Annotated in this window: 93 protein-coding genes and 6 pseudogenes; 87 read left to right on the top strand and 12 right to left on the bottom strand. The window is 42.4% G+C overall.

Annotated features, from left to right (window positions below; translation table 11 throughout):
* The 33 genes from B1K52_RS18345 to cotE all read left to right on the top strand — a co-directional run.
* Positions 1–346, top strand: a 346-nt coding sequence (locus B1K52_RS18345; protein WP_256855935.1) for a riboflavin kinase, incomplete at its 5' end; no start/stop codon positions are given.
* A gap of 137 nt (positions 347–483) precedes the next feature.
* Positions 484–753 carry a 30S ribosomal protein S15 gene (gene rpsO / locus B1K52_RS14660; protein WP_077309491.1) on the top strand — a complete coding sequence of 90 codons (270 nt, stop codon included), beginning with the start codon at positions 484–486 and terminating at the stop codon, positions 751–753.
* A 137-nt stretch (positions 754–890) separates the two neighbouring features.
* Complete coding sequence (locus tag B1K52_RS14655; RefSeq protein WP_077309489.1) at positions 891–3020, top strand: polyribonucleotide nucleotidyltransferase; 2130 nt, start codon at positions 891–893, stop codon at positions 3018–3020.
* 97 nt (positions 3021–3117) lie between these two features.
* Complete coding sequence (locus tag B1K52_RS14650; RefSeq protein ID WP_256855934.1) at positions 3118–4071, top strand: polysaccharide deacetylase family protein; 954 nt, start codon at positions 3118–3120, stop codon at positions 4069–4071.
* On the top strand, positions 4058–5326 hold the full coding sequence (locus tag B1K52_RS14645) for a M16 family metallopeptidase (RefSeq protein WP_256855933.1): 1269 nt from the start codon (positions 4058–4060) through the stop codon (positions 5324–5326). The genes B1K52_RS14650 and B1K52_RS14645 overlap by 14 nt, the downstream gene beginning before the upstream one ends.
* A gap of 17 nt (positions 5327–5343) precedes the next feature.
* The gene (locus B1K52_RS14640) at positions 5344–5574 is read left to right on the top strand and encodes a YlmC/YmxH family sporulation protein (protein ID WP_077309485.1); all 231 of its coding nucleotides are present in this window, start codon (positions 5344–5346) and stop codon (positions 5572–5574) included.
* A gap of 284 nt (positions 5575–5858) precedes the next feature.
* Positions 5859–6737, top strand: coding sequence for a dipicolinic acid synthetase subunit A (dpaA, locus tag B1K52_RS14635; RefSeq protein ID WP_256855932.1), 879 nt, complete (start codon positions 5859–5861; stop codon positions 6735–6737).
* A 15-nt stretch (positions 6738–6752) separates the two neighbouring features.
* The gene (dpaB, locus tag B1K52_RS14630; RefSeq protein ID WP_077309481.1) at positions 6753–7343 is read left to right on the top strand and encodes a dipicolinate synthase subunit B; all 591 of its coding nucleotides are present in this window, start codon (positions 6753–6755) and stop codon (positions 7341–7343) included.
* Between the two features lie 103 nt (positions 7344–7446).
* The gene (locus B1K52_RS14625; RefSeq protein WP_077309479.1) at positions 7447–8496 is read left to right on the top strand and encodes an aspartate-semialdehyde dehydrogenase; all 1050 of its coding nucleotides are present in this window, start codon (positions 7447–7449) and stop codon (positions 8494–8496) included.
* Between the two features lie 9 nt (positions 8497–8505).
* A complete protein-coding gene (gene dapG, locus B1K52_RS14620) occupies positions 8506–9717 on the top strand; it encodes an aspartate kinase (protein ID WP_077309477.1) in 1212 nt (403 codons plus the stop codon).
* A gap of 35 nt (positions 9718–9752) precedes the next feature.
* Complete coding sequence (dapA, locus tag B1K52_RS14615) at positions 9753–10616, top strand: 4-hydroxy-tetrahydrodipicolinate synthase (protein WP_077309475.1); 864 nt, start codon at positions 9753–9755, stop codon at positions 10614–10616.
* Between the two features lie 385 nt (positions 10617–11001).
* The gene (locus tag B1K52_RS14610) at positions 11002–11733 is read left to right on the top strand and encodes a ClpP family protease (RefSeq protein WP_077309473.1); all 732 of its coding nucleotides are present in this window, start codon (positions 11002–11004) and stop codon (positions 11731–11733) included.
* Entirely contained in the window at positions 11730–11939 is a 210-nt protein-coding gene (locus tag B1K52_RS14605) for a YlzJ-like family protein (RefSeq protein ID WP_077309471.1), read from the top strand. The genes B1K52_RS14610 and B1K52_RS14605 overlap by 4 nt, the downstream gene beginning before the upstream one ends.
* Positions 11940–12088: 149 nt before the next feature.
* Entirely contained in the window at positions 12089–14419 is a 2331-nt protein-coding gene (locus B1K52_RS14600; protein ID WP_077309469.1) for an FtsK/SpoIIIE family DNA translocase, read from the top strand.
* Positions 14420–14641: 222 nt separating this feature from the next.
* Entirely contained in the window at positions 14642–15712 is a 1071-nt protein-coding gene (locus tag B1K52_RS14595; protein ID WP_444851943.1) for a BMP family lipoprotein, read from the top strand.
* Between the two features lie 150 nt (positions 15713–15862).
* On the top strand, positions 15863–17395 hold the full coding sequence (locus tag B1K52_RS14590) for an ABC transporter ATP-binding protein (RefSeq protein ID WP_077309464.1): 1533 nt from the start codon (positions 15863–15865) through the stop codon (positions 17393–17395).
* Positions 17395–18438: an ABC transporter permease gene (locus B1K52_RS14585; protein ID WP_077309462.1), complete on the top strand. Its 1044-nt coding sequence runs from the start codon at positions 17395–17397 to the stop codon at positions 18436–18438. The genes B1K52_RS14590 and B1K52_RS14585 overlap by 1 nt, the downstream gene beginning before the upstream one ends.
* A gap of 1 nt (position 18439) precedes the next feature.
* The gene (locus tag B1K52_RS14580) at positions 18440–19393 is read left to right on the top strand and encodes an ABC transporter permease (RefSeq protein ID WP_077309460.1); all 954 of its coding nucleotides are present in this window, start codon (positions 18440–18442) and stop codon (positions 19391–19393) included.
* Positions 19394–19507: 114 nt separating this feature from the next.
* A protein-coding gene (locus B1K52_RS14570) for an IS3 family transposase (protein WP_143588795.1) occupies positions 19508–20655 on the top strand; the annotation gives its coding sequence in 2 pieces (ribosomal slippage) (positions 19508–19781 and positions 19781–20655; 1149 coding nt in all).
* Between the two features lie 187 nt (positions 20656–20842).
* The gene (gene yfmF, locus B1K52_RS14565; RefSeq protein WP_077309458.1) at positions 20843–22129 is read left to right on the top strand and encodes an EF-P 5-aminopentanol modification-associated protein YfmF; all 1287 of its coding nucleotides are present in this window, start codon (positions 20843–20845) and stop codon (positions 22127–22129) included.
* Positions 22122–23411: an EF-P 5-aminopentanol modification-associated protein YfmH gene (yfmH, locus tag B1K52_RS14560; protein ID WP_077309456.1), complete on the top strand. Its 1290-nt coding sequence runs from the start codon at positions 22122–22124 to the stop codon at positions 23409–23411. The genes yfmF and yfmH overlap by 8 nt, the downstream gene beginning before the upstream one ends.
* Positions 23412–23413: 2 nt before the next feature.
* Positions 23414–24127, top strand: a complete 714-nt coding sequence (gene ymfI / locus B1K52_RS14555) for an elongation factor P 5-aminopentanone reductase (protein WP_077309454.1) — start codon at positions 23414–23416, stop codon at positions 24125–24127.
* Between the two features lie 80 nt (positions 24128–24207).
* On the top strand, positions 24208–24468 hold the full coding sequence (locus B1K52_RS14550; protein ID WP_077309451.1) for a DUF3243 domain-containing protein: 261 nt from the start codon (positions 24208–24210) through the stop codon (positions 24466–24468).
* Positions 24469–24630: 162 nt separating this feature from the next.
* Entirely contained in the window at positions 24631–25386 is a 756-nt protein-coding gene (locus B1K52_RS14545) for a DUF3388 domain-containing protein (protein ID WP_077309449.1), read from the top strand.
* 28 nt (positions 25387–25414) lie between these two features.
* Positions 25415–26332 (top strand): helix-turn-helix domain-containing protein, encoded by a 918-nt coding sequence (locus B1K52_RS14540; protein ID WP_179106566.1) that lies wholly within the window; start codon positions 25415–25417, stop codon positions 26330–26332.
* Between the two features lie 75 nt (positions 26333–26407).
* On the top strand, positions 26408–26986 hold the full coding sequence (gene pgsA, locus B1K52_RS14535) for a CDP-diacylglycerol--glycerol-3-phosphate 3-phosphatidyltransferase (RefSeq protein WP_077309445.1): 579 nt from the start codon (positions 26408–26410) through the stop codon (positions 26984–26986).
* Position 26987: 1 nt separating this feature from the next.
* Positions 26988–28058, top strand: a complete 1071-nt coding sequence (locus tag B1K52_RS14530) for a competence/damage-inducible protein A (RefSeq protein WP_077309443.1) — start codon at positions 26988–26990, stop codon at positions 28056–28058.
* A 337-nt stretch (positions 28059–28395) separates the two neighbouring features.
* A complete protein-coding gene (gene rny / locus B1K52_RS14525) occupies positions 28396–29958 on the top strand; it encodes a ribonuclease Y (protein WP_077309441.1) in 1563 nt (520 codons plus the stop codon).
* 76 nt (positions 29959–30034) lie between these two features.
* The gene (locus B1K52_RS14520; protein WP_077310620.1) at positions 30035–30832 is read left to right on the top strand and encodes a TIGR00282 family metallophosphoesterase; all 798 of its coding nucleotides are present in this window, start codon (positions 30035–30037) and stop codon (positions 30830–30832) included.
* A gap of 155 nt (positions 30833–30987) precedes the next feature.
* Complete coding sequence (locus B1K52_RS14515; RefSeq protein WP_058307744.1) at positions 30988–31248, top strand: stage V sporulation protein S; 261 nt, start codon at positions 30988–30990, stop codon at positions 31246–31248.
* Between the two features lie 105 nt (positions 31249–31353).
* Positions 31354–32913 carry a tRNA (N6-isopentenyl adenosine(37)-C2)-methylthiotransferase MiaB gene (gene miaB, locus B1K52_RS14510; RefSeq protein WP_077309439.1) on the top strand — a complete coding sequence of 520 codons (1560 nt, stop codon included), beginning with the start codon at positions 31354–31356 and terminating at the stop codon, positions 32911–32913.
* A complete protein-coding gene (locus B1K52_RS14505) occupies positions 32913–33275 on the top strand; it encodes a YlbF/YmcA family competence regulator (RefSeq protein WP_077309437.1) in 363 nt (120 codons plus the stop codon). The genes miaB and B1K52_RS14505 overlap by 1 nt, the downstream gene beginning before the upstream one ends.
* A gap of 284 nt (positions 33276–33559) precedes the next feature.
* On the top strand, positions 33560–34129 hold the full coding sequence (gene cotE, locus B1K52_RS14500; protein ID WP_077309435.1) for an outer spore coat protein CotE: 570 nt from the start codon (positions 33560–33562) through the stop codon (positions 34127–34129).
* A gap of 265 nt (positions 34130–34394) precedes the next feature.
* On the opposite strand, the pseudogene B1K52_RS14495 reads toward cotE, so the two are convergent.
* A pseudogene (locus B1K52_RS14495) lies at positions 34395–35009 on the bottom strand (IS3 family transposase); the annotation flags it as partial.
* A 41-nt stretch (positions 35010–35050) separates the two neighbouring features.
* Between B1K52_RS14495 and B1K52_RS18500 the strand changes: the two are divergent.
* From B1K52_RS18500 to hisIE, 3 genes and pseudogenes are all read left to right on the top strand, one after another.
* A complete protein-coding gene (locus B1K52_RS18500) occupies positions 35051–35371 on the top strand; it encodes a glutamine amidotransferase-related protein (RefSeq protein ID WP_077309433.1) in 321 nt (106 codons plus the stop codon).
* Positions 35368–36115 (top strand): annotated as a pseudogene (hisF, locus tag B1K52_RS14485) (imidazole glycerol phosphate synthase subunit HisF). The gene B1K52_RS18500 and the pseudogene hisF overlap by 4 nt, the downstream one beginning before the upstream one ends.
* A pseudogene (gene hisIE, locus B1K52_RS14480) lies at positions 36105–36747 on the top strand (bifunctional phosphoribosyl-AMP cyclohydrolase/phosphoribosyl-ATP diphosphatase HisIE). The pseudogenes hisF and hisIE overlap by 11 nt, the downstream one beginning before the upstream one ends.
* Positions 36748–36896: 149 nt before the next feature.
* Here hisIE and B1K52_RS14475 read toward each other — a convergent pair.
* Both B1K52_RS14475 and B1K52_RS14470 read right to left on the bottom strand, forming a co-directional pair.
* Entirely contained in the window at positions 36897–38507 is a 1611-nt protein-coding gene (locus B1K52_RS14475; protein WP_077309431.1) for a glycoside hydrolase family 43 protein, read from the bottom strand.
* 44 nt (positions 38508–38551) lie between these two features.
* Positions 38552–39733: an ROK family transcriptional regulator gene (locus tag B1K52_RS14470; RefSeq protein WP_077309429.1), complete on the bottom strand. Its 1182-nt coding sequence runs from the start codon at positions 39731–39733 to the stop codon at positions 38552–38554.
* Positions 39734–39884: 151 nt separating this feature from the next.
* Here B1K52_RS14470 and B1K52_RS14465 point away from each other — a divergent pair, with 151 nt between their 5' ends.
* The 3 genes from B1K52_RS14465 (at position 39885) to B1K52_RS14455 (ending at position 42964) form a co-directional block, all read left to right on the top strand.
* Positions 39885–41174 (top strand): extracellular solute-binding protein, encoded by a 1290-nt coding sequence (locus tag B1K52_RS14465; RefSeq protein ID WP_077309427.1) that lies wholly within the window; start codon positions 39885–39887, stop codon positions 41172–41174.
* Between the two features lie 75 nt (positions 41175–41249).
* Positions 41250–42128: a carbohydrate ABC transporter permease gene (locus B1K52_RS14460; protein ID WP_077309425.1), complete on the top strand. Its 879-nt coding sequence runs from the start codon at positions 41250–41252 to the stop codon at positions 42126–42128.
* Between the two features lie 14 nt (positions 42129–42142).
* Positions 42143–42964 (top strand): carbohydrate ABC transporter permease, encoded by an 822-nt coding sequence (locus B1K52_RS14455; protein ID WP_077309423.1) that lies wholly within the window; start codon positions 42143–42145, stop codon positions 42962–42964.
* A gap of 39 nt (positions 42965–43003) precedes the next feature.
* On the opposite strand, the gene B1K52_RS14450 is transcribed toward B1K52_RS14455, so the two are convergent.
* On the bottom strand, positions 43004–43618 hold the full coding sequence (locus B1K52_RS14450) for a YesL family protein (protein WP_077309421.1): 615 nt from the start codon (positions 43616–43618) through the stop codon (positions 43004–43006).
* A 259-nt stretch (positions 43619–43877) separates the two neighbouring features.
* Between B1K52_RS14450 and xylF the strand changes: the two genes are divergently transcribed.
* From xylF to xylB, 5 genes are all read left to right on the top strand, one after another.
* Positions 43878–44921, top strand: a complete 1044-nt coding sequence (gene xylF, locus B1K52_RS14445) for a D-xylose ABC transporter substrate-binding protein (RefSeq protein WP_077310618.1) — start codon at positions 43878–43880, stop codon at positions 44919–44921.
* Between the two features lie 125 nt (positions 44922–45046).
* Complete coding sequence (locus tag B1K52_RS14440) at positions 45047–46582, top strand: xylose ABC transporter ATP-binding protein (RefSeq protein ID WP_256855930.1); 1536 nt, start codon at positions 45047–45049, stop codon at positions 46580–46582.
* Positions 46557–47711, top strand: coding sequence for a sugar ABC transporter permease (locus B1K52_RS14435; protein ID WP_077309417.1), 1155 nt, complete (start codon positions 46557–46559; stop codon positions 47709–47711). Before B1K52_RS14440 ends, B1K52_RS14435 begins: the two co-directional genes overlap by 26 nt.
* 16 nt (positions 47712–47727) lie before the next feature.
* Positions 47728–49050, top strand: coding sequence for a xylose isomerase (gene xylA / locus B1K52_RS14430; protein ID WP_077309414.1), 1323 nt, complete (start codon positions 47728–47730; stop codon positions 49048–49050).
* Between the two features lie 75 nt (positions 49051–49125).
* Positions 49126–50625 (top strand): xylulokinase, encoded by a 1500-nt coding sequence (gene xylB / locus B1K52_RS14425; protein WP_077309412.1) that lies wholly within the window; start codon positions 49126–49128, stop codon positions 50623–50625.
* A gap of 78 nt (positions 50626–50703) precedes the next feature.
* On the opposite strand, the gene B1K52_RS14420 is transcribed toward xylB, so the two are convergent.
* Both B1K52_RS14420 and B1K52_RS14410 read right to left on the bottom strand, forming a co-directional pair.
* Positions 50704–50997 (bottom strand): hypothetical protein, encoded by a 294-nt coding sequence (locus B1K52_RS14420; protein WP_077309410.1) that lies wholly within the window; start codon positions 50995–50997, stop codon positions 50704–50706.
* A gap of 340 nt (positions 50998–51337) precedes the next feature.
* A pseudogene (locus tag B1K52_RS14410) lies at positions 51338–51870 on the bottom strand (PLP-dependent transferase).
* Between the two features lie 26 nt (positions 51871–51896).
* Between B1K52_RS14410 and B1K52_RS14405 the strand changes: the two are divergent.
* The 20 genes and pseudogenes from B1K52_RS14405 to B1K52_RS14310 form a co-directional block, all read left to right on the top strand.
* Positions 51897–52451: pseudogene (locus B1K52_RS14405) on the top strand (TRM11 family SAM-dependent methyltransferase); the annotation flags it as partial.
* A gap of 106 nt (positions 52452–52557) precedes the next feature.
* Complete coding sequence (mutS, locus tag B1K52_RS14400) at positions 52558–55158, top strand: DNA mismatch repair protein MutS (protein WP_077309407.1); 2601 nt, start codon at positions 52558–52560, stop codon at positions 55156–55158.
* A 12-nt stretch (positions 55159–55170) separates the two neighbouring features.
* Positions 55171–57009 carry a DNA mismatch repair endonuclease MutL gene (gene mutL / locus B1K52_RS14395; RefSeq protein ID WP_077309405.1) on the top strand — a complete coding sequence of 613 codons (1839 nt, stop codon included), beginning with the start codon at positions 55171–55173 and terminating at the stop codon, positions 57007–57009.
* Between the two features lie 112 nt (positions 57010–57121).
* Positions 57122–57517, top strand: a pseudogene (locus tag B1K52_RS18340) (M23 family metallopeptidase); the annotation flags it as partial.
* Positions 57518–57625: 108 nt separating this feature from the next.
* Positions 57626–57745, top strand: a complete 120-nt coding sequence (locus tag B1K52_RS18335; RefSeq protein ID WP_256855972.1) for a peptidoglycan-binding domain-containing protein — start codon at positions 57626–57628, stop codon at positions 57743–57745.
* Positions 57746–57781: 36 nt separating this feature from the next.
* Complete coding sequence (locus B1K52_RS14385; RefSeq protein WP_077309401.1) at positions 57782–58240, top strand: Dps family protein; 459 nt, start codon at positions 57782–57784, stop codon at positions 58238–58240.
* Between the two features lie 85 nt (positions 58241–58325).
* Positions 58326–59261: a tRNA (adenosine(37)-N6)-dimethylallyltransferase MiaA gene (gene miaA, locus B1K52_RS14380; protein ID WP_077309399.1), complete on the top strand. Its 936-nt coding sequence runs from the start codon at positions 58326–58328 to the stop codon at positions 59259–59261.
* A 35-nt stretch (positions 59262–59296) separates the two neighbouring features.
* Positions 59297–59530, top strand: a complete 234-nt coding sequence (hfq, locus tag B1K52_RS14375; RefSeq protein WP_077309397.1) for an RNA chaperone Hfq — start codon at positions 59297–59299, stop codon at positions 59528–59530.
* A 141-nt stretch (positions 59531–59671) separates the two neighbouring features.
* On the top strand, positions 59672–60592 hold the full coding sequence (locus B1K52_RS14370; protein ID WP_256855929.1) for an AAA family ATPase: 921 nt from the start codon (positions 59672–59674) through the stop codon (positions 60590–60592).
* Positions 60593–60705: 113 nt separating this feature from the next.
* Complete coding sequence (locus B1K52_RS14365; protein ID WP_077309395.1) at positions 60706–62346, top strand: spore germination protein; 1641 nt, start codon at positions 60706–60708, stop codon at positions 62344–62346.
* 12 nt (positions 62347–62358) lie between these two features.
* Positions 62359–63471, top strand: coding sequence for a GerAB/ArcD/ProY family transporter (locus B1K52_RS14360; RefSeq protein ID WP_077309393.1), 1113 nt, complete (start codon positions 62359–62361; stop codon positions 63469–63471).
* Positions 63446–64606: a Ger(x)C family spore germination protein gene (locus B1K52_RS14355; RefSeq protein WP_077309391.1), complete on the top strand. Its 1161-nt coding sequence runs from the start codon at positions 63446–63448 to the stop codon at positions 64604–64606. Before B1K52_RS14360 ends, B1K52_RS14355 begins: the two co-directional genes overlap by 26 nt.
* A 123-nt stretch (positions 64607–64729) precedes the next feature.
* Complete coding sequence (hflX, locus tag B1K52_RS14350; protein ID WP_143588892.1) at positions 64730–65971, top strand: GTPase HflX; 1242 nt, start codon at positions 64730–64732, stop codon at positions 65969–65971.
* Positions 65968–67218: a methionine gamma-lyase family protein gene (locus tag B1K52_RS14345; protein ID WP_077309387.1), complete on the top strand. Its 1251-nt coding sequence runs from the start codon at positions 65968–65970 to the stop codon at positions 67216–67218. Before hflX ends, B1K52_RS14345 begins: the two co-directional genes overlap by 4 nt.
* Positions 67219–67317: 99 nt before the next feature.
* On the top strand, positions 67318–67710 hold the full coding sequence (locus B1K52_RS14340) for a MerR family transcriptional regulator (protein ID WP_077309385.1): 393 nt from the start codon (positions 67318–67320) through the stop codon (positions 67708–67710).
* A 16-nt stretch (positions 67711–67726) separates the two neighbouring features.
* Positions 67727–69061 (top strand): type I glutamate--ammonia ligase, encoded by a 1335-nt coding sequence (gene glnA / locus B1K52_RS14335; RefSeq protein WP_077309383.1) that lies wholly within the window; start codon positions 67727–67729, stop codon positions 69059–69061.
* A 312-nt stretch (positions 69062–69373) separates the two neighbouring features.
* Positions 69374–69733: a DUF3139 domain-containing protein gene (locus B1K52_RS14330; protein WP_077309381.1), complete on the top strand. Its 360-nt coding sequence runs from the start codon at positions 69374–69376 to the stop codon at positions 69731–69733.
* A 566-nt stretch (positions 69734–70299) separates the two neighbouring features.
* A complete protein-coding gene (locus B1K52_RS14325; protein ID WP_077309379.1) occupies positions 70300–71217 on the top strand; it encodes a peptidoglycan-binding protein in 918 nt (305 codons plus the stop codon).
* Between the two features lie 534 nt (positions 71218–71751).
* Entirely contained in the window at positions 71752–72174 is a 423-nt protein-coding gene (locus tag B1K52_RS14320) for a hypothetical protein (RefSeq protein WP_077309377.1), read from the top strand.
* Positions 72175–73157: 983 nt separating this feature from the next.
* Entirely contained in the window at positions 73158–73340 is a 183-nt protein-coding gene (locus tag B1K52_RS14310; protein ID WP_077309373.1) for a hypothetical protein, read from the top strand.
* Positions 73341–73387: 47 nt separating this feature from the next.
* On the opposite strand, the gene B1K52_RS14305 is transcribed toward B1K52_RS14310, so the two are convergent.
* Both B1K52_RS14305 and lexA read right to left on the bottom strand, forming a co-directional pair.
* Positions 73388–73609, bottom strand: coding sequence for a DUF2188 domain-containing protein (locus B1K52_RS14305; protein ID WP_077309371.1), 222 nt, complete (start codon positions 73607–73609; stop codon positions 73388–73390).
* Positions 73610–74148: 539 nt separating this feature from the next.
* Positions 74149–74778 carry a transcriptional repressor LexA gene (gene lexA / locus B1K52_RS14300; RefSeq protein WP_077309369.1) on the bottom strand — a complete coding sequence of 210 codons (630 nt, stop codon included), beginning with the start codon at positions 74776–74778 and terminating at the stop codon, positions 74149–74151.
* 293 nt (positions 74779–75071) lie between these two features.
* On the opposite strand from lexA, the gene B1K52_RS14295 reads away from it, so the two are divergent.
* The 13 genes from B1K52_RS14295 to B1K52_RS14230 all read left to right on the top strand — a co-directional run bounded on the left by B1K52_RS14295 (position 75072) and on the right by B1K52_RS14230 (position 84638).
* Positions 75072–75731 carry a YneB family resolvase-like protein gene (locus B1K52_RS14295; protein ID WP_077309367.1) on the top strand — a complete coding sequence of 220 codons (660 nt, stop codon included), beginning with the start codon at positions 75072–75074 and terminating at the stop codon, positions 75729–75731.
* A 42-nt stretch (positions 75732–75773) separates the two neighbouring features.
* Positions 75774–75998 (top strand): DUF896 domain-containing protein, encoded by a 225-nt coding sequence (locus B1K52_RS14290; RefSeq protein WP_077309365.1) that lies wholly within the window; start codon positions 75774–75776, stop codon positions 75996–75998.
* A 127-nt stretch (positions 75999–76125) separates the two neighbouring features.
* Positions 76126–78129: a transketolase gene (tkt, locus tag B1K52_RS14285; RefSeq protein WP_077309363.1), complete on the top strand. Its 2004-nt coding sequence runs from the start codon at positions 76126–76128 to the stop codon at positions 78127–78129.
* A 153-nt stretch (positions 78130–78282) separates the two neighbouring features.
* Positions 78283–78672 carry a sporulation inhibitor of replication protein SirA gene (gene sirA / locus B1K52_RS14280; protein WP_077309361.1) on the top strand — a complete coding sequence of 130 codons (390 nt, stop codon included), beginning with the start codon at positions 78283–78285 and terminating at the stop codon, positions 78670–78672.
* A gap of 43 nt (positions 78673–78715) precedes the next feature.
* Positions 78716–78937 (top strand): YneF family protein, encoded by a 222-nt coding sequence (locus B1K52_RS14275; RefSeq protein ID WP_077309359.1) that lies wholly within the window; start codon positions 78716–78718, stop codon positions 78935–78937.
* Between the two features lie 295 nt (positions 78938–79232).
* On the top strand, positions 79233–79775 hold the full coding sequence (locus B1K52_RS14270; protein WP_256855928.1) for a hypothetical protein: 543 nt from the start codon (positions 79233–79235) through the stop codon (positions 79773–79775).
* A 181-nt stretch (positions 79776–79956) separates the two neighbouring features.
* A complete protein-coding gene (locus tag B1K52_RS14265) occupies positions 79957–80295 on the top strand; it encodes a hypothetical protein (protein ID WP_077309357.1) in 339 nt (112 codons plus the stop codon).
* Between the two features lie 491 nt (positions 80296–80786).
* The gene (locus B1K52_RS14255) at positions 80787–81200 is read left to right on the top strand and encodes a YndM family protein (RefSeq protein ID WP_077309353.1); all 414 of its coding nucleotides are present in this window, start codon (positions 80787–80789) and stop codon (positions 81198–81200) included.
* Between the two features lie 85 nt (positions 81201–81285).
* Complete coding sequence (locus B1K52_RS14250; protein WP_077309351.1) at positions 81286–81981, top strand: cytochrome c biogenesis CcdA family protein; 696 nt, start codon at positions 81286–81288, stop codon at positions 81979–81981.
* A gap of 54 nt (positions 81982–82035) precedes the next feature.
* Positions 82036–82509, top strand: a complete 474-nt coding sequence (locus B1K52_RS14245) for a Na(+)/H(+) antiporter subunit B (RefSeq protein WP_077310613.1) — start codon at positions 82036–82038, stop codon at positions 82507–82509.
* Positions 82484–82843 (top strand): response regulator, encoded by a 360-nt coding sequence (locus tag B1K52_RS14240; protein ID WP_077309349.1) that lies wholly within the window; start codon positions 82484–82486, stop codon positions 82841–82843. Before B1K52_RS14245 ends, B1K52_RS14240 begins: the two co-directional genes overlap by 26 nt.
* A 29-nt stretch (positions 82844–82872) precedes the next feature.
* A complete protein-coding gene (locus B1K52_RS14235) occupies positions 82873–83346 on the top strand; it encodes a CcdC family protein (RefSeq protein WP_077309347.1) in 474 nt (157 codons plus the stop codon).
* Positions 83347–83531: 185 nt separating this feature from the next.
* On the top strand, positions 83532–84638 hold the full coding sequence (locus B1K52_RS14230) for an ATP-binding protein (protein ID WP_256855927.1): 1107 nt from the start codon (positions 83532–83534) through the stop codon (positions 84636–84638).
* A gap of 44 nt (positions 84639–84682) precedes the next feature.
* Here B1K52_RS14230 and B1K52_RS14225 read toward each other — a convergent pair whose 3' ends face one another.
* Positions 84683–84808 carry a small acid-soluble spore protein P gene (locus B1K52_RS14225; protein ID WP_077309345.1) on the bottom strand — a complete coding sequence of 42 codons (126 nt, stop codon included), beginning with the start codon at positions 84806–84808 and terminating at the stop codon, positions 84683–84685.
* Positions 84809–85052: 244 nt separating this feature from the next.
* On the opposite strand from B1K52_RS14225, the gene acnA reads away from it, so the two are divergent.
* The 5 genes from acnA to B1K52_RS14200 all read left to right on the top strand — a co-directional run bounded on the left by acnA (position 85053) and on the right by B1K52_RS14200 (position 91344).
* A complete protein-coding gene (acnA, locus tag B1K52_RS14220) occupies positions 85053–87761 on the top strand; it encodes an aconitate hydratase AcnA (RefSeq protein ID WP_077309342.1) in 2709 nt (902 codons plus the stop codon).
* A gap of 88 nt (positions 87762–87849) precedes the next feature.
* Entirely contained in the window at positions 87850–88290 is a 441-nt protein-coding gene (locus tag B1K52_RS14215; RefSeq protein ID WP_179106564.1) for a TlpA family protein disulfide reductase, read from the top strand.
* A gap of 67 nt (positions 88291–88357) precedes the next feature.
* Positions 88358–90607 (top strand): AAA family ATPase, encoded by a 2250-nt coding sequence (locus B1K52_RS14210; protein WP_306278127.1) that lies wholly within the window; start codon positions 88358–88360, stop codon positions 90605–90607.
* Positions 90604–91023, top strand: a complete 420-nt coding sequence (locus B1K52_RS14205; protein WP_077309338.1) for an acyl-CoA thioesterase — start codon at positions 90604–90606, stop codon at positions 91021–91023. The genes B1K52_RS14210 and B1K52_RS14205 overlap by 4 nt, the downstream gene beginning before the upstream one ends.
* A gap of 3 nt (positions 91024–91026) precedes the next feature.
* On the top strand, positions 91027–91344 hold the full coding sequence (locus tag B1K52_RS14200) for a hypothetical protein (protein WP_077309336.1): 318 nt from the start codon (positions 91027–91029) through the stop codon (positions 91342–91344).
* Between the two features lie 11 nt (positions 91345–91355).
* On the opposite strand, the gene yidD is transcribed toward B1K52_RS14200, so the two are convergent.
* The 3 genes from yidD to plsY all read right to left on the bottom strand — a co-directional run bounded on the left by yidD (position 91356) and on the right by plsY (position 93252).
* Positions 91356–91598, bottom strand: a complete 243-nt coding sequence (yidD, locus tag B1K52_RS14195; RefSeq protein ID WP_077309334.1) for a membrane protein insertion efficiency factor YidD — start codon at positions 91596–91598, stop codon at positions 91356–91358.
* Positions 91599–91602: 4 nt separating this feature from the next.
* Positions 91603–92535 carry a GTP cyclohydrolase FolE2 gene (gene folE2 / locus B1K52_RS14190; protein ID WP_077309332.1) on the bottom strand — a complete coding sequence of 311 codons (933 nt, stop codon included), beginning with the start codon at positions 92533–92535 and terminating at the stop codon, positions 91603–91605.
* A gap of 114 nt (positions 92536–92649) precedes the next feature.
* The gene (gene plsY / locus B1K52_RS14185) at positions 92650–93252 is read right to left on the bottom strand and encodes a glycerol-3-phosphate 1-O-acyltransferase PlsY (protein ID WP_077310610.1); all 603 of its coding nucleotides are present in this window, start codon (positions 93250–93252) and stop codon (positions 92650–92652) included.
* 176 nt (positions 93253–93428) lie between these two features.
* Here plsY and B1K52_RS14180 point away from each other — a divergent pair, with 176 nt between their 5' ends.
* The 5 genes from B1K52_RS14180 to B1K52_RS14160 all read left to right on the top strand — a co-directional run.
* Positions 93429–94496, top strand: coding sequence for an ABC transporter ATP-binding protein (locus tag B1K52_RS14180; RefSeq protein ID WP_077309329.1), 1068 nt, complete (start codon positions 93429–93431; stop codon positions 94494–94496).
* Entirely contained in the window at positions 94493–96013 is a 1521-nt protein-coding gene (locus tag B1K52_RS14175; RefSeq protein WP_077309327.1) for an ABC transporter permease/substrate-binding protein, read from the top strand. The genes B1K52_RS14180 and B1K52_RS14175 overlap by 4 nt, the downstream gene beginning before the upstream one ends.
* Positions 96014–96030: 17 nt before the next feature.
* Positions 96031–96459, top strand: coding sequence for a CoA-binding protein (locus B1K52_RS14170; RefSeq protein WP_077309325.1), 429 nt, complete (start codon positions 96031–96033; stop codon positions 96457–96459).
* An 86-nt stretch (positions 96460–96545) separates the two neighbouring features.
* Positions 96546–97973: a protein adenylyltransferase SelO gene (locus B1K52_RS14165; RefSeq protein WP_077309323.1), complete on the top strand. Its 1428-nt coding sequence runs from the start codon at positions 96546–96548 to the stop codon at positions 97971–97973.
* A gap of 439 nt (positions 97974–98412) precedes the next feature.
* On the top strand, positions 98413–99242 hold an 830-nt coding region (locus tag B1K52_RS14160), incomplete at its 3' end, for an ATP-binding protein (protein ID WP_373022654.1).

Raw genomic sequence — 99242 nt, 5'->3', positions numbered from 1 at the left:
TACAGGTGATCAGCGCGGTCGTACAATCGGGTATCCGACAGCTAATATTCGCATTGAGCCAGCATATTTCCTGCCAAAAGTAGGCGTTTATGCGGTAGAAGTACTGGTAAAAGGGCAAACCTATTATGGTATGGCGAATCTTGGATTCAAACCGACTTTCCAGCAAGACGCAGCAGTCCCTAATTTAGAGGTGCATATCCTCGACTTTGATGAACAAATCTATGGGGAGCAGCTGACTGTTTCTTGGAGATCTTTCATCCGCGAAGAAGTGAAATTTAACGGTATTGATGAGCTAGTTGGTCAATTGAATCGCGATAAACAACAAGTTAACGCATATTTTGCATAGAAATTGACTGCAGGACTTGCAATCTGAAGCAAAAAGGTGTAATCTGGACTATGGAAAACCTTCGCTTGGCAATTCGCTACTCCGGCGATTGCTCGGGGAATGGGGTTACTATTAGATTTTTTAGGAGGAACAAACAAATGGCAATCTCTAAAGAACGTAAGAATGAACTAATCAGCGAATACAAAACACATGACAGTGACACAGGTTCACCAGAAGTGCAAATCGCTGTATTGACGGAGGAAATCACTACACTTAACGAACACCTTCGTACACACAAAAAAGATCACCACTCTCGTCGTGGCCTATTGAAAATGGTTGGTCGCCGTCGTAACTTGTTAAACTATCTTCGCGATAAAGACGTTACACGTTACCGTGATCTAATTCAAAAACTTGGCTTACGCCGATAAGATGGACAAAGAAGCGGGAATTTTTCCCGCTTTTTCTATAGGAAAAAACCTATTCTACATAGTGTTATAAACGCAGCCTGAACTGGAGCATAATACAGACAGGATATGTTGCAAGATAAATGAGAGGGGCTTTATTCATGGCAGACCAAAAACAAGTGTTCTCCACGGAGATTTCCGGTCAGACTTTTTCTGTGGAAATCGGAGAACTTGCCAAGCAAGCTAGCGGCGCTTGCCTAATCCAGTACGGAGACACATCTGTACTTTCCACTGTTGTTGGTTCTAAAGAACCGAAAGACTTACCGTTTTTCCCATTGACAGTGAACTATGAAGAAAGACTATATGCGGTTGGTAAGATTCCAGGCGGATTCATTAAGCGTGAAGGCCGTCCGAGCGAGAAAGCTGTATTGGCTTCTCGTCTAATCGACCGTCCGATTCGCCCACTATTCCCAGATGGATTCCGTAATGACGTGCAAGTAATCAGCATGGTGATGAGTGTGGATCAAGATTACTCTTCTGAAATGGCTGCAATGGTCGGTTCTTCAATCGCATTAAGCATTTCTGATATTCCATTCCATGGTCCGATTGCTGGTGTAGTTGTTGGTCGTGTAAATGGTGAATTCATTATCAACCCGACAAAAGAACAGCAAGAACAGAGTGATATTGACTTGACAGTTGCTGGTACAAAAGATGCTATTAACATGGTAGAAGCTGGTGCAGAAGAAGTACCGGAAGATATTATGCTAGAAGCAATCATGTTCGGTCATGAAGAAATCAAACGTCTTGTTGCATTCCAGGAAGAAATCGTTGCCGCTGTTGGCAAAGAAAAGATGGATGTAAAACTTTTCGATTTGGACAAGGAATTGACGGAAGATGTAAAAAACCGTTGTTACGACAAGTTGAAAGGTGCAATCGAAGTGCATGAAAAGAAAGCACGTGAAGCAGCGATTGATGAAGTGAAAAAAGAAACTGTCGCTTTCTATGAAGAACAGGAAGCTGATGAAGATACAGTGAAGCAAGTGAAGGGAATTCTTGACAAATTAGTTAAGGAAGAAGTTCGTCGAGCTATTACAAAAGACAAGATCCGTCCGGATGGTCGCGGTGTAGATGAAATTCGTCCGCTTTCTTCTCGTATTGGTGTATTGCCTCGGACACATGGATCTGCTTTGTTCACACGCGGTCAAACGCAGGCATTGAGTGTATGTACACTTGGAGCATTGGGCGATGTACAGATTCTTGATGGACTGGATACAGAAGAAACGAAACGTTTCATGCATCATTACAACTTCCCGCATTTTAGTGTCGGTGAGACAGGACCAATCAGAGCACCAGGACGCCGGGAAATCGGACATGGTGCACTTGGAGAACGAGCGTTGGAAAAAGTAATTCCTTCCGAGAAGGACTTCCCTTATACAATTCGTCTTGTTTCTGAGATTCTGGAGTCCAACGGTTCCACTTCTCAAGCTAGTATTTGTGCCAGCACAATGGCGATGATGGCTGCAGGTGTACCGATTAAAGCACCAGTAGCAGGAATTGCAATGGGCTTAGTGAAGTCTGGTGATGATTACACAATCCTTACAGACATCCAAGGCATGGAAGATGCACTAGGAGATATGGATTTCAAGGTAGCAGGTACGGAAAAAGGTGTAACAGCCTTGCAGATGGATATTAAGATTGAAGGCTTGAGCCGTGAGATTTTGGAAGAGGCATTAACGCAAGCGCGTAAAGGTCGATTGGAAATTCTAAGCCATATGGTATCGACAATAAGCGAACCGAAGCAAGAGCTTTCTGCTTATGCTCCGAAAATCCTGACAATGTCAATCAATCCGGACAAGATCCGCGACGTCATTGGACCAAGCGGAAAACAAATCAACAAAATTATTGAAGAAACGGGCGTCAAGATCGATATCGAACAAGATGGAACCGTATTTATCTCTTCTACCAATTCTGCGAAGAACGATGAAGCGAAACAGATTATCAGCGACATTGTTCGTGAAGTTGAGGTTGGAGAAATATACGATGGTACAGTAAAACGAATTGAGAAATTCGGAGCCTTTGTTGAACTGTTCAAAGGAAAAGATGGACTTGTCCATATTTCTGAACTGGCAGAGGAACGTGTTGGTAAAGTTGAGGATGTTGTCAAAATTGGTGACAAACTTAAAGTAAAAGTAAAAGAAATCGACCGCCAAGGACGAGTGAATCTTTCACATAAACAGCTGCTTGTAGAAGCAAAGCAGGAAAAAGAAGAGCAGTCCGCGACTGAAGAATAAGCAAGTCCCAAGAAACTGGTTTAGCCAGTTTCTTTTTTTTCCTGCTTGTTCTTCCTTGTCCCATCTCCTCATAAGCTAGTTTAGGGGAGGGATGGGAATGCATCGGATTATTATACACTTGCTTGTTTTTGTCACGCTGATCTTTCTGCTGATTGATGGCGGTAATCTGCCGTTTCAGACAGCGTCTGTAAGCCATCATCCAGTTTTTTCTGATATAGCAGTGAGATCTGATGAAGCACAATTACGGCAGGAAATAGAGGCGGTACGCAAGGAAGTTGAAAAGCCGTCCGAGAACGCACGAATTGATAAGATATGGAAGAAAATACCTGGTAAAGCAGGGGTCAAGGTTGACGTGGATGCTTCTTTAGAAAAGATGCAAAAGACAGGAACTTTTGATCGGGAACTGCTCGTATTAGAGGAAGTCGAGCCAGAAGTTACATTGGACGAACTGCCGGCTTCGCCAATTTATCGAGCAAGAGAAGATCAAGAGCAGGTAGCATTGCTGATTAATGTTTCGTGGGGAGAGAAACATATTCCTTCTATTTTGCAAACATTAAAAGATGCTGGTGTGAAGGCGAATTTCTTCATAGAAGGCAAATGGGCAAAGGAAAATAATGAGATTGTCGAGATGATTAAAGAAGAAGGACATGTTATTGGAAACCATGCTTATAATCATCCCGATATGAAACGAATGAACAAAGCAGATTCGGTTGAGCAAATAACCCAGACCAATGAAATCATCCATGCCATTATAGGTGATAAACCTACCTATTTTGCTCCGCCAAGCGGAAGCTTTAATCAAGGTGTCATTGAAGCTGCCGCGGAACAGCAAATGGAGACGGTCTTGTGGTCTGTGGATACCATTGATTGGCAAAAACCGACAGTACCTGTTATGATGAAACGCGTGACTGAGAAACTGCATCCAGGAGCATTTATCCTGATGCATCCAACGCCTGTTGTAGAAGCAGGACTTGCCGACATGCTGAAAGTTATCGAAGAAAAAGGGTACAGTGTGTCGACTTTGGATACGATATTGAATGAAGGAAGATAATGGTGCAGCAGCACGTGCTGCTGATTGGGAGGATTTAAATTTGCTGCAAAGACACACATGCAAAAATGGATTACGAGTTGTAGTAGAAAACATGCCATCGGTACGATCCGTAACGATTGGTATCTGGATTTTAACAGGTTCCAGAAATGAAGAAGAAAAGAATAACGGGCTCTCCCATTTCCTCGAGCATATGTTCTTTAAAGGAACAAAAAAACGCTCAGCGAAAGAATTAGCGGAGGCTTTTGATGCAATTGGAGGCATGGTAAATGCTTTCACTTCCAAGGAGTATACGTGCTATTATGCCAAAGTGCTTGATACGCATAAAGAATTCGCACTGGAAGTATTAGCGGACATGTTCTTTGAATCGCAATTTGCTCAAGAAGAGATTGAGAAGGAACAAAAAGTCGTTTTGGAAGAAATCAAGATGGCAGAAGATACACCAGATGATATTATTCATGACTGGCTTGCTGAAGCTGCCTATGCCAAACATCCGCTTGGATTGCCTATTCTCGGTACAGAGAGCACGGTGATGAGCTTTAACAGTGATTCTGTTCGACAATATAAGGAATCACATTATGTACCGGAAAAAATCGTTATTTCGGTTGCTGGAAATGTGGATGATTCATTCATGAAAGAAGTGGAACATCATTTTGGTTCCTTTGAAGCGGATTCAGCACATCGGGAATTGGAAATACCGCCATTCTTTCCGAATACAATTCGCCGAGCGAAGGAAACAGAGCAAGCGCATCTTACAATTGGTTACAATGGCTTGAAACTGGATGACCCAGCAAGCTACAGCCTTATGGTTGTAAACAACGTACTAGGCGGAAGCATGAGTTCGCGGCTGTTCCAAGATGTGCGAGAGGACAAGGGCTTAGCGTATTCTGTGTTCTCTTACCATAGTACGCATCAAGATAGCGGCATGCTTACTATCTATGCCGGTACCGGCAAAGAGCAACTGGATGAACTGCAGGAGACAATCCGTCAAACCACGGAGAAGCTGAAAGCAGATGGACTGACGGAAAAGGAACTGCAGAATACCAAAGAGCAGCTGAAAGGTAACTATATGCTTGGCTTAGAAAGTACAAATAGCAGAATGAGCAGAAATGGCCGTAATGAACTAATGCTTGGTAAACATCCATCCTTTAATGAATTGATCGAGAAAATCGACAATGTAACGATGGACGATGTGAACGGCATTATTCATCACATATTCGGCAAAGAACAAGCTAGAGCGATAGTAGCACCAAAATAAAAAGGAGCTGATCGACTTTGCGTTTCAAGGACATTGGAGATAAAGAAATCATTGATGTGAACAACGGTGAACGTTTAGGGGTGCTCGGTCAAACAGATGTAGAGTTTAACCCAGTCACAGGCAAGATTGATGCTTTTCTCATACCGAATTATAAGTGGTTCGGCTTGCGCAAAGAAGGCAGTGACAACCGCATTGCCTGGGAAGAGATTCAGACGATCGGTAAACATATGATACTTATTAACTCGTAATAAATTAGGAAATGAGTATAATTTAGAAATCCAAACTAGGATAATTTCTTATTGAAGAATTTATCTTGAGTTTGGATTTTTTTATGGATGAATTAGGGAAGGCAAGCGCTAATTTAAGCAGCGTGTTACGTCGATTTCGCTCCTTTCGTCACAGCTCTCAATTTATGTCTGCACAATCCCCCAATTCAAGCACTCCTCTCTGTAATCCTCATATGATAACTGGAAAGCAATATTTCCATTGCAAGAAAATCTACGAAAATAACGCTGCAGAGCGAGGTGAGAGTTTGACCACCGAATTGACTATCGCTGTCCTTGGCGGTGATGCCCGCTACTTGGAGATGATTCGCAGCCTGCAGTGCAGTGCGGATGCATCTGTATTTGCAGTGGGTTTCGAAAAAATTAATCAAAGCTTTACTGGCGGTATTCAGCGGGAGATGGAAGACATAGACCCAGAACAGCTGGACGCCATTATCCTGCCGATTCCTGGTCTGGGCCCTAATGGTCAAATTGAGACGGTCTTCTCTGATAAGAATATTCAGCTGACAGAAGATTGGATGGATCGTCTTCCTAAAGAATGTGTCATTTTTACAGGCATTACAAATGCGTATTTGACGGAAACATGCAAGAAGCGAAACTTGCGCCTTGTATCGCTGTTCGACAGAGATGATGTAGCCATCTACAATTCAATTCCTACAGCCGAAGGTGCTATTATGACTGCCATCAAACATACGGATTTCACTATCCATGGATCAAAAGTTACTGTGCTTGGCTTTGGACGTGTTGGAATGAGCGTTGCGGCTAAATTTGATGCACTTGGTGCAGATGTACATGTAGGGTCGATTCACGATGCTGATATTGCTCGGATTAGCCAAATGGGGATGCATGCCTTTTTCCTTGATCTTCTTCCAGAAGTGGTGCAGAACAGCGACATTCTCATTAATACAATTCCAGCTCTTGTAGTGAAGAGACCTGTAATTGAACAGCTGCCAACACAAGGATTGATTATTGACCTAGCTTCGAAACCAGGCGGTGTCGATTTCGATTACGCTAAAAAACGGGGGATTCAGGCTATTCATGCTTTGGGTCTGCCGGGAATTGTTGCACCTAAGACGGCTGGAAATATTTTATCCGTGGTTATCAAGCAGATATTAACAAACAACTAGAAGGAGGAGTAGTGTATGAGTTTAGCAGGAAAAAGAATCGGGTTCGGTATTACAGGTTCCCATTGTACCTATAGTGAAATTTTTCCGCAGATTGAACATCTCGTAAAGCTAGGTGCAGAAGTCGTGCCGATTGTAAGTAATACTGTTCAATTTACCGATACGTATTTCGGGGATGCAAAGGATCATCTGCAAAAAATCAGTGATTTGACAGGAACAAAAATCATTAAGACGATTCCGGAAGCAGAACCACTCGGTCCCAGAGAACCACTGGATTGCATGGTTATTGCACCGCTGACTGGCAACAGTATGTCTAAGCTGGCCAACGCTTTGACTGACAGCCCTGTGTTAATGGCAACGAAAGCGACAATTCGAAACGAGAAACCAATCGTTCTTGGAATCAGTACAAATGATGCACTAGGCCTGAATGGTGTTAATTTAATGCGGCTGATGGCGGCTAAATTCATGTATTTCATTCCATTCGGTCAAGATGATCCATTTAAAAAGCCGAACTCCCTTGTTGCGGATATGACAAAACTGCCAGAAACAATTGAAGCTGCTTTGCAGTATAAACAGCTGCAGCCCGTATTGGTACAACGTTTTTCCTAAACTCCTCAAACGATAACCTATCACAGAAAAATTATGATATGATAGGGTTTAGCGTAACAACCATATCATACGTATCCATTGAGATAGAGGAGAGGGTTTTTTTATGGCACAGCAAAGTTATCATATCGCAGTAGTAGGCGCTACAGGCGCTGTAGGTCAAAAAATGCTGGAAACTCTCGCAGACCGCGACTTTCCGATCGGCGAGCTATCTTTATTATCTTCCAGCAGATCAGCTGGTCAGCAAATAGATTTCAAAGGAAAAAGCTATACAGTGAAAGAAGCGAAGCCGGAGAGCTTTGAAGGTGTTGACATTGCATTATTCTCTGCAGGAGGCTCTGTCTCAAAAGCTTTGGCACCAGAAGCGGTAAAGCGCGGTGCAGTAGTTGTCGATAACACGAGTGCTTACCGGATGGATCCGGAAGTACCGCTTGTTGTTCCAGAAGTAAATGAAGAAGACTTAAAAGCGCATAAGGGTATTATTGCCAATCCGAATTGCTCTACAATTCAAATGGTCGCTGCATTGGAACCATTAAAAGCAGCTTACGGACTTTCCCGTATTATCGTCTCCACATACCAAGCTGTATCTGGAGCAGGTGCAGTGGCTATTGATGAATTGAAGGATCAAGCACAACAATTCCTGAACGGCGAAGATATGGAAGCAAGTGTCTTGCCTGTAAAAGGCGACAAACGCCATTTCCCGGTAGCTTTCAACGCACTGCCGCAAATTGATGTGTTCCAAGATAATGGCTACACGTATGAAGAAATGAAAATGATCAATGAAACGAAAAAAATTATGCATGCGGAAGACATGCATGTTTCTGCAACATGTGTCCGTTTGCCGGTGTTTACTTCTCATGCCGAAAGCGTTTATATCGAACTGGGTCAAAACGGTCTTTCCGTCAAAGATCTTCATGAGAAACTGGCAGCAGCAGAAGGTATCGTACTAGAAGATGATCCAAGTACGCAAACTTACCCGACACCGCTATCTGCCGCTGGCAAGAAAGACGTATTTGTCGGAAGAGTGCGCAAGGATCCAGATCACGATAATGGATTCCACCTGTGGATTGTGTCCGATAACCTATTGAAGGGTGCGGCTTGGAATAGTGTTCAGATTGCAGAACGCTTAATTCAACATAACTTGCTTACAGTCTGAGGTGTAGAAATGAAAGTGTTAGTCCAGAAGTTTGGCGGTACGTCGGTTCGAGATAATCAGGCGGAAGCCATTCAGCATATTGAAGCCGCGCTTCAGCAAGGAAATAAAGTGGTCGTTGTTGTATCAGCTATTGGGAGATATCCCGACCCGTATGCAACAGATTCCTTGCTGGGATTAGTTGGGCTGCCAGGAGAGACGCATATATCGAAACGGGAGAAGGATTTGCTGCTTTCCTGCGGCGAGGTCATTTCGTCCGTTGTCTTCTCGAATGCACTGAATGCAAAAGGCATTCGTGCCGCTGCCTTGACTGGTTCTCAAGCTGGCTTCATTACAAATGACGAGTTTACAGCCGCTAAAATAAAAGAAATGCGTGTCGACAGAGTTTGGAAGGAACTAGAGACACATGATGTTATCGTTGTAGCTGGCTTCCAAGGGATGACCGAAAGCGGCGAGTTTACGACGATAGGCCGAGGCGGCAGTGATACATCTGCTGCGGCACTTGGTGCTGCTTTACAGGCAGAATTTGTCGATATCTTTACCGATGTGGAAGGCATTATGACTGCTGACCCTCGTGTAGTGGAAGAAGCCCGAAAACTCGATGTGGTGACATATTCAGAGATATGTAATTTAGCATATCAAGGAGCTAAAGTAGTTCATCCGCGGGCTGTGGAAATTGCCATGCAGGCAAAGGTGCCGATGCGTGTCCGTTCAACCGGATCACTTTCAGAAGGTACACTAGTTACGTCGTCACGAACTGAATTTGCCGGCAAGGATATTCCCGATCGTTTAATTACTGGTATCGCACATCTTGCAGGCGTTTCGCAAATCAAGATTGAAACCGATACGGAAGCTTATAAAATACAATCTCGTGTATTCAAAGCAATGGCAGAAGCAGGTATTTCGGTGGACTTTATTAATATTTCACCGAATGGTATTGTATACACGATTGCGGCAGAACAAGTTATTCTTGCAAAGGATATCTTACACAAGCTTGATTTAGAACCGCAAGTTATCAATAATTGTGCGAAGGTTTCACTAGTTGGGGCTGGTATGACAGGCATACCAGGTGTTACGGCTAAAATTGTTCACACACTGACGGATAAAGAAATAGATATTCTGCAATCCGCGGATAGCCACACTACGATTTGGGTATTGATTAAGGAGAAAGATTTAGTGACGGCAGTGAATGCGCTCCATGCGACATTCGAGCTTAGTCTCTAAATCAGATAATGTGTTGAAGGCAGGGGAGTTTTACGATGAAATTCGGTAACGTTATTACAGCAATGGTAACGCCATTCGACAGTCGTGGGAAGATCGACTATGATGCGACTTCCCAACTGCTTGAGTATTTAATAAATAATGGAACGGACGCTGTTGTCGTAGCTGGAACAACTGGAGAGTCACCAACGCTTTCCCATGAAGAAAAGCTAGATTTGTTCCGTCATACAGTGAAGACAGTCAATGGACGTATTCCAATCATAGCTGGTACAGGAAGCAACAATACAGAAGCCAGTATTGGACTGACACAGGAAGCAGAAAAAATCGGTGTTGACGCTGGTTTAATTGTTGCGCCTTATTATAACAAGCCTAACCAGCGCGGATTGTACGCGCATTTTGAGGCAGTTGCGAACAGCACCAAGCTGCCAATTATGCTTTATAATATTCCGGGACGTTCGGTTATTACAATAGAACCAGAAACAGTAATTCAACTGGCCAAGATTCCAAATATTGTTTCTGTTAAAGAATCCAGCGGTGATTTAGCTGCCATGACCAAGGTTATTAGCGGCACGCCAGCTGAGTTCAGCCTTTACAGCGGTGATGATGATTTAACGCTGCCAGTCACAGCAATCGGCGGTGACGGTATTGTATCGGTGTCTTCTCACATAATCGGGAATGAAATGCAAGCGATGCTGCAGGCATATAAAGCTGGCAATGTAGCAGAAGCTGCTCGCATTCACCAGGAGATTCTGCCGATTATGCAGGGAATGTTCCAAGCACCAAGTCCAACACCTGTGAAAGAAGCACTAAATCAAAAAGGTATTGCAGTCGGCGGTGTTCGTCTGCCATTGGTCGAGCTGACAGAAGAGGAAAAGCAAAGCGTCGCTAACCTCTTGAAATAATCAACGAAAGAAGCAAATAAAAAATCCAAACAATGATAACGACTATCTTGAAGAGAATGTCGTCTTAGTTTGGATTTTTTATTTTTTGTTTTCTCAATATGGAGATACAGAGCGCAACCGACATAGCGGATAAATTAATCTTAGCTAGCATCGGCAGCATCTTATCAAAGAATAATGCAGTAAGATGATAGGTATGGCGGAAGAGTGAAAATGTGGTTCCTCAAATGACCGAAGCAAAATACTGGTCGGCTTTTTTGTGCGCCCTTATTGGCATTAGCTCCTTCATGCAAGGAGCTGTAAAAATTACGGCACTTACTGCGTCTCCAATGTATGCTGTTCCTTCAGCTGTCCATACTAAAAGCAAGTATGGAAAGGAGTTACGAAAATGGCAAAGGAACGCAATGAAAAACAAGAAAACGAAAACGAGGAATCTGGCGGAAAATCCATTATTGAGAAGATACAGCAGCTTGGTCAGACTTCCGTTGCGCAAGCACCCGATTCCCGTATCCATGTACTATCCATTATCGGGCAAATTGAAGGACATATGCAGCTGCCTCCTCAAAATAAAACAACGAAATATGAGCATGTTATCCCGCAATTGATTGCAATAGAGCAAAACCCAAAAATTGAAGGGCTTATCGTATTAATGAATACCGTTGGCGGAGATGTAGAGGCAGGCCTTGCGATATCTGAGATGATTTCATCGTTATCCAAACCTTCTGTTTCCATAGTCCTTGGCGGCGGGCATTCAATCGGTGCGCCAATCGCTGTAAGTACGGATTATAGCTTTATTGTACCGACTGCGACCATGACCATCCATCCAATCCGACTTACCGGTCTTGTGATTGGGGTTCCTCAAACCTTTGAATACTTGGACAAAATGCAAGATCGTGTCATCAGTTTCGTGACGTCTCATTCTTCTATTACCGAAGATAAATTCAAAGAGCTTATGTTCGCGAAAGGAAATCTGACACGTGACATTGGGACCAATGTTATTGGAACAGATGCAGTCTCCTATGGATTAATTCATGAAGTTGGCGGTGTCGCGCATGCCATGCGCAAACTGACCGAATTGATGGACGAGCATAAATCTAATCAACAAGGTGAATTGCAATGATTTTGTATACACCTCTTGCAGCAGAAGATATTTTTCCGCCAGAACCGAATCAGTTTACCGAATATCAAATTATGGAATATCGCGGCAGAACCGTCCATGCAGAACATATGGGAAATGGTACATATCGCGTACATCAGCTGTTGTCGACAGATCCAGCTCATTTTCTGGATGAAAGCTGTTCTCCAGGGAAAATATTCTCCTTGTAAATGAATACGTATGTTCGCACTTTTGCTGCCTATGTTATACTAAATAGGATGGCAGAGAACGTAAAGAGAGAAAACCCCTGCCCTTGGCAGGGGTTTTCTCTACATCTAAAGAAATACATAAGCAATGCAAAACAAGGAGATTCGCTATAATGGCAAAACGAAAAACAAAAAAACGACAAACCAAATTCAAGCATGTTATGAGCTTTGAAGTTATCGGACTGTTATTGATATTTCTTGCTGTCTTCGGCAGCGGAGCTGGGGCAATCAGTGACGGTGCAATTCCGAATGCGCTTGAGCATTTGTTCCGCTTTTTCTTCGGCAGCTGGTATTTCCTGCTGGCTGTCTTTATGGGTGCTGTTGGTCTCTATTTAATGGCCAAGTGCAAAAAGCCGAACTTGTTTCACAAAAAGCTAATTGGCTTGTACGCAGTCGTAGCTGGGGTATTACTGTTCACCCATATTCAAGCATTTGAGGACAAATTAAGCCAAGTGTCGCAGCCGTCTATCATTAAGACGAGCTGGAATTATTATTTAGCTTACATTGAAGATACACTTGACCCCTCTGCACTCGGCGGAGGAATGGTGGGAGCTGTTCTATTCGCCTTATGCTATTATCTGTTCTCTTCAACAGGAGCAAAAATTGTCGCATTCTTTCTCGTGCTGATCGGTGTCTTGATCTTAAGTAATACCTCTCTTTCCGCTGTTGTACAAAAACTTGTTACGCTCGTGAAAAAAGGAGCTAATGCGTCATCAGATAAAATGAAGGACAAGTTGTCAGAGAACAAGGAGAGAAAACGATCTGATCGACCAAGGAAGAAACCAAAGCCAAGGTCAGAGAAGCAGCAGGTTATGCAAGCAGAAAAAGAAGAAGCAGCAGAGATGACGGAAACGGAAACAAGTTCTATGCATGAAGAGCCGATCATCCAGGATTTCACGAACATCGCCTACGCGGAACCAGAGCAGCCTGAAATTATTGAGGCAAAAGAGGAGCCGCAGAAGAGCAATGAAGAAACGCCAGCTGAAAAAGAGGCATTGCCAGCTTCGGAGCTGGAAAATCGTGATTATCAGCTGCCAAGTATTACGTTGTTGAAACAGCCGAAGAAGAACAGTCAGAAACAAGAGCGAACGCAAATTCAAGCTGTCGCAAGAAAGCTTGAACAAACGTTTCAAAGTTTTGGTGTAAAAGCGAAAGTGAGCAAAGTGCATGTTGGACCGGCTGTAACGAAATACGAGGTATATCCAGATACAGGAGTAAAGGTAAGCAAGATTGTGAACCTGCATGATGACCTTGCCTTGGCGCTAGCTGCTAAGGATATCCGAATTGAAGCACCGATACCAGGTAAATCTGCTGTTGGTATTGAGGTGCCAAATAAAGAAGTAGCAAGTGTGTCGCTCCGGGAAGTGCTCGATAACAGCCAGATGAAAAGCGGGGGCAAGCTGAGTTTCGCACTTGGCCGTGATATCTCCGGTGAATCTATTGTAGCCGAACTGAACAAAATGCCCCATCTTCTCGTAGCAGGTGCTACAGGCAGCGGTAAGAGTGTGTGTATCAACGGGATAATTACGAGTATATTAATGCGAGCAAAACCGCACGAAGTGAAAATGATGATGATTGACCCGAAAAAAGTAGAACTGAATGTGTACAACGGTATTCCGCATTTACTCACACCAGTTGTGACAGATCCGAAAAAAGCTTCTAGAGCGTTGAAGAAGGTTGTAGCAGAGATGGAACGACGCTATGATCTGTTTTCCGATTCAAGCACACGTAATATCGAAGGATACAACTCCTATATTAAAAAACAAAACGAACAAAATGAAGAAGAGCAGCCGTTCCTGCCATACATTGTTGTACTTGTAGATGAGCTTGCTGATTTAATGATGGTTGCATCAAGTGAAGTGGAGGATGCAATTACGAGATTGGCGCAGATGGCTCGGGCTGCTGGTATCCATCTGATCATTGCCACACAGCGTCCATCCGTTGATGTCATTACGGGAGTCATTAAAGCCAACATTCCGTCTCGGATTGCCTTCAGCGTAAGTTCCCAAATTGATTCCCGCACCATCCTGGACAGCGGTGGAGCGGAAAAACTTCTGGGCCGTGGTGATATGCTCTTCATCCCGGTTGGGTCATCCAAGCCAACGCGTATTCAAGGAGCGTTCCTTTCTGATGACGAAGTGGAAGGTATTGTAAATCACTGTATCGAGCAGCAAAAAGCGCAATACCAGACAGATATGATCCCTGACGAAGAAACAGAAGTGCAGTCCGAAGTAGAAGATGAACTCTACCATGACGCAGTCTTTCTTGTAACGGATATGCAAAGTGCCAGTGTATCCATGCTGCAGCGCAGATTCCGTGTTGGTTACACGAGAGCAGCACGTTTAATTGATGCGATGGAAGAACGGGGTGTTGTAGGACCATATGAGGGCAGCAAGCCGCGTCAAGTATTAGTTTCCAAGACGGCTGAGGACAAACTATCGTAGGTCATAATTCGGGAATATGTGACAAATAAGAGATGAAATACGTGAAATAAAACGAAAATATTCGTATTTTTTGTAAAACAAGTGTTTATTTTCTGTAAAAAAGATGATATATTATGTTTCGAGTGGAGCAGATGTAGTAATTATGTACTAATTATTTACTAATGTTTAATCCTGGCTTCTACTTGGTTATCAATCTATCATTTGGGGGTTTCTATCTTGAAAATGCGTCGTTATGCAGTACTTTTAGGTTTGCTACTTATCGTAGGCGTTGTTCTTAGCGCATGCGGTTCTGGCGGCAGCTCAGAGCAAGGCGGAAGCGATAACAGCTTCGAAACAGCAATGGTTACAGATACTGGCGGTATTGATGATAAATCATTCAACCAGTCCGCTTGGGAAGGTCTGACACAATTTGGTGGAGACAACGGCCTAAAAGAAGATGCAGGCTATTCTTACCTGCAGTCAAACAGTGCATCTGATTATGTGACAAACTTAAATCGCCTTGTGCAATCCAACACGGATCTAATTTTCGGAATTGGATTCAAACTTGCCGAGGATATTGGTACAGTCGCTGATCAGCATAAAGATACGCATTTTGCCATCGTCGATTCTGTCGTAGATAAAGAGAATGTAGCAAGCATCGTTTTCGAAGAGCAGCAAGGTTCTTTCCTTGCCGGTGTAGCTGCAGCGATGAAGTCCGAATCTGGTAAAATCGGCTTCGTTGGCGGAGAAGAAAGTGAATTGATCAAGAAGTTTGAAGCAGGATATGTTGCTGGTGCGAAATCAGTTAACAAAGATATTGAAGTGGATGTACAGTATGCTGGTTCCTTCGGTGCACCTGATAAAGGGAAATTGATTGCATCCAACATGTACAACTCCGGCGTAGATGTAATCTACCATTCTGCTGGCGGTACAGGTAATGGTGTATTCGCACAAGCGAAAGATTTGAAAAACAATAATCCAGAAGGAAACTACTGGGTAATCGGTGTTGACCGTGACCAGTATGAAGAAGGCCAAATTGGAGATAACAACGTGACGTTGACAAGCATGCTGAAAGCAGTTGATGTGGCAGTTGCTGATGTTGCAAAGCAGTCCAAGGACGGCGAATTCCCTGGAGGAGAAATCGTTTCTTATGGTTTGAAAGATGATGGAATCAATATTGCAGAAACAAATAAAGATGCATATACAGAGGACATCAAAGCAGCTGTAAACGAATGGAAGCAAAAGCTCGTCAATGGCGATGTAACTGCTCCTTCTACAGATGCCGAACTGAAAGAATACCAAGATTCTCTATAAAACCAGAAGGGCTAGAGTGCTTACTCTAGCCCTTTATAAAAAAATCTTCAACTGAAGCGTCTCTTAACTAGACAATTCCCCGCTTCATTTGACGATTTTTTTTTGAACGAAATCAAAGAAAGTTCGTAATTCCGTGAAGGAGTGTAAAATATGGAGAATTATGTAATCGAAATGCTGAACATTCGTAAAGAATTTCCCGGAATTGTCGCCAATGACAACATCACGCTTCAAGTGAAAAAAGGAGAAATCCATGCGCTGCTAGGTGAGAATGGCGCTGGTAAATCTACCTTGATGAATGTTCTTTTCGGTCTGTATCAGCCGGAAAAGGGAGAAATCCGTGTAGACGGAAAGCAAGTAGCTATCAATGACCCGAATGTTGCCAATCGTTTGGGCATCGGCATGGTTCATCAGCACTTTATGCTGATCGACACCTTTACGGTCGCACAAAACATTGTACTAGGCAGCGAGCCGAAAAAAGGCTTGAAAATTGATATGAAGAAAGCAGTCCGCGAAGTACAGGAGCTTTCCGACCGCTACGGCCTTCAGGTAGATGCTACCGCCAAGATTAGTGATATTTCTGTAGGCATGCAGCAGCGTGTAGAAATATTGAAAACGTTGTATCGCGGAGCAAATGTTGTCATTCTGGATGAACCGACAGCTGTGCTGACACCACAGGAAATCAAGGAGCTTATTGTCATTCTGCGTACATTGGTCAAAGAAGGAAAATCCATCATCTTGATCACACATAAGCTGAAAGAAATCATGGAAGTGTGTGACCGCTGTACCGTAATTCGCAAAGGACAGGGAATTGGCACAGTAGAAGTTTCTGAAACAAATCCAAATGACCTTGCTTCCTTGATGGTCGGTCGAGAGATTCATTTCTCTACCGACAAGAAAGCAGCTGAACCGAAAGAGACCATTCTCTCAATTGAAGGTTTGACTGTTCAGGATTCTCGTCATGTTGACATGGTAAAAGCGCTAAATCTGAATATTCGCGCAGGTGAAATTGTCGGAATTGCCGGAGTTGACGGAAATGGACAAACGGAGTTGATTGAAGCAATTACCGGTCTGCGAAAAAAATCTGCCGGTAAAGTAACATTGAAGAATCAAGATATTACAAACATGCCTGTCCGCGCTATTACGGAAAGCGGTGTTGGTCATATTCCGCAGGATCGTCATAAGCTTGGTTTGGTTTTAGATTTTTCGGTTGGCGAGAACATCGTCTTGCAGACTTATTACCAAAAACCATATTCAAAAGGCGGCATTCTTTCCTTCAAGCGTATTTTCGATAAAGCGAAGGCATTGATAGAAGAATATGATGTACGCACACCAAGCCATCTTACCAAAGCGCGTGCTTTATCTGGGGGTAATCAGCAAAAGGCCATTATCGGTCGGGAAATTGACCGTAATCCGGATCTGTTGATTGCAGCACAGCCAACGCGAGGGCTTGATGTAGGAGCAATAGAATTTATTCATAAGCGTCTGATCGAACAGCGTGACCAAGGAAAAGCTGTTTTGCTTGTTTCCTTCGAATTAGATGAAATCCTAAACGTAAGTGACCGTATCGCTGTTATGTTCGATGGTAAGATCATCGCTACAGTTGATCCAAAGGAAACAAATGAACAGGAGCTCGGATTACTGATGGCAGGTTCGAAGCTTGAGAAAGAAGGGGCGCAAAACTAATGTTTTCCAGCACAAAGTTCAATTTCATTATTCCAATCATCTCGGTTGTCCTTGGTCTGGTTGCCGGCGCAATTATCATGCTTATTTTCGGCTATAATCCTATACTTGGCTACCAGGCATTATGGAATGGGGTTTTCGACAGCGGATTCTTTATGTCGGAAACAGTCAACCGTATTACGCCTTATATTCTTACCGGTCTAGCAATCGCATTTGCATTCCGGACAGGTTTATTCAATATTGGTGCAGAAGGACAAGTACTTGTCGGCTGGATTGCATCTGTTTGGGTAGGAACAGCAATTGATGCGCCAACTATCCTTCATTTGCCGCTTGCACTGCTTGCAGCTGGAGCTGCTGGCGCTTTTTGGGCGTTTATTCCGGGTATTTTGAAAGCAAAGCTAGGCGTCCATGAAGTTATCGTTAGTATCATGATGAACTATGTCGCGTTGCATCTGACAAACTATTTGATCCGTGATGTGATGACAGACAACTCAGAATCAACGGAGCAAGTGAAACAGACTGCTTCTTTAACCAATGATTTCTTAATTGGATTAACAGGTTCTCGTCTTCATTTAGGATTTATCGTTGCGCTCTTCATGGTTATCGTCATGTGGGTTATTCTGGAACGCACAAAACTTGGGTACGAATTAAAAGCTGTAGGTTACAACCAGCATGCATCAAATTACGCTGGTATGAAAGTAGGACGAAACATTGTCATCTCCATGGTCATCTCAGGCTTGTTCGCAGGTCTTGCTGGTGCCATGCAAGGTTTGGGAAGTTTCGGCACTGCATTCACCAATACAGCATTCTCAAATCTCGGTTTTGACGGAATCGCTGTTGCTCTTTTAGGCGGTAATAATCCATTTGGTGTCATTCTTTCTGCAAGCTTGTTCGGATTCCTAAAAGTGGGTGCCTTGAATATGTCTACTGCAGGTGTGCCGAATGAAATCATCGAAATTGTTATTGCATTGATTATTTTGTTTGTTGCATCCGGCTTTATTATTCGCTGGGCACTGCTGCAATTGAAAAAAGGGGAGAGAAAATAACATGCTGGATATTCTTTATTCACTTATTCCGCAAACACTATTCTTTGCCGCTCCTCTTATTTTTACCGCACTAGGCGGTGTGTATAGTGAGCGTTCGGGTGTAATTAATATCGGGTTAGAAGGTCTCATGGTTATTGGGGCTTTCGCGGCCGTCACGTTTAATTTGCTTTATGCTGATGCATTAGGCGCTATGACACCGTGGATTTCGTTACTAGTTGCGATGGTTGCAAGCGCGGTATTTTCTTTACTTCTAGCAATACCAGCAATCACTTTCCGTGCCGATCAGACAGTCACTGGAGTTGCGATTAACATGCTAGCACTTGGATTCGGTGTATTCATGATCAAGCAAATCTTTAACAAAGGGCAAACGGAATTCATTTCGGAGCCGATATATACAAAAGATGTTCCAGGATTGGTTGATATACCGGTAATTGGAGATATGTTTTTTAACAATATGTACATTACGTCGTACATTGCCATTGCACTTTCGTTCGTTGCATGGTACGTACTGTTTAAAACGCCATTCGGCTTGCGTATTCGTGCCGTTGGAGAACATCCAATGGCAGCTGACACGAATGGTATCAAAGTTTACACAACCCGTTATATTGCAGTGATCATTTCCGGTGCTCTTGCAGGTATCGGCGGCGGTGTATTTGCAATGACTATTTCATTGAACTTTTCCGTATCTACGATTGCTGGACAAGGATTCATGGCAATCGCTGCTGTTATTTTTGGTAAATGGAACCCGCTTGGTGCGATGGGGGCTGCATTATTCTTTGGCTTCGCTCAATCGCTAAGTGTGGTTGGTTCTTCTATTCCGTTACTCGAAAATGTACCGCAAGTATACTTGCTGATTGCACCGTATGTGCTGACGATCCTTGCTTTGGCAGGTTTCATCGGCCGTTCCGTTGCACCTAAAGCAAGTGGTGTCCCGTATATCAAAGGAAGCCGTTAAACCAAAAGCCCCGATGCAAGGGACTGACCCCATACGCTGAGACAAATAAAAAACACCTTCAAGGTTGAAAACGGACGATTGTTATCCGAAATAATACTTGGAGGTGTTTTTTCTATGGGAACTAGAGTCAGTTATCCAGTGGAGATAAAAATGAAGGCAGTTGAAATGCGCTTGGCAGGCGTACCTGTAAAAGAGATTTTGAACGAACTAAATATTAAGAGTAGATCGCAAGTGAAGACATGGGTCAGATGGTATAAATCTGAAGAGACGCATCGTTTTGAACAGCCAGTTGGCAAGCAGTACACCTACGGGAAAGGGCCAGCCTATTCTTCAGAAGTAGAGGAATTACAAGCTGAGAACCGATTTTTAAGGCAACAAAATGAAGTTTTAAAAAAGTACAAGGAATTGGAAAGGAAGTTGATAGAGAAACGGCAGTCGAACTTGTAGAATCACTGCATAACACAATGACAATACAGGATATTTGTGTACATTTAGGTATCTCGAGAGCATCTTATTATCGCTGGAAGAACAAAGAGAAAGACGATTCGAAAGAACTACTTAAAAAGCAAATTGGCATATTGTGCCGAGAACACAAGTATCGGTACGGTTACAGAAAGATTACTGCCTTACTGAGACAGGAGCAATGCATTAACCACAAAGTCGTGCAGCGAGTAATGCAGGAGAATCAATGGCAGTGCCGGGTTAAAGTGAAGAAACGTAAGAAAACTGGACAGCCATATGCCGTCGCAGAAAATTTATTGGATCGGAACTTTCAGTCTGATCGTCCTCTTGAGAAGCTCGTAACCGACATTACATACCTGCCTTATGGTCAGAAACTAATGTATCTTTCCAGTATAATAGATTTGTGCAATGGCGAAGTAGTGGCGTCCTCTATTGGAGATAAACAAGATACAGCTTTCGTGTTGGAGACACTCGATCAGCTGCCACCATTGCCTGAGAACTGCATATTACACAGTGATCAGGGGTCGGTGTACACATCTTATAAGTACCAAGAAGCTGTAAAAGCAAAAGGCATTACCATGAGTATGTCCCGAAAAGGAACGCCCGCTGATAATGCCTCTATCGAATCGTTTCATTCCATACTAAAGTCTGAAACATTCTATCTTAACAGCATAAATCGAACTTCGACTGCCATCGTAGAACGTACTGTTGAAGAATATATTTATTATTATAACAATATTCGTATCCAAACGAAACTAAACAACCAATCACCGATACAATATCGGCAATCGGCTGTTTGAAGGTTTTTTGATCCCTGTCTCAGAAACGGGGGTCAGTCCCGCAAAACATGCATCGGGTCTTTTTATGCAATCCGATTCGTTTACTTCTAGGCTTTTTTTCATTAATATGGTAATGGTAGCGAGGATTGTCGGATATATATAAGCAAAACAAGAAAAGCTATACATAAAGAAGCCAGGGAGGTACCATATGAAAATCGCAGGTGAACAAATTATCACAGGAAAAGGTGCTGCACTGCATCTAATACAAAGCAAAAAATACAAGACAATCAGCATTGCGGTGAAATTACAAGCACCGCTAGAGCGGGAGACAATCACAGCGAGAGCGCTGCTTCCGTATGTACTTCAGCAGGGAACTGCCAATTTGCCAGATGCGCGAGCGCTTCGGCTTAAACTGGACGACCTGTATGGTGCTGTTCTTTCCATTTCCGGAACAAAAAAAGGTGAAAAACATATCATTACAATTCGTTTGGATGTGGCGAATGAAAACTTCTTAAGTGACCGGACACCTTTATTCGAAAAAGCAGTCGATTTATTGCGTGAAATTGTATTTGAACCGAAAGTCGAAAATGATGCTTTTTCGGATACGATTGTGTCACGTGAAATCCAGACATTAAAACAAAAAATAACGGCTCTTAAAGACGATAAGATGAGCTATGCGAATATGCGTCTGATGGATGAAATGTGCAAAGAAGAGCCATATAGCTTGCATGTTCACGGTTATGAGGAAGATTTGGATACATTGAACAGTTCAAAGCTGTATGATGTATATAAAAACATACTAAAACAAGATAAGATGGATATTTATATTTTGGGTGACGTAGAGAAAAGCCAGGCAGAAAAAGCCGTCTCAAGCTTTATGGAACGAGATACAGAACCATATGAAGAGTGGGCAGCCAGTGTAAGCCCAGCACCAGAAACAGAAAAAGAAGTAATCGAAACACAGGACGTACAGCAGGCAAAACTTCACCTTGGTTATCGGACCAATATTCGCTACAGTGATTCAGATTATGCAGCACTGCAGGTGTTTAATGGTCTATTCGGCGGTTTCCCAAGTTCGAAACTGTTCCGAAATGTCCGGGAAAAACACAGTCTTGCTTATTATGCTGCATCCCGTTTTGAAAGTCACAAAGGGTTATTATTCGTTTTCTCCGGAATCGATCCGAAAGATTACACAAAAGCGAAAGAAATTATCGATGCGCAAATGAAAGCTATGCAGGCGGGCGAATTTGAAGATGCAGAAGTAGAAGAAGTAAAAGATTTGATTGTCAGTCAAATTCTCGAAACAATTGATAATCCAGTTGGGCTGATGGAGACGTTGTATCAGCAAGTAATAGGAAATAAACAGATGCCAGTAGAAGAAATGCTGGATGCGATTCGTCAAGTGACAAAAGACGACGTGCTGCAAGCAGCTGCAAAAGTACAGCTCGATACCGTCTATCTTTTGACGAACAAGGAGGCAGAGAAGCATGCATAAAAAGCACTATGAGCAATTGCAGGAAACAGTATATACTGAAACACTTCCAAACGGTCTGAAAGTGTTCCTGCAGCCAAAACCAGAGATGTCGAAGACCTACGCAATCTTTTCCACAAATTATGGGTCGATTGATCAAACCTTCGTTCCGCTAGACGGTGAAGAAAAAATTACGGTACCGGAGGGCATCGCACATTTTCTAGAACACAAACTGTTTGAAAAAGAAGATCGTGATGTGTTCCAAGATTTCACGAAACAAGGTGCTTCTGCGAACGCATTTACTTCTTTTACGCAGACAGCTTATTTATTCTCGGCTACTTCTAATATTGAAGAAAACGTAAAAACGCTGCTTGATTTTGTGCAGGATCCGTATTTCTCAGATAAATCGGTGGAAAAAGAAAAAGGCATTATTGCACAGGAAATCCGTATGTACGATGACCAGCCGGATTGGCGCTCCTTCTTTGGGACAATCCAAAGTCTTTTCCAGTCTCATCCTGTCCGAATTGATATTGCCGGAACGGTAGAATCTATTCAGGATATTACGAAAGAAGATTTATACACTTGCTATAACACCTTCTACCATCCATCGAATATGACATTATTCATTGCTGGTGATATTGATGCCGAGAAGATGATGACGCTTATTACGTCGAACCAAGCAGCAAAATCGTTTGCGCCTCCAGCTAAAATTGAGCGTTTCTTCCCAGAAGAACCTGAAACAGTTGCGGAGACGAAAAAGGTAGTTCGCATGCCAGTCAGCGTTTCGAAATGTATGGTTGGAATTAAAGAAAAGACCGATTATGCGTCACCAGAAGCGTACTTGAAAAAAGAATTGCTGACCGATATGGTTCTTGATTATTACTTCTCTAAGAGCGGTATCTATTACGAAGAGCTATACAAAGAAGATTTGATCGATGACAGTTTCGGCTTTGAAACAAGTCTTGAGAAAAACTTCGGCTTCTCTATTATTGGAGGCAATACGAAAGAACCGGATCGTTTTGCAGATACAGTCAAAGACATGCTGCAGCGAATGAAGAATCATAAAGTTACGGAAGCAGAAATGGATCGGATGAAGAAAAAGACAATCGGTCAGATTCTTCGAGCGATGAATAGTCTGGAGTTCGTTTCTAACCGGTTTATCCAATATCACCTAGCAGGCGTAGATCTGTTTGAGATTGTTCCGGCAATCGAGAAGCTGACAGCCGATGACGCGAACAAATTTTTGGAGAATTGGTTCAGCCCAGATCGTTTGTCTATATGCCAGATTCTGCCACAGGAGGCATAAGCATGCGAAGGGTTATCTTTATTACGGGCGCAAGCGGAGCAATTGGCTCTGCTTGCGCCCGTCAGCTTGCCAGCGAAGGACATCAGCTCTTGCTACATTACAATCGAAATGCACAGGCGATTGAAGACTTGCGGCGAGATATACCGGAAAGTATACTCGGCACTGTTCAAGCTGATCTGACGAAAGAAGAAGGCATAAATGAACTTATTCGCTTTCTGGCTTTCCCGATTGATCAGCTCGTGTATGCAGGCGGTATGGCGCACTACGGATTGTTTCAGGATATGTCTGCAGAAGAGATGGACGACTTACTTCACGTACATGTAAAAGCACCTTGGCGGCTGTGCCAGCATATGCTGCAGCCAATGCTGTCCCAGAAAAGAGGCGGAATTGTCCTTATCTCCTCCATCTGGGGGGAGAGAGGAGCAAGCTTTGAAGCAGCTTATTCCAGTGTAAAGGCAGCGCAAATCGGCTTCGTAAAAGCACTGGCTAAAGAAACGGGGACAAGCGGTGTACGTGTGAATGCAGTGACTCCTGGTGTGATTGACACAGAGATGAACAGCAATCTTACGAAAGAGGAGCGAGAGCAGCTGACAGGCGAGATTCCTATGAACCGATTCGGTACAGCGGGCGAAGTTGCTGAGGCTGTCAGTTACTTGCTAAGTGACAGCGCCTCTTATATAAATGGCCATGTGCTCCAAGTGAACGGCGGCTGGTAAAAATAAGTCATTTTTTTGTGTATAGAGCTTCCTCTTCTGTCACAAGCTAAACTGCAAGCTAATGAAGGAGGAATTAAACCATGTCAGTTCTTGATAATTTCGACTCTTGGAAAGACTTCCTAGGTGATCGCCTGCATCAGGCGCAAGGAAAAGGGATGGAAAATAGCACTGTCTCTGGTATTGCGTATGAAATTGGTGATTATCTCGCGACGAAAGTAGATGCAAAGAACACGGAAGAAAAAATTTTACGTGACCTTTGGACAGTTGCTTCCCAGGATGAGAAGCAAGCAATCGCCAACATTATGGTAAAGCTTGTCCAAGACAATGGCCATACACGCTAATTTAGCGGCCAACTTCATTCAAACCTGCTTCTTTTATAAGAAGCAGGTTTTCTTATCGCTATTTTCCCAGCCTGTTATGGCTTTTCTAATCTTTTGTTTTCCTTTATAGTAAGAATAGGTTTTGTTAAGTTAAACGCTATTTTCCTGTAAAGGGGCTTTCTTATGGAATCATTGGAATGGTACTTGGAATACGAAATCCAGCTTAACCGGCCAGGATTACTTGGAGACATCTCTTCCTTGCTCGGGATGTTACACATTAATATTAAAACAATTAATGGTGTGGAAAATCAGCGGCGCGGTATGCTGCTTGCAGCAGAAAAGGAATTGCAGATTATCCGTCTGCACTCTATTCTTCGGACGATGGAGCATGTGCATATTACAAAATCTCGGGAGCCGAAACTTCGGGATCGACTTGCTGTCCGGCATGGCAGGTACATACATAGAGATGTGGATGACAAAAAAACATTCCGTTTCGTTCGCAGTGAAATCGGACTTCTTGTCGATTTTATGGCAGAATTGTTTAAACAAGAAGGCTCAAAGGTAATAGGGATAAGAGGTATGCCTCGTGTCGGCAAGACAGAATCAATTATAGCGGCTAGTGTTAGTGCCAATAAACGGTGGCTGTTCGTCTCCAGTACCTTATTGAAGCAGACAGCTAGGAACCAGCTGCTGCACGACGAATATAATTCGGACAACCTGTTTATCATGGACGGCATCGTCTCAACAAACCGTGCAAGTGAGCGTCATTGGGAACTGGTTCGCGAGGTAATGCGGCTGCCTGTAGCCAAGGTAATTGAGCATCCGGATATCTTCGTTAGAGAAACAGAGTTTACAATAGATGATTTCGATTATATTATTGAACTTCGGAATCATGATGACGAACAGATTATTTATGAACCGGAATTTAGACAGGTGTAAGCAACTTTAAAGATGGATGGTGGTAAGAATGGACATTGGTGCAAAGCTCCGGGAAGCAAGAGAATCCAAAGGAATGACTTTGGAAGATGTACAACAGCGCACCAAAATACAAAAGCGCTATTTAAAGGCAATTGAAGAGAATAATCACAGTGTGATGCCAGGTGATTTCTACACACGTGCATTTATTAAAGAATATGCACAGACGGTAGGCGTTAATCCGGATGAGGTACTCGAACCGAAACAGCAGGAAACAGCTGCTGCTCCTGTGCAAGAAGAGAGTGAGGCTCCTTCTCGTCAAGAGCGCAGCCAGGCTCGGGAAAATGACAGACCTCCTCGCCGTGAACGTAAAGGTATTCCATATTTGTCATCGATTATTATCGGTTTGCTTGTCATAGCCGCGATTGTTGTTGTCGTATTCATTTATGCCAGCGGCTCAAATGAGACTAATGATAACAATACAGCTTCCGAAACACAGCAGCAGCCGAACGAAGATCAAGTAGTACAGCCGAATAGTGAGCAGTCCACAGAAGAAGGAGCTGCTGATGAATCTGCTGACACGGAAGAACAAACAGAACCAGCGGAGGAAGAAGCACAAAAGGAAGAAGAGCCTGCAGAACCGAAGCTGTCTGTTGATGAAGAAGGCACGGCCAGCAATCCAGTAACAACGTATACATTAGAAAATGCTGGTGAAGACGTCACATTAACGCTTGCTGCAGAAGGCGGCGACGCTTGGCTGCAAGTCGGTGATGGCAACAACGCGGGTAATGTCTATACTGGTACAATTTCAGCAGGCAGTGAGCCTGTCGAACAGGATGTTAGCGATTTGGAGACAGTTTCCATTCGAACTGGTTTCTCAAAAGCGACGAAATTGCAAATCAACGGGCAGGAATTGAACTTCCCAATTGATAATGATGTCCAGACAATCGTGGTTAACATCCAGAAATAACGTTGCAAGTTAAACCCTTTACGTTTATGGAAAGGGTTTAACTTGTGTTTATCTTTACATACATTGGAGGCAGTCATGAATATCCCAAATAAGATTACTTTATCTCGAATTTTTCTAATTCCTATTTTCATCATTTTGCTTGCAGTTCCTTTTGATTGGGGAACGCTGGATATCGGCGAAAACAACTTGCCGGTTAATCATTTAGCAGGTGCAATTCTTTTCATTATTGCATCCTGCACTGACTGGGTGGATGGCTATTATGCACGTAAGTTCAACCTTGTAACAAATTTAGGTAAGTTCCTCGATCCACTAGCGGATAAGCTGCTTGTTTCAGCTGCGCTCATTTTACTGGTACAATTGGAGTTAGCACCGGCTTGGATCACGATCATCATTATAAGCCGCGAATTTGCTGTAACAGGACTAAGACTTGTTGCCGCTGGTGAAGGTCTTGTGCTGGCAGCAGGACAGATGGGCAAACAGAAAACAGCTTTGCAGATTGTTGCCATCAGCGCCTTGCTTTTGCATAACTGGCCGTTTTCTTACCTAGGATTTCCGTTCGCTACAATCTGTCTGTATCTTGCTCTTATCCTGACGATCGTGTCCGGAGTCGACTACTTTATGAAGAACTGGCATGTGATGAAGGAGTCGAAATAAAATGAAACATATTAATGCCGAAGTAATCGCCGTCGGAACGGAGATTCTTATCGGTCAAATCAACAATACAAATGCACAATGGATTTCCAAGCAGCTGGCCGATCATGGTATCAATGTGTTTTATCACCACGTTGTAGGCGATAACCTTGGCCGTGTACAAGAATCATTTGAAAAAGCACAGCGCGACGCCGATTTTGTACTGGTAACTGGCGGACTTGGGCCAACAGAGGATGACCTGACAAGAGAAGCTTTTCAGCTTGTTTCCGGGCTGGAGATGTATGAAGATCAAGAATCCATGGACGCAATTCAGGAATTCTTTAACAAGCGGGGCCGAACAATGTCACCGAACAACCACAAGCAGGCTCGTGTGTTTGAAGGTGCAGCTGTACTGGAGAATACAGTCGGAATGGCACCAGGTATGCTCGTCGAACATGATGGTACTGTTTGGGCATTCATGCCGGGTGTGCCTCGTGAAATGAAACAAATAATGTCTGATCATGTGCTGCCTTATGCACGTGAAAAGTGGCAGCTGCATTCTGTATTGCAATCCCGTTTGCTTCATTTCATCGGTATTGGGGAATCGCAGCTGGAAACGGATCTGCTTGATCTTATTCAGGTTCAAGAGAATCCAACCATTGCGACATACGCTTCCGAAGGGGAAGTAGCTGTACGGCTTACTGCGCGAGCAGATACGAAAAAAGAAGCTGATCATCTGATTGATATAGTAGAAAAAGATGTAATGGATCGAGTTGGTCATTATTTTTATGGCTATGACGAGACTTCGGTTCAGCAGCAGGTCTTTGATTTGCTGAAACAGCGTCAGCTCACATTGGCAAGCGCGGAGAGCCTTACAGGCGGACTGTTCGGGGACGCACTCGTTTCCATAAGCGGTGCATCAGAGGTGTTCCTTGGCAGCATTGTTGCGTATTCTCCGCTTGTGAAGCAGAATGTACTTGGTGTGAAGGAAGAAACGATTCAAACAGCAGGTACCGTGAGCGAAGCATGTGCTGTCGAAATGGCAGAGAACGCNGGAGTTGGATACCGCATTGGAGATACAGTCCGCTCTCCATGAATTTCCGGTTTGTACTAATCGTTTAGTCAATAAAGACTAACTAGCGACGTATTCTGCCGGAGTGGCAGCCAAAGATGCTGTACCTTAATAAAAGATCCTAGTTAATGATCGTTCGTAAAATTACTCGCTCATTTTTTGTCTGATTCTCTTTTTATATGTTCAACTTTCTAGTACTTTCCATGTTATCTTGACAACATGCGAACACAGGATTAAAATTAAGTAGTATAATTTTATTTTTCATTATACTTTTCTAAGGTTACCATCGTTTTTTTAAATGAAAACATTGTGCATGCCGACAGACATGTTTGTACAATTTCATAGCAGGGGAGGTGAAATCATGGAACTATTTTACCTGATCATCTCCATTTTGCTTGTTCTAATCGTCGGTGGTGTTGTTGGTTATCTTGTTCGCAAATCTATTGCTGAGAAAAAAATCTCCGGTGCGGAGGAATTAGCGAAGCAAATAGTCGCAGAAGGCCATCGCAATGCGGAAACGGCTAAAAAAGAAGCGCTTCTCGAAGCGAAAGATGAAAACTTCCAGCTGCGTCAGCAGACGGAGCAGGAATTGCGTGAGCGCCGTCTCGAACTGCAAAAGCAAGAGAACCGTCTGATGCAGAAGGAAGAGAATCTGGACCGTAAAAGCGATACGCTAGATAAGCGTGAAGTTACGTTAGAGAAAAAGGAACAATCATTAACTGAAAGACAACAACAAATTGAAGAATTGGAAAGCAAAGTGGAAGTCTTGGTGAAAGAACAACAGCTAAAATTGGAGCAGATTTCTGGCTATACATCCGATGAAGCACGTCAAATCGTGCTGGATAAAGTCGAGAAGGAAGTTGCCTTCGAATCAGCTGTTATGATTAAAGATGCAGAACATCGCGCCAAAGAAGAGGCCGATAAAAAAGCGAAAAGCATTCTTTCCCTTGCACTTCAGCGCTGCGCAGCCGATCACGTTGCGGAAACGACAGTATCTGTCGTTAACTTGCCGAATGACGAGATGAAAGGACGCATCATCGGTCGGGAAGGCCGTAACATTCGTACACTAGAGACGCTTACCGGAATTGATTTGATTATTGATGATACGCCAGAAGCGGTTATCCTATCCGGTTTTGATCCTGTCCGTCGTGAGATTGCAAGGATTGCACTCGAGAAACTTGTCCAAGATGGCCGTATCCACCCTGCCCGAATTGAGGAAATGGTGGAGAAATCCAGACGGGAAGTGGATGAATACATCCGTGAAACAGGTGAAGAGACAACTTTCGAAGTTGGCGTACATGGTTTGCATCCGGATTTAGTCAAGATACTCGGCCGATTGAAGTATCGCACAAGCTACGGTCAGAACGTATTGAAGCACTCAATGGAAGTTGCTTATCTGTCCGGGCTGTTAGCAGCCGAACTTGGCGAGGATGTCACACTTGCAAAACGCGCAGGACTGCTTCATGACATCGGAAAAGCGATCGACCACGAAGTAGAAGGCAGCCACGTTGAAATCGGGAAAGAGCTCGCAATGAAATACAAAGAGCATCCAGTCGTCATCAATTCTATCGCATCCCACCACGGAGATGAGGAAGCGACATCTATCATCGCAGTGCTAGTAGCTGCAGCGGATGCCCTTTCAGCTGCCCGTCCGGGAGCGAGAAGCGAGACATTGGAGAACTACATCAAGCGTCTGGAGAAACTGGAGGAGATTTCTGAATCCTTCCAGGGCGTAGAGAAATCTTTCGCCATTCAGGCTGGACGTGAGATTCGTATCATGGTTAAGCCGGATGAAATTGATGACTTGGAATCCATTAAAGTCGCACGTGATATTCGGAAACGAATTGAAAGCGAATTGGACTATCCAGGCCACATCAAGGTTACGGTTATCCGTGAAACACGCGCAGTTGAATATGCTAAATAAAAAAAGCGGCCCTGTGCCGCTTTTTTTATGTGTTAAACTAATCTTAGATACATGGAAATGCAGAAAGGACTGGATTATGAAGCTACTATTTATTGGAGACGTTGTCGGAGAACCAGGCCGACAAATGGTACAAGATTATTTGCCTCGTCTGAAGAAGCGCTATCAGCCGCAGCTGACAATCATTAATGGAGAAAATTCCGCAGATGGGAAAGGCATTAATGAACGGATTTACAAGCAATTCCTCGAATGGGGGGCGCAAGCTGTTACAATGGGCAATCATACGTGGGATAAGCGTGACATTTTTGAATTCATTGATGATGCCAAATACTTGGTCCGCCCGTCTAATCTTCCGCCAGAAACACCTGGTACAGGTATTATTTATGTGAAAATAAATCAACATGAAGTAGCAATTATCAATTTGCTTGCGCGCACCTTTATGATGCCAGCAGATGATCCATTCCGAGAAGCGGACCGTCTTATCGAAGAAGCCCGGAAACGGACGAATCTTATTTTTATCGATTTTCACGGAGAAGCCACGAGTGAAAAGCAAGCTTTTGGCTGGTATGTTGATGGACGCGTCAGTGCAGTTGTAGGCACGCATACACATACCCAGACAGCTGATGAACGAATTTTGCCGGCTGGAACAGCATATATTTCAGATGCTGGTATGACAGGGCCATACGAAGCAATTCTTGGTATGGAACGAGAAGCAGTTATCAAAAGATTCCTAACGAACTTGCCAGTACGTTTTGAAGTGCCCAAAAAGGGTAAAGCACAATTAAATGGAGTAGTAATCGATTTGGATCCGCAAACGGGGAAGGCAACCTCCATCAAACGCATCCTAATCAATGATGACCACCCGTATATGGATTGATCTTTGCTGCTCCTTCACTAGGTCTCTTGTTTACAAAGATGAACCAGGACAGGTTGTACCACTTTTTCAGAGATCGCCCTAAAATGGGCATATCTACTATCCGCTAGAAATATAGTAAAAGGAAAGTAGTCCAGTAAACGAAGGAGGTACCAGTGTTGGATATACTAAAAGTTTCAGCGAAATCCAATCCAAATTCAGTAGCAGGCGCACTCGCGAACGTATTAAGAGAACGTGGCTCAGCGGAAATTCAGGCAATCGGGGCAGGAGCTTTAAACCAATCGGTGAAAGCTGTCGCAATCGCTCGCGGTTTTGTCGCTCCCAGTGGAGTAGACTTAATTTGTATCCCGGCATTCACAGATATCATGATCGACAACGAGGAACGGACTGCCATTAAATTGATCGTGGAACCAAGATAAGTCCCGCTTTATGCGGGGCTTTTTCATTTCCAATACTTGGACACATGTCCAGTCACTGTTATAATAGAGGCAAATAGCATGCAATGCATGGAGGGGACGAATTCAGTGAATGATGAACAGCGTAAATCGGATCGTTTTATTTCTGCAGGATATGCGAAACAAGAAGAAAAAGCTTTGCATGAGAAAACAACAGCAGATTTCGCGAAGTATTTCCAAACGACGTATCAGCCGCCTGATTTAAAGCAGGCAAAGAAACGGCGCAGGGAAGATGTCAAGTTCCATTATGATTTCACTATTCCACCAGCAATGCAGAAAGCCGGCAGAGGTAAGAAATTTCTTATCCGTACATATGGCTGCCAAATGAATGAACATGACACCGAAGTGATGGCAGGTTTGTTTGTAGAGATGGGTTTTGAGCCGACAGCCGATACGCATGATGCAGATGTTATTTTGCTGAACACATGTGCCATTCGGGAAAATGCCGAAAACAAAGTGTTTGGTGAAATTGGTCATCTTAAGCCATTGAAACTTGAGAACCCGGACTTAATTATCGGCGTCTGCGGCTGTATGTCACAGGAAGAAGCAGTCGTGAATCGGATTTTAAAGAAACACCAGCATATTGATATGATTTTCGGAACACACAATATTCATCGACTGCCACAGCTTCTCCAAGAAGCCAAATTCAGCAAGGAAATGGTGCTTGAAGTTTGGTCGAAGGAAGGAGATGTTATCGAAAATCTCCCAAAAGCGAGAAAAGGAAAGATCAAGGCGTGGGTCAATATTATGTACGGCTGTGATAAATTCTGTACGTATTGTATCGTTCCTTATACTAGAGGAAAAGAAAGAAGCCGGCGCCCGGAGGATATCGTCCAAGAAGTACGGCAGCTAGCGGCGCAAGGCTATCAAGAGATCACACTGCTCGGTCAAAACGTAAATGCGTATGGCAAAGATTTAACCGATGTAAATGTTGGACTTGGGGATTTAATGGAGGAGATTCGGAAAATTGCAATTCCCCGGATTCGTTTCACGACTTCCCATCCACGTGACTTTGATGATAAACTAATAAAGGTACTAGCCCAAGGCGGGAACTTGCTTGACCACATCCATTTGCCAGTTCAATCCGGCAGCAGTGATATCCTCCGGGTGATGGCACGTCGTTACACACGTGAGGATTATGTAAGTTTGGTAGAAAAAATTAAATTACAGATTCCGAACGTTACACTGACTACGGACATCATTGTCGGATTTCCGAATGAGACGGAAGAGCAGTTTCAGGAGACGTTGTCTTTAGTCGAAGAAATTGGCTTTGAGGCAGCATACACGTATATTTACTCTCCTCGCGATGGAACACCTGCTGCCAAGTGGGAAGACAATGTTCCAATAGAAGTAAAAAAAGAGCGTCTCCAGCGCTTAAATGCTTTAATTGATCAACAGGCAGCAGCGTCTATGCAGCGATATGAAGGCAAAGTCGTGCATGTGCTCGTCGAAGGCGAAAGTAAACGGAATCCGGAAGTATTGTCAGGTTATACGGAAAAAAACAAACTTGTTAATTTTCGGGGGCCCGCATCAGTAATTGGTAAAATTGTTCCCGTCCGAGTGACAAAAGCAAAAACTTGGTCACTTGATGGTGAACTAGCAGAAACAACAGCGGAGGTACACATCTAATGAATTATTCCACCGAAGACATTCTTAAACAAGCAGAAGCGTTGGCAGAAGACATGCGCGGACTGGATGAAATCGCGCATTTCCATCAGCTCGAGGCAAAGCTGAACGAGAATAAAAAGGTGCAGACATATATCAACCAAATTAAAATGAAACAAAAGCAGGCAGTCAATCTGCAGGCATATGGCAAGCGGGAAGCACAGCTGCAAATGGAGCAGGAAATCGACGAGCTGCAAGCAAAGATTGACGGTATCCCGGTTGTCCAGGATTTCAAGGAATCCCAAGTCATCACGAATCATATCTTGCAAAGCATCTCTCAAAACATCCAGCATATCGTCTTTCAAGAGGAAGAGACGGAGAAATAAGCTTCCCATATTGAAAAGATTCGTACTTGATACAACGCAAAAGTACGGATCTTTTCTTTTTTTAGCATTTTATGCAATAGGGCAAGTACAGTTCTTTCTATGTCAGCTTCGCTTAATTAAGTGATTAGAACGTATAAAATCCTTTCAAGTATTTAATAACCTCTTCCTAGGCATCTGCATAGAATGGAGGAGCGTCCAGCTTTGGTGAAGGAATATATATTTCCTGACACCATAGGTGAACACCCTGCATAACATGACTATGTAAAAAGAGGAGGTTTTCGTACATGGGTTTTCAAGATCAGTCCTACCGTGAGATCATCACGAAAGCAGTTATCGGCCGCGGCCGCAAATTCAGCAAGAATATCGATCATATCAAGCCGGAACACAAACCGTCCAGCATCCTTGGCTGCTGGGTCATCAACCACCTGTACAACGCAAAAAAGAAAGGCGATAAGGGTGTTGAAATTACGGGCAGTTATGATATCAACGTGTGGTATTCGCACAATGACAATACAAAGACAGAAGTAGTCACGGAGCGTGTACCTTACAAGGAACTAGTCAAATTGAGTGTAAGAGATGAAAATTGTATTGACGATGAATATGAGGTTTATGCAAAAGCAATCCAGCAGCCGAACTGCTTGGAATGCAAGATTGTGCAGCATGGTCAAAAGATTTTCGTTGAAATCGAGAAAGAATTTCTGGTAGAAGTTATCGGAGAAACGAAACTTTGTGTGAAAGTAGATCCTGATGGCTGTGTTGTAGAAGATGTGGAAGAAGAGTGGGATTTCGAGCTTACTGATGACGATTTTAAAGATGTGGATCCAGACTTTTTGGAAAAGAAGCACGATAATTAAACGAGAGCAGCAGCTCTCGTTTTTTTTGTTTAAAATAACTGCAGAAATTATATCAAAAGAGATGTGAAAAATAGTTTAAGCTGCTCTAGATGTCTACTCTAGAATTTAATTCTTTGATCATTTTAAGTAATTCCTCGGATTTCTGTGGTGAAATATGAGCAACATCAATAACTTTGTCTCCAAAAATGATTTCATATCTCGTAAACGAAAAAGTGGTGCTTGCTATAAACTGGCACCTATGTCAAGAACACTATGAAAAAAAGAGTTATACAGCCAAAAGGTGATTCCTATATTGAATAGGGGTCTTCTTTTTTAAGTTCCACTGATAACGATAATTATTATAGTAAGTCATGTAGTGATTGATTTTTGATTTTAATTCCTTTAGTGTCTTTGCGGATTGATAGTTTACTTTATCCTTTAAATGGCCAAAAAATGACTCCTGGGGAGCGTTATCCCAACAGTTTCCTCTTCGTGACATCGATTGTCCCAAACCGTATTTTTTTAATAGCTTCTGGTAGCGAGGGCTGGTATAGTGGCTTCCTTGATCAGAATGGATAAATGCATCTTTATCAAGCACGATTTTCTTATTGTTCATCAGCTTATGGACAGTCTGAATGGCGATGTCTAAAGTGATTCTGTCAGATACGTGGTAAGCCAAGAGTTCATTTGTAGAGCCGTCTTTCACAGTCGATAAATAAGCCATATGATTTCCGTTATATGGTAAACGGGTGATGTCCGTTAATAACACTTTCCCGGGAGTTCCCTGCTTAAATTGTCTGTTTAATTTATTCTGAACAACTTTATGCTCCTTCGTGGCTTTAGCCATCTGTTTATGAGGATTCGGTTTCCGATGAGGGCATACAATCCCGTATTTCTTCATGAATGTTTCTCTGGCGGTAGATATGGCGAGCTGTATGAACAATTCGGCGGCAAGATGAGCGCTGTCGGCATCTGCTTCCTCATATTGGCTGGAATTCACTTGAAGTAAGCGACAATTTCCCTACTTACACAGAACAAAACGGCAAGCATGTCTACTTCGCGCACAGCTACCAGGCAAACACGCCGGAAGAATATAGTGTTGCCAGCACGGAATACGGCACACAAATTCCTGCAATCGTGCAAAAAGGGAATATTTGCGGTATCCAGTTCCACCCGGAGAAAAGTGAAAAAGTAGGTCAGCTCCTGCTGCAAAGTGTGTTCGAGAGCAGCCAGCAGGCTTATAGCAAGGAGGAAAGTATATGATTGCAAAACGAATTATTCCTTGCCTGGATGTAAAAGACGGAATTGTCGTAAAGGGTACGAATTTCGTCTCATTACGTGAACTCGGTGATCCTGTTGCTATGGCTGCGGCTTATTCGAAAAGCGGTGCAGATGAGATTGTCTTCCTTGATATTCCTGCAACACATGAAGGACGTGCGACGATGATGGATATTGTGCGCCAAACTGTATTGCATCTTTCACTGTCGGAGGCGGTGTTCGGACGATTGAGGACATGAAGACCATGCTGCAGGCAGGGGCGGATAAAGTAGCTGTCAACTCGGCAGCAGTAGCCGATCCAGAGCTGATCACTAAAAGGGCTGAAATGTTCGGTTCCCAATGTATCGTTGTTGCCATAGATGCGAAGCGCTTTGATGACGGCTGGCACGTGTAACACATGGCGGTCGAAAAGATACTGGTATAGACGCTATAGAATGGGCGAAAGAAGCAGAAGCAAGAGGCGCAGGAGAGATATTGTTGATAAGCATGGATGCTGACGGTGTGAAAACCGGCTACGATCTGCCGCTGACGAAAGCGATAGTTGAGGAAGTCCGCATTCCTGTAATTGCTTCTGGAGGCTGCAGCAACCCTGAACATATAACAGAAGTATTCCAGGAAACAGATGTATCTGCAGCTCTTGCAGTATCCATTTTCCATGATAAAACCTTCAGCATCGAAGAAATGAAGCAAAGCTGTCAACAGGAAGGGGTACGTATTCGTGAAGCCTGATTTTATCAAAGGACTTGTCCCTGCGATCGTGCAAGACAGCCAGACCAAGCAAGTACTCTATGAATGAAGAATCGTATGAGAAGACAGTGGCAACGAAAGAGACATGGTTCTATTCCCGTTCGCGCGAGGAGCTTTGAAATAAAGGGGGGGCAACATATGGAAATACCCAGCAAGTCGTCGATATGAAGCTTGATTGTGATAATGACACAATTCTAATTATTGTCATTCCGCAAGGACCAGCCTGCCACACAGGAGAAGTGAGCTGTTTCTTCAATGAAACGCCGATAACGGAAGATTCAGAGGAAGAAGTGAATATTTTCAAGACTGTTATGGATAAAGCAGAAGACCGGAAAAAGCATCCTGTTGAGAATTCCTACACAAATTACCTATATCAAAATGGTGTCGATAAAATTGGTAAGAAAGTAATTGAAGAAGCTGGTGAAGTCGTTATTGCTGCAAAGAATGATGATCCAGAGGAATTGATTAATGAAGTGAGTGACCTGCTGTATCATAGCTTTGTCCTGCTTGCCAACCAAGGTGTCAGCTTGCAGGATGTAGAAGCAGAGCCTGCACGCCGGTTCCAGAAGAAAGGCAATAACAAAGGAGAGCGTCCGCCGATTAAAGAGTGGTGACAACATTCTAAAAAATATAAAGAAATAGACCAGTTCATTAAATTAGAAAAGAATGAACTGGTCTATTATTGTAGTTTGCAAGATAGTACTAATTTTTTAGTGCTTAACTTATTTAAGAATCGATAGTGAAATGTGATCTATCTTAATATTTATTCTTCTGCTTTGTACACAAAGTAATCAAAATCTGCATACAGTCTTTGACCAGATGTATCTTGACACTGCATTCCAACAAATGCTCCAGTGAAGAAACCGCCACCTTTGATATAGTCATCTGACAATTTGTAGGAAGGAAGTGTTACAGGCAGTTCTGTCCAATTATCTCCATCAAAAGAATAAAAATAGCTATAAGTGTTTGCGCTTACATTACATCTCAAATAAATATAGTCTAAGCCATGTGGAACGGTGATTTGATTATCTCGGAGAGGCTGTTCGAAAACAAAATTATCACATATCGATAGATCTAGAATCCTTCCTTTATTCTCATCCCAAGTGATCTGAAATGCTGACCAATTTTGCGTATTATAATAATTAACCAGTCCAGCTGCTTGCTGAAAACTACTTGGATTGAATGATATCTTTGTTTCTGCAGTAAAATGAAAATGCTGCCACCTTCTCGCAATGAAGGCTTGTGTAAATTTCGAAGTGAGTGATTCTCTACCGTAAAGTCTTAAATGTCCTGGGTTATCCTCTAATGTTGCTATTTTCTCATCGAGTGGAATACGAAGTGATTGGAAATGAAGATTTAAAGAATCGGCATCGAAATCATCTATCACGTCGTAGTCACTGTTCCATTTAACTTCCTTTATTGCTGGCCCTTCTATTTCTAAAGATGGTTGGTTGCCGCCAACTACATATGGCCAATCGTCATTCCATTCCAAACGTTGAATTGCAGTTTCTCGGCCAAGGGGACAATAACCACGCGGATCTAACAGCGGTTTATCTGGTTGTGGTAAAGGTCGTCCAGTTAAGTGAACTAAGAACCATTCATCAGTATGAGTGTGGACAATGGAAGCATGTCCAGCTTTTTGCAACGTATTTCTCGGATAAGGAAACGAAGTAATTATGGGGTTCTGCGGATGAACTTCATAAGGTCCATGCAAATCTTTTGAACGTGCAATGGTAGCTTGGTGGTCATATTTGGTTCCTCCCTCAGCCGTTAAAAGATAATAGTATCCGTTTAATTTATAAAGATGTGGGGCTTCAGTCAGCTTTACCTCCGTTCCTTTGAAGATAATGTCTTTTTTACCTACTAGTTTTTGTTCATCAACACTATATTCTTGAAGTACTATGCCATGAAAGTTATGATTCCCAACTCGATGATCCCAGAGCATATTTACAAGATATTTTTTACCATCGTCATCATGGAACAAGGAAGGATCAAATCCGGAACTGTTTAAATATATCGGTTCAGACCATTCACCGTCTACTGCATCACAAGTAACCAAATAATTATGACAGTCCTTCCATTGACCTTCTACTACTTTAACATCGGTGTAAATCAGCCAAAATTTATTATCATAATAGGATAGAGCAGGGGCCCATACTCCTCCGGAATCAGGATTTCCCATCATGTTCAGCTGACTAATCCGATTAAGAGGCCTTGATACGAGCCGCCAATTCTTTAAATCTGTGGAATGATAGATTCCCACGCCGGGAAACCACTCAAATGTGGATACCGCAATATAGTACTCTTCTCCTGACCGGCAAATACTCGGATCTGGATTGAATCCTGTCAAAATTGGATTTTGAATTGTTGTCATTTGAATAACCTCTCTTTTCTAATGGATACGGAATAACAAGCAGTTTATACATCTTGAATGTTAATTGCCAGGAAGTTCTCACTGGCGTAGGCAGAAGCACCTAAAGCTGCTGAATAACGAGACAATTGAGAAAAACAGAAATTCAAATCTTTTTGATGTGTACGAAGCATTTGTTTTTGTCTCTCTTTTATGGATTCTCTTAACCATTTACCGGAAGAGGCTAGGCGATTTCCAACAATAATTTGTTCTGGGTTGAAAATATTGATGATATTGTTAATCCCTATGCCTAGATAATCGCCAATGTTTCGGAAGATGTTAATCGCAACTGGATCACCTCCTTCAGCTAGTTTATTCAGCATCTCAAGAGAGGGCTTTTTTCCTTCTTCTGCACGGATCCCATTTTCTGCTGCACTGTTAACTAATGCTTTTTCCGATGCATACAATTCCCAGCAACCTTGATTTCCGCATCGGCATAAAAGACCATCCACTTCTATCGTCATGTGACCAAGCTCCCCTGAAAAACCACTGTGGCCTTTATAAAGTACACCATTTAAGATAAGGCCAACACCAATCCCAATGCCTACACTTATGTAAATCAAATTTTCAGAGGATTGACCAGCTCCAAATTTCTTTTCGCCGTATGCACCTGCATTAGCTTCGTTTTCAATTAGAACAGGAACATCATATTTCTCCTCTAATGATCTTTTTAAGTCTTTATTTCTCCAATTCAAGTTAGGTGCAAGTAAAATTTCGCCTTTTGTACTAACCGTTCCTGGCACACCGACACCAATTCCTACTAGACCATACGAACTTGGAGGCATGGAAAGAAGCAGGGAGTCTATGATCATGTTTAATTGGATCTGAATTTCTTCATAAGTCAATTCGCTAAAATGACTGATTTTTTCATTAGTGATCTTTCCTTGCAAATCTGTCAGTATACCAAGAATGTAATTCACTCCAATATCAACACCTATAGAGTAGCCTGCAAGGTGATTAAATAAGAGCATGACTGGACGTCTACCACCACTTGAAACACCTGGTCCTGATTCCAAAATCAAATCTTCCGCAAGAAGTTCACTTACTTGGGAAGAGACGGTTCCTTTATTGAGGCCAGTCTTATTTGCAATATCTGCTCTGGATATAGGGGTATATTCTTGAATCGTTTGTAAAACCAATGATTTGTTTCCTTTTTTTACAACGTGCTGATTAAAGGTATGAGATTTCATTCGCCTGCTCCATTCTGCTGTTTGAATATTTCCATTTTACCATTGTTTATTTACATTATAAACTTAGTTCAGCCACTAGACAAACATTGTTTTCGATGGTACACTGATTCCAGCAACAAACCATTCCAAATGAATAATGGGGGTATTTTAATTGAGCAAAAAGAAAGCGGTTACAATTGTCTTCGCTATTATTTCCTCGTTGTTGTTGATCAGTGGGTGTTCAGGTTCTGAAGGAGCTTCAGGTTCCGGTGACAAGACGATTGAGTTTATGCATCTATGGCCAGAAGGCAGCTCTAAGCAGCATAATGAAATCGTAAAGGAGATTGTCGCTGACTTTGAAGCAGACAATCCGGATGTGAAGGTTAAGTTGGAAGTTCTTAGTAACGAGCAGTATAAGGATAAGATTAAAGTGTTATCTACTTCCAATGAATTGCCCGATGTTGGTATGACTTGGGCTGCAGGTTATTTGGAACCATATGTCGACGGTAAGAAATTTGCACCTTTAGATGACTTACTTGAAGGTGATTTAAAAGACAGCTTTGTTTCTGGAATTCCCGAAGCATATGAGATTGAAGGCAGTACCTATGGATTACCGCTTGAATTAAATATTGCAACCGTGTTCTACAATAAAAAAATCTTTGAAGAGAACGGTTTGGAAGCACCGAAAACATATGAAGAGTTTCAAAATGCAGTTGAAACACTAGCTGAAAATGGAGTGGCACCAATCGCATTAGGTAATAAAGATCGCTGGACGGGATCTCTATGGTACATGTATTTCGCTGACAGAATCGGTGAGGGAGATGTTTTAACAAATGCTATTAACCGTTCAGGTTCATTCACTGATCCTGCACTGGTTTCTGCTGCTGAAGAAGTTCAGAACTTGGTTGATAAGGACGCATTCGTTAAAGGATTTAATGGACTTTCAGATGAGGAAGCAAAAAGTATGTTTATGAATGAACAGGCTGCGATGTATTTAATCGCAACTTGGGATCTTCCGAATTACACAACAAATGAAGATGTACCTCAGGAATTCAGAGATTCTGTTGGTTACTTCCCATTCCCAACAGTTGATGGGAATGGTGATATGAGCAGTTACGTCGGGGGACCAGGAGTAGGTTTGTTTGTTGCCGAAGATTCCGATGTGAAAGAAGAAGCGAAAGATTTTGCCGCATTCTTCGTGAAAGAGTGGGGCGAGAAATCAGTTACAGAAGCTGGAGTTATTCCGGCTACAAAAGTAGATGCTGCCTCGCTTGATTTACCCGATATGTATATCGATGTACTTGATGATTTGAACAATGCAAGCAATATCACATTATTTGCAGATGTCCAGATGAGTGCAGATGTTGCCCAAGCACATTTAGATATGATTCAATCACTATTTGGCAAGGAGGTAACACCGGAAGAGTTCACAGAGAAGCATGAAGAGGCTCTATCAAAATAATTCTCAAAATCAACGGAAGAAGAGGGCAAGCCTATAGCTGGATTGCCCTTTTTTTATAAAAGGGAGTTGATCACTATGAACAGAGTTATGTCTAATAAATGGATAATCGGGATGTATATTCTTCCAGCATTTTTGCTGATCAGTATTTTTATCTTTGTACCTCTGCTATTGTCCGGATACTATGGCTTAATGGACTGGGATGGTATCGGTGCCATGAAGTACATAGGTATGGAAAACTACTTTAATGCCATTAGAGATGGACTTTTTTGGTCAAGTGCCTTTCATTCTTTTATGCTTGCCTTGTTTTCCACAGTAAGTTTGATTGTGTATTTGGCAATATCGCTGATTCTTGCATCAAAAATAAAAGGCTCCAATTTACTGAGAAAGATTTATCTTATTCCGATGCTATTATCCTCCGTTGCAATAGCTCAATTATGGATTAAAGTATTCAATCCTTCCAACGGCATTTTAAATAGCATTTTAGCTTCTTTTGGGGTGGATAATCCACCTGCGTGGCTTGCTGAACCTAATGTGGTATTGTATGCCATCTTTATTCCAATACTTTGGCAGTACGCTGGTTTTTATATTTTGATTTATTACGCAGCATTGAAAAACATCCCCGAGTCTATTGTTGAAGCAGCTAGAATTGATGGAGCTACTCCATTTCAAATTGCGTATAAAATAAAATTACCGCTAATAATGGGAGTTGTAAAAGTGACGATTGTACTTGCTGTTGTAGGTTCACTAAAGTACTTCGATCTAATATACGTCATGACAGGCGGAGGACCTAATGGTGCTAGTGAAGTAATGGCATCTTATATGTACAAACTAGCGTTTTCCAGTAATGACTTTGGTTATGGTAGTGCTATTGGCTTTTTATTGTTGATTATCACTTTGATAGTTACTTTTATTGTAAGGAAAGTCACAGCTTCTAAGGAAGAACTTCAATATTAGAGGGGGTTTATGCATTGAAGAAAGTAGGTTACATTCTTCTTTATGTTTGTTTGACTGCGGTAGCAGTCTTTCAAGTGTTTCCAATTTTATGGCTATTTCTCTTCTCATTAAAGAACAACCAAGAGATTTTTTCCAAATCTCCATTTTCTTTACCATCGGAGTTTCGTTGGGAAAACTATTTAAAAGTATGGGAAAGCGGCATCGGAAGTTATTTCTGGAATAGTGTTTGGATTACAGGAGTAGCAATAGTTTTCACAGTATTATTGGCAAGCATGGCTGCTTTTGCGATCACCAGAATGCAATGGAGATGGAATAAACTGGTTCTAGGTCTATTTATGGTAGGTTTGATGATACCTATACATTCTTCCATCATTCCTCTATTCAATATGTTTTTAAATGTCAATATGATAGACAATCCTTGGTCAATCGTCATTACTTATACGGCTTATAATTTGCCGATTACCTTAATGATCTTATTAGGGTTCTACTACACATTACCTCGCGAAATAGAAGAGGCGGCTATAATGGACGGATGTTCCGTTCATCGGATATTCTTTAAAATAATCTTTCCAATGACGATTCCGGTCATATCTACTACAGTGATAATAAACATGATTTATAATTGGAATGAGTTTGTCTTTGTGAATACATTTATCAGTTCTGACGAATATAAAACACTGACGGTCGGGATCCAAAATTTCATCGGGCAATATATGACGGATTGGGGAGCAATTGGAGCAACACTTATCATTAGTATGCTGCCTATACTGCTTGCCTTCCTATTTTTCAGCAATAAAGTAGTTGAAGGAATTTCTTCTAGTGCTGTTAAAGGATAAACAAAAGGGAAAGAGCAATCCTCTTATGGATTGCTCTTTTTACATAGTTGCTTTTCTTGTTATACCAGTAAAGGCATGCAGGCAAAGCCACATTGTGATAAACGCATATGAACTGCCGCCAAATAGAAATGCTAAGGAAGGGAGCAGATACATGATCAGTGTTAAGGAAGCGAGGCATACAAGAATTAATAAGGTGTGCAAAGGATGAATCAACATGATGAGAAAGGCATTCTTTATGATTGTTCTGACACTTAGGTCGTAATGAACAAAAGTCGGAAAAAGATAGAACAATAGAAGTAAGGAAAAGAGGATGAAAACCAGCAATGGGATGTGAGTCCACGTCAAGGATGTTGTAAGGATGTGAATATACCAGAAATCAATAACAACGATAACAGAGAGTAGTGTGACAAATACCCCTAATCGGTTACTTTTCCAGAATTCCCTTCTGAAATATGCCCAAAAAGATGTAAATAAAGCTGAATTTGATTCTCCTTTCAACCAATCTCTAATGATGGTAAACATTGCGATAGTAGAAGGGAAAAAGCCAAAGATAAAACCGCCGGCAACTGTAAACAGTATCCATAGAACATTTAGATATGCAAAGCGAGTAATCCAATCAAATATTTGGTATAAGTAACTGCTAATTCTATTCAATATAATACCCCCTTATTTTAGTTTAGGGATTAGAAAACGATAGTATATGAAAGCACTTACATTATAAAATAAAAAGATGTTAAAGTATATGATTATCTGCGAATAAACAAGAGTTATTAAATTTGAAAAAACTTAGTTTATCGTCTAGACAAACTAAGTTTTCAGTGATATCATCAAATGGAAATAGAGTAAGAAGAGAAGGGGAGGCTTAAATCTCGTGAAAAAATGTAAGGGCTTACTATCACTATTGTTAATCGGTATGCTTGTAACCATCTTATCTGCTTGTGGTCAGGATGCAGTAAATGAAAGCGCTAACAAAGGGGAGGGGGATAGTGATGACAATAGACTAAAGATTGGCTTATCTGTTTCCGACTTAACGCTTGAGCGCTGGCAGCATGACCGTGACTTTTTTGTGGAGAAGGCAGAAGAACTTGGTGCAGAAGTTCTTGTACAATCCGCTGATGGAGATGAAGCTAAACAGCTTTCACAGATTCAAAATATGCTGTCCCAAGATATTGATACACTTGTAATCATTGCGATAAATTCAGATGCTCTTTCCACTGTTGTAGATCAGGCAAAAGCAGAAGGAATTTCAGTGCTTTCATACGATCGACTAATTAATGGTACTGATATAGATGCATATGTTTCTTTTGATAATGTACGAGTAGGAGAAATGCAAGCAGAATATCTAACGGAACAAGTGCCGTCAGGTAAATACTTCTTAATGGGAGGTTCTCCTACTGATAATAACGCCAAGTTATTTAGAGAAGGACAGATGAATATCTTGCAGCCTTTAGTGGATAGTGGAGATATTGAAATTGTAGGTGACCAATGGGTAAAGAACTGGGATGCCAATGAAGCTCTAAAAATTATGGAAAACGCTCTGACTGCTAATAAAAATGAGGTAGACGCTGTTGTCGCTTCCAATGACAGTACGGCTGGTGGTGCGATTCAGGCACTTGAAGCTCAGGGATTAGACGGTAAAGTTGCTATATCCGGACAGGATGCTGATCTTGCCGGAGTACAGAGAATTGCAGAAGGCACACAAACAATGACTATCTATAAGCCGATTAAAGAGATAGCAACAAAGAGTGCTGAAGTGGCAGTACAGCTTGCAAAGGGAGAAGATGTAACAGCTGATTCCAGCATTAATAATGGGAAAATGGATGTACCATTCATCAAACTCGACCCAATTCAAGTAAATAAAGAGAACTTGGAAGAGACTGTTATCGATGATGGATTCCACACGTTTGAGGATGTATACAAAAATGTACCAGAAAGTGAGCGACCAACATCTCCATAATAAAATACGTAAATTCTCTGTATCATATCCGAAGAGTTTTGATCGACCGTACTGTATTCATGCTACTGCAGGGACTCTTATCGGCATCCCAATAAAACAACTGACTTAAGGAGATGAGACCAGGCATGTTTGCACTTGAAATGAAAGATATTACAAAGGAGTTCCCAGGTGTACGTGCTTTAGATAATGTAACATTTTCCGTAAGAAAAGGAGAAATACATGCACTGTGTGGTGAAAACGGCGCTGGAAAGTCTACATTGATGAAAATACTTAGCGGAGTATATCCACACAATAGTTATAGTGGTCAAATCTATATCAATGGAAAGGAGGCAGAGTTTAAATCAATTAAGGAATCTCAGGAAGCAGGTATTGGAATTATTTATCAGGAGCTCGCGCTAGTGGAGGAGATGTCCGTAGCAGAAAATCTGTTTCTTAGTCATGATCTAATGCGGCAAAAAATAGTTGATTGGAACAAGATTTATTCTGAAGCTAAAAAAAAGCTAGCAGAAATTGGTCTGAATATAGATCCTCAGGTTAAAGTAGGTGACCTGACTGTAGGAAAACAGCAGTTGGTGGAAATTGCAAAAGCATTAACAAAGAAAACAGAGATATTGATTCTTGATGAACCGACGGCTGCATTAACAGAAAGTGATGTAAAGATATTGATAACCTTACTGAATGACTTACGAGCCCAAGGAGTAACCTGTATCTACATTTCTCACAAACTAGGAGAAGTTTTGGAGCTTGCTGACACCGTAACAATTCTACGAGATGGAAAAACTATTAGCACGGATCTGATTAAGGAAATGTCAGAACAAAAAATCATATCTAAAATGGTCGGTCGTGACTTAACAGAGCTTTTTCCTTATGAGCCGCATGCAATTGGAAGAGAAAATGTTTTGGAAGTTAAAGATTACTCTTTTACTGATGAATCAGGCAAAAGATTGATCTCAGATGTGTCTTTTCGCCTTCGAAAAGGGGAGATTCTAGGGTTTTCGGGTTTAATGGGAGCTGGACGTTCGGAATTATTTGTTAGCTTGTTTGGAGGTTCGAAAGGTAAGAAGAAAGGATCCGTCCTAATAGATGGGACAAAGAAAAATATTAACCGACCTTTAGATGCCATTAAGCACGGAATGGCCTACGTATCAGAAGATCGTAAGCGATATGGGCTTGTATTGGGTATGGAAATTACTAAGAACACAACGCTTGCTGCCCTTAATAAAGTAATGAAGTTAAAAGTTATTGATACAGCATTGGAAGTCAAAAATGCAACCATGGTAACTGATAAAATGAAGTTGAAAGCTCCTAATCTAGAAGTGAAGGTTGGGCAGTTAAGTGGTGGTAATCAACAAAAAGTAGTACTAAGTAAATGGCTAATGAACAATCCAAAGATACTTATACTTGATGAGCCTACCAGAGGGATAGATGTTGGGGCTAAGTACGAAATCTATAAAATTATCAATGAACTTGTCAAAGAAGGAGTCGGTATCGTCATTATTTCTTCAGAGCTTCCCGAAGTTATGGGAATGTCTGATCGAATTATCGTTATGGCTGAAGGGAAAATTACCGGTGAATTCTTACGGACCGATGCCACTCAAGAGAAAATCATGACTTGTGCCACAGGAGGGAAACAAAATGAACAGTCCACTTCCATCGGCTAAAGGTGAACCTAAATTAACTTTTAAATTTGACTTACAAGCATACACACTCATTATTGCATTAGTGTTGATTTCAGTGATATTCACTATCTTCACAGGTGGGGAGTTTCTATCATCAAGAAATATTTCCAATTTATTTACGCAGATGTCAGTGATAGCTGTACTCGCAATAGGAATGACATTGATTATAGTAGCAGGTCATATTGACTTATCTGTTGGATCTTTGGTCGGCTTGCTTGGCGGGATTGCCGCTATATTACAGGTATGGCTTGGATGGGGAACAATACCAGTCATCCTTGTGACTGTAATTGCCGGTGCTTTGCTAGGTTTATGGCAAGGGTGGTGGGTTGCATATCGTGCAGTTCCTGCTTTTATTGTTACTCTGGGTGGAATGCTGGTTTTTAGAGGCATTTTAATTGGAATTAGTAAAGGCCAGACGGTTGCTCCTATGAATGAAAGCTTCAAACAAATAGGTAACAGCTACCTCCCATATATATTAGGATACACCCTTGCTGTGATCAGTATTGCATTAGTAATCTATGGTACTTACAGAAATCGTCTTAAGCGGAAGCAGCTAGGATTGGTGATTCCTGCAAGTATAATAGATTATGGAAAAGTATCATTATATTCATTTTTTATACTATTGGCCACCTATATGCTAAATCGCTACTTAGGAATACCTGTCCCTATCTTCGTTGTAATAGTACTGGCAGCAATCTTCATCTTTATTTCAAACAAAACTGCATTCGGTCGTTACGTATACGCCATTGGAGGAAATCAGGAAGCTGCTGCACTATCAGGTATCAATATTAAATGGAATACGCTTTGGGTATTCATCACGATGGGAGCTTTGGCGGGGGTATCTGGGATTTTGCTGACAAGCAGATTGAATGCGGCAACTGTAAGTGCTGGTGATATGTATGAATTGGATGCTATTGCTGCCTGTGTCATTGGAGGAACAAGCCTTATGGGAGGAAAGGGAAGAATCACCGGAGCTTTAATTGGGGCTCTAATAATGGCTAGTATCGATAATGGCATGAGCATCATGAATATAGAGGCGTTTTGGCAATACATCGTAAAAGGTCTCATTCTTATCCTGGCAGTTTGGGTAGATATATCAAATAAAAAATAATAGGAGGCAAAAAAAGATGGCTTATTTTGAAAGCGTTAACAAAATTGTGTACGAAGGTGCTTCATCAACAAATCCTTTAGCATTTAAATTTTATAATCCTGAGGAAAAAATTGCTGGCAAGACTATGGAAGAAATACTTCGGTTTGGTGTTGCATATTGGCATACAATGACGATGGATGGTTCAGATCCATTTGGAGTCGGCAATATGCAGCGACCTTGGGATAAGTTTTCCGGCATGGATTTGGCTAAGGCTCGTGTTGAAGCAGCATTTGAGTTCTTTGAAAAACTAGATGTACCATTCTTTTGTTTCCATGACGTAGATATTGCACCTGAAGGAAATTCACTTGCTGAAACGTATCAAAATCTGGATTCGATTGTTTCCATGATAAAGGAATATATGAATACTAGTAAAACGAAGCTTCTGTGGAATACAGCGAATATGTTCACACATCCACGCTTTGTTCATGGAGCGGCAACTGCTGTTAATGCGGATGTCTATGCTTATTCCGCAGCAAAGGTCAAGAAGGGACTTGAAGTTGCTAAGGACCTGGGAGCTGAAAATTACGTATTCTGGGGCGGACGTGAAGGTTATGAAACGCTATTGAATACAGACATGAAGCTTGAGCAGGACAATCTTGCACGCTTCTTCCACATGGCTGTAAATTATGCAAAAGAAATTGGATTTACAGGGCAATTTTTGATTGAACCAAAACCAAAAGAGCCAACAAAACATCAATATGATTTTGATGTAGCCACTGGCTTAGCATTCCTCCAAAAGTATGATTTACAGGATCATTTTAAATTTAATATTGAAGCAAATCACGCCACGTTGGCAGGTCATACATTCGAACATGAATTGCGGGTTGCGCGCATTAACGGCCTGTTGGGTTCAGTTGATGCAAACCAAGGTGATCCATTGCTTGGTTGGGATACAGATGAATTTCCTACAGATTTATATGCTTCTACGTTAGCGATGTATGAGATTTTGCAAAACGGCGGGCTTGGTAAAGGAGGATTAAACTTTGATGCTAAGGTAAGACGTGGTTCATTTGAAGCAGATGATCTTTTTCATGCACATATTGCGGGGATGGACAGTTTTGCAATTGGTTTAAAAACGGCGCAAAAACTATTAGAAGATCGTGTTTTGGAAGATTTTATTGAATCTCGTTACAGCAGCTATGCAAGTGGAATCGGAAAACAGATAGTGGAGAATGAAACAAACTTCCACAAACTTGAGGAATACGCACTTGGATTAGGGGAAATTACAAATACTTCCGGGCGTACGGAACAATTAAAAGCAACGATTAATCAATATCTGCTAAACATTCTATCTAAATAGAACAAAGAAGGGATATACCAGATAAATTTCGCTTCAATCTGGTATATCCTATTATATCGTAAAGGGGGAGCTGGATTGAAATATGTTATTGGCCTTGACCTAGGTACTAGCGCCGTTAAAACCCTGCTTATTGATAGAACAGGAAAAGTTTGTCTGGAAGAAACAGTAGCTTATCCCTTAATTCAAAGTAAGTCTGGTTATAGTGAGCAGGATCCGGAAGAGTGGGTTAGTAAGACGAAAAATGCCTTGAAAGGGCTCTTGAGTAAATTCGAAGGAAATATAGAGGACATTGAAGGTATCAGTTTTTCCGGTCAAATGCATGGACTTGTTTTACTTGACCAAGAAGGAAATGTTCTTCGCCCGGCTATATTATGGAATGATACGCGTACGACCAAGCAATGTCAGGATATTTATAATAAAGTGGGCAAAGAGAAGCTGCTGACTGTAACTAAAAATCCGGCTCTTGAGGGATTCACTTTGCCAAAATTACTATGGGTGAAAGAAAACGAACCTGAATTGTTCAAGAGCGCAACGACTTTCCTGCTTCCTAAGGATTATTTGCGTTATCGAATGACAAGTCATCTTGCTACTGATTATTCAGATGCTGCTGGGACTCTTTTATTGAATATAAAAGAAAAGAAATGGAGTACGGAAATTTGTGACGATGTAGGTATTTCTTCTTCTTTATGTCCTCCGCTTGTAGAATCACATGAATGCATAGGGACATTGACACTATCCTTTGCTTCTGAAACAGGTTTATCCAAAGCAACTCGAGTATTTGCAGGAGGAGCGGATAACGCCTGTGGAGCAATCGGCTCTGGTGTGTTAAAAAGAGGGGAAACATTATGCTCAATTGGAACTTCGGGTGTAATCTTGTCTTATGAAAATAATGCTGATTCGGATTTTGAAGGAAAGGTGCATTATTTTAACCATGGTAAAAAGGATGCATTTTATACGATGGGGGTTACTTTGTCAGCAGGTTACAGTCTAACCTGGTTTAAAAAAGTATTCGCTAAAGAGTATAAATTTGACGATTTACTTGATGGAATTGATACTGTTCCGGTAGGTTCCAATGGTTTACTATATACACCTTATCTTACAGGTGAGAGAACGCCCCATGCTGATTCGGTTATACGTGGTAGTTTTATTGGTATGGATGCTTCTCATAATATAAAGGATTTTGTAAGGGCAATTCTGGAAGGAATCACTTTTTCACTTAATGAATCAATCCAAACATTCCGAGAAAATGGCAATGTTATTGATACTATTATTTCCATCGGCGGTGGAGCAAAAAATGATAAATGGCTACAAATGCAAGCGGATATTTTTGATGCCAGTATTGTCCGCTTAAAAAGTGAACAAGGACCTGGTGTCGGTGCAGCAATGCTTGCAGCTGTAGGGGCTGGATGGTTTGCGACACTCGAGGATTGTGCTGAGGTTTTCATTGAAAAGATGCAGGAATTCAAACCGATAAACGCTAATGTTCAGAAATACAAAAAATTGTTCAGTATTTACCAGCAAGTTTATTTCAAAACAAAGAGTTTAAATTTAGAGTTAAAAGCCTATAGAACATAAATGGTTTTCTATAACATGTATTGGCCAAGTCTATTGTAGACTTGGCTTTGTAATCCTGTTTCATTAAATTGTTCCATTTTAATTCCTTCTGCCCAAGGTATTAATACCAGCTATTAAAGTCATAGTACCTGGTATTAAATATAGTCCGGCAAGCGCATAAACTCCAGTTGCTGTAGTTAGGATCAGTAACCATCCGGCGAGTAATGGGTTTTTATATATGTATAAAGAGCAAACGATAGCAATGATTCCGCTAAACACCCCTAAAAACCATATGTTACCAAACGTATATGAATCGTCGGTAACAGCCAATAATTGTGCAATTATTGAAAAGAGCAGTCCTATAATACCTCCAATTAGAGCTACATTCTTCATGTTTGATCCCCTCTCAAATTAATGAAAATAACGGTATTGAAAACCTGAAGTCACATCTGGGAAAACGCATTGAACTATATACTATTATTCAACTTATCATAAATAACTGTGTATTATACAGATACCAAGAGGATTGACTAAATGTTCATTCCAAAGCTTGCTTTAAATCTTTAATCAAATCATCCACAGCGCTTTGTCCAACGTATGAGTTTCTAAGGACTTTGCAACTTTATACGCATTTGCCTCATGTGGCTTGCTTCATACGTATCGGTAATGTTCGTAGGCTGCGTAATAGTTGGGAAGCTTCTTGAGGAGACATTATTCCTCCAAATAAAATGAATTAATTGGAAATAACTGCTCCTCCCATTAAATCGCTGTGCCCTCCTAAATACTTCGATGTGGAATGCACGACGATATCAATGCCATGTGTTAATGGTTTTTGAAACAGTGGTGTTGCCCAGGTGTTGTCAATAATCGTTCGAATTCCTCTTTTTTTGCCAAGCTGCCCAGAGTCTTCATATCAATCAGACGGAAATTATGGTCTGTCGGACATTCAAAATAGATGACTTTAGTATTCGATAGCAGGGCTTCTTCGGTTTCAGCGACGTTAGTGGAATATATAACGAAGTGCGAAACGTTGAACTTTTCCATATAAGTAAGTAAATCCATAGAAGAGAAGTACACATTGCTAATACACAATACATGATCACCGCTTTTAAGACTGTTTAGCAATGCAGCACTAATAGCAGCCATTCCTGATGAAAAGCATTTACAGGCTCCTCCGCGTTCCAGCTCAGCCAATTTCTGTTCTGCTATATGTACGGTTGGGTTTGTTCCTCGTGTATAAACAAAGTGATCTTGTTCCTTCGACACTGCTTCTCCCAATTCTTCAAAGGTCTGGAATTATCCCTTTCAAAGGACGCTAGTATTTCGGCAGCTATCTAGAAAGTGAATCTGTATGGCTGCATCATGCTAAAAAACCGCAGGAATACTCGACGGCTTTAAGTACCCGTCTAGCAAGAGCGGTTGTGAATATTGCAGTTCCAGACCCAGCAGGTATAAGTATTATCGATCCTTGCTGCGGAATCGGCACAGTCCTTGTGGAAGCTCTTTCGATGGGTATAGCAATAAACGGAGCCGATCGCAATCCCCTGGCTGTTAAAGGTTCCCGAGAAAATATCGTTCACTTTAACTACCATGGAGAAGTGGTTGTTCAAGATATTGCCAAGCAAGAAGGTCACTACGATGTTGCGATTGTTGATATGCCTTACAATCTCTATTCCAATGCGACAGCGGAAGAACAGTACACGATTATTAAGCATGCCAGAAGAATTGCTGACAGAGTGGTTATCCTTACAATCAAGGATATGGATGACATGATTTTGAGGGCTGGTTTTACAATTATTGATCGTTGTGTTGCTAATAAGGGTTTGAAGGCGTTGTTTTCGAGCTAGTTATGTCCCAGCCTTTTTGTTTTGCAAAGAAAGAGACAAGGCAGGAAAAGCGAAAAAGACCTGTGTTATAATGAACGTAATTGCAATGAAACAGAGGAGTAGGAAAATGGCAGGTTACACACCAATGATGCAGCAATATTTACGAATAAAAGCCGATTATAAGGATGCGTTTCTCTTCTTCCGGCTTGGAGATTTTTATGAGATGTTCTTCGATGATGCTTTGAAAGCGACGAAGGAGCTTGAAATCACCCTTACGAGCAAAAATGCAGGCGTAGAAGAAAAGGTGCCTATGTGCGGCGTTCCTTATCATTCGGCTGATAATTATATAAGAATACTTGTTTCACGAGGATTTAAGGTGGCCATCTGTGAACAAGTAGAGGACCCTAAAACCGCTAAAGGGGTCGTGAAGCGAGAAGTGGTCCAGCTAATTACACCTGGTACTGTTATGGAGAATGGCATGCTGGACGAAAAAGAAAACAATTACTTGGCGGCTGTAAACGAAAACACAGACCGTACTTATAGTCTTGTTTATCATGATCTTTCTACCGGCGAAAACCGTGCTGCTCTGCTGGAAGGCGGCTTTGATACACTGCTTAGCGAATTGTACAATCAGCCGGTTCGGGAAATTGTCGTTTCAGAACAACTCGATCAGCAGCTGCAGGACGAACTAAAGATGCGGCTTGGTGTGACGCTATCGTATCAAGAGCCAGGAGTCTCTAGCAGTCTGTCACAAGAGAAACTGGCCGGCGGTGTTACCGATAAAAGGTTGCTAGATTGCTTTTTTATGCTATTACATTATGTCGAGCGTACGCAAAAGCGCGGGTTGGATCATCTGAAGCCGCTTCAAGTCATGGAACTGAAGTCCTTCATGACACTAGATATGTATTCAAAGCGCAACCTAGAGCTGACCGAAACAATCCTGAAGAAAGGCAAACATGGCAGTTTGCTATGGGTGCTCGATGACACAGTCACAGCGATGGGAGCGAGAATGCTGAAAAAATGGCTCGAACGACCGCTGTTACAAAAAGAGGCAATCACACGGCGCCAGGATTTAGTCCAAGCATTTCTTGATCATTTCTTCGAACGGGATACAATTCGCCAGCTGCTGCAATCTGTCTACGATGTCGAAAGATTGTCCGGTCGTGTCGCATATGGAAATGTGAACGCCCGTGATTTGCTGCAGCTGAAACGAACGCTGGCAAAACTGCCAGAACTAAAGCAGGTATTGTCAGGTTTTGCAGAAACAGAGGTCCAGCGAATGGGACATGAGCTAGATCCGCTGCCAGCATTGCATGACTATCTGGAGAAAAGTCTGCATGAAGATGCACCGATTGGCGTACGGGAAGGCGGGCTGTTAAAGGATGGTTTTCACGAGCAGCTTGATACGTACCGAGATGCATCCAGAAACGGCAAGCAATGGATTGCGGCGCTGGAGCAGCAGGAACGGATCGAGACAGGCATCAAGTCGCTCAAGGTCGGCTATAACAAAGTATTCGGCTATTATATTGAAGTAACAAGAGCAAATCTGCACCTGCTACCGGAAGGGAAATATGAGCGAAAGCAGACACTCAGCAACGCCGAGCGCTTCATCACACCTGAACTAAAAGAAAAAGAAGCGTTAATTTTGGAAGCGCAGGATCAAAGTGTGGAGTTGGAGTATGAATTGTTCTTGGAAATCAGGGACCACGTGAAGACGTTTATTCCTGCACTCCAGCAGCTGGCAGATCAGATTAGCCAATTAGACGTGCTGCAAAGCTTTGCAGAAGTGAGTGAAAAGCAGCGCTATGCTCGACCTACGTTTAACAGCAGCAGATCCGTATCCATTACAGAAGGCCGTCATCCGGTTATTGAGAAAGTGATGAAATCCGGTGAGTTCGTACCGAATGATGTGCAAATGGATCAAAGATCGGATATCCTGCTAATTACTGGACCGAATATGAGCGGTAAAAGCACCTATATGCGACAAGTTGCTTTGACGAGCATTATGGCGCAAATAGGCTGTTTCGTGCCTAGTGAAGCGGCAGATTTGCCGTTATTTGATCAGATCTTTACGCGCATCGGTGCAGCGGATGATCTTGTTTCTGGACAAAGCACGTTCATGGTCGAGATGCTGGAATCCAGGCATGCCTTGGAGCATGCGACAGATAGAAGCTTAATCTTGCTTGATGAAATCGGCCGCGGGACAAGCACCTATGACGGGATGGCATTAGCACAATCGATTATTGAGTATGTGCACGACAACATTCATGCCAAAACATTATTCTCAACGCACTATCACGAGCTTACGGCACTAGAAGACAACTTGGAAAAACTCCGGAATGTGCATGTACGAGCGGAGGAGCATGAAGGTAATGTTGTCTTTCTTCACCAAATTCGTGAAGGCGCGGCAGATGAAAGCTACGGTATTCATGTGGCAAAGCTTGCCAAGCTGCCTGACAGCCTTATCGAGCGTGCATCTGCTATTCTGCAAGAGCTGGAAGGGCAAGGACAAAAGCTGGAAACCTCCGCGCCCGAAGCGGTGCAGGAAGACATGCAGCTGTCTTTCTTCGCAGAACCAGAGCCGAAAAAAGAAGAAACAGTAAAAGAATCAGACAAGCGAGCCGATCAGGTGCTTGCTGAGCTTGCTTCCATTAACTTAATGGAGCAAACACCAATGGAAGCCATGAATTTATTATATAAACTGCAGCAAATGGCAGCAAAGAAGTAAGGAGGTTCCATTATGGCGATTCAATTGATGCCGGATGTTTTAGCAAATAAAATTGCAGCTGGGGAAGTAGTTGAACGACCGGCTTCTGTCGTCAAGGAACTGGTAGAAAACAGTATCGATGCAGGAAGTACGGTCATCAAGGTAGCTATTAAAGAAGCTGGACTAACGGAGATTTGTATTGTAGATAATGGTGCAGGCATGGAAGCAGATGACGTGGAACGAGCTTTCTTCCGCCATGCAACGAGTAAAATTCGTAATGAAAATGATTTATTTCACGTTCGTACACTCGGATTTCGCGGTGAGGCTCTCGCCAGTATCGCTGCAGTAAGTCAGCTGGAGATTAAAACGAGTACTGGGGAAGATGCGGGCGTGAAGTTGGCTTTAGAAGGCGGCGTCATAAAAGAACGAGGCAAATGCGATGCGCGTAAAGGAACGGAAATTACCGTTCGTCACTTGTTCTTTAACACACCTGCCCGCTTAAAATATATGAAAACCATTCATACCGAGCTTGGCCATGTATCAGAAGTGATTAATCGGATGGCGTTAGCTCATCCAGAGATCCGCTTTGAATTGACGCATAATGACAAGCCGCTGTTCCAATCAACAGGTCGCGGTGATATGCTGCAGATTGTAGCGCAGATTTATGGCAACTCAGTGGCAAAGAAAATGGTCAACGCTTCGCATGAAACATTGGATTACCAGCTAGAGGTTTTAGCTGCAAAACCAGAAATCAACCGGGCGTCTCGGCAGTATGTATCATTTATTGTAAACGGCAGATACATCCGTAATCCTATTTTGGCTAAAGCTGTGATGCAGGCGTATCATACGCTGCTGCCAATCGGCAGATTCCCGCTTGCGGTGATTTCTATTAAGATGGATCCAATTCTTGTCGATGTCAATGTGCATCCCGCTAAACTTGAGGTGCGTTTCAGCAAGGAGAAGGAATTATTTGATGCTGTGGAGCAGCTTGTTAGTAAAGCATTGCGGCAGCAGCGTCTTATCCCGGAAGCGGCGGCACCAAAACCGAAAAAAGTGCAGGAGAAAAGTGAACAGCAAAGCTTCACATTCTTTGAAACAAAACCGGCTAGAGAATCGCAACCTGAAAAGTGGTTCTTTGACGAAGTGAAAGAGACAGCGCCGCCCATTATCGAGGCACAGCTGGCACAGCAACAAGACGTTTTCCCTGCTGAACCAGCGTACAGCCCAGAAACAGTTGCTGAAGACACAATAATCGAAGAAACGATTGAGCCGGAACAAGAGCCAGCATATGAGGTACCAGTAATGTATCCGATTGGACAGCATCACGGCACGTATATTTTGGCAGAAAATGAAGAAGGATTGTTTCTAGTCGATCAGCATGCCGCGCAGGAGCGGATTAAATATGAATACTTTAGAGATAAAATTGGTGATGTGGAAAAAGAGCTCCAGGAACTGCTTATTCCGCTTACGTTTGATTTCACCAAACAAGAAGCACTAATCGTAGAACAATATCAAACAGAATTAGAAGCTGTTGGACTGTTCTTTGAGTCCTTCGGCGGCAGTACGTATATTGTGCGCTCCCATCCGCAATGGTTTCCGAAAGGTTTCGAAGAAGAAGTTATCCGTGAAATTGTCGAGCAAGTAATGCAGGAAAATAAAATCGATATTCATAAATTGCGAGAAGAAGCTGCCATCATGATGTCCTGCAAGCGATCTATCAAAGCGAATCATCATCTTAATTATGATGATATGTTTCATTTGCTAGAAGAGCTCCGTACGTCACAGGATCCGTTTACCTGCCCGCATGGCCGACCGATTATTATCCGTTTTACTTCTTATGAACTGGAGAAGTTATTCAAACGAGTGCAATAGGCGCAGGGCAACTGCGCCTTTTTTGCTTGTCTAGGTATCAACCGTTTCGCCTGCTATGGTTTACGCTTACACTATCCTGTAACTCAAAAAATGACAGGAAGGAGTATGTGCTATGGCTTTATTTATCAAACCGTCAGCAGGCAGATTGACAAATGGGTTCCGGGGTGCAAGTTCTTCTCATAATGGCGTTGACTGGGCACAATCAGGAACAGTGCGTGTAGTGACAGCAGCTGCAGGAACTGTCACCCGATCGTATGTATCTTCCTCTTATGGAGAAGTTATTTTCATTGTGCACCAGCTAGGGGGACAGACTTATGAAACGGTATACGCTCATTTGCGCTCCGGATCCAGGCAGGTTGGAGTAGGCGATACAGTCCGACAAGGGCAATTTATCGGCTATATGGGAAACACAGGTGATTCGACTGGCCAGCATTTGCATTTTGAGCTGCATCGAGGCAGATGGAATGCAAACAAAACAAATGCGGTTAATCCGCTCGACTATATTGGAACAAGTGCCAGCTCCCCTCAGAATTCCGCTAGTGCGGCTTATCCAGGAAGCTATATTCGAACTGGTTCGCGCGGAGAAAGTGTAAGGAAAATCCAGCAGGCCGTCGGAGTGACAGTCGATGGCATTTTCGGTCCGAACACACGCCAGGCAGTCCTTAACTTTCAGCGTAATAATGGACTTGGTGTGGATGGCATCGTCGGTCCGGAAACATGGAATAGATTGTTCTGAATTAGGGCATGCTGACAGCCAGAGGGGGCGTTAGTTATGCAAAAAAATCAGCATCTTATCGACTTTTTAAACCAGCAAATTGCCAATACAAGCGTACTGCATGTGAAACTTCAACGTTATCATTGGTATGCGAAAGGTCCATACGGCTACGTAATTGAGCAATACACAGAGGACTTGCACAAGCAGCTGGATGACATAAAGAAGTGTTTAGGAATGAGAATACTTGCCATTGGCGGCAGACCAATTGCCGTAATGAGCAAATTTCTGCAGGAAGCAACCATCCAGGAAGCAGAAGCGGATGATGAAGATTATGAGGTAGTAAAGACACTGCGTCATGACTACAGTCAGCTGGCGCAGGAGATCAAGATTACCGGCATACCGCTTGCTAGAAGGCAGGAAGATGAAGCGACAGCTGGAATGCTTATTGATATTCTTGGCAAGCTGGAATATGAAGCCATCCGCTTGACGAAATATCTTATTGATGCCAATCGATAAGCTGTGCTGCATGCACGGCTTTTCGTTTATCTTTCTCTGTCTCGTTATGCTAAACTAATGGCATGATGGCAAGAAGGAGACTAACATGAAAAAGCAAAAAGTAATCGTGGTTGTCGGACCTACGGGCGTCGGCAAGACACAACTGAGTGTTGAAATCGCCAAGAAATTTAATGGCGAGGTAATCAGCGGTGACTCCATGCAGATATATAAAGGCATGGACATTGGCACAGCGAAGGTCACCGATGAAGAGCAACAAGGAATTCCGCATCATTTAATTGATATCCGTGATCCGGAAGAGAATTACTCAGCTGCCGACTTCCAAAAAGATGTACAGGCTTGTATTGCAGAAATACACGGCCGAGGAAAAATTCCGGTCATTGCTGGAGGAACTGGACTATACATACAAGCTGCACTTTACAGCTACGACTTTTCTGAAGCAAAACGGGATGACAGCTACCAGCAGCAGCTGGAGAAAGAAGCGCAGACCCATGGTCCAAAGCATTTGCATGAGCAGCTGCAGAGGATAGATCCCATCCAGGCAGAACGCATCCATCCGAACAATGTGCGTCGTGTCATTCGTGCGCTGGAGATTTACCATCGCACAGGGAAAAGAATGAGTGATCATGAGGAAACCGCACTAGATTCCCGTTATGATGCGACAATCATTGGTTTGGAGATGGAGCGCGAACTTTTATATGAACAAATCAATCTTCGGGTTGACCGCATGCTGGCAGATGGATTGCTAGAAGAAGTACGCGCATTTTTCGAAGCTGGTCTGCGGGATACACAATCCATGCGTGCAATCGGCTATAAGGAGTTTATCCCTTATTTGGAAGGGAAAATGGACTGGGAAGATACGGTGTCTCAGCTGAAGCAAAACAGCCGTCGCTATGCCAAACGGCAATATACATGGTTCCGCAATAAAATGGAAGTCAACTGGTATACTATCACACCAGCGGAAAAAACAGAAAAGTTTACAATTATTTTAGAGGAACTTGCAGGAATGCTGACAGAAAGGTAGAAATAGGAACCGTATAGAAATTAGGAGGGGAATAGATGTCACAATCTGTAAATATTCAAGATCAATATTTGAACCAGCTGCGCAAAGAGCGTATGCAAGTTACTATCTTTCTTACAAATGGCTTCCAAATCCGCGGAACGGTGAAAGCTTTTGATAATTTCACAGTACTGTTTGAAACGGAAGGAAGACAGCAATTAATCTTCAAACATGCGATCTCTACATTCTCGCCAGTGAAGAATGTATCGCTGGATTATAAAGAACAAAGCTAAAAAAGAGCGGGTGCCACTGGCGCCCGTTTTGTTTTGTGGTGGTAAAGCGCCTTCTTGCTGAATACAGTAGATAAAGACCATTGGGCATTTGTCACGGCATGCCTGTCTTGAGCGTAAACTACTGCAGTGAGGGGTGATCATGTGGAAGCTCAAGTTACGAATACGAAGGGTAAAATCAATATCGTCCTGAAGAACCGACAACAAGAGATGGAGCAGCTGCAGCATGCAACCATCAAGCGCGATATCGATCCATTCCGTCATATCGATCAGGAATTCGCGGCATTCATCGGATTGGAAAAGCTCAAAAAAACCATCAAAGAAATTTATGCGAATGTCCATATTAACCAAAAGCGTGAAGCGGCGGGATTAAAACAGGAAAAACAAGTGCTGCATATGTTATTCGAAGGCAATCCAGGTACCGGAAAGACAACAGTCGCCCGCAAGCTCGCAGCTGTTTTCCACGAAATGAATGTACTTGATAAAGGACATTTCATTGAAGCAGAACGAGCCGATCTGGTCGGAGAATATATTGGCCATACAGCCCAAAAAACAAGGGCACTCGTGCAGCGGGCCATGGGCGGTATCTTGTTCATAGACGAAGCTTATTCGCTAGCCCGAGGTGGGGAAAAGGATTTTGGGAAGGAAGCGATTGATACATTAGTAAAACATATGGAAGATGCTTCCAACAGATTTATCCTTATCCTTGCTGGCTACCCAAGAGAAATGGCGAATTTCATGAGTTTAAATCCAGGCCTTCGCTCCCGCTTTCCAATTCAGCTCCAATTTCCCGACTACAAGTCAGAACAGCTGATGGATATTGCCAAGGGAATGCTTGCAGAGAAAGAATATCAGCTTACCAAAGAAGCAGAATGGAAGTTGAAAGAAGTTATTGTGCAGCAAAAATCAAAGCGAACAGCTGACTTCTCTAATGCCCGATTTGTTCGTAATGTACTTGAGAAAGCGATTCGTATGCAGGCAGTACGCCTCGTGCGCCATGATCACCATCTATCGACCGAGGAACTTATGAAAGTGACTGTTGCTGATTTGAATGCAGAAGAATAGTAAGCATTAGTAAAAGCTTTAGCTGACCACAGCTAGAGCTTTTTTATTTAGAGAAATTTCTCTTGAATAGACAGAAAGTGATAGGGCACGATACGTAGCAAGGAGTGCGGATAATGGGGAGAATAATCGAATTTCTAGCACGGACAGATGTTTGGCTTGGAACAATTGTTGTTGTACTAGTACCAGTTTTGAGTGCTTTACTTTTTAAGAAGCTAAAAGAGCTTCGCAGAAAAACAAATGTGCGTCCAAAACAGCATTTCATTCCGTCAAATATTGTTTTAACAGAAAAGTTAACATCCAATGTGAAAAGTATTAAAGCAATTGTCGGAGACAGTTCAGACATTATCTTTCGTCAATTTAAATTAGGCAATGATAATCGCAGCTGCAGCATTGTTCATATTGATGGGCTAGTCGATGCGCAGCAGCTGCAGCAAGCCGTTCTGCATCCGTTACTGCATGGGAAGCAAGCGAAGTCCAGACTTAATCTATTCAGAAGTCAAAGTATCAAGGATTATTTGCTGAACCACACAATTGAGGTTAGTGATATAAAAGTTACGAAAGAGATAGACAAAGTTGCTCGACAGCTGCTGTCGGGATCTGTGCTGCTGCTAGTAGATGGATTGGACGAGGTCCTCATTTTAAGTGTGAAGAAATGGATATCCAGAAGTGTAGAAGATCCAATATCAGAACCACTCGTAAGAGGTCCTAGAATGGGATTTATTGAAAATTTGCGTGACAATACGGCTATTTTGCGAAGAATGACGACAGATCCCAACCTGACTTTCACTGATTTCGAAGTGGGTGAGCGAACGAAAAAGCAGCTCACTATTGCTTATATAAGAGATATTGCCAATGATGAATTACTCACAGAAGTAAAAAGACGCATTGAAGATTTGGATATTGATCACGCTGCGGAATCCGGCTATATTGAACAGCTCATCGAGGATGATTATTTATCTATCTTTCCACAAGTGCAATCAACAGAACGACCGGATCGTGTGATGGCGGCCATTCTTGAAGGCAGAGTTGCGATCATGCTGGATGGGACGCCTTATGTATTGATTGCACCGGCAACATTTTCGGTGATGCTGCAGTCTCCAGAAGATTACTATGAACGCTGGATTCCGATGTCGCTAATTCGAGTGCTGCGGTACATAGCAGCTCTTTTAAGTGTTTTTCTGCCATCTTTTTATATTGCGTTTGTTTCGTTTCACCAAGGTTTGATACCGACTGACTTAGCACTTGCGATAGCAGGAACAAGAGTCGGTGTACCTTTTCCCACCATTATCGAAGCATTGTTGATGGAGGTATCAATCGAATTATTAAGGGAAGCGGGGGTGCGGCTGCCAAAGCCAGTAGGGCAAACTGTTGGTTTGGTAGGAGCGTTGATTATTGGAGAAGCTGCGGTTCAGGCAGGATTAGTCAGTCCTATCATGGTTATTGTCGTATCAGCTACGGCTATCTCTTCTTTTGTTTCTCCGCAATACAATGCCGGTATCGCCTTGCGATCGCTTCGTTTTCTGTCAATGTTTTCTGCTGCTTTGTTAGGTTTATACGGCATCAGTTTGTTTTTCTTAGCTTTATGTATTCATGCGGTCAAGCTGAAGAGCTTCGGGCTGCCTTATGTGACACCGGGAACGTTATACAGTAAAGAAGATTGGAAAGACTTCTTCCTCCGTTTGCCCTTGTTTACAATGCGAAAACGGCCGGCTGAATATTATCCAAAGGATCAAGTCAGAAGGAAGAAAAAGTAGGAGCTGTGCAAGATGAAGTTAGGGACAAACCAGATTACGACGACGCAGATGATTGCACTGCTATCATCTGCTTTAATTGCAGTAGGTATCTTTACGCTACCCAGAAACTTGGCATTGAAAGTTGGTACACCGGATCTATGGATAAGCACACTAATAGGCGGGATATTTAGTTATATAACGTGCTTGATTATCGTGTCTTTGTGTCTGCGTTTTAAGCAGCTTACCTTTTTTCAATTCAATAAATTAATTGTCGGTAAATGGATAGGAACGCTGCTTAGTGTTGGCTTTATCGGATACGCACTTATGATTGGCTCTTTTGAGATCCGTTCTATGGGCGAGCTAACACAGTTTTATCTGTTGGAAGAAACACCGATTACTGTCATTGTGATTAGCATGTATTGGGTGGCGATTTATCTTTTAACAAGCGGTATTAATCCTATAGCCCGCTTAATTGAAATGTTGACCCCGCTTACGATCTGTATTTTTGTAATCGTTATCTTGCTTGGACTGGAAGTGTTTGAGTTAGATAACCTGCGGCCTGTTCTCGGACTAGGAATTACGCCAGTACTCAAAGGTCTGACCCCTACTTTCCTAACATTCAGCGGTACCGAATTCCTGCTTGTTTTTATTGCAATGATGCAGAAACCGAAAGAGGCGAAGAAGGTCGCATTAATTGGTCTGGCGATTCCGGTATCTATTTATATACTTGCGGTTGTCGTCATTACAGGAGGATTATCGGTAGAAAGAATGAAGCATCAGAAATGGCCTACTTTTGCGCTTATCCAAGAATACGAATACAGAGGTGTTTTGTTTGAACGGTTTGAATCGTTATTTTTAGTAGTATGGTTAATCCAGATGTTTCTTACCTACGTCGTTTGCCACTATGTTGCGGCAAAAGGAGTGGCAACACTAACACGTCTGTCTTATAAAAAAGCGAGCTACATGCTTTTAGCGGCAGTTTACTTTATCTGTTTGATTCCAAGTGACCTAAATCAATTAGAGAAGATGGGAACACTTATTGGCTGGACGAGCTTTGCATTTTCATTCTTAGTGCCTGCGCTGCTGCTTTTAATTGCGTGGATGAGGGGGCTGAAGCTGGATGATGAGCAAAGGAGTAGTGCGTAAATTCAGTCTGTGCATGGTAGTGCTTTTGTGCTTGTCTGGCTGCTGGGATAGCTCTGATATTGAGAATATAGGTTTCGCTATTGGATTTGGGATAGATCCTGGCGATGATGAGCAGGCACCGATCCAGCTAACCACGCAAGTTGCATCGACAAAGAAACAAGGTGGTCAAGCTGCAACAGCGCAGCAAGGAAAACTGTTTCAAAATATTACACTTAAAGGAAATAGTATGCAAGATATCCTGCGCAGTTTAGCACTGCAGCTGCCATACCCAGTATTTACTGATCATCTGGAAACAATTGTGATTAATGAAGATACAGCTAGCGATTACGATCTATTCATTTTGCTAGATCAAATGCTTCGTGATAATGTTACACGTTCTAGCCCAGCTGTTTTACTAACAAAACAGACAGCGGGTGATGTGTTAGACGTCAATATAGAGGGGGAAATAACAAGCAGATATATTAATAATTTTTTCGAGAATGAATCGTCCACAATGAAGATTCTTCCGCAAAAGCGTCTCGGGGAAGTCACGGCTAATCTGATAGCGGGTACAAGCGTTATTTTGCCAAGTGTAACGAAAGGGAAGAATACAGTTAGACTTGATGGTGCAGGTGTTATTCGCGCAAAAGATAACAAGCTTGCTGGTTTCTTAACAGATAATGAGGTAGAGGGTATTAATTGGTTGTCAGGAAATGGAGAAGGCGGTTTGCTTAACTACAAGGACGAAAAAGGAAATACGATTATCTATGAAATCCAGCATTATAAAGCAAAGCCAAAACCTCATTACCAGAATGGAAAATTGTCTTTTGATGTGCAAATAACAGCACAAGGTTGGATTACGGAAGATTGGTCACTAACAAGTAACAATTTATCTGAAAATTATATAGCTAAATTGGAGAGATTGGCTGGAGATGAGGTTGTTAAGATAATGGAAGGTACGATGGAAAAGCTGCAGCAAGATTTTAAAACGGATGTAGTGCAGTTTTATGATAGCTTTCGGATTGCCTACCCAAGAGACTATCAGAAAATGAAGAAGGATTGGGACACTTATTTTGCCAATGCTGACGTGCAGTACGATGTGGAAATAAAGATTGTGAATACAGGGGATTTAGTGAAGGAAGGTAGGCTTAAGTAAAGAAAGGCAGTGATATAATGTCTCAGTCGAAATACTTAACCTAAATTCCTAAGCCTTCGTTATAAATGCGAAGGCTTTTTCAGCTTATTATAGGGTATAATGACATATGGAAAGGGTGACAGCATGGAACGTGTATTATTGATGGCAGTACATCATCAGAATCAAACACTAGAGCGATTTCAATCATCGCTGGACGAATTAGAAGCGTTAACAAAAACAGCAGGCGGAGAAGTGGCAGGTTTTGTCACGCAAAAAAGAGATCGTCTGCATCCTGGTACTTATGTGGGCGAAGGAAAACTACAGGAGCTTGCGGATCTCGTCGAAGAGGAAGAACCGCTTTTGGTTATCTCTAACGACGAATTATCGCCAGGTCAATTAAAAAATATCAGCAACCGGGTCGGAGTGCGTGTGATTGACCGGAGTCAGCTGATTCTTGATATATTTGCTACAAGAGCACATACAAGAGAAGGAAAGCTACAAGTAGAGCTTGCCCAAATGCAGTATTTGCTGCCAAGGCTATATGGCCAAGGTACGGAGATGAGCCGGCTTGGTGCTGGTATCGGAACAAGAGGACCTGGGGAGACGAAACTTGAGACCGACAGACGGCATATCCGCCGCCGTATTGATGAAATCAAGCATCAGCTAAAAGCGGTTGTGTCTCACCGTTCGCGTTACCGAGAGCGCCGTAAGACAAATAAGGCTTTCCAAATTGCTTTAGTGGGTTATACAAACGCAGGCAAATCCACCATTTTCAATCGATTGACCGGTAATGAAAGTTTAGAGCAGGATCAGCTGTTTGCCACGTTGGATCCGATGACGCGCCGTATGCGTTTGCCGTCAGGCTTCCAGGCGTTGCTGACGGATACGGTTGGATTTATTCAAGATTTACCGACTGCTTTAATCGCTGCTTTTCGATCAACACTCGAGGAAGTAACGGAAGCAGATTTTATCATTCATATGGTCAATAGTGCGCATCCGGATCATGAGCAGCAGCAAGCGACTGTTTTAAAATTGCTCGATGAACTTGGGGCAAATCAATTACCAATATTGACTGTTTACAATAAGACGGATCTTTTGACAGAGGATTTCATTCCGAGTGCGCATCCGTATGTGCAAATATCTGCTTTTAAAGAAGAAGACCGCAGACGTGTCATGGAAAAAGTCCAGGAAATGATTCAGGAAGCAAGCGAATTGTATGATACAATCGTACCTGCATCTGGCGGGCGTCTTTTGGACAAGATCGCCCAGGAAACCATTATGACAAAACGTGCATTCAACGAAGAGTTGGATGCTTATGAGGTGAGCGGCTATATTATGAGCGAACACCCGCTTTACCATCAGTTGAAAGGAAAGAATGAAGTATGATACACGAAACAGCAAGAAGAACAGAAGAAGAGACAAGTGCCGAGCGCGCTAAGATTGATAAAATCGTCGAGCAGAATCAAAAACGCGTGATGGATGCATTTCGCCACCAGCGTGTGAGCGACAGCCATTTTAATCCTACCACTGGTTATGGGTACGATGACTTTGGACGCGAAACGTTGGAGCAAGTATATGCAGAGGTATTCGGAGGGGAAGATGCGCTCGTCCGTCCGCAGATTGTCTCTGGTACACATGCAATTACAACTGCTTTGTTTGGCGTTCTGCGTCCAGATGACCAGCTTTTGTATATTACCGGGAAACCGTACGATACGCTAGAAGGTGTTATTGGCAATCGGGCAGAAGATACAGGATCGCTAAAGGACTTTGGTGTCATGTATGATGCAGTTGATCTCACCGAAGACGGAGCAATTGACTATACAGCTGTGGAAGAAAAGCTATCTCAAAAAACGAAGGTGGTGGCAATCCAGCGTTCGAAAGGATATGCCGACCGGCCTTCTTTTTCTGTTTCAGAGATCGGTGAGATGGTTTCTTTTGTAAAAGAGAAGCATCCGGAAGCTGTTATCTTCGTCGATAACTGTTATGGTGAATTTGCTGAAACAGAGGAACCATTGCATGTTGGGGCGGATTTGATAGCTGGATCACTCATTAAGAATCCAGGCGGCGGCATTGTCCGCGCCGGCGGCTACATCGCCGGCCGTTCTGATTTGATTGAACTATGCGCCAACCGGCTGACTGCTCCAGGTCTTGGCAAAGAGACAGGAGCATCACTAGGTATGCTGCAGGAGCTGTTCCAAGGGTTCTTCTTGGCGCCGCATGTAGTAGGTGAGGCGTTAAAGGGAGCAATCTTCACATCCCGATTCCTGGAACTGCTCGGATTTTCGACTTCTCCCAAATTCGATAGTAAACGCGTAGACTTGATTCAATCCGTGAACTTCCATTCTGCTGATCAAATGATAGCCTTTTGCCAAGCTATCCAGCATGCATCACCTGTTAATGCACACGTGACGCCGCAAGCTGCACCGATGCCAGGTTATGAAAGTGACGTGATTATGGCGGCCGGAACCTTTATTCAAGGCGCCAGCTTGGAATTAACTGCCGATGGGCCAATTCGTGCACCGTATACAGCTTTTGTCCAAGGTGGACTCACGTATACGCACGTTAAACTCGCTATTAAAGACGCAGCGCAAAACCTATTAGAAAAAGGCTTAATAGCAAGTAATGAAGCATAATAAAAAAATTCATGTTAACTAAGCTAACATGTGTTGACATTTAAAATTACCTGCGTATATAATAAGCGTAGAGTACATAAGGAAAGGGGATGGACGATTATGAGTGATATGAATCGCCGATCTATGCCCTTGTTCTCTATTGGAATTGTAAAATCACTTACTGCACTAACAGCAAGACAAATCCGTTATTACGAAGATAACGGACTGATTTTCCCAGCAAGAACAGAAGGCAATCAGCGTCTTTTCTCATTTAATGATGTGGATCGACTGCTGGAAATCAAGGAATTGATCGATAAAGGGATCAACCTTGCCGGAATTAAGCAAATGCTGCCAACTAGAGAGAAACCAGCAGCAGAAACGCTTGAAACCCCGATTGAACCGGAAATATCAGATAAAGCACTAAGACAGATGCTGCGTCAGGAATTGATGGATACCGGCCGCTTGGGCAAAGCTTCGTTACGTCAGGGAGAATTATCACGATTCTTCCATTAATAGAGGAGGAGAAAGAATGGCGAAATTTACTAGAGAAGATGTAATCAAAACAATCAAGGAGGAAAACGTAAAGTTTATTCGTTTACAGTTTACCGACTTGCTTGGCACAATTAAAAACGTAGAAATCCCGCTTAGCCAGCTAGACAAAGCATTGGATAATGAAATGATGTTTGACGGATCTTCTATTGAAGGTTTCGTGCGCATTGAAGAATCTGACATGAAGCTATACCCAGACTTGGATACATTTGTTGTATTCCCATGGACTAGTGAAAAAGGCAAAGTGGCACGTTTTATCTGTGATATCTACACTCCAGAAGGCGAACCATTCGAAGGCTGCCCGCGTTACAACCTAAAACGCAACCTAAAGAAAATGGAAGAGCTTGGATTCTCTGCTTTCAATATTGGTACAGAGCCGGAATTCTTCTTATTCAAACTAGATGAAAATGGCGAACCATCTTTGGAATTGAATGATAAAGGCGGATACTTCGACCTTGCTCCAACCGACTTGGGTGAAACTTGCCGTCGTGATATCGTACTAGAACTGGAAGAAATGGGCTTTGAAATCGAAGCTTCCCACCATGAAGTGGCACCAGGTCAGCACGAAATCGACTTCAAATATGCACATGCACTAAAGCATGCGGATGATATCCAGACATTTAAACTCGTAGTAAAAACAATCGCCAGAAAACATGGCTTGCATGCAACATTTATGCCAAAACCACTTTACGGTGTGAACGGTTCTGGTATGCACTGCAACATGTCTCTATTCAAAGATGGCAAGAACGCGTTTTATGACGAAAGTGGCGAGTTGAAGCTTTCAGAAACAGCATATCAGTTCATCGCAGGTACTCTAAAACATGCGATTAACTTCACGGCTGTGACGAACCCAACTGTAAACTCCTATAAGCGTCTTGTACCTGGCTACGAAGCACCATGCTACGTTGCATGGTCCGGTAAAAACCGCAGCCCATTAATCCGTGTTCCATCTGCACGCGGCATGAGCACACGCGTAGAAGTACGCAGCGTCGATCCAGCTGCTAACCCATACCTAGCAATGAGCGTTCTGCTTGCTGCAGGACTAGACGGTATTCGAAACAACATGGATGCACCAGCTTCCATCGACCGCAACATCTACGTGATGGACAAAGCAGAAAGAGAAAAGAACGGCGTAGCAGATCTTCCAGCTACACTATTCGACGCACTTGAGCAGCTTAAAGCTGACGAAACAATCGTTGAAGCACTAGGCGAGCACCTATTCGAACACTTCATTGAAGCAAAAGAAATCGAATGGGATATGTTCCGCACGCAGGTACATCCATGGGAACGTTCTCAGTATATGGAGAACTTCTAATCTATTGATCTATAAACCTCTGATACTATTTGTATCAGAGGTTTTTTTATAGGGAATTTCTTTATATTAGGTAATACAAACGAAGGCGCTCTTCCGAAAGAAGAAGACGTCTTTTCAATGTTAGGACTAACAGCAATCAGTACCAAAATAAAAGCAGCAATTATAAAGAAAGCAGACAGGTCGATAACTGATAAGTATAATGATTGGAAAAAACTCACGGGAATGAATGATAGTAAATACAAGTCTGCAGCATGTTCTAAAAGACACATTAGAAACACATCAGCGTGGTAGTATGTTTAAAAAGGAGCTATCATGAAGAAAAAAATTATATTAATTGTTATTTTAATAAGTACAATACTTTTAAGTATTCATTTTATCGATAGGCATAATGCTGAGAAAAAAATCGATCAGTACATTCAAGACTATGGTATTTCTATAGATGAAATAAGTGAAGAATATTACCCTTTGTTTAATTCATTAAATTCAACTCCTGGCTTTGCTAAAGTGATAGTTACGAAAGATGACAAGGAGAACAGTTACATATTTGATTACGATAAGGAAGATGATAAAGTTATTTTTTCTGCTAATGTATATGGCAATGGCGGGATTACTTTCGGAGATGAACTAATGACAGAGCTTAAACATCAACCTTCTGATAAAGTATTACCTTAATAAAGAGGTTGAGATATAACTAGTCAAATACTTTGACAAAGGAATTCGAAATGTGACGACAGGAAAATTATGAGTTATATATTGTGGCAGGAATGGCTAGCGAACAAATCGACTGCACTAGATTATGTAGTTAATGGAGAAGGTATATTAGTAGGAGGAATTTATTAATTGATTACGGATATTATGTGGGGTATCGAAATTTTAATAGGCAGAGTTTTATATTTTGGTGCAATACCTGCAATTATTTATGCATTATATTTGCTGCAAAAAATTTCTAAAAAGTAAGCTGCCGAGCGAATTGCCCATTCCGAATAGGGAAATGGGCTTTTTTGTTTGCTCAAATATAACATTTGTCATTTATAACTTGATGAATTTCTTGTGAATTATCCATACAAATGGTGTGTGTAGCTCGCTTCTGTAAATTATGATTAGAAAAGAAGTATTCTGAACTGCAGCTTTTTCCTAATCAGATAAATAAGGCGGCCTAATGTCTGCTAGGATAATCAAAACACCGTGGACAGCCCTGGAGCCCTTACGTACGATAAACCGAAAGGAGCTAGATACGAATGGCTAGAGTATCATTAGACACGTTGCTGCGTCGTTCGGAAAGAAATATGGGGAATGGCATGAATCCTATCGTTAAGCAGACTGCGCTGGAGGTAATTCGGCGGGCATATAAGGAAGGCATCAATGTACAGATCTCGCAGGGTATGCGGACATATGCAGAGCAGAACAGATTGTATGCACAAGGTCGGACTGCGCCGGGAAGTATCGTAACTAATGCTCAAGGTGGTCAGTCCAACCATAACTTTGGCTTGGCGGTAGATTTCTTCCTGATTACTTGGGATGGCACGAAAGCTACTTGGACAGTAAATGACAATTGGCGCCGGGTAGCCGCTATCGCTAAAAGTCTCGGCTTTGAATGGGGCGGTGACTGGAGAAGCTTCAAAGACTATCCTCACCTCGAGATGACGGGCGGTCTTTCTACAGCCCAGCTGCGCGCAGGGAGCAGACCAAGTCTGACTGATCGTACTGGCACGAGTACACCCCTGCCTAGTAATAATGGTAATAGCAGCAGCCCAGCGTCTCGCGGCACGGAATTGGTTAAGAGAGTACAAAGATGGGCGAACCAATACAAGGAAGAAGCAGGTTTTCGGGCGCTTGATGTGGATGGATTAAATGGTCCGCTAACAATGGATGCTTTGCTGCGAATTTGTCAGCTGTTCGGCAAGACAGCCATTGATGGTTTATGGGGTCCTAGAACAAAAGCCGCCGTGCCAGAACAGAGTATAAGCAATCATCAGCCAGGTTGGACGCGTTTAATTCAAGCTACGCTCGTATGTTTAGGATACAACTTAAGCATTGATGGTATTTACGGCACTAACACGCGAGACATGGTACGTGCTTACCAGCGCAACCAAGGTATTAGTGTTGATGGCATTGCTGGTCCAGAAACATTTGAAGAATTCTTTAAAACTGCTTAATAACAGCCCTCCCTTATGCGGAGGGTCTTTTTATTGCGTGTTATTACATAATTATGTAGGTCTTTAAGAATGGTGATTTAAATTCATCCACGTTACCTTGAATTATCCTTCTTTCATCGTCAAAAATCTTGGCATCTTATCCCTGTTTTACAGCTGTCTCCAAGTTGGTATCCTAATAATCTGGAAATACAGCTGTGCCTAAAGAGGGAGATAATCTTGACAAGAAAGTGCACTAACCAAATAATGGAGAATAGATGTGACATAACAGTTTAGGGAGATAAAAATTGAAGTATCTCGTTACTATCGTATACGCTATCCTTTTCTTATATTTCGTAAGTAAAAGCAGGCTTCGAAAAAAACTGGGTTTACCTGACAACAGTTAGACCATTGTTTATGAGCAGTACCTGGGCTTTATTGACGATAGTGGATAAGAAAAAGAAGAAAAAAAGAAATACGTAAGCATATAACATGTTCTGTATATTGCAATATCTATGAGGTAGAGCAGATAATCCAAAATAGCTTGGAGGAAAGCTGATGAAGCGTTTTATTATCTTTGTTTCGGTATTAATAGCAGTGATGTTAACTGGATGTAGTAACTCAGAAAGAATGGCTACATCCGAGAAATCTCTTCAAAGAGTCTCTGTCTCTAAGTCTAAAGGTTATGGCGGCTTAAACGAAGCGTTTTTTTGGAATGCTGACAGTCTCAATGAAATGAAATTATTTGAAGAGATGATAAACAGCGCTAGAAAGGAAGAGGTGAAAACAGGCGATCCTGCTTACGATGTGTTGCTAGATTACGGCGAAGGGGAGTCTGGAGGAGAAAGAGTTATCCATATTATCGAGTCAGATGATGGAAGATGGCTGCTTACATATGATGGACACGAAGATAAAACGTATGCTGCCACAAAAGAAAGCTCTCAACCGGTTAAAGACTTAATTGAATCTGTCCATAGATGAAGGGGTTTAATTTTTCATTTAAACTATGAGATCGTCTTCTCCAAGTAATTTATGTCTTCATAGCTTAGGAACAGAGGTGAGAATCATACGTACAAACCGAATCTTAATAGTTATGGCGATCGTAATACTCTTAATAAATTTCCCTATAAATATGTATCTGCTAAATTATTCGCCTGAGCCAACAGGTACTTTCATTGCCATGATTATAATCTGCGTTGTTATGATGAGATTAATAAATGAAAAAGGATAAATAAGTAAAAAAACAGAAACTATTAATTTTCCGCTGTGAGACGCATAGCTCTCTTATCTTTTATTACTGTGACTAGCATATATATGTTAAACAAGACAGCAATAGAAATCATTATTGTTAAGCTGTATGAAACGCTTATATGAAAAATCCTACTTACAACATTTATTAACGGGAAAGTTATCAAAAAACTGGAAAACCGAGTCTTTCTGTTGGGGTCTTCCCCTTCCTTTCGGTGAGATTTTAAAAAACTCAGCGACAGCCACGTGATAAACGGTAAATAGTGAGCAAGCAAAATAATAATAATAAATATGAGCAAAATCGAAAACATCCTTCCAACCTATCAGTTAATCCTTCAATCTTGATTATCATTCTAGTATTATCCAATTAATACTTATTAAAATTTTAACATATGATTCCATAAATGTAATCGATAAATATAAGTAAGGTGAAAGAATGAATCCAATAAAAGAAATTGCTCCGAAAGAAAGGTGAGTGGTTGGCTGCAGAAGCTGAATGCATTTGGACCGCGATATACCGGAAATGCAGCGCATAAAGCATCTATAAAACTTCTTTGCACAAAGCTCAGGGTGGAAGTATATAGAGATAGACAACTTTTTACGAAATGGGAGGAAAAAAATAGCATTTGTCTGTTGAAAACGTATGCGGGAATGCTCGGATTTTTAGCTAAGAAACAGCTTAAGCTTTCATTCTTTTTTAGAAAGGGGGCAAAACAATGAACAAAAAGAGGTTTCTCCTGCGACTGTCTTTAGCCATCATGATGGGGTCACTGCTGCTGTCTGTAATTCTGTCTGTCTTTACAGAAGTACATCCTGTTTACATAGACGCTCTCAAAATAGCCGCTTTATGCGTGGCGTTCTTTATGCTTATTCTCTCATTTATGGTGAATAACAGCTGACTTATCATATTAAGAGGGAAAGCAAAATCAACTGCGTTCCCTCTGGATTAGCCTCTCGGTGGAAATGGATCGTTGCCATAAGAGTCACGTTCTCTTATTTTTCCATCCTTTCCATGGATGAAATGCTCTCCTTTATCTTTCTTGGCTGCATCTTTACCATAACGCATGGCTTCCTTTTGTGTATCAAAATGAGCAGATGCTCTTTTTGCACTTTCTTTTTTCACCTGCCAATTGCCGTTCCAATCGGGAGTAGTATGATAGTTAGTCATAATTTCACCTCCATTAGTTGTATACCACTAATGGATAAGTTGAATTCCTCTTTCTGCAAGTGAAAGTAATTTCTTCGCAAGCTGTTATTTGACTTGTCACTTAATTGTAAATGAATGTGCAGATTTAGCTAATCTTGTCGATTAATGAAAAGTATAAAGAGGGAGGAGATCACACGCCCAGACTGTATGTTGAAATACTGGAACAGTTAGAAGCAGACAAAAGATAATAAAAAAGAGGGGCTTGCCGGATAGGTAAGCTCCTCTTTATTTATACAGCTGTTTAACGTTCTTTTAGATAATAGTCATCCATATTATGTCCGTTCTTGCGGTAGCTTCGTGTGTATCCGCATTTACATGTATCAGAAACGCTATCAATCTTGTGACGGCCTCGTATTTTGCAAACCAACTTGTAAATCAGCTTCACGATTCCACCTACTTTCTAACATTTGGTTAAATCATATTCTAATATACCCGAAATATGTGTCGAAAATTGCTAGAAAGTATGTAAAATTTATGAAAAAAATCGGCCGAAGCCGATTCTATTGAATAGAGCGGTACAGACCGATTACTTTACCGAGAATACTTACATTAGAAAGAATAATAGGATCCATTGTACTGTTCTCCGGCTGCAGGCGGATTTGGTTTTCTTCCTTGAAGAAACGCTTCACAGTTGCTTCATTGTCCTCTGTCATTGCAACAACAATTTCGCCGTTTTGAGCAATCTGCTGCTGTTTTACAATAACCATGTCACCATCGAGAATGCCTGCTTCAATCATACTTTCTCCAACAACGACTAAGACGAAGATATTATCATCCGGGCCGACGAGGTGATTCGGAACCGGCACATACTCTTCAATATTCTCCACTGCGGTAATGGGAATACCAGCAGTTACTTTACCAATTACTGGTGCGTAGTTCGGTTCACCGCGTGGGATATCTGTCTCATCCTCATTCTCAAGTGAGAGAACTTCAATAGCTCTGGGCTTTGTCGGGTCTCGGCGGATTAGTCCTTTCTTCTCCAAGCGGGAAAGATGGCCGTGTACGGTGGAACTGGATGCCAGACCTACTGCCTCGCCTATTTCTCTAACGGATGGCGGGTAGCCTTTATCTAGAACTTGCTCTTTTATGTAAGCTAAAATTGCTTCCTGTCTTTTCGATAGTTTCATCATGTATCGAACACCCCGTGCATATAGTTTTATTACATACAGTATATCATGATAGATTTCAATATACAAACATCCGTTCGAAAAAACCTCTTGACTAGAACTTGTGTTCGTATATAATGGAATTAACGATAAGAACGCTTGTTCCTAAAAACATTTTTTATTTGGAGGAATCTACTATGTTAAAGAAACTATCAAAATCTGATTTGTTCTATTATGTATTATTCGGCTTCACGCTTTTCTTCCTATACTTTACACTTGTCATGAGTGTTTAATTAGCTGAATGAGAGGATACACCAATGAAAGCAGTCATCTATTGCAGAGTTAGTACAGAAAAAGACGAGCAGGCTAGCTCGATTGAACGGCAGCGCGAGGAGCTTATCAGTCTTGCGGCCACATCCAATATTGAAGTCATCGATATCATTGAAGAAAAACAGAGCGGATACGAGATCGAACGGCCTGGTATTTTCAAGATGTTAGATTTATTTACGGCTGGTGAAGCGGATTGTCTTTTAATCCAGGACGAGACACGACTGGGCAGGGGGAATACAAAGATAGCTCTGTTCCACCATCTCCAAAAGCTGGAGGTGGGGGTCTATACGTTAAATCAGCAAGGCGAGTTCCAGCTATCAGAATCGGATGATATGGTACTTCGAATCGTAGGAATTGTAGAAGAATACCAGCGGAAGATTCACAATATGAAAATAAAAAGAGGCATGCGGCGCGCAATTGCCGGCGGTTATGATCCGAGCAAGAATTTGAGTAACCAGCAAGCTGCACCTGGCAGGGAACGAATTGAATTCCCTATTGAAGAAGTTGTACGGCTGCGAAACAACAAGCTGACATTCCATGAAATTAGCTCTGTTTTGCGGGGGATGGGATTCGACGTATCAAAAGCGACCGTACATAGAAGGTACCAGGAGTATGTTTCGCTTGAAACAGACGACACCAGCAGGTAACATAGTGTATGTTAACTTTAATGCTTAAAGGAGCATACGCATATGATATCTAAAGACAAATTGGCGCGCATCAATGCGCTAGCACATAAAGCGAAAACAGAAGGTCTCTCTTTAGGAGAACAGAAAGAGCAGAAAGAACTAAGACAAGAATATTTGAAGAATGTTCGCTCTTCTTTCAAGAATCAATTTAAGACAATGACAGTCGTGGACCGTGAAGGCAACGACGTTACACCAGAAAAAGTAAAAAAGTTGCGTGATGAAGAATAAGAAGGAAATGGCTGACATTATGTACAGCCTTTCCTTCTTTTTTTCTCATATAAATCCTTGTTTATTAAGCGATTTCAGTATAGGATGAACAAGAGTACATAATAAGTTAAGTGAAAGGGATGTTCACATGGTTCATACAACAGAATTGCTTTCCATTAATACAATTCGTACGTTATCTATTGATGCAATTGAAGCTGCTAATTCCGGTCACCCAGGAATGCCGATGGGTGCTGCGCCTATGGCTTATACGCTATTTACGGATTTCATGACCCACAATCCGAAAAATTCGCATTGGTTTAACCGTGACCGTTTCGTATTATCTGCCGGACATGGTTCTATGCTGCTTTATTCTCTTTTGCATTTGTCTGGATATAAGGTATCTATTGACGATTTAAAATCTTTCCGTCAGTTCGGTTCCCGTACGCCAGGCCATCCGGAAGTACATCATACAGACGGTGTGGAAGCGACAACTGGCCCGCTTGGACAAGGTATCGCAATGGCAACAGGTATGGCAATGGCAGAAGCACATTTAGCTGCAAAATATAATAAAGCTGACTTCCCGGTTGTTGATCATTATACGTATGCAATTTGCGGTGATGGTGACTTGATGGAAGGAATTTCACATGAAACAGCATCACTTGCCGGTCATTTAGGATTGGACAAGCTGATTGTATTGTATGATTCCAATGATATTTCCCTAGATGGCGATTTGCATCATAGCTTCTCTGAGAATATCGAAGATCGTTTTAAAGCGTATGGCTGGCAAGTAATCCGCGTTGAAGAAGGTACTGATGTGGATTCAATTCGTGCGGCAGTGAAAGAAGCAAAAGCGAATACTTCACAACCGACACTTATTGAAGTAAAAACAGTCATCGGATTCGGTTCTCCGAATAAATCAGCGAAAAGCGCTTCCCATGGTGCGCCGCTTGGTGTAGATGAGGTCAAATTAACGAAAGAAGCTTACAAATGGGCGCATGATGATTTCCATGTGCCGAACGAAGTTTACAGTGATTTTGAAGAAAAAGTTGTGAAAAAAGGTGCAGAAGCGGAAGAGGCTTGGAATGCACTATTCGCTAAGTATGAAGAAGCACATCCAGAGCTAGCGAAAGAACTGGCTACAGCAATAAAAGGTGAGCTTCCTGAAGGTTGGACGGATACACTGCCAACATACGAAGAAGGCAAAGACAAGACAGCTACTCGTGCCGCATCTGGTAAAGTGCTGAATGCGATTGCTGATGCTGTTCCAAGCCTATTCGGAGGCAGTGCGGACCTTGCTGGATCAAACAAAACACTTCTTGCAAAAGAAGAGAACTTCACTAAAAACAACTATAGCGGCCGCAACATATGGTTCGGTGTGCGTGAATTTGCGATGGGTGCTGCTTTGAACGGAATGGCGCTGCATGGCGGTTTGAAAGTTTACGGCGGAACATTCTTCGTCTTTAGTGACTACTTGCGTCCGGCTATTCGTCTATCAGCACTAATGGGAGCACCTGTGACATACGTATTGACACACGATTCCATTGCTGTCGGAGAAGATGGTCCTACGCATGAACCGATTGAACAATTGCCATCCTTGCGTGCAATGCCTGGATTGAGTGTCGTTCGTCCAGCAGATGGCAATGAAACACAAGCTGCTTGGAGATTAGCGCTTGAATCAGAAAAGATTCCTTCCGCGCTTGTATTGACGCGTCAGGATCTGCCTACACTGCCATCTACACAGGAGGCAGCGTACGAAGGCGTGAAGAAAGGTGCATACGTTGTCAGCCCAGCAAACAAAGAGACAGCAGATGTATTGCTGTTGGCGACTGGATCTGAAGTACAGCTTGCTGTACGTGCACAAGAGGCACTTCGTGAGAAAAACATTGAAGCTTCTGTTGTCAGCATGCCTTCATGGGATCGTTTCGAACTGCAGGATCAGTCCTACAAAGACAGCGTTCTGCCTCCGGCTGTGAAGAAACGCGTGGGTATCGAAATGGCTTCCCCACTTGGATGGGAAAAGTATGTTGGTGATGAAGGTAAAGTGATCGGCATCAACACATTCGGTGCTTCTGGTAACGGAAATAAATTGATTGAAGCATTCGGATTCACTGTCGAGAATGTTATCAAGCAAGTAGAATCTATCTTAGATTAACGAGAAAGGTCGGCCATTTCGATGGCCGACCTTTTTATATGACAAAAATCGATGAAAGCCCTGCATCTTCGTGTCTCTTTGCAACAAGTTCCGAGGGATTAAGCAAGTCCTAACGGGTATACTAATTAACAAAGGGTGAAGGAGGACAAGCTTATGAAAGAATACTTCGTCTATTGGGTGAAACATGAGATTTATTTTCGCTATTTTTATAAAACGGATATCCTCTACCGCTTTCTCCTCTCCAGTCAAGCGGAAAATACAGCTTATGTACAAGATCAGCTCGACTATATTACGTATGACTTTCCGCACGGTGCCTCACTAGAGCACGGAGAAGATAATGTTCATATTGAGACAGATACACGTTATCTTCGCATCGTTTGTGATAGTTTAACGACCGCTGAAGAGACCATATTCACAGAGCTTCGTCAGTTTGATTCTTCCTTCTTTATAATTGAACCGGCAGCTGACAATTGCGGGTGGATTTCGCCTATCATAAAAAATGACTTGCAATCACGGGTTCATCTATTGTATTCTTCCTTTTGATTGTCTATACTAGATTAGAGATATTTTGAAGGAGGAAGCCAATATGAGCACGATCTGGATCGTACTTATTGCACTGGCTACATTGATTATCGGCGTCGCTCTTGGATTTTTCATCGCTCGTAAATACATGATGAACTATCTTAAAAAGAACCCGCCAATTAATGAACAGATGCTTCGTACAATGATGATGCAAATGGGTCAAAAACCATCACAAAAGAAAATTAACCAAATGATGCGCGCAATGAACAACCAACAAGGTAAATAAGCAATTATTTCTATATAGCTTTAACATTTCAAGTTGGCGGTATAGCATTGCAAACAAGGGGTTTGATTGCTGTTATGAGCTAATTAAATCCAGGAACCACTTTTTCTGTCTAGAAATTAAGCAGAGAGGGTGGTTTTTTTGTTGTTAGAAGTTTCATTAGATAAATCGTGCCACTGAAATGCAGCAATTTATCTAATGTAAAGTATGGATTATTTTCTCCAAGAAATTGTTGGAGGGCTGCGAAAAGGAATATCCTTTAACTTGTAGAATTGAGACAGAAAGGGGGAGTATTCTTTTGGAATACATACATAAAACTATTCTTAAAGTGTGGAACGAAGATATAAAAAATGACTATGAGCAAAAATCTCTTTTAAGAGAAGATACTTTGAAAAATGCTTTTTATTTTCATCTCAGAAGACGATTGGGTGAAGAATACTTAATCACCAGGAACTTGCGTATTTATACAGAATATCAAATTAATAAAAATAAAGTTGACTTGGTAGTTGTAGAAATTGATCCCGTAAAAGCTGAATACGAAGATTGGAAAGATTGCGTTATAAGGGTACTTATTTCTGTAGAGATGAAGTATAAAAATAGACATACAAGAAATGACATAATATCTGCAGATGTTGATAAGATCAGTAATTATATTACAGACTGGGGGAAGGATACAAAACATTATCTAGCGGTCATTCAAGAAAAGTATTATGCAGAAGACAACGTAAAGAATTGGATCACTGTAGAAAAAGTAACAAACTCTAATGGCAATGTTACTGAGCTCTTTGCATATTGGGATAACAAAACTGATAAAACAATATGGAGATCAGCAGAACTTTAAAAATGTTAAAGAAATATAAACTCTCTATCTGTCTTAACAAGGAGAAAAGAGGAGGCTTACTATATGGATGAGACGATACGTAGAATTATTAAACGATACATACATTACTGTGTTACCATTCTAACTAATCACTCGGAAGGTGCTTACTCTTAAACCAAAAAATTAAAAGCGAGGTGATGATTTGAGCAACTTCTTAATCCCGGTTCTAGCCATTGCTCTTGCAGCCGTGCTGCTTGTCTACCAGAGTGTTGTGTTTCCTTTTTTGCTTTTTATCGCGATGTTATCTACAACTGGACTTATTGACCGAATAAATGATAAAAGTTCTGGCTCAAAGCATCATATATTCGAAATCATTTTTAGAACAGTGTTATCTATTGGGATAGTTTTTACCGTTTTAGATGTATTTAATTTGTGGGTTGATGGAACTTTATTTGTATATATTCCCTTACTAATTTTATTGGCATTTCGCCTGGTTTATGAGTATGTGCTTTACAAATCAATTAGTGGAAAGCACGCATAACAGTGGTTCCCAATCTTGTGAACCTGCATAGCGGGAAAAAGGTGATGTGAATTATCGTTGCCGCTTACGTAGTATTTTCTAACTATATTTTTTCACCAGCTTGATAATAACTGGAGCATAAACTGCTGTTGTTAGTATCAAAAACAGATTACTAGATATGTCAATGATACTACTGGAAACAATGGCGACATACGTTAAGAATGTGAATAAGTATAAATATTCGAATGTCTTATTTGCTCTCGAGAAAATAGGGACATTTGTGATGTACAGTAGATTACCAATAAAGAAGATAGACAATGCCATGCTACCCGCTCCTGTTCAATATTTATACTTAATGTAGCATGCTTCAACTTTATTTGTCAAAATAATCAGATAATGATTCGCTTGTGTGAATTAAGCAACATAGGAATCGTCTTAACTTAAGCCCCAGTAAAGATGTTTAGCTTATCACAAAACAAGGTATGTGAATGACAAAAAGGAGTGAGAAAAATATGAAGCACGTAAAAGCACTAGTGATGAAGTTCATCATGATTCTTGCTGTTTTGTGGATTGTTTTCACCATAATGTTCGATACGGAGTTTAGTGATACGCTGCTGATAAGTGCTATATTGACTGTTGCTGCATATATAATAGGGGATTTGCTCATCCTAAGCAGAGCTGGCGATCGGAGCAAACCAGGTGGCGATTATACGAAACGCAATGCAATAGCTACCATTAGTGATGCGATTTTAACATTTTTTGTGCTTTGGGTGTTAGGTGAGGTACTCCTGAGCCCTGATAATAATGTTATTCTTGCGTCTTTGATTTCGACAGTTGTGATTGGAATTGGTGAGGGCTTCTTCCATCGCTATGTAAACAATCAAGTAATAAAAGATCGTAATGCACAGACTGTCGGTATGTTTTGAACTGTGCTATAGTGTAGATGAAATATAAGCAGGAATCCCCAGGTGGGATTCCTTTTAACTGTACGTAGCGAGTGGAGGAGATGTGATGGGAGTAACGATTATACTAGCTTTGTCTGCTGGGTTTCTTTCTTTCCTTTCTCCATGTGTACTTCCGCTGTATCCGGCGTTTCTTTCATATTTAACAGGAGTAAATCCGGGCTTTGATAAACAAGGACCTCGTGCTGCCGGCTGGCTTTGGCATACACTTTTCTTCCTAATCGGCTTTTCGGCCATTTTCTTACTGCTGGGATATAGTGCTTTTGCATTGTCGAAATGGCTTTATGTTTATCAGTCCTACATACGTGTGTTAGGAGGCGTGCTGCTCATTTTCTTCGGATCCGTACAGATTGGCCTGTTAGGGGGGAGATGGCAGTCGTCGAAAACGTTTGTGCGCTTTAAAAACCGGCCGCCAGGGTATGTTGGGTCAATGCTCATTGGTTTATCGTTCGCAATGGGATGGACACCTTGTACAGGTCCTATACTAGCTGGTATTATGACAAGTGCTGCCTTGCAGCCGCTGGAAGCTGTTCCACTGATGCTAGCTTATATAATAGGTTTTAGTATTCCATTTTTTGTTTGGGGCTTCTTCGGGTACAAATTACAAAAGCTGCAAAGAGCAGGAAAGCTTTTGCACGAACTGAGTGGGTATTTGCTAATTGTTATTGGCGTTTTACTTTTATTTGATCTAACTACAAGGATTACAGCATTTTTAGCTAGTTTTTTCTCCTTTTATGGCTTTTAATTCGTGAAAAAAGACAAGAAGTAGTTTAAAATATGAAGGGAAAGGGTGTCGCTTGTGGAAAACTCTCCAAACAATTTAATCTTTAAAACAACAACTGTGTTAATTTCCTTCCTATTGCTTGGTTTTTCGGTCTATTTATTCTTTTCAGGCCATAATTCGCCAGGTGGTGGGTTTATCGGAGGACTAGGGACGGCAGCGGCCTTAGTGCTTATGTATATGGCTTATGGCTTCAAGACTGTCAGCAACGTTCTGCCAATTAACTATCGTATTTTAACGATGACAGGTGTGCTGATTGCTATTTTGACAAGTGCAGGTTCCTTTGTATTTGGACAGCCGTTTCTTAGTCAGACATTTACATATGTACATGTACCATTAATAGGTAAGATGGAATTGGCAACGGCAACGCTTTTCGATTTGGGCGTGTATCTTACCGTGGTCGGTATCGCCTTAACCATTATATTATCTATCGCACAAGATCGTTCAACCAGTGAGGAGAATACCAGTGGCCAAGATACTTATAGTAGATGATGCAAAATTTATGCGGAAAACATTAAGCGCTCTGCTAACGGAGGCTCATCATGAAATTGCTGGCGAGGCATCTGATGGGAATGAAGCTATCTCCAAATTCCAGGAAACAAAGCCTGATATTGTATTTATGGATATTACTATGCCGCATAAGGACGGGCTTGCCGCTTTGAAGGAAATCATCAGTATGGATCCTTCTGCTAAGATTATTATGTGCTCCGCTATGGGGCAGCAGCGTATTGTCATGCAGGCAATTGAGCTTGGGGCAAAAGATTTTATCACAAAGCCTTTTGAAGATGCACGTGTGCTAGAAACGGTGGAGCGAATTCTCGCTTAATTAGATTGTAATTGAAAGAAGTGAAGGGTATGACATTGCCTGTTATCATTAGTACAATACTTGTAGCATGTATGGGTCTAGCTGTAGCCATGATCCGCATGCGTGCCGCTGCCAGACCTGTGACAGCAAAGAAAATCATACTGCCGCCGCTTTTTATGAGTACAGGTGCACTTATGTTTCTGTTTCCCGTATTTCGGGTTCCATGGTGGGAAGTATGGTCCTCTCTAGGAGTTGGAGTGATTTTTTCCAGCTTACTCATCTTGACTTCGAATTTTGAAGTGAGAGATGAGTCGATTTTCCTGAAGCCTTCAAAAGCATTCGCTGTTATCTTGGTTGGACTCGTCTTCGTACGTGTGCTTCTAAAGGTGGCGATTGGTCAGACAATTGAAATCGGGAAGATGGGCGGTGTTTTCTTCCTGCTAGCTTTCGGTATGATCGTTTCTTGGCGGATTGCAATGCTTTGGAAGTATAAACGGCTTGAGAGGCGTATGCAAGTCTCCTAATGTTGTAAAAAGACTTTCTTCCCGTAAGAAAGTCTTTTTTGTATAGTAGTATTGTCTATACAAGTTTCAGGAAAATCATGGTACGAACGTTTTGTTTTTCTCTTAATTGTAGTAACATACATTACAAAAGGACTTATACATACATAGATGCGCGATTAAGGTCACATATAAGGGGGCGAAGGAGCTTGAAAGAAGACGACTATAAGATAGATAAACAAAAACAAGCAGCTTCATTTGATTTAATGAGCTTTGACGGACATACTTTTGCTGGACTTCCTGAGCCGATGCTGAAGTGGATTGATCAAAACGGCTTTGATATCGTATTCGTCTGTGACGACGAAGGCATTATCCAATACACTTCCACATCGATTACACGGATGCTCGGTTATCTTCCTGAGGAAGTACATGGTACGTCTTCTTTAGCCTATCTGGATCCTTGTGATGTCCCTGTACTTCGTAATCGGATTAATTCCACTACAGAATGGCCGCAGCGATTCCATCTGACAGCTTTAGATAATCGCGGGAAACATATATGGATGGAAGCGAGTATTTCTTTAGTTGAAGCGTCTGATGCCCCATATTATATCGGAGTTGCCAAGGATGTATCTGACAAGAAAGAAATCGAAGAGATGATGTTTCGATCTGAAAAAATGAGTGTAGCCGGACAGCTTGCTGCCGGAATTGCGCATGAAATTCGCAATCCGCTGACCAGTCTGAAAGGTTTTTTACAGCTAATCCAAGCCGGTATCAGCCGTAAAGAAGAATATTATAAAATTATGGTTGAAGAAATTGAAAAAATAGAAACTATTACGTCTGAGCTTCTATTCATTTCAAAGCCGGTGGCAGAGAATAAAGAAACGGAAACGATACACGAAATGCTGCAAGATGTTATTACGCTTCTATATTCACAAGCGCGTTTGCAGAATGTACAAATCAATTTTGAGAAGGAACAAAATTCCAGTTTGCTCTGTGATCGATCGCAAATCAAACAGCTGTTCATCAATCTTATCAAGAATGCCCTTGAAGAAATGCCAAATGGCGGTAAGATTGATATTCGTCAAAGACAAGCAGACGGAGTTTGTATCGTGGATGTAGTCGATGAAGGACCAGGTATTCCTGATAATGTACTTGAAAAGCTGAAAGAGCCTTTCTTTACGACGAAGAAAGAGGGGACAGGCCTCGGCTTGATGATATGTACGCAAATACTTGAAAAACATAACGGCAAACTTGATATTCACCGAAATGAAACAATAGGGAGCACATTCAGTGTGTTTCTGCCAGTTATGAACTAATTAATATTTATACATGGCCTCTCCGTTAAGAGGCCATGTTGTTTTTACATATCATGAGAACTATGCTGTTTTTGTCTGCTATGATTTTTGTTTTTGACTTTTTTTGAACCGCTGAGCGGCTCGTTAACCTTCTCTGGGTGCTTTCGCTGTTTCCCTTTGTTTTCTCCCATTTCTTCACCTCCACATCACCTATTATCCCTCTGCTAAGAAGCAATATGCGAGTGTTATCAAAATATTTAGGAGGAGTGCAAAATGCGCTAGGATTCCCCATTTTACGCGTGTTTTTTGCTCTTAATTAATTTACTTATGAATCGTTTTCATTTAGAATAAAAAGTGCAAATCAATGTTAGCTCGTGCTGTTCTATCATAAGATTGTGATAGGGCAGGCAATTCACAAGGGGGTTTGTTCATACGATGGTGAGTAATAATTCATACAATGCAAAAAAACAGTTTGAATTAAACGGAAAGACGTACAATTACTATCAATTGAAAGCGCTTGAAGAGAAAGGGCTCGGAACAGTTTCCCGGCTGCCATTCTCCATTCGTGTGCTGCTTGAATCGCTGATTCGTCAGCATGATGGTTTTGCCATTAAGGACGAGCATGTAGAAGGCTTAGCGAACTGGGGGAATGGGGACATTACCGATGTACCATTCAAGCCTTCCCGCGTTATCCTGCAGGACTTCACTGGCGTTCCGGCAGTTGTAGATTTGGCATCCTTGCGAAAAGCAATGGTGGATTTAGGCGGAGATGCAGACCGCATTAACCCTGAAATCCCTGTTGATCTTGTTATTGACCATTCTGTTCAGGTTGATAAATACGGAACACAGGATGCACTGAAAGTGAACATGGAATTGGAATTTGAGCGAAACAAAGAACGTTATGAATTTTTAAATTGGGCGCAAAAAGCATTTGATAACTACCGTGCTGTTCCGCCTGCAACTGGAATTGTCCACCAGGTAAACCTGGAATACTTAGCAAATGTTGTTCATGAAACTGAAGATGCAGAAGGTACTTATACTGCCTATCCGGATACGCTCGTCGGAACGGATTCTCATACGACGATGATCAACGGTCTTGGTGTACTAGGCTGGGGTGTCGGCGGTATCGAAGCAGAAGCGAGTATGCTTGGACAACCATCCTACTTCCCTGCACCAGATGTTATTGGCGTTAAATTTGTTGGGTCCATGCCAGCTGGCTCTACTGCAACTGACTTGGCGTTAAAAGTAACGCAAGTACTGCGTCAGAAGAGCGTAGTCGGTAAATTTGTTGAATTCTTTGGTCCTGGACTAGCGGACATGCCGCTTGCAGACCGTGCTACTATTTCTAACATGGCGCCTGAATATGGTGCAACATGCGGGTTCTTCCCAATTGATGCCGAGACACTTAACTACATGCATCTGACAGGCAGAAGCCAAGAGCAGATTGACTTAGTTGAGAAATATGCGAAAGAGAATGATTTCTGGTATTCCTCGGACTTACGTGATCCAGAGTATACGGAACTGGTTGAAATCGATCTTTCTGCATTGGAACCAAATCTTTCCGGACCAAAACGTCCGCAAGATCTTATCCCGCTTTCTGGTATGCAGAAGTCTTTCAATGATTCAATTACTGCTCCAGCAGGGAACCAAGGATTCGGTCTAGACAAGAGCGAATTTGATAAATCGATTGATATTAATCATCCGGATGGCAGAACATCCACAATGAAAACAGGAGCAGTAGCAATTGCTGCGATTACTTCCTGTACGAATACATCCAACCCATACGTTATGCTTGGTGCCGGGCTTCTAGCGAAGAACGCAGTTGAAAAAGGACTGAATGTACCAGCTTACGTAAAAACATCGTTGGCTCCAGGTTCCAAAGTTGTTACGCGTTACTTGGCGGATGCAGGCTTGACGCCGTATCTGGATCAGTTAGGCTTCACACTTGTTGGTTATGGCTGTACAACTTGTATCGGTAACTCCGGTCCGTTGTCTCCGGAAATCGAAGAGGCGATTGCTTCCAATGATTTGACGGTAGCATCTGTTCTTTCCGGTAACCGTAACTTTGAGGGTCGTATCCACCCGCTTGTGCGGGCGAACTATTTGGCATCTCCGCCGCTCGTAGTTGCGTATGCACTTGCTGGTACGGTCGATGTTGACTTGAATAATGATCCAATCGGAACAGACAAAGACGGTAACAATGTTTACTTTAAAGATCTATGGCCTACAAATGAGGAGATCCGTAAAGCAGTTGCACAAGTCGTAACGCCGGAAATCTTCCGCAAAGAGTACGAAGATGTGTTCCATTCTAATGAAAAATGGAATGAAATTGAAACAACGGATCAGCCACTGTACAAATGGAATGAGGATTCAACTTATATTCAAAATCCGACCTTCTTTGAGAATATCGCTGGAGGAAGCGGTACAGTACAGCCGCTGCAAGGCTTGCGCGTAATCGGGAAATTTGCCGATTCCGTAACGACGGACCATATTTCTCCTGCAGGTGCCATTGCCAAAGACATGCCAGCAGGTCAATATTTGCAGTCTAAAGGTGTAACGCCTCGTGAGTTCAACTCTTATGGTTCCCGCCGTGGTAACCATGAAGTAATGATGCGCGGTACATTCGCCAACATCCGTATCCGCAATCAGCTGGCTCCGGGCACAGAGGGCGGTTATACAACGTACTGGCCGACAGATGAAGTGATGCCGATTTATGATGCAGCAATGAAATATCAAGCTGATCAGACAGGATTGGCTATCTTTGCTGGTGAAGATTACGGTATGGGAAGCTCACGTGACTGGGCAGCAAAAGGTACGAACTTGCTTGGTATTAAGACTGTTATTGCACAGAGCTTCGAGCGTATTCACCGTTCCAACCTTGTTATGATGGGTGTGCTGCCATTGCAGTTCCAGCCAGGTGAAAGTTCGGATTCTCTTGGATTGACAGGTCGTGAGAGTATCAGTGTAGCTATTGATGAGAATGTTTCACCACGAGATATCGTGAAAGTAACAGCAACTGCTGAAGATGGCAAAGTAACTGAATTTGATGCGGTCGCACGATTTGACAGTGAAGTAGAAATCGACTATTACCGTCATGGCGGTATTTTGAACATGGTGCTTCGTAATAAGTTGCAGCATGCATAAGGAGGAAGGAGCAGCCGATATGGCTGCTTCTTTTTTTTGGTTAGTATGGCTTCTTTTCGCCCAAAATAAACGGCGAGGAGGAATCAATTTGAAACGAATAACGATACTGTTAACCTTATTTCTAATAAGTATGCCGTCTATAGTCCATGCCCAAACATTGGAATTGAAATCCGTGGAGGCGCTGCTTGCACATAGCGATAAAAAACCAATCGTTCTCGTCTACTGGGCTACGTGGTGTGAGACGTGTATGGAGGATTTAACCGAGCTGGAAGCATTTTTTGACAGCACAGGGAATCGTGTCCATGTGTACAGTGTGAACGCAACAAAAAGTGAACGAAGCGGCGAGCAAATAAGGAACTTTACAGAAAAGAGTGACCTGCATGTACCTGTTTACTTGGATGAAAAAGGGGAGGTAGCAGCTCACTTCCGTCAAAAGGCAATTCCGTTCACTGTTATCGTTAAAAATGGCAAGCAGCAAGTAATACCAGGACCTGTTACAAAAGAACAATTGGAGAAGTGGACAGATTAGTGTCCGTTAGTTCACCTGTATGGCTCGAGTATGCTAAAATAATTGTTAGAGAAAAGGGGGCATACTTGTGGCACAGACAGAGAATACCCTGATTGAACAAGTAATTGCATGGAGTTCGATGGATATTACACCGCCTCTATCTGAGATAGAGGCGTTACGTATGGCATCGGAATTAACAGATGAAGAAGAAACATTAAAACAAGGACTATATCGAATCATAGCGTTTTATCGGATCATGCGTGTGCATCAGCAAGATCCAATTAGCAAGCAGCTGTTGGCGGCATCTGAGCGTACTCATCCAATTGTGCAGGAGATTGATCAGTTTGCACAGGTGAACCAATATTACTTAACGCTAATAAACACCGATTTGCCGCAATGGTCGATACGAGAAACAGACTTTGATCCTGCGAAGCTTAAAAAATCACAAAGTTTGCACGACCAGCTGACAGAAGCAATGCAAACTTATCCGCGCCGACTAAGCGGGACGAACAAGTTGGCAGCTGCTTATAATCGGTCTTATGAAGAATTAGAGGATTTACTTGTTCTTTTGGAACAAACAATTGAAACGATTGAAAAAAGAAAGACAGGCTCCCCTGTATCTGCGATGAATGCTACCGTTCAGCAGATAACTAAGTCATTAATAGCTGTAAAGGATGCACTGCCGAATGTGCTGACACAGGCAAGTGCGAACCGTCCGCTTGAAGTACTGGACCAACTGATTGGTTTACAAGAGGTCAAAGATTATATCCATGATTATTACCATTATTTGCGCTATCAGCAAGAACGAAAACAATTTGGCTTCCAAATGGTAGATGAACCAGGATTGCATATGGTTATCACTGGAAATCCTGGGACAGGGAAAACGACAATTGCCAGATTACTGGCAAAGCTTTATCATCAACTCGGACTGCTGGAATCGGACCATGTGGTGGAGGTAAACCGTTCTCATTTGGTTGGTTCTTACCTTGGGCAAAGTGAAGAAAACACAACCAATTATGTGCAGCAAGCACTTGGCGGGGTCTTGTTTATTGATGAAGCATACAGTCTTAAACGAGAAGGGCAAAGCGGCAATGATTATGGACAAGCAGTTATTGATACACTGGTATCGAGTATGACAAGCAACGAATATGGCGGCAGATTTGCTGTCATTCTGGCTGGGTACCCAGAGGAAACTCGTCAGTTTCTTTTTGCCAATCCAGGATTGCGCAGCCGAATACCAGATCAGAACTATTTGGAGTTACCAGACTTTAAGACAGAGGAATTGCTGCAAATTGCTGAAAATACAGCGCTTTCGAATGATTTCTTCTTTACAGAAGAAGCTTTACGACTTGTAGAAGATAATATTGAGCAATCAAAAGTGGATGATACATTCGGTAATGCAAGAACAGTACGTGATATTGTACTGCGTATTATCTTCCAAAAAGGCGCTGATCGAAACTTAACGGCTGACTCCTGGATTGATCACATGAAGCTCTCATCTGCAGATGTGAATAATCCGCACAAAGCAGAAGACGCATCAGAACCGCTGGAACAGCTCGAGCAGCTGATTGGTCTGCAAACGATAAAAAATGAAGTGAAGAAGCTATCCTCCTTCGTTCAAATCCAGCAAGAACGCAAAAGCAAAGGAGCCCCAGCTGTACCAATTCAGCTGCACGCCGTATTTACCGGGAATCCAGGAACAGGTAAGACGACAATTGCCAAAATATACGCTGGGATACTGAAAGAGCGCGGATTGCTAAAGCGCGGACATCTTGTTGTCGCTTCCCGAAGTGACTTAGTTGCAGGTTATGTCGGCCAGACAGCTGCTAAGACAAAAGCAGTGATTCGCGATGCGCTTGGGGGCGTGCTGTTTATCGACGAAGCATACAGCTTATTCCGAGGAGCACAGGACTTCGGGAAGGAAGCAATTGATACGCTTGTGGATGAGATGACAAAGCACAATGAAAACCTTGTTGTCGTACTCGCTGGATATCAGCAAGAGATGAAACGATTCATCGACAGCAACCCAGGGCTTGCTTCTCGCTTCAAGAAATATTTTGTGTTTCCTGATTATAACAGTGAGGAGCTTGTCGCTATCTTTAAGCGGGCAATGGAAAACTATGCTTATGCCCTTGCAGAAGAGGCAGAAGATTTCTTGAAGGAGCAGCTGAGCACGGAAACGGTGCCAGGTAATGGACGGTTTGTAACAAATCTGCTCGATGAAGCAATTCAGTTTCAATCGCTGCGCTTGATAGAAGAAGAGCAAACAGATATGGATATGTTAAATAAGGCAGACATAGAGAATGCTTGGAATATGGTTAGGAGAAGTGCTTTATGAAAAGTTCAACATCAAAAATAAGTGTACGCTACGGTGAGACAGATCAAATGGGTGTCGTATATCATGTGAATTATCTTGTGTGGTTCGAAATCGGCCGGACAGATTTTATTGAAACATTAGGTTTGCGCTATGCTGCTATGGAAGAAGATGGCTTTCTTTCTCCAGTGGTGGATGCGAAATTAAACTTCCATTATCCAGTACGATATGGGGAAAAGCCGGTCATAGAAACGTGGCTTCATTCTTACGATGGTATTCGCACGAAGTATGCTTATGAAATTAGGAATGAAGACGGGAAGCTATGTGTCTCTGGTACAAGTACGCACACCGTCGTGAAAAAGGAAAACTTCCGGCCTGTTTCCATTCGCCGTTCTCTGCCAGAGTGGCATGCTGCTTATTCAAAGGCATTGGAAGCATAAACAATGGCATTTGGTGTGAAGCGGGAAGAACTGAAACGCTGGAAACAGCAAGTTCGTAACGGGGAAGTTGCTTTCTTGACGCACTATTGGCTTGACGATCGTTTTCCTGGTGAAAAGACGGTTACCAAAGCAGGCTGTGCGGACCGAAGGAAGTTGATAAAATGGGGGGCGCAGTATGGGCTGAAAGAAGCTTGGATTGATGAACACGGTGATTTGCCTCATTTTGATTTGATTGGTGACTATCAGTGGCGTATTCTTCAGGCAGAGCAGCAATATGAACAAATAGAAAGATTTGGACTCACACAACAGAAAAAGCAGTAATCCACGAGGGATTACTGCTTTTTTTCATGCTGTTCACAACCGCAGCCTGGGACAGGGTCGAATCCGCCTCGGTGAAACGGCTGGCATTTCGAGATACGTTTAATCGTGAGCCAGCCGCCTTTCCATGCGCCGTACATCTGAATTGCTTCCAATCCGTATTGTGAACACGTTGGATAAAAACGGCAAGTAGGCGGCGTTAGCGGGCTAATAAAACGGCGATAAAAACGGATCAAGGCTAGAAATACCTTGTCCATCGTTTTACTCCATCTCGTCGCGTTTGTCGTAGCTTAATGTAGCGACAGCATCGTGCAAGTGAATTGATTCCTGATTACTGCAGGATACGGTGAATTTCTCCACATAATCCAACTCATACAAATCAGCTGCTACCAGCCGAACCATATCCTCAACGAAACGAGGGTTTTCGTAGGCTGTTTCTGTTACCATTTTTTCATCCGGGCGCTTCAATACCGGGTGAATTCGAGCGCTGGCATTACTCTCGGCAGCTTCAATCAAATCTTCTTTCCAGTCTTGCACATCTTCGTTGAAGGCATCCGTCAGCTGCACTTCCATTGAAACAATACCGCGCTGATTGTGCGCACTATACTCACTGATTTCCTTTGAACAAGGGCATAATGTGGTGACAGTTCCGGACAGTTTAGCTGTTGTACGGAAACCAGTCTCTTTATGATAAGACACTTCCAGAGAAGCATCCGCATGATTTAAACCTGTCATCCCAGATGCAGGGCCACTTCTTTCGAAGAACCACGGGAAAGTTACCTTGACCTTCGCATCGTCTTGTTTCAAACGATCAGCAAGCTCGGCTACAAAAGTTTGTAAACTTTGTACAGAAACAGTGAAGCCGTTTTTGTGGTACATATCCAACTGCTCGGTAAAACGGCTCATGTTCGTCCCTTTACTGTCCTGCTGAATGCTGGAAGTAAACTCAAATGTTCCGATTGTTGTCTGCATTGCCGGGCTTGTATTGCTGATCACCTGGATAGGGTGCTTCACATTCGCAATACCGACTGCATCGATATGGAATAAAAAGTTCTTTTTCGTATTTTGTAAATCAGCCATCTCAGCTTTATTTTCCGGTTTTGTCTTCTCACCGGGCGGCACGGAGCCGAATAATTTATGACGTTCTGCCTTCGCAGGCAGCTGTTTTTTTGTTGGTGTGTGTAGGTGTTGCATATTTGTACTCCTTTCAGGCGTCCTATGGACTAGCTTAAAGTATACCCGATGCATCAAGGGGAATTCAATTGTCTGAGCCGGGTAAATTATCCGGAAAAGAAAAAACAATCCCGATTATCTGGAATTGTTTTTCACGAGGAAGGACGCTTTCGGTTCCTCCCGTTTGATGATTCGGACAATGTTCTGTCGGTGCTTATACAGAATAAACACTGCGAGTAAACCGAGAACAATCGTTAGTATCAGGTCTTGCGCAATAAAAATGGAAACAATAACGCTGACGACTCCTGCTGTCATGGAAGCAAGTGATACGTATTTGCTGAGCAGCAATACGAGTACAAAGCTTGCGATGACAATCAAGAAGAGCAGTGCGTTTACACCAAGAATAATACCAGCGGATGTGGCAACTGCTTTTCCGCCTTTAAAGCGTGCAAATACTGGATAAACATGACCGATGACTGCGCCTAGTCCAATGACGAGTAAGTAAAGGTCAAGTCCGAATAGAACTGGCAGGATAGTCGCAATTGTCCCTTTTAAGATGTCAGCGATTAAAACAATAATCCCAGCCTTCTTACCAAGTGTGCGGAATGTATTTGTAGCACCGAGGTTGCCGCTACCGTGCTCTCTGACGTCTATATTGTAGCCTACTTTCCCAACAATCAGTGCGGATGGAATTGAACCGATGATATAGGCGAGCAGGATGAATAATATGTATTCCATTACCATTCTCATTCTCCTTTAACAGCTAAGGCGTTCCTATTACTTGCTAATCCATTTTAGCACGAAGTATCATAGGATAGCATAACTTTTTACATAGTATAGGATTAATTCCCTAGAAGCAAGGGTAATAAAGTGAATGATATGATTTTGTTGTACATACATAACGAGGTGACTAAATGATTCAATTTAAAGGCGTAAGTAAAACGTACCGAGACGGAACGGAAGCAATCAAGAATTTCAATCTCGAAATTCAAGAAGGTGAATTGCTTACATTGATCGGGCCGAGTGGCTGCGGCAAAACGACAACAATGAAAATGATCAACAGGCTGGCAGAACCGTCAGAAGGCGATATCTACATAAGTGGCAAACGCTTAAAAGACTATAACATCAATGAACTGCGGTGGAATATTGGGTATGTTTTGCAGCAGATTGCGTTGTTCCCGCACATGACAGTGGAAGAGAATATTGCGGTTGTACCAGAGATGAAAAGGTGGAAGAAAAAAGATATCCAGAACCGCGCAAAAGAATTAATGCAGATGGTCGGAATGGAACCTTCCATTTACATGAAAAAAATGCCGTCTGAACTATCTGGCGGTCAGCAGCAGCGTATTGGTGTGATTCGGGCGCTTGCCGCTGATCCGCAAATTCTGCTTATGGATGAGCCATTCAGTGCGTTGGATCCACTCAGCAGAGAAGGGCTGCAGAAGGATATACGCAAATTGCAGCAGAAAATCAAGAAAACGATCGTTTTTGTTACGCATGATATTGACGAAGCAACGGCACTTGGAGACCGTGTCTGTCTCATGAAAGCTGGCGAAATCGTGCAAGTAGACACCCCGCAGAACTTGATTTTAGAGCCAAAAGATTCGTTTGTACGAAGCTTTATCGGAGACAAGAAATCACCTTGGCAGACTGCTGTCGACATCGTCGCTTCTCGAACTGCTTCACATATGCTCTCAATGGAGGCTTTTGAAGCTGGTCAGTATGACAAAGACGTTGCCTATATTTTAACCGGCAGTGAAGGCGAATTACTTTGTGCTGTAGAAAACGGGAAGCAGCAAGACGTAGGCGAATTGCCGAATGACATGAATGTATTAGATGCTGTTGCTGTGTTTGAGGAAGCTGGAACGAGTGTTTTGCCGGTAACGAAAGACAATAAAGTGATGGGTACGATAACCCAGCAAGAGCTGCTGCGCTTTTTGGCCAGTAAAACGGAAGTCAAGAATGGAGTGGTGACACAATGAATGCATTTCTTGACGTTTTTCAGCAGCGCAGTGATTCTTTTTGGACAGCTTTAGGCGAACACTTGCAAATATCAGTTATCGCTTTACTTATCAGTATTGCAATTGCGGTACCGCTTGGTTTGTTACTGAGCCGGTCTAAAAGATTAGCGGAACCGATTATTGCTGTAACAGCCGTTCTGCAGACGATACCCAGCCTGGCTATTTTAGCATTCTTAATACCACTGATTGGTATCGGAACACGTCCGGCGATTGTGGCGCTTATCGCCTATGCTCTGCTTCCGATACTGCGAAACACCTATACAGGTATCGCGGGCGTAGACCCGGCACTAAAAGAAGCTGCAACAGGCATGGGAATGAACAGTTTCCGGCGTCTTCGCAAAGTCGAGCTGCCATTGGCGATGCCTATCATCATGGCAGGAATTCGGACAGCGATGGTTATGATTGTTGGGACAACAACGATTGCTGCATTGATTGGTGCTGGAGGATTGGGAGAACTCATTCTGTTAGGAATTGATCGCGGCGGTGATGTAAATCTGATTTTGCTTGGTGCAATTCCGGCAGCATTATTAGCTATTTTATTGGATTTGGTTATTCGGGTATTTGAACGTACCAGCAGAAAATTCGGGTTTAAGTCACTTTTAGTCCTGTTACTTGTAGCTGTTATCGGTGTTGTGACACCATTTGTGGTTGCCAAAGATAATCAAGCTGATTTAGTTATCGGCGGCAAGCTAGGTGCCGAGCCTTCTATCTTAATTAATATGTATGAACTATTGATTGAAGATCAGACTGATTTACAAGTAGAATTAGAGACGAATCTCGGGAAAACGGATTTCCTTTTTGAAGCATTACAGAGCGGCAGTATCGATATCTATCCAGAATTTACCGGAACAGCTCTCGTAACATTCCTAGGCGAACAAGCCGAGACGAATGATGCGCAATTGGTGTATCACCAAGCAGAAGCCGGCATGGCAGAGCGTTTTGACATGGCGTATCTCGAGCCAATGGCATACAATAATACGTACACACTTGCCGTGAAGCAATCTTTCGCAGAAGAAAACAATTTAGAAACGATTGGCGATCTTCGAAGTATCGATGACGATATGACGGCTGGCTTTACTTTAGAGTTCAGCGATCGCCAAGATGGCTATCTAGGTATTCAGGATGTGTATGGGGTAAAATTCGGTGAACTGAAGACGTTGGACCCTGGTATTCGTCAGCAAGCAATTGAATCTGGCGATGTAGATGTAATTGATGCGTATTCCACAGACAGCTACATTCGGGACTTGAACCTCGTTACACTGGATGATCCAGAGAATTTGTTCCCGCCGTACCAAGGCGCACCGCTAATGCGTCAAGAAACACTTGATAAATACCCAGAGCTTGCAGACATATTGAGTCAGCTCGCAGGGAAAATAACAGATGAGCAGATGACAGAAATGAACTATCAAGTCGATTATGAAGATAAGAAACCAAAAGAAGTAGCAAGAGAATTTTTAGAACAAGAAGGACTACTTTAAAGGAGGCAGAGAAGCACATGACATTTAAAAATCCTGAGAATAGCGTAATTCGTGATACTTTAACAAAAGCAAAAACGATTGCGGTAGTTGGACTATCTGACTCTCCCACTCGCACATCTTATGGTGTTTCACAGGCGATGCAGCAGGCAGGATATCGTATTATTCCTGTCAATCCGACAATAACCGAAGTGCTTGGCGAAAAAGCATACCCTTCCTTGGCGGAAGTGCCAGACCAAATCGACATTATCAATGTTTTCCGGCGGCCGGAGTACTTACCTGACTTGGCAAGGGAAGCCAGTAAAACAAATGCTCGTGTTTTTTGGGCGCAGCAAGGCGTTTATGATGAAGAAGCAGCTGCCTATTTGAAACAAGAAGGATTTACGGTCATGATGGATCTTTGCATTAAAGTAGCACATAGTGTACTCGTCGGACCTTCCAATAATTAAGCTTGCCCCATCTGCTCTCAGCAGGTGGGGTTTCTGTCTCATTCGCGTATAATAAGACGTACCAACTTGAAAAAGGGGGAAGGAACATGTACTTAGACGATAAATTGCACGCCTCATACGTAAACAAACTGCCGGAAGTCTTTTATTCGGAGATGGAGCCGAATCCTGTAAGCGAACCGAAGCTAATCAAATGGAATGAAGAACTAGCAGGACAGCTCGGTATCAAACAAGAAGGCATGCTGAACGTGGTGGCAGGCAATCGCTTCCCAGCAGTATCCAAGCCAATTGCACAAGCCTATGCTGGTCATCAATTTGGGAATTTCACTATGCTTGGCGATGGACGAGCCACACTTGTTGGGGAGTGGCAGAACATTGCTGGTGAGAAACTGGATATGCAGCTGAAAGGAGCGGGAAGAACTCCTTATTCCCGAGGCGGAGATGGACGGGCAGCGCTCGGACCTATGCTGCGTGAATATATTATCAGCGAAGCGATGCATGGACTTGGCATCCCAACAACACGCAGTTTGGCTGTTGTCTCGACAGGCGATCCTGTCTATCGCGAAACAGTACTGCCTGGGGCAATACTGACTAGAATAGCCAAAAGTCACCTTCGTGTTGGAACCTTTGAATATGCACGCAGATTTTGTTCGGAAACAGACTTAACCGCTCTGGCAGATTATAGTATCGAACGCCACTATCCTGAATTAGCTGGTGAACAGGACCGTTATCTACGTTTCTTCCAAGCAGTTGTCGATCGTCAGGCTTCTTTAATTGCCCAATGGGTGAGTGTTGGATTTATCCATGGTGTGATGAATACCGACAATATGACCATTAGCGGAGAAACGATTGATTACGGACCTTGTGCCTTTTTAGATAAATATGATCCGAAGACTGTTTTTAGTTCCATTGATGTACAAGGGCGCTATGCATATGCGAATCAGCCGCCAATTGCCGCTTGGAATTTAGCACGGTTTGCGGAAACATTGCTGCCGCTACTTGACGCCGTACCTGAGGAAGCGGTGAAAAAAGCTGAGGCAATCTTAAAAGAGTATCCGCGCATTTACCGAAAGTACTGGCTGGAAATTATGTATCGGAAAATTGGTATACAGGAAGCGGCAGCAGGTGATGAAGTGCTTGTCGAAGATTTGCTAAAGTGGATGGAGCAGACAGGTGCGGATTATACGAACACTTTCCGTGCATTGACCATTGGTGATTTGGCAACGCTTGAACCAAACGAAGATTTTCTTTCTTGGAAAAAGCGGTGGGATGAACGCACAAGCGCTGTGCGTCCAGAAGCAGTCAGACAGACGATGCAAAAAGCGAATCCACATGTAATCCCGCGCAATTATCTGGTAGAAGAGGCGTTGGATGCGGCGGGAAATGGCGATTATACGTTGTTTGACTCCTTATTGGAAGCTGTCTCCAAACCTTACAGCTACGCATCCATTGATCCAAAGTACACCGCCAATCCCCCTGAACCAGACGAACCGTTTCAGACTTTTTGCGGTACATGATACACCACCTGCCCTCGGGCAGGTATACATATATAACATAATAGGCGTATAGTTAGAGAGCAGAGACTTTCAATTTGTATAGAAAACGCAGCAATCGATTGATTTTATTTTAAAAATGACTATTATAAAGGCTCTCAGCAACCGTTTAATTTGGGTGAATCCCAAAATGTGGATTGATTGACTGGCATTATTCTGCTACTTTTAATTAGGCACACACTGGACTCTGCTAACCAAGGGGGCCAGTTTACACAAACGTATGTTCGGTGTTATGATGAACATAGCGTATTGTCTCTTCAGCGTGTGCTGAAGAAGACTTGGAAACAGTTCTTTTTGTTCGAAGAAGGGAGCCGATGTTGCATTGGTTAAACAAACATCGCATTATTCAGATGACTCAATTCAAGTGCTTGAAGGACTTGAAGCGGTCAGAAAGCGACCGGGCATGTATATCGGTAGCACCGACAGCCGGGGCTTACATCATTTAGTTTATGAAATTGTTGACAACAGCGTGGATGAAGCGCTGGCAGGCTATGGAGAAAAAATTAATGTGATCATCCACAAAGATAACAGTATTTCGGTGGAGGATTTCGGGCGGGGAATGCCTACTGGTATGCACGCTACCGGAAGACCAACACCTGAAGTTATATTCACTGTTTTGCATGCCGGCGGGAAATTTGGTCAAGGCGGCTACAGCACAAGCGGAGGGCTGCATGGTGTTGGCGCTTCCGTTGTAAACGCTTTGTCTGAACGTCTAGTCGTGACAATTCATCGCGATGGATTTATTTACACGCAGCGTTTTGAAAATGGCGGAAAGCCTGCTACTTCGCTTGAAAAGTCAGGGAAAACGAAAAAGACAGGAACAAGTATCCACTTCAAACCCGATCCGTCTATGTTCTCGACGACAACTTACAATTATGAAACACTGACCGAGCGTCTTCGTGAAGCAGCTTTCTTGTTGAAGGGAGTAGCTTTCCATATCCAGGACGAGCGAAGCGGAAAAGAGGAGACTTACCTTTATCCCGACGGTCTGCAGTCATTCGTTGATTACTTGAATGAGGAAAAAGATACGCTCCATCCTGTTGTTGCCTTTGAAGGCGAACAGCAAGCGATTGAGGTATTCTTCGCCTTTCAGTTCAATGATGGCTATACAGAGACAATGTTAAGCTTTGTCAACAACGTTCGTACAAAGGATGGCGGAACCCATGAAGCGGGTGCCAAGTCCGGGATGACGCGTGTATTTAATGAGTACGCTCGCCGTAATAATTTGTTGAA

Source organism: Terribacillus halophilus (assembly GCF_900162685.1).
GTDB lineage: Bacteria > Bacillota > Bacilli > Bacillales > Amphibacillaceae > Terribacillus > Terribacillus halophilus_A.
The sequence above is the reverse complement of the archived record's forward strand: the minus strand, read 5'-3'. Positions and strand labels throughout refer to the sequence as shown.

Coding starts and splice junctions, on each gene's coding strand:
- hfq (WP_077309397.1), top strand. CDS start 59,297: ATGTCACAATCTGTAAATATTCAAGATCAATATTTGAACCAGCTGCGC.
- tkt (WP_077309363.1), top strand. CDS start 76,126: ATGGTTCATACAACAGAATTGCTTTCCATTAATACAATTCGTACGTTA.
- acnA (WP_077309342.1), top strand. CDS start 85,053: ATGGTGAGTAATAATTCATACAATGCAAAAAAACAGTTTGAATTAAAC.
- B1K52_RS14365 (WP_077309395.1), top strand. CDS start 60,706: ATGGGGAGAATAATCGAATTTCTAGCACGGACAGATGTTTGGCTTGGA.
- B1K52_RS14320 (WP_077309377.1), top strand. CDS start 71,752: ATGAAGCGTTTTATTATCTTTGTTTCGGTATTAATAGCAGTGATGTTA.
- B1K52_RS14180 (WP_077309329.1), top strand. CDS start 93,429: ATGATTCAATTTAAAGGCGTAAGTAAAACGTACCGAGACGGAACGGAA.
- B1K52_RS14205 (WP_077309338.1), top strand. CDS start 90,604: ATGAAAAGTTCAACATCAAAAATAAGTGTACGCTACGGTGAGACAGAT.
- hflX (WP_143588892.1), top strand. CDS start 64,730: ATGGAACGTGTATTATTGATGGCAGTACATCATCAGAATCAAACACTA.
- B1K52_RS14290 (WP_077309365.1), top strand. CDS start 75,774: ATGATATCTAAAGACAAATTGGCGCGCATCAATGCGCTAGCACATAAA.
- B1K52_RS14330 (WP_077309381.1), top strand. CDS start 69,374: ATGAAGAAAAAAATTATATTAATTGTTATTTTAATAAGTACAATACTT.
- B1K52_RS14235 (WP_077309347.1), top strand. CDS start 82,873: ATGACATTGCCTGTTATCATTAGTACAATACTTGTAGCATGTATGGGT.
- B1K52_RS14175 (WP_077309327.1), top strand. CDS start 94,493: ATGAATGCATTTCTTGACGTTTTTCAGCAGCGCAGTGATTCTTTTTGG.
- B1K52_RS14360 (WP_077309393.1), top strand. CDS start 62,359: ATGAAGTTAGGGACAAACCAGATTACGACGACGCAGATGATTGCACTG.
- B1K52_RS14310 (WP_077309373.1), top strand. CDS start 73,158: ATGAACAAAAAGAGGTTTCTCCTGCGACTGTCTTTAGCCATCATGATG.
- B1K52_RS14650 (WP_256855934.1), top strand. CDS start 3,118: ATGCATCGGATTATTATACACTTGCTTGTTTTTGTCACGCTGATCTTT.
- B1K52_RS14590 (WP_077309464.1), top strand. CDS start 15,863: ATGGAGAATTATGTAATCGAAATGCTGAACATTCGTAAAGAATTTCCC.
- dpaB (WP_077309481.1), top strand. CDS start 6,753: ATGAGTTTAGCAGGAAAAAGAATCGGGTTCGGTATTACAGGTTCCCAT.
- B1K52_RS14200 (WP_077309336.1), top strand. CDS start 91,027: ATGGCATTTGGTGTGAAGCGGGAAGAACTGAAACGCTGGAAACAGCAA.
- plsY (WP_077310610.1), bottom strand. CDS start 93,252: ATGGAATACATATTATTCATCCTGCTCGCCTATATCATCGGTTCAATT.
- B1K52_RS14645 (WP_256855933.1), top strand. CDS start 4,058: ATGAAGGAAGATAATGGTGCAGCAGCACGTGCTGCTGATTGGGAGGAT.
- B1K52_RS14325 (WP_077309379.1), top strand. CDS start 70,300: ATGGCTAGAGTATCATTAGACACGTTGCTGCGTCGTTCGGAAAGAAAT.
- B1K52_RS14610 (WP_077309473.1), top strand. CDS start 11,002: ATGGCAAAGGAACGCAATGAAAAACAAGAAAACGAAAACGAGGAATCT.
- B1K52_RS14550 (WP_077309451.1), top strand. CDS start 24,208: ATGTCAGTTCTTGATAATTTCGACTCTTGGAAAGACTTCCTAGGTGAT.
- B1K52_RS14625 (WP_077309479.1), top strand. CDS start 7,447: ATGGCACAGCAAAGTTATCATATCGCAGTAGTAGGCGCTACAGGCGCT.
- sirA (WP_077309361.1), top strand. CDS start 78,283: ATGAAAGAATACTTCGTCTATTGGGTGAAACATGAGATTTATTTTCGC.
- yfmH (WP_077309456.1), top strand. CDS start 22,122: ATGCATAAAAAGCACTATGAGCAATTGCAGGAAACAGTATATACTGAA.
- B1K52_RS14460 (WP_077309425.1), top strand. CDS start 41,250: ATGAACAGAGTTATGTCTAATAAATGGATAATCGGGATGTATATTCTT.
- dapG (WP_077309477.1), top strand. CDS start 8,506: ATGAAAGTGTTAGTCCAGAAGTTTGGCGGTACGTCGGTTCGAGATAAT.
- cotE (WP_077309435.1), top strand. CDS start 33,560: ATGGGTTTTCAAGATCAGTCCTACCGTGAGATCATCACGAAAGCAGTT.
- B1K52_RS14250 (WP_077309351.1), top strand. CDS start 81,286: ATGGGAGTAACGATTATACTAGCTTTGTCTGCTGGGTTTCTTTCTTTC.
- B1K52_RS14600 (WP_077309469.1), top strand. CDS start 12,089: ATGGCAAAACGAAAAACAAAAAAACGACAAACCAAATTCAAGCATGTT.
- B1K52_RS14275 (WP_077309359.1), top strand. CDS start 78,716: ATGAGCACGATCTGGATCGTACTTATTGCACTGGCTACATTGATTATC.
- B1K52_RS14305 (WP_077309371.1), bottom strand. CDS start 73,609: ATGACTAACTATCATACTACTCCCGATTGGAACGGCAATTGGCAGGTG.
- B1K52_RS14170 (WP_077309325.1), top strand. CDS start 96,031: ATGACATTTAAAAATCCTGAGAATAGCGTAATTCGTGATACTTTAACA.
- B1K52_RS14520 (WP_077310620.1), top strand. CDS start 30,035: ATGAAGCTACTATTTATTGGAGACGTTGTCGGAGAACCAGGCCGACAA.
- B1K52_RS14475 (WP_077309431.1), bottom strand. CDS start 38,507: ATGACAACAATTCAAAATCCAATTTTGACAGGATTCAATCCAGATCCG.
- glnA (WP_077309383.1), top strand. CDS start 67,727: ATGGCGAAATTTACTAGAGAAGATGTAATCAAAACAATCAAGGAGGAA.
- miaA (WP_077309399.1), top strand. CDS start 58,326: ATGAAAAAGCAAAAAGTAATCGTGGTTGTCGGACCTACGGGCGTCGGC.
- B1K52_RS14595 (WP_444851943.1), top strand. CDS start 14,642: ATGCGTCGTTATGCAGTACTTTTAGGTTTGCTACTTATCGTAGGCGTT.
- B1K52_RS14435 (WP_077309417.1), top strand. CDS start 46,557: ATGAACAGTCCACTTCCATCGGCTAAAGGTGAACCTAAATTAACTTTT.
- rny (WP_077309441.1), top strand. CDS start 28,396: ATGGAACTATTTTACCTGATCATCTCCATTTTGCTTGTTCTAATCGTC.
- B1K52_RS14580 (WP_077309460.1), top strand. CDS start 18,440: ATGCTGGATATTCTTTATTCACTTATTCCGCAAACACTATTCTTTGCC.
- B1K52_RS14340 (WP_077309385.1), top strand. CDS start 67,318: ATGAGTGATATGAATCGCCGATCTATGCCCTTGTTCTCTATTGGAATT.
- B1K52_RS14165 (WP_077309323.1), top strand. CDS start 96,546: ATGTACTTAGACGATAAATTGCACGCCTCATACGTAAACAAACTGCCG.
- B1K52_RS14440 (WP_256855930.1), top strand. CDS start 45,047: ATGTTTGCACTTGAAATGAAAGATATTACAAAGGAGTTCCCAGGTGTA.
- xylA (WP_077309414.1), top strand. CDS start 47,728: ATGGCTTATTTTGAAAGCGTTAACAAAATTGTGTACGAAGGTGCTTCA.
- B1K52_RS14255 (WP_077309353.1), top strand. CDS start 80,787: ATGAAGCACGTAAAAGCACTAGTGATGAAGTTCATCATGATTCTTGCT.
- xylF (WP_077310618.1), top strand. CDS start 43,878: ATGCTTGTAACCATCTTATCTGCTTGTGGTCAGGATGCAGTAAATGAA.
- B1K52_RS14385 (WP_077309401.1), top strand. CDS start 57,782: ATGCAAAAAAATCAGCATCTTATCGACTTTTTAAACCAGCAAATTGCC.
- B1K52_RS14540 (WP_179106566.1), top strand. CDS start 25,415: ATGGACATTGGTGCAAAGCTCCGGGAAGCAAGAGAATCCAAAGGAATG.
- mutS (WP_077309407.1), top strand. CDS start 52,558: ATGGCAGGTTACACACCAATGATGCAGCAATATTTACGAATAAAAGCC.
- B1K52_RS14585 (WP_077309462.1), top strand. CDS start 17,395: ATGTTTTCCAGCACAAAGTTCAATTTCATTATTCCAATCATCTCGGTT.
- B1K52_RS14420 (WP_077309410.1), bottom strand. CDS start 50,997: ATGAAGAATGTAGCTCTAATTGGAGGTATTATAGGACTGCTCTTTTCA.
- B1K52_RS14470 (WP_077309429.1), bottom strand. CDS start 39,733: ATGAAATCTCATACCTTTAATCAGCACGTTGTAAAAAAAGGAAACAAA.
- lexA (WP_077309369.1), bottom strand. CDS start 74,778: ATGATGAAACTATCGAAAAGACAGGAAGCAATTTTAGCTTACATAAAA.
- yidD (WP_077309334.1), bottom strand. CDS start 91,598: ATGGACAAGGTATTTCTAGCCTTGATCCGTTTTTATCGCCGTTTTATT.
- dapA (WP_077309475.1), top strand. CDS start 9,753: ATGAAATTCGGTAACGTTATTACAGCAATGGTAACGCCATTCGACAGT.
- folE2 (WP_077309332.1), bottom strand. CDS start 92,535: ATGCAACACCTACACACACCAACAAAAAAACAGCTGCCTGCGAAGGCA.
- pgsA (WP_077309445.1), top strand. CDS start 26,408: ATGAATATCCCAAATAAGATTACTTTATCTCGAATTTTTCTAATTCCT.
- B1K52_RS14545 (WP_077309449.1), top strand. CDS start 24,631: ATGGAATCATTGGAATGGTACTTGGAATACGAAATCCAGCTTAACCGG.
- ymfI (WP_077309454.1), top strand. CDS start 23,414: ATGCGAAGGGTTATCTTTATTACGGGCGCAAGCGGAGCAATTGGCTCT.
- B1K52_RS14505 (WP_077309437.1), top strand. CDS start 32,913: ATGAATTATTCCACCGAAGACATTCTTAAACAAGCAGAAGCGTTGGCA.
- mutL (WP_077309405.1), top strand. CDS start 55,171: ATGGCGATTCAATTGATGCCGGATGTTTTAGCAAATAAAATTGCAGCT.
- B1K52_RS14655 (WP_077309489.1), top strand. CDS start 891: ATGGCAGACCAAAAACAAGTGTTCTCCACGGAGATTTCCGGTCAGACT.
- rpsO (WP_077309491.1), top strand. CDS start 484: ATGGCAATCTCTAAAGAACGTAAGAATGAACTAATCAGCGAATACAAA.
- yfmF (WP_077309458.1), top strand. CDS start 20,843: ATGAAAATCGCAGGTGAACAAATTATCACAGGAAAAGGTGCTGCACTG.
- B1K52_RS14355 (WP_077309391.1), top strand. CDS start 63,446: ATGATGAGCAAAGGAGTAGTGCGTAAATTCAGTCTGTGCATGGTAGTG.
- B1K52_RS14225 (WP_077309345.1), bottom strand. CDS start 84,808: ATGGGAGAAAACAAAGGGAAACAGCGAAAGCACCCAGAGAAGGTTAAC.
- B1K52_RS14345 (WP_077309387.1), top strand. CDS start 65,968: ATGATACACGAAACAGCAAGAAGAACAGAAGAAGAGACAAGTGCCGAG.
- B1K52_RS14605 (WP_077309471.1), top strand. CDS start 11,730: ATGATTTTGTATACACCTCTTGCAGCAGAAGATATTTTTCCGCCAGAA.
- B1K52_RS14295 (WP_077309367.1), top strand. CDS start 75,072: ATGAAAGCAGTCATCTATTGCAGAGTTAGTACAGAAAAAGACGAGCAG.